Source organism: Kitasatospora sp. NPDC048722, from assembly GCF_040650235.1.
GTDB lineage: Bacteria > Actinomycetota > Actinomycetes > Streptomycetales > Streptomycetaceae > Kitasatospora.
Genome location: NZ_JBEZGX010000040.1, coordinates 1 through 87,570, shown reverse-complemented (window position 1 = coordinate 87,570; position 87,570 = coordinate 1). Strand labels below are relative to the sequence as shown.

Annotated in this window: 73 protein-coding genes, 3 tRNA genes and 4 pseudogenes; 39 read left to right on the top strand and 41 right to left on the bottom strand. The window is 73.0% G+C overall.

Going from position 1 to position 87,570, the window contains the following annotated elements; genetic code table 11:
* Nucleotides 1–160: 160 nt before the first annotated feature.
* Entirely contained in the window at nt 161–562 is a 402-nt protein-coding gene (locus AB0C76_RS27060; RefSeq protein ID WP_359970531.1) for a helix-turn-helix domain-containing protein, read from the bottom strand.
* A gap of 107 nt (nt 563–669) precedes the next feature.
* Here AB0C76_RS27060 and AB0C76_RS27055 point away from each other — a divergent pair, with 107 nt between their 5' ends.
* The 11 genes and pseudogenes from AB0C76_RS27055 to AB0C76_RS27005 all read left to right on the top strand — a co-directional run bounded on the left by AB0C76_RS27055 (nt 670) and on the right by AB0C76_RS27005 (nt 12,229).
* Entirely contained in the window at nt 670–1,305 is a 636-nt protein-coding gene (locus tag AB0C76_RS27055; protein ID WP_359970529.1) for an NAD(P)H-dependent oxidoreductase, read from the top strand.
* Nucleotides 1,306–1,454: 149 nt separating this feature from the next.
* Complete coding sequence (locus AB0C76_RS27050) at nt 1,455–2,384, top strand: MBL fold metallo-hydrolase (RefSeq protein ID WP_359970527.1); 930 nt, start codon at nt 1,455–1,457, stop codon at nt 2,382–2,384.
* Between the two features lie 16 nt (nt 2,385–2,400).
* Nucleotides 2,401–2,964: pseudogene (locus AB0C76_RS27045) on the top strand (molybdenum cofactor guanylyltransferase); the annotation flags it as partial.
* Between the two features lie 193 nt (nt 2,965–3,157).
* A pseudogene (locus AB0C76_RS27040) lies at nt 3,158–3,436 on the top strand (DUF6457 domain-containing protein); the annotation flags it as partial.
* Between the two features lie 50 nt (nt 3,437–3,486).
* Nucleotides 3,487–4,668, top strand: coding sequence for a molybdopterin molybdotransferase MoeA (locus AB0C76_RS27035; protein ID WP_359970541.1), 1,182 nt, complete (start codon nt 3,487–3,489; stop codon nt 4,666–4,668).
* 136 nt (nt 4,669–4,804) lie between these two features.
* Complete coding sequence (locus AB0C76_RS27030; protein WP_359970539.1) at nt 4,805–5,794, top strand: potassium channel family protein; 990 nt, start codon at nt 4,805–4,807, stop codon at nt 5,792–5,794.
* Nucleotides 5,795–6,006: 212 nt separating this feature from the next.
* A complete protein-coding gene (locus AB0C76_RS27025; RefSeq protein WP_359970525.1) occupies nt 6,007–6,984 on the top strand; it encodes an NAD(P)H-quinone oxidoreductase in 978 nt (325 codons plus the stop codon).
* Nucleotides 6,985–7,120: 136 nt separating this feature from the next.
* Nucleotides 7,121–7,810, top strand: a complete 690-nt coding sequence (locus AB0C76_RS27020; protein ID WP_359970523.1) for a hypothetical protein — start codon at nt 7,121–7,123, stop codon at nt 7,808–7,810.
* A gap of 265 nt (nt 7,811–8,075) precedes the next feature.
* Entirely contained in the window at nt 8,076–8,651 is a 576-nt protein-coding gene (locus AB0C76_RS27015) for a bacterial proteasome activator family protein (RefSeq protein ID WP_359970521.1), read from the top strand.
* A gap of 302 nt (nt 8,652–8,953) precedes the next feature.
* Nucleotides 8,954–10,360, top strand: coding sequence for a protein kinase (locus AB0C76_RS27010; RefSeq protein WP_359970519.1), 1,407 nt, complete (start codon nt 8,954–8,956; stop codon nt 10,358–10,360).
* Nucleotides 10,361–10,666: 306 nt separating this feature from the next.
* Nucleotides 10,667–12,229, top strand: coding sequence for a protein kinase (locus AB0C76_RS27005; RefSeq protein WP_359970537.1), 1,563 nt, complete (start codon nt 10,667–10,669; stop codon nt 12,227–12,229).
* Between the two features lie 136 nt (nt 12,230–12,365).
* On the opposite strand, the gene AB0C76_RS27000 is transcribed toward AB0C76_RS27005, so the two are convergent.
* Nucleotides 12,366–13,484 carry a phosphotransferase gene (locus AB0C76_RS27000; RefSeq protein WP_359970517.1) on the bottom strand — a complete coding sequence of 373 codons (1,119 nt, stop codon included), beginning with the start codon at nt 13,482–13,484 and terminating at the stop codon, nt 12,366–12,368.
* Nucleotides 13,485–13,551: 67 nt separating this feature from the next.
* The gene (locus tag AB0C76_RS26995) at nt 13,552–14,211 is read right to left on the bottom strand and encodes a response regulator transcription factor (protein ID WP_359970515.1); all 660 of its coding nucleotides are present in this window, start codon (nt 14,209–14,211) and stop codon (nt 13,552–13,554) included.
* Nucleotides 14,212–14,694: 483 nt separating this feature from the next.
* Between AB0C76_RS26995 and pdhA the strand changes: the two genes are divergently transcribed.
* The 3 genes from pdhA to AB0C76_RS26980 are packed head-to-tail and all read left to right on the top strand — an operon-like array spanning nt 14,695 to nt 18,233.
* On the top strand, nt 14,695–15,789 hold the full coding sequence (gene pdhA / locus AB0C76_RS26990; RefSeq protein WP_359970535.1) for a pyruvate dehydrogenase (acetyl-transferring) E1 component subunit alpha: 1,095 nt from the start codon (nt 14,695–14,697) through the stop codon (nt 15,787–15,789).
* The gene (locus AB0C76_RS26985) at nt 15,786–16,763 is read left to right on the top strand and encodes an alpha-ketoacid dehydrogenase subunit beta (RefSeq protein WP_359970533.1); all 978 of its coding nucleotides are present in this window, start codon (nt 15,786–15,788) and stop codon (nt 16,761–16,763) included. The genes pdhA and AB0C76_RS26985 overlap by 4 nt, the downstream gene beginning before the upstream one ends.
* Nucleotides 16,764–16,778: 15 nt before the next feature.
* Nucleotides 16,779–18,233, top strand: coding sequence for a dihydrolipoamide acetyltransferase family protein (locus AB0C76_RS26980; protein WP_359970513.1), 1,455 nt, complete (start codon nt 16,779–16,781; stop codon nt 18,231–18,233).
* Between the two features lie 80 nt (nt 18,234–18,313).
* Here AB0C76_RS26980 and AB0C76_RS26975 read toward each other — a convergent pair whose 3' ends face one another.
* Nucleotides 18,314–19,267 (bottom strand): LAETG motif-containing sortase-dependent surface protein, encoded by a 954-nt coding sequence (locus tag AB0C76_RS26975; protein WP_359970510.1) that lies wholly within the window; start codon nt 19,265–19,267, stop codon nt 18,314–18,316.
* Nucleotides 19,268–19,477: 210 nt separating this feature from the next.
* Between AB0C76_RS26975 and AB0C76_RS26970 the strand changes: the two genes are divergently transcribed.
* The 3 genes and pseudogenes from AB0C76_RS26970 to AB0C76_RS26960 form a co-directional block, all read left to right on the top strand.
* Nucleotides 19,478–20,704, top strand: coding sequence for a benzoate/H(+) symporter BenE family transporter (locus tag AB0C76_RS26970; RefSeq protein WP_359970507.1), 1,227 nt, complete (start codon nt 19,478–19,480; stop codon nt 20,702–20,704).
* A gap of 206 nt (nt 20,705–20,910) precedes the next feature.
* Nucleotides 20,911–22,089, top strand: a complete 1,179-nt coding sequence (locus tag AB0C76_RS26965) for a M64 family metallopeptidase (protein WP_359970504.1) — start codon at nt 20,911–20,913, stop codon at nt 22,087–22,089.
* A 73-nt stretch (nt 22,090–22,162) separates the two neighbouring features.
* A pseudogene (locus tag AB0C76_RS26960) lies at nt 22,163–23,494 on the top strand (MFS transporter); the annotation flags it as partial.
* Between the two features lie 69 nt (nt 23,495–23,563).
* Here AB0C76_RS26960 and AB0C76_RS26955 read toward each other — a convergent pair.
* Together AB0C76_RS26955 and AB0C76_RS26950 are read right to left on the bottom strand one after the other, a co-directional pair.
* The gene (locus AB0C76_RS26955) at nt 23,564–24,412 is read right to left on the bottom strand and encodes a BRO family protein (protein ID WP_359970501.1); all 849 of its coding nucleotides are present in this window, start codon (nt 24,410–24,412) and stop codon (nt 23,564–23,566) included.
* Between the two features lie 154 nt (nt 24,413–24,566).
* On the bottom strand, nt 24,567–25,388 hold the full coding sequence (locus AB0C76_RS26950; protein WP_359970498.1) for a maleylpyruvate isomerase family mycothiol-dependent enzyme: 822 nt from the start codon (nt 25,386–25,388) through the stop codon (nt 24,567–24,569).
* A gap of 173 nt (nt 25,389–25,561) precedes the next feature.
* Between AB0C76_RS26950 and AB0C76_RS26945 the strand changes: the two genes are divergently transcribed.
* The 3 genes from AB0C76_RS26945 (at nt 25,562) to AB0C76_RS26935 (ending at nt 28,268) form a co-directional block, all read left to right on the top strand.
* A complete protein-coding gene (locus tag AB0C76_RS26945; protein WP_359970495.1) occupies nt 25,562–26,359 on the top strand; it encodes a carbon-nitrogen family hydrolase in 798 nt (265 codons plus the stop codon).
* A gap of 160 nt (nt 26,360–26,519) precedes the next feature.
* On the top strand, nt 26,520–27,503 hold the full coding sequence (locus AB0C76_RS26940; RefSeq protein ID WP_359970492.1) for a GntR family transcriptional regulator: 984 nt from the start codon (nt 26,520–26,522) through the stop codon (nt 27,501–27,503).
* 117 nt (nt 27,504–27,620) lie between these two features.
* A complete protein-coding gene (locus tag AB0C76_RS26935; protein WP_329931327.1) occupies nt 27,621–28,268 on the top strand; it encodes a hypothetical protein in 648 nt (215 codons plus the stop codon).
* Between the two features lie 70 nt (nt 28,269–28,338).
* Here AB0C76_RS26935 and AB0C76_RS26930 read toward each other — a convergent pair whose 3' ends face one another.
* Nucleotides 28,339–29,124, bottom strand: a complete 786-nt coding sequence (locus AB0C76_RS26930) for an SLATT domain-containing protein (RefSeq protein WP_359970489.1) — start codon at nt 29,122–29,124, stop codon at nt 28,339–28,341.
* Between the two features lie 369 nt (nt 29,125–29,493).
* On the opposite strand from AB0C76_RS26930, the gene purD reads away from it, so the two are divergent.
* The 4 genes from purD (at nt 29,494) to AB0C76_RS26910 (ending at nt 35,623) form a co-directional block, all read left to right on the top strand.
* Nucleotides 29,494–30,741, top strand: a complete 1,248-nt coding sequence (gene purD, locus AB0C76_RS26925; RefSeq protein ID WP_359970486.1) for a phosphoribosylamine--glycine ligase — start codon at nt 29,494–29,496, stop codon at nt 30,739–30,741.
* Between the two features lie 544 nt (nt 30,742–31,285).
* Nucleotides 31,286–32,845 carry a hypothetical protein gene (locus tag AB0C76_RS26920; protein WP_359970483.1) on the top strand — a complete coding sequence of 520 codons (1,560 nt, stop codon included), beginning with the start codon at nt 31,286–31,288 and terminating at the stop codon, nt 32,843–32,845.
* A 216-nt stretch (nt 32,846–33,061) separates the two neighbouring features.
* Nucleotides 33,062–34,606 carry a N,N-dimethylformamidase beta subunit family domain-containing protein gene (locus tag AB0C76_RS26915; RefSeq protein ID WP_359970480.1) on the top strand — a complete coding sequence of 515 codons (1,545 nt, stop codon included), beginning with the start codon at nt 33,062–33,064 and terminating at the stop codon, nt 34,604–34,606.
* A 117-nt stretch (nt 34,607–34,723) separates the two neighbouring features.
* Nucleotides 34,724–35,623 (top strand): phosphoribosylaminoimidazolesuccinocarboxamide synthase, encoded by a 900-nt coding sequence (locus AB0C76_RS26910; protein WP_359970477.1) that lies wholly within the window; start codon nt 34,724–34,726, stop codon nt 35,621–35,623.
* 26 nt (nt 35,624–35,649) lie between these two features.
* Here the strand turns inward: AB0C76_RS26910 and AB0C76_RS26905 are convergent, their stop codons facing one another.
* The 7 genes from AB0C76_RS26905 to AB0C76_RS26875 form a co-directional block, all read right to left on the bottom strand.
* The gene (locus AB0C76_RS26905) at nt 35,650–36,270 is read right to left on the bottom strand and encodes a response regulator transcription factor (RefSeq protein ID WP_359970474.1); all 621 of its coding nucleotides are present in this window, start codon (nt 36,268–36,270) and stop codon (nt 35,650–35,652) included.
* Nucleotides 36,271–36,310: 40 nt separating this feature from the next.
* Nucleotides 36,311–37,540 (bottom strand): histidine kinase, encoded by a 1,230-nt coding sequence (locus tag AB0C76_RS26900; RefSeq protein ID WP_359970471.1) that lies wholly within the window; start codon nt 37,538–37,540, stop codon nt 36,311–36,313.
* A gap of 97 nt (nt 37,541–37,637) precedes the next feature.
* A complete protein-coding gene (locus tag AB0C76_RS26895; RefSeq protein WP_359970468.1) occupies nt 37,638–38,480 on the bottom strand; it encodes an ABC transporter permease in 843 nt (280 codons plus the stop codon).
* Nucleotides 38,477–39,502: an ABC transporter ATP-binding protein gene (locus AB0C76_RS26890; RefSeq protein ID WP_359970465.1), complete on the bottom strand. Its 1,026-nt coding sequence runs from the start codon at nt 39,500–39,502 to the stop codon at nt 38,477–38,479. The genes AB0C76_RS26895 and AB0C76_RS26890 overlap by 4 nt, the downstream gene beginning before the upstream one ends.
* Nucleotides 39,503–39,677: 175 nt before the next feature.
* Nucleotides 39,678–39,750, bottom strand: a tRNA-Gly gene (locus AB0C76_RS26885).
* Between the two features lie 39 nt (nt 39,751–39,789).
* Nucleotides 39,790–39,862, bottom strand: a tRNA-Gly gene (locus tag AB0C76_RS26880).
* Nucleotides 39,863–40,015: 153 nt separating this feature from the next.
* Nucleotides 40,016–40,333 (bottom strand): Lsr2 family protein, encoded by a 318-nt coding sequence (locus AB0C76_RS26875; protein WP_030304494.1) that lies wholly within the window; start codon nt 40,331–40,333, stop codon nt 40,016–40,018.
* A gap of 465 nt (nt 40,334–40,798) precedes the next feature.
* On the opposite strand from AB0C76_RS26875, the gene purS reads away from it, so the two are divergent.
* The 4 genes from purS to AB0C76_RS26855 all read left to right on the top strand — a co-directional run bounded on the left by purS (nt 40,799) and on the right by AB0C76_RS26855 (nt 44,859).
* Nucleotides 40,799–41,053, top strand: coding sequence for a phosphoribosylformylglycinamidine synthase subunit PurS (gene purS / locus AB0C76_RS26870; RefSeq protein WP_030278336.1), 255 nt, complete (start codon nt 40,799–40,801; stop codon nt 41,051–41,053).
* Nucleotides 41,050–41,727, top strand: coding sequence for a phosphoribosylformylglycinamidine synthase subunit PurQ (gene purQ, locus AB0C76_RS26865; RefSeq protein WP_359970462.1), 678 nt, complete (start codon nt 41,050–41,052; stop codon nt 41,725–41,727). Before purS ends, purQ begins: the two co-directional genes overlap by 4 nt.
* Nucleotides 41,727–43,982, top strand: a complete 2,256-nt coding sequence (gene purL / locus AB0C76_RS26860; protein ID WP_359970459.1) for a phosphoribosylformylglycinamidine synthase subunit PurL — start codon at nt 41,727–41,729, stop codon at nt 43,980–43,982. Before purQ ends, purL begins: the two co-directional genes overlap by 1 nt.
* A gap of 64 nt (nt 43,983–44,046) precedes the next feature.
* Nucleotides 44,047–44,859, top strand: coding sequence for a sterol carrier family protein (locus tag AB0C76_RS26855; protein WP_359970456.1), 813 nt, complete (start codon nt 44,047–44,049; stop codon nt 44,857–44,859).
* Between the two features lie 12 nt (nt 44,860–44,871).
* On the opposite strand, the gene AB0C76_RS26850 is transcribed toward AB0C76_RS26855, so the two are convergent.
* Together AB0C76_RS26850 and AB0C76_RS26845 are read right to left on the bottom strand one after the other, a co-directional pair.
* A complete protein-coding gene (locus AB0C76_RS26850) occupies nt 44,872–45,144 on the bottom strand; it encodes a hypothetical protein (protein WP_359970453.1) in 273 nt (90 codons plus the stop codon).
* Nucleotides 45,145–45,236: 92 nt separating this feature from the next.
* The gene (locus AB0C76_RS26845) at nt 45,237–46,118 is read right to left on the bottom strand and encodes a DUF3152 domain-containing protein (RefSeq protein ID WP_359970450.1); all 882 of its coding nucleotides are present in this window, start codon (nt 46,116–46,118) and stop codon (nt 45,237–45,239) included.
* A gap of 119 nt (nt 46,119–46,237) precedes the next feature.
* On the opposite strand from AB0C76_RS26845, the gene AB0C76_RS26840 reads away from it, so the two are divergent.
* Nucleotides 46,238–46,657: a DUF3151 domain-containing protein gene (locus tag AB0C76_RS26840; RefSeq protein ID WP_359970447.1), complete on the top strand. Its 420-nt coding sequence runs from the start codon at nt 46,238–46,240 to the stop codon at nt 46,655–46,657.
* A gap of 96 nt (nt 46,658–46,753) precedes the next feature.
* Here the strand turns inward: AB0C76_RS26840 and fbaA are convergent, their stop codons facing one another.
* Complete coding sequence (gene fbaA, locus AB0C76_RS26835) at nt 46,754–47,776, bottom strand: class II fructose-bisphosphate aldolase (RefSeq protein WP_359970444.1); 1,023 nt, start codon at nt 47,774–47,776, stop codon at nt 46,754–46,756.
* 299 nt (nt 47,777–48,075) lie between these two features.
* On the opposite strand from fbaA, the gene AB0C76_RS26830 reads away from it, so the two are divergent.
* Complete coding sequence (locus tag AB0C76_RS26830; protein WP_359970441.1) at nt 48,076–48,792, top strand: VTT domain-containing protein; 717 nt, start codon at nt 48,076–48,078, stop codon at nt 48,790–48,792.
* A 104-nt stretch (nt 48,793–48,896) separates the two neighbouring features.
* Here the strand turns inward: AB0C76_RS26830 and pyrE are convergent, their stop codons facing one another.
* The 8 genes from pyrE to AB0C76_RS26790 all read right to left on the bottom strand — a co-directional run bounded on the left by pyrE (nt 48,897) and on the right by AB0C76_RS26790 (nt 59,226).
* On the bottom strand, nt 48,897–49,433 hold the full coding sequence (gene pyrE / locus AB0C76_RS26825; RefSeq protein WP_359970438.1) for an orotate phosphoribosyltransferase: 537 nt from the start codon (nt 49,431–49,433) through the stop codon (nt 48,897–48,899).
* A gap of 74 nt (nt 49,434–49,507) precedes the next feature.
* Entirely contained in the window at nt 49,508–50,473 is a 966-nt protein-coding gene (locus tag AB0C76_RS26820) for a hypothetical protein (protein ID WP_359970435.1), read from the bottom strand.
* Nucleotides 50,474–50,718: 245 nt separating this feature from the next.
* Complete coding sequence (locus tag AB0C76_RS26815) at nt 50,719–52,353, bottom strand: polyamine aminopropyltransferase (protein ID WP_359970432.1); 1,635 nt, start codon at nt 52,351–52,353, stop codon at nt 50,719–50,721.
* A 139-nt stretch (nt 52,354–52,492) separates the two neighbouring features.
* Nucleotides 52,493–53,023 carry a DUF2617 family protein gene (locus tag AB0C76_RS26810; RefSeq protein WP_359970429.1) on the bottom strand — a complete coding sequence of 177 codons (531 nt, stop codon included), beginning with the start codon at nt 53,021–53,023 and terminating at the stop codon, nt 52,493–52,495.
* 496 nt (nt 53,024–53,519) lie between these two features.
* On the bottom strand, nt 53,520–54,680 hold the full coding sequence (locus AB0C76_RS26805; RefSeq protein WP_359970426.1) for a pyridoxal phosphate-dependent aminotransferase: 1,161 nt from the start codon (nt 54,678–54,680) through the stop codon (nt 53,520–53,522).
* 116 nt (nt 54,681–54,796) lie between these two features.
* Nucleotides 54,797–55,357, bottom strand: coding sequence for a YbjN domain-containing protein (locus AB0C76_RS26800; RefSeq protein ID WP_359970423.1), 561 nt, complete (start codon nt 55,355–55,357; stop codon nt 54,797–54,799).
* 224 nt (nt 55,358–55,581) lie between these two features.
* Complete coding sequence (gene clpB / locus AB0C76_RS26795; RefSeq protein ID WP_359970420.1) at nt 55,582–58,203, bottom strand: ATP-dependent chaperone ClpB; 2,622 nt, start codon at nt 58,201–58,203, stop codon at nt 55,582–55,584.
* Nucleotides 58,204–58,275: 72 nt separating this feature from the next.
* Complete coding sequence (locus AB0C76_RS26790; protein ID WP_359970417.1) at nt 58,276–59,226, bottom strand: LysR family transcriptional regulator; 951 nt, start codon at nt 59,224–59,226, stop codon at nt 58,276–58,278.
* A gap of 70 nt (nt 59,227–59,296) precedes the next feature.
* On the opposite strand from AB0C76_RS26790, the gene AB0C76_RS26785 reads away from it, so the two are divergent.
* The 4 genes from AB0C76_RS26785 to AB0C76_RS26770 all read left to right on the top strand — a co-directional run bounded on the left by AB0C76_RS26785 (nt 59,297) and on the right by AB0C76_RS26770 (nt 64,162).
* Nucleotides 59,297–60,409, top strand: coding sequence for a TDT family transporter (locus tag AB0C76_RS26785; protein ID WP_359970414.1), 1,113 nt, complete (start codon nt 59,297–59,299; stop codon nt 60,407–60,409).
* Between the two features lie 655 nt (nt 60,410–61,064).
* On the top strand, nt 61,065–62,129 hold the full coding sequence (locus AB0C76_RS26780) for a LuxR C-terminal-related transcriptional regulator (protein ID WP_359970411.1): 1,065 nt from the start codon (nt 61,065–61,067) through the stop codon (nt 62,127–62,129).
* Nucleotides 62,130–62,199: 70 nt separating this feature from the next.
* Nucleotides 62,200–63,186 carry a LuxR family transcriptional regulator gene (locus tag AB0C76_RS26775; protein WP_359970408.1) on the top strand — a complete coding sequence of 329 codons (987 nt, stop codon included), beginning with the start codon at nt 62,200–62,202 and terminating at the stop codon, nt 63,184–63,186.
* Nucleotides 63,179–64,162 (top strand): LuxR C-terminal-related transcriptional regulator, encoded by a 984-nt coding sequence (locus AB0C76_RS26770; protein ID WP_359970405.1) that lies wholly within the window; start codon nt 63,179–63,181, stop codon nt 64,160–64,162. The genes AB0C76_RS26775 and AB0C76_RS26770 overlap by 8 nt, the downstream gene beginning before the upstream one ends.
* A gap of 7 nt (nt 64,163–64,169) precedes the next feature.
* Here the strand turns inward: AB0C76_RS26770 and AB0C76_RS26765 are convergent, their stop codons facing one another.
* The 6 genes from AB0C76_RS26765 to dnaK all read right to left on the bottom strand — a co-directional run bounded on the left by AB0C76_RS26765 (nt 64,170) and on the right by dnaK (nt 70,873).
* Complete coding sequence (locus tag AB0C76_RS26765) at nt 64,170–64,796, bottom strand: hypothetical protein (protein WP_359970402.1); 627 nt, start codon at nt 64,794–64,796, stop codon at nt 64,170–64,172.
* A 536-nt stretch (nt 64,797–65,332) separates the two neighbouring features.
* Nucleotides 65,333–66,349, bottom strand: coding sequence for a helix-turn-helix domain-containing protein (locus AB0C76_RS26760; RefSeq protein WP_359970399.1), 1,017 nt, complete (start codon nt 66,347–66,349; stop codon nt 65,333–65,335).
* Nucleotides 66,350–66,560: 211 nt separating this feature from the next.
* Nucleotides 66,561–67,085 (bottom strand): helix-turn-helix domain-containing protein, encoded by a 525-nt coding sequence (locus AB0C76_RS26755; RefSeq protein WP_359970397.1) that lies wholly within the window; start codon nt 67,083–67,085, stop codon nt 66,561–66,563.
* A gap of 7 nt (nt 67,086–67,092) precedes the next feature.
* Nucleotides 67,093–68,238 carry a molecular chaperone DnaJ gene (dnaJ, locus tag AB0C76_RS26750; RefSeq protein ID WP_359970394.1) on the bottom strand — a complete coding sequence of 382 codons (1,146 nt, stop codon included), beginning with the start codon at nt 68,236–68,238 and terminating at the stop codon, nt 67,093–67,095.
* Between the two features lie 167 nt (nt 68,239–68,405).
* Nucleotides 68,406–69,029 carry a nucleotide exchange factor GrpE gene (gene grpE, locus AB0C76_RS26745; protein ID WP_359970391.1) on the bottom strand — a complete coding sequence of 208 codons (624 nt, stop codon included), beginning with the start codon at nt 69,027–69,029 and terminating at the stop codon, nt 68,406–68,408.
* On the bottom strand, nt 69,026–70,873 hold the full coding sequence (gene dnaK, locus AB0C76_RS26740; protein WP_359970388.1) for a molecular chaperone DnaK: 1,848 nt from the start codon (nt 70,871–70,873) through the stop codon (nt 69,026–69,028). The genes grpE and dnaK overlap by 4 nt, the downstream gene beginning before the upstream one ends.
* A gap of 346 nt (nt 70,874–71,219) precedes the next feature.
* On the opposite strand from dnaK, the gene AB0C76_RS26735 reads away from it, so the two are divergent.
* The 4 genes and pseudogenes from AB0C76_RS26735 to AB0C76_RS26720 all read left to right on the top strand — a co-directional run bounded on the left by AB0C76_RS26735 (nt 71,220) and on the right by AB0C76_RS26720 (nt 76,946).
* Nucleotides 71,220–73,442 (top strand): (Fe-S)-binding protein, encoded by a 2,223-nt coding sequence (locus AB0C76_RS26735; RefSeq protein WP_359970385.1) that lies wholly within the window; start codon nt 71,220–71,222, stop codon nt 73,440–73,442.
* A gap of 333 nt (nt 73,443–73,775) precedes the next feature.
* Nucleotides 73,776–74,849 (top strand): annotated as a pseudogene (locus AB0C76_RS26730) (NDP-sugar synthase); the annotation flags it as partial.
* Nucleotides 74,850–75,022: 173 nt separating this feature from the next.
* On the top strand, nt 75,023–75,973 hold the full coding sequence (locus AB0C76_RS26725) for a Yip1 family protein (RefSeq protein ID WP_359970382.1): 951 nt from the start codon (nt 75,023–75,025) through the stop codon (nt 75,971–75,973).
* Nucleotides 75,974–76,055: 82 nt separating this feature from the next.
* The gene (locus AB0C76_RS26720) at nt 76,056–76,946 is read left to right on the top strand and encodes a metal-dependent hydrolase (RefSeq protein WP_359970379.1); all 891 of its coding nucleotides are present in this window, start codon (nt 76,056–76,058) and stop codon (nt 76,944–76,946) included.
* 78 nt (nt 76,947–77,024) lie between these two features.
* On the opposite strand, the gene dcd is transcribed toward AB0C76_RS26720, so the two are convergent.
* Nucleotides 77,025–77,600 carry a dCTP deaminase gene (gene dcd / locus AB0C76_RS26715; protein ID WP_359970376.1) on the bottom strand — a complete coding sequence of 192 codons (576 nt, stop codon included), beginning with the start codon at nt 77,598–77,600 and terminating at the stop codon, nt 77,025–77,027.
* A 72-nt stretch (nt 77,601–77,672) separates the two neighbouring features.
* Nucleotides 77,673–77,909 (bottom strand): hypothetical protein, encoded by a 237-nt coding sequence (locus tag AB0C76_RS26710; protein WP_359970373.1) that lies wholly within the window; start codon nt 77,907–77,909, stop codon nt 77,673–77,675.
* 261 nt (nt 77,910–78,170) lie between these two features.
* On the opposite strand from AB0C76_RS26710, the gene AB0C76_RS26705 reads away from it, so the two are divergent.
* A tRNA-Gly gene (locus AB0C76_RS26705) sits at nt 78,171–78,244 on the top strand.
* Between the two features lie 83 nt (nt 78,245–78,327).
* Here the strand turns inward: AB0C76_RS26705 and AB0C76_RS26700 are convergent.
* The 8 genes from AB0C76_RS26700 to AB0C76_RS26665 form a co-directional block, all read right to left on the bottom strand.
* On the bottom strand, nt 78,328–79,554 hold the full coding sequence (locus AB0C76_RS26700; protein WP_359970370.1) for a putative PEP-binding protein: 1,227 nt from the start codon (nt 79,552–79,554) through the stop codon (nt 78,328–78,330).
* A complete protein-coding gene (locus AB0C76_RS26695) occupies nt 79,555–81,462 on the bottom strand; it encodes an FAD/NAD(P)-binding protein (protein ID WP_359970367.1) in 1,908 nt (635 codons plus the stop codon).
* 128 nt (nt 81,463–81,590) lie between these two features.
* Nucleotides 81,591–82,874, bottom strand: a complete 1,284-nt coding sequence (locus AB0C76_RS26690) for an MFS transporter (RefSeq protein ID WP_359970364.1) — start codon at nt 82,872–82,874, stop codon at nt 81,591–81,593.
* Nucleotides 82,875–82,908: 34 nt separating this feature from the next.
* Nucleotides 82,909–83,958: a polysaccharide deacetylase family protein gene (locus AB0C76_RS26685; RefSeq protein WP_359970361.1), complete on the bottom strand. Its 1,050-nt coding sequence runs from the start codon at nt 83,956–83,958 to the stop codon at nt 82,909–82,911.
* Nucleotides 83,955–85,328, bottom strand: a complete 1,374-nt coding sequence (locus AB0C76_RS26680; protein WP_359970359.1) for a condensation domain-containing protein — start codon at nt 85,326–85,328, stop codon at nt 83,955–83,957. The genes AB0C76_RS26685 and AB0C76_RS26680 overlap by 4 nt, the downstream gene beginning before the upstream one ends.
* Before the next feature lie 104 nt (nt 85,329–85,432).
* Nucleotides 85,433–86,239 carry a hypothetical protein gene (locus tag AB0C76_RS26675; RefSeq protein ID WP_359970357.1) on the bottom strand — a complete coding sequence of 269 codons (807 nt, stop codon included), beginning with the start codon at nt 86,237–86,239 and terminating at the stop codon, nt 85,433–85,435.
* Nucleotides 86,236–86,502 (bottom strand): acyl carrier protein, encoded by a 267-nt coding sequence (locus tag AB0C76_RS26670; RefSeq protein WP_359970354.1) that lies wholly within the window; start codon nt 86,500–86,502, stop codon nt 86,236–86,238. The genes AB0C76_RS26675 and AB0C76_RS26670 overlap by 4 nt, the downstream gene beginning before the upstream one ends.
* Nucleotides 86,499–87,476, bottom strand: coding sequence for a 3-oxoacyl-[acyl-carrier-protein] synthase III C-terminal domain-containing protein (locus AB0C76_RS26665; RefSeq protein ID WP_359970351.1), 978 nt, complete (start codon nt 87,474–87,476; stop codon nt 86,499–86,501). The genes AB0C76_RS26670 and AB0C76_RS26665 overlap by 4 nt, the downstream gene beginning before the upstream one ends.
* Nucleotides 87,477–87,570 lie beyond the last annotated feature (94 nt).

The window sequence follows — 87,570 nt, the reverse complement described above, 5'->3', positions numbered from 1 at the left end:
TCAGCTTCACGGGCCCCTGAGCTGTCCGGTCCTCACGGATCTCGAAGTCCAATGCATCCCCTGAGCTGGGGTGTTGCAACGACTCCTAGAACCCAAGGTGTGAGCGGGCGGGCCCTTCGTCGTGTGCGCGTGCGGGCGGGTGTGCGGGTGGGGGTGACTCTCAGCACCCGCCCTTGAGGGCGCTCTCCGGGAGGTACTGGTCGGCCCAGACGGCCAGTTCGTCGAGCGCGGGCCGCAGGGCCGCGCCCGCGTCGGTGAGGCGGTAGCTCACGCGCAGCGGCGGGCCCGCGTCGACCTCGCGCAGGACCAGGCCGGCCTCGGTCAGCTCGGTGAGGCGGTCGGAGAGCATGCGTTCGCTGATGCCGGGGACGGCGCGGCGCAGTTCGGAGAAGTAGGCGGGGCCGCCGTGGTTGAGCACGCCCACGAGCAGGCCCGTCCAGCGCTTGCCGAGCAGCGTGAACACCCGGGTGAGGGCCGGCTCGACGTTGCAGCAGGTGCGCTGTTCGGCGCACGCGCCGGAAGCGGCCGGTTGGCGGTCGGTCACTACCTCGTGCTCGGACATGGCTCCAGCCTACCTGACCGTTCCCTAGTGACTGCAGAAAAGTAAGCTGCTACGTTAGTTGCAGCTGCGAGGGAAACGGCAGCTACTTATCCGATGGAGGTACCGTCATGCCCACCCTGCTCCACATCGACTCGTCCGCCGTCGCCGACGGCTCCGTCTCCCGCGAGGTCTCGGCGGCGTTCCGGGCCGCCTGGCAGGCCCAGCACCCCGAGGGCACGGTGGTCTACCGCGACCTCGCCGCCGATCCGGTCCCGCACCTCGACGTGCACGGGATCTCGGCGACCTTCGTCCCCGCCGGGGGCCGCACCGCCGAGCAGGACGCCGCGCTCGCCCTGCGCGAGGAGCTGATGACCGAGCTGGAGCAGGCCGACGCGATCGTCATCGGCAGCCCGATGTACAACTTCACGATCCCGTCCACCCTCAAGGCCTGGCTGGACCAGGTCATCCTGATGGGCCGCACCGCCGGCGAGACGCCCTCCGCCAAGGGCACCCCGGTCACCGTGGTCGCCGCCCGCGGCGGCTCCTACGCGCCGGGCGCGCCGCGCGAGCCCTACGAGTTCGTCACCACCTACCTGGAGAAGGTGCTGACCGGGATGCTCGGGCTCGAGGTCGACTTCATCGTCCCCGAGTTCACCCTGGCGCCGAAGGTGCCGGCGATGGCCGACTTCGTCCAGAACGCCGCCGACTCCAGGGCCCGCGCGCTGGAGGACGCCGCCCGCAGGGCCAAGGAGCTCGCTTCCTGAGGCCCGGCCGGTCCGCTGACGTGACCCTCGCCGGAAGGCGCGCCCCCACGGGCGCGCCTTCCGCGTATTCGGGCGCCCGTTCTCCCATGCTGTAGGGCGCAGACCGGTGGGGCGCAGAGAGCCCGACCGCCGACCAGAGGGAGCAACCCGTGACGTCGTCCCCGTCCGAGGAGAGCGCCGACGCGGACCGCGCGGAGACCGGGGAACAGCCCGTCCGGCCCTTGGAGATCGACGTCTTCACCGGCCCCGAGTCGGCCTTCTTCGCCACCTCCACCCTGATCCTCGGCGAGCGGACCGCGATCCTGGTCGACGCCCAGCTCACCCGCAGCGCCGGACGCGAACTCGCCGAGTGGGTGGCCGGCAAGGGGCGCCGCCTGCTCGCCATCGTCGTCACCCACCACCACCCGGACCACTACTTCGGTGCCGAGGAGGTGCTGAGGCTCTTCCCCGAGGCCCAGCTGCTCGCCGCACCGGCGGTCGTCGACGGCATCCACCGCACCGTCGCCGCCAAGGTCGCCCAGTGGAAGCCCGTGTACGGCGACGACATCCCCGACCACCCGCTGATCCCGGCCCCTCTGCTGCCGCAGCCGCTGATGCTCGACCGCCAGGTGATCCCCGTGCTCATGCTCGGGCAGGGCGACTGCGGCGACTCCACCGTCGTCCACGTTCCCAGCATCCGCACCGTTATCGCCGGTGACTTCGTCTACAACGGCACCCACGTGTGGACCGCCGACACCACCCCCGCGCAGCGCGTCACCTGGGGACACAACCTCGGACGGATCGCCGACCTCGACGTCGACCGGGTGATCGCCGGGCACCGGGCGCCCGAGCAGGGAGACGACGCGACCCGGGTGCTCGCCTTCACCGGCGAGTACCTGCAGGACTTCGACCGGCTGCTGGCCGAGCACCCGGACGACGCCGAGGCACTGGTCACGGCGGTGAACGAGCGGTACGGGGAGCTGACGCTGCCGGTCGTCCTGGAGCTGAGCGCGGCGGCGAACGTCGGGCGGGCGGTCGAGGAGACGGCCGAAGAAGCGGAGGAAGGGGCGGCGGACGCGGGGGAGGACGCGGCCGGGTAGGGCGGATACTGGCCGCATGACGCCGTACGACGTGATCGTTCCGGCGGGCGGGGCCGCCCGGCGCCTCGGCGGTGCCGACAAACCCGGGCTGACCGTCGGCGAGACCACCCTGCTCGACCGGGTGCTCGCCGCCTGCACCGGAGCCCGCACCACCGTCGTGGTCGGCCCGGACCGGCCCACCACCCGCACCGGCGTCCGCTGGACCCGCGAGCAGCCGCCCGGCGGCGGGCCGGTCGCCGCCGTCGCGGCCGGGCTCGACCTGGTCGACGCCTCGACGGTGCTGCTGCTCGCCGCCGACCTGCCGTTCCTCGACCGGCGCACGGTCGAGCGGCTCGTCACCGCCCTCGACGACGCGGAGCCCGAGGTCGAGGCGGCCGTCCTGGTGGACGCCGGCGGCCGCGACCAGCCCCTCGCCGCCGCCTACCGCACCGCCGCCCTGCGCCGCGCCCTGACCGCCCTCGGCGACCCGTCCGGCCTCCCGCTGCGCCGTCTCACCGGCGGCCTGGGCCGGCTGCTGGTCGCGGACACGGACAACGTGGCGTACGACTGCGACACGTGGGAGGACCTGGAACGGGCCCGTGAGTGGGACCGGGACGGGAAGTGAGGGGAGGAAGGGGGTGGCGGCGGCCCTCGCAGCGGGTGCTGCGGCGGGACTGCGGCGGGTGCTCACCTGGCGGCGGGCGGGGGCGTGAGGGAAACGACGCGCCCCGCACACCGGGGGAACATCACGGGGAAACCGCCGATCAGGCAGCATGGGGCGCATGGAGCGCACGCTGGATGACTGGATCGCGGAGGTCCGCGCCGAACTGGGGATCGACCTGGACGTCGATGTCCGCGGCCTGCTGGACCTCACCCGGGTGGTCGCGCACGGGGTGGCCAGGCCGGCCGCGCCGCTGACCGCCTTTCTGATCGGGTACGCGGCCGCCCAGCAGGGCGGCGGCCCCGAGGCCGTCGCCGAGGCGGCCCGCCGCACCGCTGTGCTCGCCGAGCGCTGGAGTGCGTCGGACGGGCCGGACGGGCCGACCGGGCCGGACGGGCCGGGCCGGCAGTGACGGCCGTCGAGGAGACCGCCGTGACCGTGCCCCCGGCCGGGCCCGGCACCATGGCCTGGCCACTGGCCCGCGAGACCGCCCGCCGGGCCGGGCTGCGCCCGCTGCCGCCGGTCGTGCTGCCGCTCGCCGCCGCCCTCGGCCACACCCTCGCCGAGCCGCTGGCCGCCCTCACCGACCTGCCCGCCTTCGACACCTCCGCCATGGACGGCTGGGCGGTCGCCGGCCCCGGCCCCTGGCGGGTCGCCGGGCGGCTGCTGGCCGGGCGGGCCGCCGTCGCGCCGCTGGCCGACGGCACCGCCGTCGAGATCGCCACCGGCGCCCAACTGCCGCCCGGTGCCACCGCCGTGCTGCGCCGCGAGCACGGCTCGACGGACGGCGCGCTGCTGCGGGACTGCGGTCCCCGGCCGACGACCACCGGTCAGGACGTCCGTCCGCGCGGCCAGGAGTGCCGCCGGGGCGAGGCATTGCTGCCCGGCGGCACCCCCGTCGACGCGGCGGTGCTCGGCCTCGCCGCCGCCTGTGGCCACGACCGGCTCCAGGTCCGCCGCCGCCCGGTCGTCGAACTCCTGGTCCTCGGTGACGAGTTGGTCGCGTCCGGGGTGCCGGGGCCCGGTCTCGTCCGGGACGCGCTCGGGCCGATGCTGCCGCCGTGGCTGCGGGCGTGCGGTGCCGAGGTGGCCGGGGTCCGGCCCGTCCGGGACGACTTCGGGCTGCTGCGGGACGCGCTCCGGCACTCCACCGCCGACGTCGTCGTCACCACCGGCGGCACCGCGGCCGGCCCGGTCGACTTCCTGCACCGTGCGCTCGACGAGGTCGGCGCCCGGCTGCTGGTCGACGGCGTCGCCGTCCGCCCCGGCCACCCGATGCTGCTCGCCGAACTGCCACCGGGCCGGCTCCCGGGCGAACTCCCCGGCGGGCGCCACCTGGTGGGCCTGCCGGGCAACCCGCTGGCCGCCGTCGCCGGCACCGTCACGCTCGCGCTGCCGCTGCTGCACGCCCGCAGCGGCCGGCCCGCCGGCGGCCCGGCCCCCGCACCCGCCGCCGTCACGCTGGCCGGGCACCCGGCGGACACCCGGCTGCTGCCCGTCCGGCGCACCGCCGACGGCGTCGCCCCGCTCGCCTTCGACGGGCCCGCCATGCTGCGCGGCCTGGCCCGGGCCGAGGCGCTCGCCGTCGTCCCGCCGGGCGGTGCGCGGGCCGGCGACCTCGTCGAGCTGCTGGAGGCTCCGTGAGCGAGCGGTGGGCCCACGTTTCCAGCCGGCGGCCAGGGGGATCCCCACCCGGCCGCCAGGCCGGGGGAGGGGCCGGCGCGTGAGCAAGCTCCTGCGCGGGCCGGCGCCGGGCACCGAACCGTGGGCGGACGCCGGGATCGTGCTGCCGGCCCGGCGCAGCGCGCCCGCCGTCCGGCAGGTCGGTTCGCGGCTGCTGCTCGCCCTCGCCGTCCTGGTCGCCACCACGGTGATCGTCTACCTCGACCGGGACGGCTACAACGACAACGCCGGTGGCGGGCTCGGCTTCCTCGACTCGGCGTACTACGCGACCGTGACGCTCTCCACCACCGGGTACGGCGACATCACGCCGTACAGCTCGGGTGCCCGGCTCACCAACATCCTGGTGATCACCCCGCTGCGCGTGCTGTTCCTGATCATCCTGGTCGGCACCACGCTAGAGGTGCTCACCGAACGCACCCGCCAGCAGTGGCGGTTGAACCGCTGGAGGTCCACCGTGCGCGAGCACACCGTCGTGATCGGGTACGGCACGAAGGGCCGCAGCGCCGTCGACACGCTGCTCGGGCAGGGCGTGAAGAAGGACGAGATCGTCGTCGTCGATCCGCAGCGCAAGGTGATCGAGCACGCCTCCCAGCACGGCCTCGTCGGCGTCGTCGGCGACGCCACCCGCACCGACACCCTGTTGCGCGCGGCGCTCCCGACGGCCGCCCGGATCGTCGTCGCGCCCGAGCGGGACGACACCGCCGTCCTGGTCACGCTGACGGCGCGCCAGCTCAACAAGGCCGCCACCGTGGTCGCGGCCGTCCGCGAGGACGAGAACGCGCCGCTGCTGCGGCAGAGCGGCGCGGACGTCGTCGTCACCAGCTCCAGTTCGGCCGGCCGGCTGCTCGGGCTGTCCATGCTCAGCCCGCACGCCGGGGCGGTCATGGAGGACCTGCTCACCTACGGCAACGGCCTGGACGTCGTCGAGCGGCCGGTCACCCGGGCCGAGGCCGGGCGCAGCCCGCGCGAGTGCGAGGACCTCGTGGTGGCGGTGGTCCGCGGCCGGCGGGTGATCAACTACACCGAGCCGGAGGCCGCCGTGCTCCGGCTCACCGACCGGATGATCGTCATCAAGTCGGCGGGGTGACCAGGGGCCTGTCGTCGAACCCCCGTCTGCCGCGCGACGCTCCCCCAGCCTGACGGCCGGGAGGTGCCTCCACCGCATCGCCTCCCTCCTCCGCCTTGCGGTCACGGACCCCCGACGCCGCGCGGCCCGACCTCCGGGCGGGCGACGGGAGTTCGAAGACAGGACCCAAGCCGTTGCCCCGGGCCGGGAGCGGCGCGCAGTAGGTTCGGGGCATGCATGCGATGACGATTCCCGTACCCGGTGGTCCCGAGGCGCTCGTCTGGGCGGAGGTGCCGGACCCGGTGCCCGGTGACGGCGAGGTGCTGGTCGACGTGATGGCCACCGCCGTCAACCGGGCCGACCTGCTCCAGCGGCAGGGCTTCTACAACCCGCCGCCCGGCTCCCCGGTGTACCCCGGGCTCGAATGCGCCGGGCGGATCGCCGCCCTCGGGCCGGGCGTGTCCGGCTGGGCGGTCGGCGACGAGGTGTGCGCGCTGCTGGCCGGCGGCGGCTACGCGCAGCGCGTCGCGGTGCCGACCGGGCAGCTGCTGCCGCTGCCGAAGGGACTCGGCTTCGAGGAGGCCGCGGCGCTGCCCGAGGTGGCCTGCACGGTGTGGTCCAACGTCTTCCTCACCGCGCACCTGCGGCCCGGCGAGACCGTGCTGGTGCACGGCGGCGCCAGTGGCATCGGGACGATGGCGATCCAGCTGGCCAAGGCCGTCGGCGCCCGGGTGGCGGTCACGGCGGGCAGTGCCGGGAAGCTCGCGCGGTGCGCCGAGCTCGGCGCGGACATCGTGATCGACTACCGGGAGCAGGACTTCGTCGAGGCGCTCCGGGAGGCCACCGACGGGGCCGGGGCGGACGTGATCCTCGACATCATGGGCGCCAAGTACCTGCAGCGGAACGTCGACGCGCTCGCCGTCAACGGGAGGCTGGTGATCATCGGGCTGCAGGGCGGGGTGAAGGCCGAGCTGGACCTCAACACGCTGCTGCGCAAGCGCGGCGCGGTCGTCGCCACCAACCTGCGCGGGCGGCCGCTGGCGGAGAAGGCGGCGATCGTGGCGGCGGTGCGGGAGCACGTGTGGCCGCTGGTCGAGTCTGGCGTGGTCAAGCCGGTGGTCGACCGGGTGCTGCCGCTGACGGAGGCGGGGGCCGCGCACCGGGTGCTGGAGCGGGGGGAGCAGGTGGGCAAGGTCGTGCTGCGGGCCTGAGGCTCGCGGGTGCGGCGGCGGGGGTGCCCGCGTGGCGTCCGAAATGCCCTGATTGCCGGAATGTGTGAGGCTGGTCCGGAGCTGTCCCGCCGCCGACCCCGCCCCGCGCGGTCGGCCGTCGGAAGGACCTCCGACCGTGGCCGCACCAAAGCACGCGCACCTCGGGCCGCTGCCCGCCGCTCCCTCCCGCCGCCCCGCCCGGGCCCGCCGGCTGGCCGCGGCGGCCGTGCTCGGGCTGGTCCTGCCGCTGGCCGCCGCGACGGTGGCCGTCGCCGCCCCCGGCCCGGGGGCGGCGAGCTCGGCGGAGGCCTCGGACCGGGCCGACGGCCCGGACCGGTCGGGCGGGCCGGACGGCTCCGACTGGTCCAGGGGCACCGTCCCGTCCGCCGCGCCGCCGGAGCGTGCGGCCATCCACGCCCGCCCGGACGACTGGGACCCGCGCGCCCACCGCCACCGGCCCGCCGCGCCGGAGCAGGCGCCGGACACCTCGCCGCAGCAGTCGCCGCAACAGTCGCCGGACACCTCGCCGCAACAGTCGCCGGACCAGGCGCCGGCCCAGGCGTCCGAGGGGGCCGTCGAGCAGGCCCCGGACCAGTCCGCCGAACAGGCCCCCGAGACGGGCGACACCGACGCCCCGGACGCCCCGGCCGACGACGCGGCCCCTGACACCGCCACGACGGCCACCACGCAGGCCATCGCCGCCCCCACCGTGATCCCGGCCCGCTGGGGCGACGCCTCCACCCTGCAGCTCCCCCTCGGCGCCGGCCTGAGCCTCATCGGCTGCGGGCTCGGCCTGGTCGGCCTGCGTCTGCGCAGGGGCTGGTAGGCCGCCCGGCGGGAGACGGCCGGTGGGGCGGGGAGGCCCGTGCGCGAGGGGCGCGGATCCGGCGGAGGGGGCCGGTGCGGCGCGCGTGGGTGTGGGGGAGGTTGTGTGCGGGGTTGCGGTGGATCGGGGGTGGTGCGACGGTGCGGCGCGCGAGAACTGAGTATCCGTACGGATTCCCGGGGGCCGGCCTGGGCGTACTGTCGGGACCGGCCGTGCGGGCCGGGGGCTTCCGCCCGACCAACCCCAGTGAGAGAGAATGTTGTTCATGACGAATCCGATGAACGAGAGCTCGTCGCAGGACGGCCAGAAGGTGCTGATCCTCGGACCGGACGGGATGCCGGTGGGCCAGGGGTTCGCGGGCCCGGCGGGGGACGACGAGGGCGAGGGGCCGCGCGAGCTCCCGGTGACCGAGATGGTCGAGCAGCCCGCCAAGGTCATGCGGATCGGCAGCATGATCAAGCAGCTGCTGGAGGAGGTCCGGGCGGCGCCCCTCGACGAGGCCAGCCGGGCGCGGCTGAAGGACATCCACGCGAGCTCCATCAAGGAGCTGGAGCTCGGCCTGGCCCCCGAGCTGGTCGCGGAGCTGGAGCGGCTGTCGTTGCCGTTCACCGAGGACTCCATCCCGACCGAGGCGGAGCTGCGGATCGCGCAGGCCCAGCTGGTCGGCTGGCTGGAGGGGCTGTTCCACGGGATCCAGACCGCGCTGTTCGCTCAGCAGATGGCCGCGCGGGCGCAGCTGGAGCAGATGCGCCGGGCGCTGCCGCCCGGTCTGCACGGCGGCGAGCCGGACGAGGACGAGCCCGGTCAGGGCCGCGGGATCCGCTCCGGCCCGTACCTGTAGGCCCACCCGTGGGCCACGGGCCGCACCCGCGGGCCGCGCCCGCACGGCCGCACCCGCCGGTCGTACCGGGACGGCCCGCCGCCGGGCGGGCTACCGGCGGGTAGCCGCCGGGCCCGGGAGCGAGGACCGGCCCTGGACCGATCACCGTCGGCGAGAGCCGATACCCTGGCCCCCTGTCGCAGGCCGGTGCAGCCGCCGCGGCAGGGGACCGGGCCGGCCGACGGGCCCGGACCGCAGCACGCACGGACGAGACCGAACGTCACGGTCGCGGCGGTGACGCCCGCGCCGAGGGGGAGCAGCAGATGAGCGAGCACGGCAACGCGGCGGTCGAGGGCTACTCCCTGGGCAACGGCCGCTACGTGTTGCAGCGGCTGCTGGGCGAGGGCGGCATGGCCTCCGTGCACCTCGCGTTCGACAGCGTGCTGGGCCGCCAGGTCGCGCTGAAGAGCATGCACAGCGAGCTGGGCCGGGACGACTCGTTCAAGGAGCGGTTCCGCCGCGAGGCGCAGGCGGTGGCCCGCCTGGAGCACCCGAACATCGTCACGGTGTACGACAGCGGTGAGGACGTCGCCCCCGACGGCTCCAGCACGCCGTACATCGTCATGCAGCTGATCGACGGCAAGGGCCTGCGCGAGACGATCAACGAGGCGGTCGCGCAGTACGGCGCGATGCCGACCGAGGAGGCCCTGCGGGTCACCATCGGCGTGCTGAACGCGCTGGAGGCCTCGCACGACATGGGTCTCGTGCACCGCGACATCAAGCCGGGCAACGTCATGTTCGACCGCAAGGGCAACGTCAAGGTCATGGACTTCGGCATCGCCCGGGCGCTGGAGTCCGGCGTCACGTCGATGACCCAGACCGGCATGGTGGTCGGCACCCCGCAGTACCTGTCGCCCGAGCAGGCCCTCGGCAAGCCGGTCGACGCCCGCTCCGACCTGTACTCGGTGGGCGTGATGCTCTTCGAGATGCTCACCGGCCAGCTGGTCTTCGACGGCGACTCGGCGTTCTCGATCGCCTACAAGCACGTGCAGGAGGAGCCGCCGGCGCCGTCCACGATGAACCCGTCGATCCCGCCGGCGGTGGACGCGTTCGTGGCCCAGGCACTGCGCAAGGACCCGGCGCACCGCTTCGCGAGCGCCGAGGCCATGCGGGACGAGGCGGAGCGGCTGATCGCCGAGCTCAAGGGCGGCGGCGGGCACTCGCTGCAGGCGAGCACGCCGCTGGTGATCAACGAGGGCCCGCGCTCGGTGCACGCCGCGCCGCAGAACCCGGCCACCCCGCACCCGCAGTACCTCCAGCAGGGCGGTGCGCCGCAGCAGCCGCAGTACCAGACGCCGCCGCCGGCCTACCAGACCCCGCGTCCGCAGGCGCCGCAGACGCCGCACCCCTTCCCGCAGCAGCAGCCGCAGTACCAGACCCCGCCGCCGGCGTACCAGACGCCGCAGCCGTTCCAGCGGCCCGCGCACACCCCGCCGCCGCAGCCCGTGCCGCCGTACCGGCCGAACCCGGCCCCGGCGGCCGGTGGGGGCGGCTGCTCGACGGCGGCCGTGGTCATCATGATCATCATCGGGGTGCTCGTCCTGGCGGGCATCATCATCGCGATCGTGATCAACAAGGCGAACAACACCCACAAGACCACCTACGGCAGCGCCGCGCCGTCCGCCGTGGTGCTGGTGCTGGACACCCCCGACCGCTCCGGGCCGCGCTGACCGGTAGCGGCCGGATCGGGCGTGCCACGGCGCTCGCCGGAGGCGGTAGCGTTCGGGGATACGAAAGCGACAGGGCACCGCGATCCGAGCGAACGCCCGGGGCGAGGAGCGATGGCACAGACGCAGCATCCGGACGACGACGAGGGCGCCCGGGCGGCCGGCCGGACCGGCGGGGCCCCGCAGCCGAGCGCGCCCGGGAGCGACGCCGCGACCAGCGCGTTCCCGCCGGTGCCGCCCGGCGGCCCGCAGACCCCCGGGCGCGGCACCGCCGCCCCGCTGGGCACGGTCGGTGACGGCCGCTACCGGATGACCCACCGGCTCGGCCGCGGCGGCATGGCCGAGGTGTTCGCCGCCGAGGACATCCGGCTCGGCCGGACCGTCGCGGTCAAGCTGCTGCGCGGCGAGCTCGCCCAGGACGACATCGCCCGGGCGCGGTTCACCCGCGAGGCGCACGCCGTCGCGGCGCTCAACCACCACTCGATCGTCTCGGTCTACGACACGGGCGAGGAGTACTTCGGCGACGAGTCCACCCCGTACATCGTGATGGAGCTGGTCGAGGGCCGGACCGTCCGCGAGCTGCTGGTGGACGAGGCCGCGCCGCCGGTCGACCAGGCGCTGATCATCATCGCCGGGGTGCTGGAGGCGCTCGCCTACAGCCACCGGCACGGCATCGTGCACCGCGACATCAAGCCCGCCAACGTGATCATCACGACCACCGGCGCGGTCAAGGTGATGGACTTCGGCATCGCCCGCGCGCTGACCGGCGGGGCCACCACCATGACCCAGACCGGCATGGTGATGGGCACCCCGCAGTACCTCTCGCCCGAGCAGGCCCTCGGCAAGCCGGTCGACCACCGCTCCGACCTCTACGCGGCGGGCTGCATGCTCTACGAGCTGCTGACGCTGCGCCCGCCGTTCACCGGCGACACCCCGCTCTCGGTGGTCTACCAGCACGTCCAGGACCTGCCGGTGCCGCCGTCGCAGGCCAACAGCCGGGTGCCGGTCGGCCTCGACGGGATCGTGCTGCGCTCGCTCGCGAAGAACCCGGACGACCGCTTCCAGGACGCCGACGAGTTCCGCGCGCACGTCCAGCACGCGCTGCGCGAGATGCACGGCTCGGCCGGGGCCGGCTGGGCCGGCGCCACGGCCGGGCTGCCCGTGGCGGGGCCGGGCGACACCGGCGCCACGCAGGTGATCCGGCCGGACCAGACGGCGGCCACCGCGGCCTTCGGCGCGATCGGCGCGGGCGACGCGACCTCGGTGCTGCCGTACCACGGCGGGCGGCCGCCCGCGGGCCCGCACACCCCGTCCTCGCCCTACCAGGGCCCCGGCGGCCCGTACGACGGTGGCCACGACGACGGGGACGACGACGGGTACGGGCGGCGGCGCGGGCCGTGGGCCTGGGTGGCCGGCATCGCGGCCGTGCTGGTCGCGGCCGGCGTCGGCATCGCGCTCGCGCTCAGCGGCGGGGGCGGTGGTGGCGGTGGCGGCACCGACCTCGGTCCCAGCTCGCCCGCCCCGGCGGTGAGCAGCACCGACGCCACCACGCCGCCCGCGAGCGGCAGCCAGAGCCCGCCGGCCTCCAACACGAACAGCCGGAGGCCTTCGCAGCCGACCGACAGCGGCAACTACGGCGGCGGCAACGGCGGCAACAACATGTCGCCGCAGCCGACGAACAGGCACACGCAGAGCCAGACGCCGACGCCGACCGGGACGCACACCCCGACCGCCTCCTCGTCGGCGTCCAGCACCCCGACGACGGCGCCGTCGACGCCGAGCGGCGGCGGCAGCACGCCGACCGGCAATCCGGTCCCGAGCAAGTCGCAGCCGCCGGTGACGGTACCGGTGTCCCCGCCGGCGACGCCCTGACGGAACAGGTCGGAACGGGTCTCGGTCGGGTGAGTCGCCGCCGATCCGGACCCGGTCCGCAGCCAATGGAAAGGCCCCCGATCACGGCGCCGCCGACGCTCGGCTGATCGGGGGCTGAACCGGCTTCCGGCCGGGGTCAGTTGGCGAAGGCGTCCAGGACCTGTTCGTACTCCTGGCACCACCACGCCAACTGGCCCGCCGAGGCGGGGTAGAGCGGGTCGGCGCGGTGGTCGCCCCGCTGGTAGCGCCACTGCAGCATCCAGAAGTCGTTCAGCCGCTCCCACCAGACCCGGTGGGCGGCGGCGGCCAGGTGTTCGGGGGTGGCGGCGCCGGTGGCCCGGTAGGCCTGCGAGTAGTGCCGGACCCGGACGAGGTCGAGCGTGCCCGTCGTCCGGTCGTTGAAGAGCAGCGTGGCGGCGCGGACGGCCTCCTCGGCGCGCGGCTGCGGGCCGAGCTTGTCCCAGTCCAGGACGGCCACGACGCCGTCCGCCCCGGGCGCGCCGGGGGCGTCGGGCGCCTGCGGGTGGAGCAGGTTCAGGCCGTGGAAGTCGCCGTGGGTCCAGCCGGTGGGCGGGGCGGCCTGCGGGGCGGGGCGGCGGTGGGCGTGGTCGGCGAGCAGTTCCAGCCGTTCGGCGAGCCGCCGTTCGACCAGGGCGTCGAGGTCGTCGTGGGGACGGTGAGCGCGGGCGTGTCCGAGCAGGTCGCGGGCGAGGTCGGCGCTGTCGAGCGGGTCGGCGCTGCGGTAGCCGTCGGGCTGGTCGAGCGGGGCGCAGACGTCGTCGAGCGCGCCGTGCAGGTGGCCGAGCAGCGCGCCGAGCGCGTCGCACTGCGGCAGGGGGAGCTCCGTACCGTGTCGGTGTCGGCCATCGACCCACGGGAACACGGCGAACAGCCGGCCGCCGGAGGAGGCCACCGTCCCGGCGCCGTCCGTGCGGGTCAGCGGGGGTGCGACGGGCAGGCCGAGGGCGTGCAGCGCGGCCATGGCGCGGTGGTGGGCGACGATCTTCGGACGGTTGGCGGTGGCGGCGTCGACGTAGCACTTCAAGAAATGGGGACCGGCCTCGGTCACGACCCGGTAGCCGCGGTTGAGCAGCCCCTCGGCGACCGGTTCGGCGGTCAGTATCCGCCCGATCGGGTAGCGGCACAGGACCTCGGCCAGAGCGGCGCGCGGGACGGGCGGGCTGAGGGTCCCTATCGGCGGGGCGGCGAGGTCGGGGCGGGCCGGGGCGCAGGCAAGGGTCTGGCTGAAAGTCACAGCCAGAGGGTATGGCCCCCTTGCGGGGGCCCTTGACAAGTCGTCAGAACTGTGATTGAGCTCGGGCTCAGTGCTGGTGGTCGGCCTGGTGCCGAGCCACGAAGGCCGCCGCCTGGGTGCGCCGCTCCATGCCCATCTTGGCGAGCAGACTGGAGACGTAGTTCTTCACCGTCTTCTCGGCCAGGTGCAACTCATTGCCGATCTGGCGATTCGTCATCCCCTCGCCGATCAGATCGAGGATCCGGCGCTCCTGCTTGGTGAGCTGGGCGAGCCGTTCGTCCTCCTTCTCGCCGCCGTCGCGCAGCCGGGCGAGCACCCGGCTGGTGGCGACCGGGTCGAGCAGCGACTTGCCGGCCGCGACGTCCCGCACCGCGGTGATCAGGTCGGTGCCGCGGATGGCCTTCAGGACGTAGCCGGAGGCCCCGGCCATGATCGAGTCGAACAGCGCCTCGTCGTCCGAGAAGGAGGTCAGCATCAGGCACTTCAGCTCGGGCAGCCGCGAACGGACCTCCCGGCATACCTCGACCCCGTTGCCGTCCGGCAGCCGCACGTCGAGCACGGCCACGTCCGGGTGGACGGCGGGGATCCGGGTGATCGCCTCGGCGGCGGTGCCCGCCTCCCCGACCACCTCGATGTCGTCCTCGACCGAGAGCAGGTCGTGCACGCCCCGCCGGACCACCTCGTGGTCGTCGAGCAGGAAAACTCTGATTTGTCCGTTATCACTCACACCCAAAACCTCCCATATCACCCTACAAGCGGCCTCTCGCACGTACTGCCCCAGGGGCGTGTTCCGGCCAGACCGGTCCGAAACCGATACCGAGAACCCCCTTACGTACGGGCCGTCGCCCGGATAACGTGCGCTGGTGTCCTGAAGGCGCCCGAATTGAGAGCTGCGTCACGCGGTCCGTCATCCCACCCAATCGACGGCGAGCCGAGCGCGGCACCCTCTGGGTTGTAGGCCCTGAACAAGTAGGACGTCCTAGCGCAGGCGCGCCAAGGGCGGACGCTGGGTAACGTTCTCGTGAGGGACGCCGTCGGAACAGGATCACCACCTGCCCCGCAACAGGTGCGCATACCCACGCGCCCCGCGAGGCGGTGACCGGACCGGTCACCGGCGACCCCGGGCGGCCGGACAGACCGAGGAGTGAACGTGACCGTCAAAAGCACGGCGAGGGCCCGCAAGAAGGCGGCCCCCTCCGTCCCTGACACCCTGCGCGCCACGGGTACGGACGCCCAGCCGGAGCTCATCCAACTGCTCACGCCGGAAGGCGAGCGGGTCGAGCACCCGGACTACCCGCTCACCACCACTCCGGAGGAGCTGCGCGCCCTCTACCGCGACCTGGTGCTGGTGCGCCGGTTCGACGGCGAGGCCACCGCGCTCCAGCGCCAGGGCGAGCTGGGCCTGTGGGCCTCGCTGCTCGGCCAGGAGGCCGCCCAGGTCGGCTCCGGTCGCGCCATGCGCACCGGCGACTACGCCTTCCCCACCTACCGCGAGCACGGCGTGGCCTGGTGCCGCGACGTCGACCCGCTGAACCTGCTCGGCATGTTCCGCGGCGTGAACCACGGCGGCTGGGACCCGAACGAGAAGAACTTCCACCTGTACACCATCGTGATCGGCGCGCAGACCCTGCACGCGACCGGCTACGCGATGGGCATCACCAAGGACGGCGCGGACGACGCGGTCATCGCGTACTTCGGCGACGGCGCCTCCAGCCAGGGCGACGTCAACGAGGCCTTCACCTTCGCCTCGGTCTACAACGCCCCCGTGGTGTTCTTCTGCCAGAACAACCAGTGGGCGATCTCCGAGCCCACCACCACCCAGACCAAGATCCCGCTGTACCGCCGCGCCTCCGGCTTCGGCTTCCCGGGCGTCCGGGTCGACGGCAACGACGTGCTGGCCTGCCTGGCCGTGACCCGCTGGGCGCTCGACCACGCCCGCAGCGGCAACGGCCCGGTGCTGATCGAGGCGTTCACCTACCGGATGGGCGCCCACACCACCTCCGACGACCCCACCCGCTACCGGCTCGCCGAGGAGACCGAGGCCTGGAAGGCCAAGGACCCGATCCTGCGGCTGCGGACCCTCCTGGAGAAGGAGGGCCTCGCGGACGAGGAGTTCTTCGCCGCGATCGACGCCGAGAGCGAGCAGCTGGGGCTTCGGGTGCGCGAGGGCGTGCGCAGCATGCCGGACCCGGACCCGACGCTGATCTTCGACCACGTGTACAGCGAGCCGCACGGGCTGGTCGATGAGGAACGGGCCGAGTACGTCCAGTACGCGGCCTCCTTCGAGGCGGGGGAGAACCTCTGATGGCCGGTCAGCTCAGCATCGCCAAGGCGCTCAACAGCGCCCTGCGCAAGTCGCTGGAGGACGACCCGAAGACCCTCCTGATGGGCGAGGACATCGGCAAGCTCGGCGGCGTCTTCCGGATCACCGACGGTCTGCAGAAGGACTTCGGCGAGGGCCGGGTCATCGACAGCCCGCTCGCCGAGTCGGGCATCGTCGGCACCGCGATCGGCCTCGCGCTGCGCGGCTACCGCCCGGTCGTGGAGATCCAGTTCGACGGCTTCGTCTACCCGGCCTTCGACCAGATCGTCTCCCAGCTGGCCAAGATGCACGCCCGCGCGCTCGGGCACGTCAAGATGCCGGTCACCATCCGGATCCCCTACGCGGGTGGCATCGGCGCGGTCGAGCACCACAGCGAGTCGCACGAGGCGTACTTCGCGCACACCGCCGGCCTGCGCGTGGTCACCCCGTCCAGCGCGCACGACGCGCACTGGATGCTGCGGCAGGCCATCGCCTCCGACGACCCGGTGATCTTCCTGGAGCCCAAGCGCCGCTACTGGGACAAGGGCGAGGTCGGCGACGCCGCCGACCTGGGCCTGTACGACGCCCGGATCGTCCGGTCCGGCACCGACGCGACGCTGATCGCGTACGGCCCGATGGTCAAGGTCTGCCTGGAGGCCGCCGCGGCCGCCGAGGAGGACGGCCGCCGCCTGGAGGTCGTCGACGTGCGCTCGCTCTCCCCGGTGGACTTCGCCACCCTGGAGGAGTCGGTCAAGCGCACCGGCCGGGCCGTCGTGGTGCACGAGGCGCCGGTGTTCATGGGCATGGGCGCCGAGCTGGCCGCCCGCCTCACCGAGCGGTGCTTCTACCACCTGGAGGCGCCGGTCCTGCGGGTCGGCGGCTACTACGCGCCGTACCCGCCGTCCCGGGTCGAGGAGGCATTCCTGCCCGACCTGGACCGCGTGCTCGACGCCGTCGACCGCGCGCTCGCGTTCTGATACCGGGGAGCGAAGATGACCACCGAAGTTCGCTCGCTCCGCGAGTTCAAGATGCCCGATGTGGGCGAGGGCCTCACCGAGGCCGAGATCCTCAGCTGGTACGTCAAGCCGGGTGACACGGTGACGGACGGCCAGGTCGTGTGCGAGGTGGAGACCGCCAAGGCCGCGGTGGAGCTGCCGATCCCGTTCAACGGGGTCGTCGAGCAGCTCTTCTTCCCCGAGGGCGCGACGGTCGACGTCGGCACCGTGATCATCTCGGTCGCGGTCGCCGGGGAGGGCGGGGCCCCGGCTCCGGCCGCCCCCGCCGCGCAGGCCGCTCCCGCCGCTCCGGCGGCCGAGGTGCCCGCCGCGCCGGCCGAGCCCGAGCGGCGCGAGGTGCTGGTCGGCTACGGTCCGCGGACCGGTACCGCCCAGCGCCGGGCCCGTCGGACCACCACGACCACGGTCGTGGCCGCACCGGCCGCCCCCGCGGCGCCGGTCGCCCCGGCTCCGGCCGTGGCCCCGGCCGTGGCTCCCGTCGTGGCCGAACAGCCCGCCGGCGACCGGCCGTTGGCCAAGCCGCCGGTGCGCAAGCTGGCCAAGGACCTCGGCATCGACCTGCGCGCGGTCACCCCGACCGGCCGGGACGGCGTCGTCACCCGCGAGGACGTGCACGCGCACGCGTCGGCGCTGGCCGCCGCGGCCTCGGCTCCGGCCGCGGTCGCCGTCGCCGAGCCCGTCGCGGCCGAGCCGGTCGAGGCTCCGGCCGTCGTTTCCCGGTCCGCCGCGGGCGACGTCCGGGTGCCGATCAAGGGCGTCCGCAAGGCCACCGCGCAGGCCATGGTGGCCTCGGCGTTCACCGCGCCGCACGTCACCGAGTTCGTCCAGGTCGACGTGACCCGCACGATGAAGTTCGTCCGTCGCCTCAAGGAGAGCGGCGAGCTGGGCCGGGACGTCCGGGTCAGCCCCCTGCTGATCGTCGCCAAGGCGCTGCTCACCGCGATCAAGCGGCACCCCGAGATCAACGCGCAGTGGGACGAGGCGGCGCAGGAGATCGTCATCAAGGGCCAGGTGAACCTCGGCATCGCCGCGGCCACCCCGCGCGGACTGATCGTGCCCAACATCAAGGACGCCGGCGCCAAGACCCTGTCCGGGCTGGCCACTTCGCTCGGCGAGCTGGTCGATACCGCCCGCCAGGGCAAGACCTCGCCGGCCGACATGCAGGGCGGCACGGTCACCATCACCAACGTCGGCGTCTTCGGCGTCGACACCGGCACCCCGATCCTCAACCGGGGTGAGGCCGCGATCCTCGCCTTCGGCGCGGTCCGGGAGCTGCCGTGGGTGCACAAGGGCAAGGTGGTCCCGCGCCAGGTGACCACGCTGGCCCTCTCCTTCGACCACCGCCTGGTGGACGGGGAACTGGGTTCCAGGGTGCTGGCCGACGTGGCCGCCCTCCTGGAGCAGCCGAAGCGCCTGATCACCTGGGGCTGACCGGCCGGTAGGACCACAGAAGGGGCCTTCCTCCACACCGCCGTGTGGGGGAAGGCCCCTTCGTCGTGTCGGTCCGTCGGTCACCGCTGGGTGCGGAGGCGGCGGACGGCGATCAGGACGCCGGCGCCGAGTGCGAGGAGGGCGGCGGCGGAGCCGGCGAGGAAGCCGTTGGCGGAGGAGGAGCCGGTGTGCGCGAGCTCGGTGGCGCCGTCCGGGGCGGTGGTGGCCGGGGCGGTGGTCGGCGCCGCGACGGGGGACTTGGGCGCCTCGGCGGCGGGCGCGGCCGGAGCGGCCGGGGCGGCGGCCTTGGTCTCGTCGGCGGCGGGCTTGGCCGGCTTGGCCGGCTTGGCGGTCTTGGCGGGCGCGGGCTTGGCGCTCTGGGTCGGCTTCGCGGCTGCGGGGCCGCTGTCCTGGGCGTGGGCCAGCTTGACGGGCTTGAGGTCCGTCCCGCCCGCGAGCTTGTTGCCGGCACGGTTCGCCGAGGTCAGCAGGTCGATCTCGGCCACGTTCCCGGAAACGCTCGGCGACAGCGAGAACCGGAACTTGAACGTCGCCGACTGGCCGTTGTCGAGCCGTGCGCGCTGGGTCTCGGCGGCCTCGACCTCGCGGTAGCAGTTCGGGATCAGCCGGAGGTCCTTCCAGGTGCCGGTGTAGTCCAGGAACTGCATCCGGACGTCCCTGACGGCGACCTCGTCGCCCGACCCAGGGGTGTAGACGGTGAGGAAGGGCTCCATGCCGTGGGCGTCCACGCCCGTCCGGTTGGTGACCTTGAGAGTGACCTCGTTCCAGCTGCCGTCCGCGACCGCCGAGGACGGGGTCGCGACGAAGGCGGCGTCCGGGCTGGCGTCGGCCGTGCCGGGAGCGACCTGGTGGGGACCGGTGATGCGGTCGTCGCCGCAGGCCCAGGCGGTGTCGGTGGCGAGTGCCTGGATGCCGCCGGCGAGGACGACGGTGGTGGCCAGGGCGGCGATGCGGCGGCGGGTGGAGAGCGAGCGGGTGTTCTTCGCAAAACGGGTGATAACGGACGTGCGCATGACGTGACTCCCCAGGGTCATGGGTCTGACGGTGTGGTGGGTGAAGACGACCGGCTCCGCTCCTCCTGAGCGGAAGCGCCCCCCGGCTCTGCCGGTCTCGCTCTCCGTGCCTTCATCCGTATAGACGCGCATCCCCGCCGGTGGTTGCAGGTGAGTTCAGAAGTTTTTTTTCGGAGGCCTTCCGGAGCCGTGTTTCGGGATACTGCCGGAATGACGGATGAGCTGACAGTCCGTCCGGGGACGGTGCCGGGCGCGGACGGGGAACGGCGGTCGCTGCGGCGGGACGCGTCGGGGACGGCGTTGCTGGCGGGGCTGGTGTGCATCGCGGTGTCGTTCTCGGGGCCGCTGGTGGTGGTCCTCGCGGCGGCCTCGGCGGGGCGGCTGGACGCGGCGCACACGGCGTCCTGGATCTGGGCGGTGGGCGTCGGCAGCGGGGTGAGCGGGTTCCTGCTGAGCTGGTGGACCCGGACGCCGGTGATCACGGCCTGGTCGACGCCGGGGGCGGCGCTGCTGGTGACGAGCCTCGGGGCGTACCCGTACCGGGAGGCGGTCGGGGCGTACGTCGTGTGTGCGGTCGTGGTGACGCTCTTCGGGGTGTCGGGCTGGTTCGGGCGGCTGATCGCGGCGGTGCCGGTGGGGATCGTCAACGCGATGCTCGCGGGCATCCTGTTCTCGTTCGGCGCCGGGATCTTCGGGGCGGTGCACGGCGCACCCGTGCTGGTGGTGGGGAGCTTCGCGGCGTTCCTGCTGGCCAAGCGGTTCGCGCCGCGCTACGCCGTGCCGGTGGCGCTGCTGGTGGGCGGGGTGCTGGGGGCGGTCACGGTCGGCCTGCCGCTGCGGGTGGGGTCGGGCGGGCCGACCGTGCCGGTGCTGACGGTGCCGGCGTTCTCCTGGTCGGCCGTGGTGGGGCTGGCGCTGCCGCTCACGATCGTCGTCCTGGCCTCGCAGAACGCGCCGGGCCTCGGGGTGATGCGGGCCTTCGGGTACCGGGCGGACGACCGGCTGCTGATCGGGTCGACCGGCGCGATGTCGCTGCTGATGGCACCGTTCGGCTCGCCCGGGGTCAACCTCGCGGCGATCACGGCGGCGATCTGCTCGGGTCCGGAGGCCCACCCGGACCCGCGGCGGCGCTACGTCGCGGGGATGTCCTCGGGAGCGCTGTACGTGGTGGTGGGGAGCTTCGGCGGGGTGCTGGTGAGCCTGTTCACCGGGCTGCCGAAGGAGTTGATAGCGGTGGTCGCCGGGGTCGCGCTGCTGGCGTCGCTGCAGGGCAGCCTGGCGGCGGCGGTCGCGGAGGAGCGGGGGCGGGACGCGGCGGTGGTGACGTTCCTGGCGAGCGCGTCGGGGATGAGCCTGTTCGGGATCGGCTCGGCGTTCTGGGGGCTGCTGTTCGGGCTGGGGACGCACCTGGTGCTCGGCCTGGCGCGGAAGCCTTGACGAGATTCATTGGTATGACTGGTCCGATGTGGATCGTTCGGCCAGGTCGGTGACATTTTCGTCCGCCGGTGGGGGCGACACGCCGGGTCGGGTACGTCTCCGCTCCACCACCCGGGCGACACCGGGTGACCGGAGCCCGAGGACGCACCCGTATGCCGCCTGGCAACCCTGGCCGTCTCGTTCGGAGTCTGGCCGCGCTCGTGTTGGTGTCCACCGCCGTACTCCCGGCCGCCCTGGAACTGGTCGGCCCCTCGCCGTTCGGCGTGATCGGGGCGGGCGCGCCCGTCGACCGGGCGGTGCCGCCGCACACGGCGCAGCGCGCCGACCTGCGCGGCGCCGCGCCCGCCCCGACCGTCGACATACGCCGCACCGGTGACCCGGCCAACCGGATCACCCTGGTGCTGCTCGGCGACGGCTACACGGCGGCCGAGCAGGACCTCTTCCAGCAGCAGGCGGACCGGGCCTGGCACTCGCTGATGGACATCGAGCCGTTCCGCAGCTACCAGGCGTTCTTCAACATACGGCGGGTCGAGGTGGTCTCGCCGGTCTCCGGGATAGCGGAGACGGAGAGCCGCGGCCGCAACCCCTCGACCCCGCTCGGCATGCACTTCTGGTGCGAGGGCACCGCCCGGCTGCTCTGCGCGGACGAGGTGGCCACCGCCCGGCTGGCGGGGGACAGTGCCGGGCCGCAGTACCTGATAGCGCTGGCCAACTCGACCGAGTACGGCGGCGCCGGGGGCACCGGGGTGACCACCCTGGCGGGCGGCAGCCCGGACGCGGGGCGGATCATCCAGCACGAGATCGGCCACACCGTGGGGGACCTCGGGGACGAGTACGACTCCGCTCCGGACGACGCCGACTACCCGAACCTCTCCACCCTCAACGCCGACGACATGCGCAAGAAGCAGACCAAGTGGTGGCGCTGGCTGGGCGCCGAGTCCCCGGACGGCGCCGGGACGGTGGGGGCGTACCGCGGCGCCAACGGCCTCTACCGGCCGACGCAGGACTCGGTGATGCGCACCCTGGGGAACGCCTACAACCTGCCGTCGCGCGAGGCGATCATCGAGGAGCTGTACCGCCGGGTCCGCCCGACCGACCCCCCGGTGCCGCCGCCCGGCGAGGTCGCCGGCCGTCCGCAGCTGGACGCCCGGCCGCTGCCGCTGTCCGGGCCGCGCCAGCTGCGGGTGGACTGGACGGTGGACGGCGTCCCGGCGGATCCGCAGACGGTGAACGGCGGGCGGCTGGACACGGCGCAGCTGAACATCCCGGCCGGCCGCGCCGCCACCGTGACGGCGACCGTCCGGGACACCACGGACTGGGTGCGGGACGAGGGCTTCCGGGACAAGTACATGACCCGCTCGGTGTCCTGGACGGTCACCGGCTGAGCGCAGGTCCCGGGGAGATCGGCCGTACCCCACTCTGGGCGTCCAATCATGGGATGACTACCCTGGACGCACTATGACCGTGGAGCCAGACCGTTCAGTCCGTCCCCTGTCCGCCCCCGCTCCCCGTTCCTCCGTCGAGTCCCCGGCCTCCGCCGAGTCCCCGGCCTCCGTCGCGTCCCCGCCCGGCGGGCGCGCCGCGTGGCTGGCGTGGTCCGTCGGCGTCAGCGTCTACGTCCTCGCGGTGATCCACCGCACCAGCCTCGGCGTGGCCGGGCTGGACGCCGCCGAGCGCTTCGGGATCGGCGCCTCGGCGCTCTCCACCTTCTCGATCCTCCAGGTGCTGGTCTACGCGGCCATGCAGGTACCCGTCGGGCTGCTGGTGGACCGGTTCGGGCCGCGGCGGGTGCTGCTGCTCGGCGTCCTGCTGCTGAGCACCGGGCAGCTGGCCTTCGCGTTCAGCTCCTCGTTCGCCCCCGCGCTGGCCTCCCGCGCGGTGCTGGGCTGCGGGGACGCGATGACCTTCATCAGCGTGCTGCGGATCGCCGCGCGCTGGTTCCCGGCGGCGAAGAACCCGTTCGTCGCGCAGCTGACCGGCCTCGTCGGAATGGGCGGCAACCTGGTCACGACGGTGGTGCTCGCGCAGGTGCTGCACAGCGAGGGCTGGACGCCGACCTTCGCGGCGATCGCACTGCTGGGCGTGGCGGTGTTCTCGCTGGTCGCGCTCTTCCTGAAGGACGCGCCCGCCATGGTCGAGCCGGTGGAGCAGCACCGGCCGCGGACCGACATCAGGCAGCAGGTCCGGGCCTGCTGGCGGGAGCCGGGCACCCGGCTCGGGCTCTGGGTGCACTTCACGACGCAGTTCCCGGGCAATGCCTTCGGCCTGCTGTGGGGCCTGCCCTACCTGGTCGAGGCACAGGGCATGACCCGCGCCGAGGCCGGCGGGCTGCTGACCCTGCTGGTGCTCTCCAACATGACCTGCGGCTTCGTGTTCGGCCGGGTGCTGTCCTTCTCGCCGCGCGCCCGGATGCCGATCGTGTTCTCGGTGATCGGTGCCACCGCGCTGGGCTGGGCGCTGGTGCTGGCCTGGCCCGGCGGGCACCCGCCGGTGTGGCTGCTCGTCGGGATCATCCTGGTGATGGGCAGCAACGGCCCGGCCTCGCTGGTCGGCCTCGACTACGCCCGCGCCCGCAACCCGGTGGAGCGGCTCGGGACGGCCTCCGGCATCGTCAACATGGGCGGCTTCATCGGCACGATGATCACCCTGTTCGGCATCGGCGTCCTGCTCGACGCCCTGGCCCCGGCCGGCGCGGAGACGTACTCGGCGGACGCCTTCCGGTGGGCGTTCTGCTGGCAGTACGTGCCGCTGGCGGTGGGGACCCTGATGATCGTGCGGCTGCGGCGGAAGGTCATCGCGTAGGGTTTCCGACCTGCGGATACGAGGGAGACCCCTGGTCGGAACAAGGGTCTCCCGCTGTCACAGCCCGAGTCCCCGCAGGACCTGGACGACCTCCGGCGGACGCCCGACGAGTTGGACCTGGTCGATCACGCAGAGCAGGGCGCCGGCTGGTGGCATGACGGGCGCTTGAGGTGAAGGCGCCGTCGGTTCCGGCGGGCGTTCGGTTGTTCCACGCCGCAGGCGGACCAGGTCCACGAGCTTCAGCTTCGGGCAGCCCGGGAGCACCCGGCTGCCCCGGATCCCGACCCGCTCCACGGACGGGCAGGCGTAGTACGCGCCGAAGGGCGGCCCGCTGTCCTCCTCCCGCGTCGGCACGTGGAAGACCATCTCCCCGTGCCGGCAGTGCACCGTCCCGTCCGAGTGGACGGTCACCCCCGGCCAGTCCTCATGGCCGAGCTCGGCGACGATCTGCACCTGCTGGCCGATCGCCTCGGTGAGGGTCTGCGCCATCCGCCGCTGCTGGGTGGGGATGTCGGTGTCCCCGCGGCGGATGGAGGGGAGGAGGTCGCCGGTGACCCAATCCCTGAATGGCTTGGACGACTTCTTGTTGGACCTCATCAGCAGGGAGTAGAGGCCCGCCTCGCTCACCACGCGCAGGAAAGGATTCGCGTGGCTATACAGTTTCTGACCTGCGGAAACGTCGTAACTGTAAGTTTTAGTGATAGTTACCGCTCGCATGTCGACGGTGCGGTGCTGGTGGGAATCCAGCGCCCTGACGGCCTGGGCCGGATTGCGTCGGTCCAGGACCCGGCACACGTCTGTCGCGACGAACCACGGCTCACCGTCGATCATCACCACCCTGATCGGCTGGCCCGTGACCGGGAAGCTCGACCGGACCAGCACCATCTCCGTCTGTTCGTCGTCCATCGGGACGCCCTCCTTCTTCCGAGTGATGGCAGAGCTGCTCGGAACAACGAGGTCGAACGAGTGGGGTGCTGGCCCCGGATTGACGCACGGATGCACGAGGCGTACCGCCCCGGCGCACGGTTGTGCGTGTACGCCGGGTGGTGCGCCTGGTCTTTCAGATGGTGACCGAGAACGTGGCCAGCACCCGCTCGGCCAGCTCCTTGTCACCCTCGACGCCCACCGGGCCGGGGCGGCCGCGGCCGCAGGCGAGGCGGACGTAGGTCTCCCAGTCCATGGTCAGCTGGACGTCGGGGGCCAGGCTGACCGACTCGTCCACGGTGCCGCGGCCGGCCGCGTCGACCCGCACGGTGCGCAGGAACTCGACCGGGCCGGTGACGTCCAGCACGAGGGTCGTCCCGGCCGGGGCGCCCGCGTTGTGGGCGACGGCCTTGGGCAGCTTCTCCAGCAGGACGTCCCGGGCGACCAGGGCGGCCGGGGAGGCCAGGTTGCCGGGCGCGGCCAGGGCTCGCCGCAGGTCCTGCTCGTGCACCCAGACGTCGAAGGCCCGCAGGCGCAGCAGCTCGTGGTACGGCACGTCCTGGGCGAACGGGCCGGCCGGCCAGCGCACCGGCTCCTCGGGCGTCTGCCGGGCGTTGCGCAGGGCACGCGAGCGGCGGATGATCGTGTACTCCAGCTCGCTGGTCATCTCCAGCGCGGTGTGGCAGCGGCGCTTGTCCACCGGCAGCTCGACGTAGCGGGCGAACTCGCTGGTGACGTGGCGCAGGTCGCGCGGCAGCGCGTGGATCGGGCGGGGGTCGCCGAGCAGTTCGGACTCGACGGCGATGATGTGCGAGACGACGTCCCGCACGGACCAGCCGGGGCACTCGGTGGCGCGGTTCCAGGCACCCTCCGGCAGGGGGGTCACCAGTTCGGATATGGACTCGATGCTCTGCGTCCACGCCTCGGTGTACGCCTGCACGGTCTGGTTGTCCGTCACGGGAATCTCCGGCCCTCCGTCAGCTGCCTTGCCGCGCGCACCCTGCCCGGCCGGCCGGCCGGGTTGGTCCGGCCTCCGGGCGCACACGCTAACCGCACGTTACGCTGCCGGGTGACAGCCGGGCAGCGCTTTCGGGTGACGATCGTAGGACTCTTGCCGTGGACGGTGGTACTGTGCGCGCTTCATTGATCCAACTCGCGGTCTCCGACGCCGAGCCGCCGGCCGAGCGACGGGCCAGGGCGGCCTCCCTGGTACGGGCCCAGCACGGCTGTGACCTGGTGGTCCTGCCCGAACTGTGGCCGCTCGGGGGCTTCGCCTACGACCTCTGGTCGGAGGGCGCGGAGACGCTCGACGGGCCCACCTCGGACGCCATGGCGGCGGCCGCCCGGGCCGCCGGGGTCTGGCTGCACGCCGGTTCGATCGTCGAACGCGACCCGGACGGGCCGATCTACAACACCTCGCTGCTGTTCGCCCCCGACGGCGAGCTCGTGCACACCTACCGCAAGATCCACCGCTTCGGCTTCGACAGCGGCGAGGCGGTGGTGATGGGCGCCGGGCAGGAGATCGTCACGGCCGCGACCGACTTCGGCACGCTCGGCCTGGCCACCTGCTACGACCTGCGCTTCCCCGAGCTGTTCCGGGCCCTGCTCGACGCGGGCGCGCAGCTGCTGGTCGTCCCGGCGGCGTGGCCGGAGCGCCGGCGCGAGCACTGGACGCTGCTGGCCCGGGCGCGCGCGGTGGAGGAGCAGGCGTACGTCCTCGCCTGCAACACCGCCGGGACGCACGGCGGGGTCGAGCAGGCCGGGCACAGCATCGTGGTGGACCCGTGGGGCCGGGTGCTGGCCGAGGCCGGGGCGGGGGAGCAGGTACTGACCGTCGAGTTCGACCCGGCCGAGGTGGCCAAGGCACGGGCGGAGTTCCCGGTGCTGCGCGACCGCCTGCTGGGGATCCCGGCGCCGGTCCAGCGCTGACGCCGGAAGGGACGGAACGGGCGGGATCCGGCCGTTCCCGGGGTTGGTTTGTACCTGCTCCGGACGGGTTTGAGAAGATGAGCACTCGTCGTGTTCCCAGCCGTTCTTCGGCCGGTCCGCCGAGGGGCGGCCGGTCGGCCCGCCCGAGGAGGTCGCGCGCATGGCCGGCAACGGCGCAGGCGACACCCGTCCCGTCATCCGTCGCAACAGCCTCCGCGAGCAGATCGCGGGCGCGCTGCGCGAGGAGATGATGGCCGGCCGCCTCGAGGCGGGCCGCAACTTCACCGTCAAGGAGATCGCCGAGCTGTACGGCGTCTCCGCGACCCCGGCCCGCGAGGCGCTGGTCGACCTCGGCGCCCAGGGCCTGCTGCGGGCCGAGCACCACCGCGGGTTCACCGTGCCCGAGCTGGGCTGGGACGACTTCGTGGAGATCTTCGAGTCCCGGGTGCTGCTCGCCGACAGCTACTACCGCCAGTACCGCTCCCGCCGCGCCCTGCCCGACCTCACCCGGCTGCCCTCGCTGCGCCGCCGGGCCGACGCGGCCGTGCGGGCGGCCAGGGCCGGGAACCTGGACGTCATGGTGGGCTGCGACCGCCGGTTCTGGCAGGAGGTCGCAGGGCTGCTCGGCAACCGCCGGATCGGCGCCTACCTGGACTGGCTGCGCGTGCAGTCCTGGATGTTCGCGGCGTCCTACCTGCGGGAGCTGTCCGCGCTGGGCGGGGTGTGCTGGGACCGCCACGTCGACCTGGTGAACGCGATCGAGGCCCAGGACCTCGCCGGGGCGCACCGGATCATCTGCGAGTACAACCTGTTCACCGTCCGGCTGCTGGCCGAGCTGGCCGGACAGCCGCTGGAGTCGGTGGCCGTGCTGGGTCTGCTCACCGAGTCCGTGGACGAGGAGCCCGCCCCGGCCCCCGGGCCCGCTGGGCCGCCGCCCGAGGAGCCGGGCCCCGCGGTGCCGGGGCCGGGACGCCCGCGGCGCGGCGAGGACATCGGCCGCGAGCTGGGCCGGGAGCTCGGCCTGGGGCTCGGCCTGGTCCCGCAGCCGCGCTCGATCCCGCACGGCCGGTTCGGCCGGCGGCTGCCCGAGCCCCCCGAGCACCCGCAGGGACGGCCCGATCCGCATCGCGCGCCGGGCCGGTAGGGTGGGCGGTCGTCGTACCGGACGCCCCCGTCAGGATCCGTTCCGGTGCGGACACCGCCGCCCGCAGTCGTCCCCGTCCGCGCGGACGACTCCCCGCCCGGAGAGGAAGAGCCGGCCATGGCCTGCGACCTCTGGCTCGTCCCGCTCGTGGACGTGCTGAGCCACAGCCCCGACAACCCCTTCCGGGACGACCTCGCGCTGTACAACGCCGTGCTGACCTCGCGAGGGCTGCCCGAGGTGCCGGTCTACCAGTACGTCCCGGGGATCAGCGGGGCGGTCGAGCCGATAGCCGCCTTCGACTACGACTCCCTGCACTTCCTGCGCCGCGCCTACCTGTTGGGCCTCACCGGCCTCGACATCACGCCGGTCGACTCGCTCGGGGGCGACTACGAGCAGCTCCTGGAGATGTTCGAGAACAGCGCCGAACAGTCCCACCTGGTCTGGCACTTCGACCACGCGGGCGCGTACGTGCCGATCGAGTTCGCGGTGCCGCTGGTGGACGACGCGCTGCTCGCGGTCGGTGGCCCGCTCGGCTCCAGCCACGGGCTGCTGCGCGAACTCCAGGCCGTGGCGCCGGCCCTGGGCCTCGACCCGTACAACCCGCCGGCCCCGACCAAGCCGCTCGGGCCGACCGGCCTGGAGCAGCCGTTCGGGCCGCCGCTGGACGACCTGCACCCCTTCGCCCGCGAGCGGCACGCGTGGGCGGGCCTGTACGCGGCGGCGACCCGGAGCGTCTCCCAGGGCTCGATGATCGTCTTCGCCTGAGCCGGGCGGCCGCCGTCGGTCCTCCGCCCCCGCGCGGCCCGCCCGGGGCCGCCCCCGCACACCACCCCGCCTACCGCAGCGGGCCCTCCGGCGGCCGCTGGCGCGGCATGGTGGGCCGGGTGCCCGGCGGGGGCAGCACCCGCACCTGGGCGCCCACGCCGGTCTCGGTGCGCCCGCCCCACGTCCCGGGGGCCTGGGTGGGCAGCTGCGTCATCGACGCGCGGAACTCCAGCATCCACTCCGAGGTCTCGGTGCGGACCATGTCCGACACGTCCTCGCAGAACCGGCGCAGCACGCCCAGGCAGCGCTCGGCGGCCTCGCCCGCGGTGCCCTCGGTCGGGCCGAGCACCTCCCGCACGCACTCCGACGCCCAGTCGAACTGGAAGGCCTCCAAGCGGCGTTGCAGCGCCTGCGCGGTGCTCACGTCCCGCATCCAGCCGGAGGTGAGGCCGAACGCCCGGTCGGTGCCGTGGCAGGCCGCCGCGAGGGCCAGGCCGACGTAGCCCCAGCTGGTGCCGTGCGCGACGGTGCCGGTCAGGTCCACCAGCGGGGCGGACACCCCGCCGATCGCGAAGCCGACCGTGCCGAACCGCAGCAGGCGGGCCAAGCGGCGCTTCCAGACCCGGTCCCTGCGGTACCACTCGATCGCCTCGACCGCCCGTTCCTCGGACCAGCGGTAGAGCTCCTCCAGCCGCTCGGCCGGCTCACCCCAGTCCCCGAGCGGGAACTGGCGGGCACTCAGATCGGTCCGGCGGCGGGTGGACGCCCGGCGGGCGACCGCCGCGACGGGCTGGTCCTCCTCGCCGATCTCCTTGCCCCAGGCACTCTCCTCGGGCTGCATATCCGGCTGGCTCACCTGTGGGGCTCCCTGTGGCGGGGCGGGCGGCTTGGTCTGGCGACGCGTCCGGCTGACGGATCGTCTGCCAGAGGTTGTCCAACAGCACTTCTTACCGCCAAATGGCTGACCGCGGGGCGCTTCCCCCTTGATCGTTATCGGATTCGGCCACCGGAACACGAGGTCGGAGGGATGCGGGGGTCGGCGAGATTTCACCCGTCCGAGCGAGGCCCCGGTGACCCGCCGTCCTGACCCGGCCACCCGTCGACGACCGACGGGGCCACGACTTGGAGGATCCTCCGACATCGGAAGCGTACGGAGCTCTCCGCTTGGAGGTTCCGACGGGACCGGAGAGCGGCCGGAACAGGCCACCGACTACCCTTGCCAACCGTGAAGGTCCTCGTCATCGGCGGCGGCGCCCGCGAACACGCCCTGTGCCGCTCTCTGTCCCAAGATCCCGCCGTCACCGAGCTGCACTGCGCCCCGGGTAACGCCGGCATCGCGCAGGTGGCGACGGTCCACCCGGTCGACCAGCTGGACGGCGCCCAGGTCGCCGACCTGGCCGGGCGGCTCGGTGCCGACCTCGTCGTCGTCGGCCCGGAGGCCCCGCTGGTCGCGGGCGTCGCCGACGCCGTGCGCGCGGCCGGGATCCCCGTCTTCGGCCCGTCCGGCGCGGCCGCCCAGCTGGAGGGCTCGAAGGCCTTCGCCAAGGACGTGATGGCCGGCGCCGGCGTCCCGACCGCCCGCTCCTACGTGTGCACCACCGCCGAGGAGGCCGCCGAGGCCCTCGACGCGTTCGGCGCGCCGTACGTCGTCAAGGACGACGGCCTGGCGGCGGGCAAGGGCGTCGTCGTCACCTCGGACCGCGCGGCCGCGCTGGCCCACGCCGCCGCCTGCGAGCGCGTGGTCATCGAGGAGTACCTGGACGGCCCCGAGGTCTCGCTGTTCGCGATCACCGACGGCACCACCGTCCTCCCGTTGCAGCCCGCCCAGGACTTCAAGCGCGCGCTGGACGGCGACGAGGGCCCCAACACCGGCGGCATGGGCGCCTACTCGCCGCTGCCGTGGGCGCCCGACGGGCTGGTCCAGGAGGTCCTGGACACCGTCCTGCAGCCGACCGTGGACGAGCTGCGCCGCCGCGGCACCGAGTTCTCCGGCCTGCTCTACGCCGGCCTCGCGCTCACCTCGCGCGGCACCCGGGTGATCGAGTTCAACGCCCGCTTCGGCGACCCGGAGACCCAGGTCGTGCTGGCCCGGCTGCGCACCCCGCTGGCCGGCGTCCTGCTGGCCTCCGCCACCGGCACGCTCGACCAGCTGGAGCCGCTGCGCTGGAGCGAGGACGCGGCCGTGACCGTCGTCGTCGCCTCCGAGGGCTACCCGGCCGCGCCGCGCACCGGCGACCCGATCGAGGGCCTCGCCGAGGCCGAGGCGGACGGCACCGCGTTCGTCCTGCACGCCGGCACCGTGGCGGACGGGGAGGGCCGGGTGCTGAGCGCCGGCGGCCGGGTCCTGTCCGTCACCGCGACCGGCGCCGACCTCGCCGAGGCGCGCGGCCGGGCGTACGCCGCCGTCGACCGCATCTCGCTCAAGGGCGGCCAGCACCGCACCGACATCGCGCTCAAGGCGGCCACCGCCTAGCCGTCCGGGCCGTCCGCACCCCGCAGGGCGCCGCGTCGTGGGAAACACCCCCATGGACGCAGCGCCCTGCGGCGTTCCCGGGCGGGGGCGGCCGTGGTGGCGGCGCACCGTTCGGCGGCCGGATTCCAGCCCATCGAGTGACAGCACCCGCATCCGGCTGACGTAACCGGCCGCCCGGCCTTATGGTGCGCTGGATCGCACCGCGCCGTGGCCGCGCGCTGGGGTCGCCGCCGGGTAGCGGCGGTCCCGCGGGGGGATGCTGGACGGCGTCCGGCCGGGCGGTCGCCCGGGTGCTTCGCACCGGACCGGTCGCGGGGCGTCCGGTACGCCGTCCGGATATTCGGACGGCGTCACCGGGACGAGTGGAAACCGGGGCGTTCCGGAACACCCACGCGGACCGGGGCGTCGAACATGGCAGAAGCGCCACACAGCATGCACTACCGGGATCGGACACCACCGCTTCCCGGTCGGAACTGATCGTTTCGAGTCGGCTCAGGGGCCCGTCAGCGGGCGCCCGAGGGCTCCGAAGGGGGTGCCGCACCGTATGGCCGCTGCCGACACCGCGCGCGCACACGCCCAGGCGGTCCTGCGGATCCGCGGGCTCGCCCTGGCCACCGCCGCCGTGCCCGCCGCCGTCGCGGTGGTCCTGCTGGCCGGCCGGTTCACCGGCCGCATCGGGGCGCCCGGCGCCTCCGACGCGGCCGGCTGGGACGCCGCCCGCTGGGCGGTCGGCGCGGTCGCCGTGCTCGCCCTCCTGGTGGCCGGCCTGGCGGCCCGCGCCTACCGCCGGGCCGTTCCGCCGCGCACCCCGGCCGTGCCGCTGGAGCGCGCGCAGGCGCCCGAGCTGTACCGGCTGATCGCCGAACTCGCCGACCGGCTGGACGTCCCCGCGCCCTCCGCCATCGCGCTCACCCCGGACTGCGACAGCTGGCTGGAGGACGTCCCGCCCGCGCGCCCGCACCGCCCCCGGTCCGAGCCGCCCGCGCCCGTCCTGGTGATCGGCTCGCCGTTCCTGTGGTGGATGCGGGCCGACGAACTGCGCGCCCTGCTCGCGCCCGTGGTGGCCGGCACCGCCGCCTCCGCGGACCCGGACATCGCCGCCGCCCGCCGCTTCCTGCGCAGCCTCGACGCCAGCCTGGACACCGGCCCGTCCCCGGCCGGGCTCGGCGGCGCCGTGCTGGCCGGCCCGCCCCGGGCGCCGCGCCGCGGCCCGGCCCTGCTGACCGACCGGATCACCCGCCGCCTCCTCGGCGCCTGCCGCGGCCACGCGGCCGAGCTGGAGCGGTCCGTCGCGAGCTGGGCCTCCGAGCAGGCCAGGACGGTCGACTACGGCCTGCGGATCGCCGCCCAGGAGCAGGTCGGCCTCGCCTACGCCGGCTGGGACCGCCTGCTCACCCGGGTCGCGCTGCCCGCCTGGCGGCTCGGCCGCCACCCGGCCCACCTCAACGCCGGCGTGGTCGCCGCCCTCACCGAGCTGTCCCGGCGCGACCGGCTGGCCGACGGCTACGGCACCCGGCTCGGCGACCGCCCCGCCTGCGACCTGCTGGAGGAGCCCGGCACGGTCGACCGGGCGGTCTCCCGGCTCGCCGCCGAGCTGTTCTTCGGCCACCCGGCCGCCGGCGCCTGGCACGAGCTGGAGTGGGCCGGCTACCCGGCCGACGTCGTCGACGCCGGCTGGCGGGCCCGCGCCGCCGCCCTGCAGAGCGCCCTGGACCGCCTCGCGCCCCAGGCCCGCCCCGGCGCCCCGACGCTCACCCGGCTGCTGGTCCGCCTCGCCGAGGGCGACGGCGAACAGCTGGCCGCCGCCCTCGCCGCCGAGCTGGCCCGCACCACCTCACCGGCCCCGCTGCTCGAACCCGTCCGCAGCGGCCGCGACCTGCTGGTCGACCACGTCACCGCGATGGTCTGCTGCGCCGCCGTCGACACCGCGGGCGCCACCCCCGGCCTGGACTGGCTGGACGGCCCCGTCCTGCTGATCCGCGGCGTCCGCCGCACCGACCTCGCCGCCCCCGTCGCCCAGGCCGTCGAACAGGGCCAGGACGGCCCCCTGCGCGCCTGGCTCGACGCCGCCGACGTCCGCCTGGAGAAGCCCGTCCGCCTCTGATCGACAACGGCGCTCGACCGCCGCCCACGCGCCCCCGGCGGGGTCCGCGGGCGGCCGTCCGCGCAGGCCGGAGGGCTCGCCGCGGACGGGCCCGAGATTGCCGCCACCAATTGCGACCGCGGGGTGACGCTGCGCCAGCACTGTGTGGTGTATTAGACCGCACGCACATCCGGGGGGCACGTGCCAGCCGGAGGGGAGTGCACCTGGGAGGGGCGCGTGGGTACCGAACTCAACCGCCGCTGGGAGTCCGGAACGCTTGCCTACAGCGCCTCGGACCCCTTCGGCCAAGGCCCGCTGCCCTGGCTGCGAAGCCCGGACGAGTACCTGGCCGACGCCGAGGGCACCGTGCCCTGGTACGTGTCCGTGGACGCCCCCGGCCAGCGCCCGCTGGCCGCCGGTGCCCGGCCCCGGCCGCCGGTCGGCACCCCGCGCAGCGCCGACGACGTCGTCCAGCAGATCAAGGGCTTCGCCTCGGCCGGGGTGGTCCGTCCCGGCGGCTCGGTGGACTTCAGGGTCACCGTCAACCCGCCGCGCGAGTTCACCGTGGACGTCTACCGGATCGGCCACTACGGCGGTGACGGGGCGCACCACATGACGTCCAGTCCGCTCATCGCCGGCCTCGCCCAGCCCGCCCCGCTGGTGGTCGGCCGGACGGTGTCCTGCCACCACTGGTGGCACTCCTGGCGGCTGCAGATCCCCGCCCACTGGCGGCCCGGCGCGTACGTCGCCGTGCTGACCACCGCGGACATGCTGCACCGCAGCCACATCCCGTTCACCGTACGGGACTTCGAGGACCGGGCGCACGCCGCCGAACTGCTCCTGGTGCTCCCCGACGTGACCTGGCAGGCCTACAACCTGTTCCCCGAGGACGGCCGCAGCGGTGCGAGCCTCTACCACGCGTGGGACGGCCGGGGCGGGCTGGTCGGCGAGTCGGAGGCGGCCGTCACCGTCTCCTTCGACCGCCCGCACGCCACCGCCGGGCTGCCGCTGCACGTCGGCCACGCCTACGACTTCATCCGCTGGGCCGAGCGCTACGGCTACGACCTCGCCTACGCGACCGCCACCGACCTGCACGCCGGCCTGGTCGATCCGGCCCGGCACCGGGCGCTGGTCTTCCCCGGCCACGACGAGTACTGGTCCGAGCCGATGCGCCGCGCCGCCGAGCGGGCCCGCGACGGCGGAACCTCGCTGGTCTTCCTGTCCGCCAACACCATGTACTGGCGGGTCGAGCTGACCGCCGCGGCCTCCGGCGAGCCGAACCGGCTGCTCAACTGCCGCAAGCGCCAGAAGGTCCGGCCGGGCAGCGCGGCGGCCGGGGCGCCGGGCGCCGCGAGCGCCCTGTGGCGGGACGCCGGCGAACCCGAGCAGCACCTGCTCGGGGTGCAGTACTCGGGCCGGGTCGCCGCGCCCGTCCCGCTGATCGCCCGGCACACCGCGCACTGGCTGTGGGACGGCACGGGACTCCAGGAGGGCGACGAGCTGCCCGGCCTGGTGGCCGGCGAGGCCGACCGCTACTACCCGAAGGTGGCGCTGCCCGAGCACACCGAGCGCGTCCTGCTGGCCCACTCCCCGTACCGGGACCTCGCCGGTCGCACCCGCTACCAGGAGACCTCGCTCTACCGCGCGCCCAGCGGCGCGTACGTCTTCGCGGCCGGCACCTTCGCCTGGTCGCCCGCGCTGGGCCGCCCCGGCCTCACCGACGAGCGCATCCAGCGCGCCACCGCCAATCTGCTCGACCGGCTCTGCAAGAACGGGCCCTGAGCCCGTCGGCGCAAGGCCCGGAAGGCCGCCGGGAGCGTTCGTGAAAGACTGCGGGGGCAGTGACCTCCCCTTTCGCGGTGCCCCAGGCCCGTGAACGACCCCTGAGGACTGAACACCTTGAGCGGATTTGTCACCAAGCCCGAGCCGGTCCAGGTACCCGGCCTGGTCCACCTGCACACCGGCAAGGTGCGCGACCTCTACCGCACCGAGTCGGGCGAGCTGGTCATGGTGGCCAGTGACCGGATGTCGGCCCACGACTGGGTGCTGCCGAACGAGATCCCCGACAAGGGCCGCGTCCTCACCCAGCTCTCGCTGTGGTGGTTCGAGCGGATCGCCGACATCGTGCCCAACCACGTGATCTCCACCGAGGTCCCGGCCGGCGCGCCCGCGGACTGGAAGGGCCGCACGCTGATCTGCAAGAGCCTGGACATGATCCCGGTCGAGGCGGTCGCCCGCGGCTACCTGGCCGGCTCCGGCCTGAGCGAGTACGAGGAGAGCCGCACGGTCTGCGGCATCGCGCTGCCCGAGGGCCTGGTCAACAGCTCCGAGCTGCCCGCCCCGATCTACACCCCGGCGCTCAAGGCCGAGGTCGGCGAGCACGACGAGAACGTCCCCTACGAGGAGACCGCCCGCCGGATCGGCGCCGAGCTGGCCAACCAGGTGCGCCGCACCACCCTCGACGTCTACGCCCGCGCCCGGGACATCGCCCGCGACCGCGGCATCATCCTGGCCGACACCAAGTTCGAGTTCGGCCTGCTGGACGGCGAGCTGGTGATCGGCGACGAGGTGCTCACCCCGGACTCCTCCCGCTACTGGCCGGCCGACGACTACGAGCCCGGTCGCTCGCAGGCGTCCTTCGACAAGCAGCTCATCCGCGACTGGCTGGTCTCCCCGGCCTCCGGCTGGGACCGCTACAGCGAGGAGCCGCCGCCGGCGCTGCCGGCCGAGGTGGTCGAGCGGACCCGGGCCAAGTACGTCGAGGTGTACGAGCGCCTGACCGGCACCGGCTGGGTCTGAGCCGCGACCGCCCGCGGGTACGGCCGTCAGATCCAGCCGTGCTCGCGGGCGATCCGCACCGCCGCGTGCCGGTTCTCCGCGCCCAGCTTGGTGGCCGCCGAGGAGAGGTAGTTGCGGACGGTGCCCTGGGACAGCGCCGCCCGCGCGGCGATCTCGGCGATCGGGGTGCCGTCCGCGGCCAGCTCCAGGACGTCGGTCTCGCGCGGCGTCAGCGGCGTCTCGCCGGCGCTGATCGCGTCCGCGGCGAGCTCCGGGTCGACGTACCGGCCGCCGGCCCGGACGGTCCGGATGATCCCCGCGAGGTCGGCCGCCGACACGGTCTTCGGCAGGAAGCCGCGCACCCCGACCTCCAGTGCCCGCTTCAGGTAGCCGGGCCGGCCGTGGCCGGTGACGATCATGCAGCGGCAGTCCGGCAGCAGTCGGCGCAGCTCGGTGGCGACCTCGATGCCGTCCCGGCCGGGCATCTGCAGGTCCAGCACCGCGATGTCGGGCCGGTGCGCCTGGGCCATCGCGAGCGCCTCCGGGCCCGAGCCGGCCTGGGCGACGACCTCGATGTCGTCCTCCAGCGAGAGCAGCGCGGCCAGCGCGCCCCGGATCAGGTGCTCGTCGTCGGCGAGCAGGACGCGGACGGGCGGGGTCTCGGTCATCGGTGGGCCTCCTCGGCGCCGGCGGACAGGGTGACGTCGGTCAGATCGGTACGGCCGCGAGCATCCGGAACGTACCCGGCGCGGCCGTCGGGACGGTCAGTTCGCCGTCGTGGGCGGCCAGCCGCTCGCGGAGCCCGCGCAGTCCGGTGCCGCCGCCCTGGGAGGGCAACGGGACCTCCGGCACGCCGTCGTTCTCCAGCTCCAGCACCGCCCGGCCGTCCTCCCGGTGCAGGCGGATCAGGCAGTGGGCGGCCTCGCTGTGCCGCAGCACGTTGGTGGTGGCCTCGCGGATCACCCAGCCGAGCACCGACTGCACCGGGGGCGGGAGCTGGTCCGCGTCCTTGCCGAGGTCGATCTCGCAGGCGACGTCGGCGGAGCGCAGCACCGCCCGGGCGCCGATCGCCTCGGCGTGCAGGTCGGCGGTGCGGTAGCCGCGGATGACGTCGCGGACCTCGCGCTGCGAGTCCTGGGCGATCCGCTGGACCTCGGCCATCTGATCGGCGGCCTCCGCGCGCCCCCGGCGGGCGAGTTGGACGGCGAGCTCGCTCTTGAGCGCGATCGTGGTGAGGTTGCGGCCCATGACGTCGTGCAGGTCGCGGGAGAAGCGCAGCCGCTCCTCGGCGACGGCGAGCCGGGACTGTGCCTCGCGGGCGGCGTCCAGTTCCCAGACGATCGCGGTCACCCAGGCGAAGCTGCGGCAGCTGCCGATCAGGAGGGACAGGCCGATCGCCGCCCCGACCAGCAGCCCGATCGTGATGCCCGGGTCGAACCGGGCCAGCACCATCGCGGGAGCGATCAGCAGGATCTGGCCGAGTCCGGTGAGGAAGGCCCTGGGCAGCGAGAGGGCGACGGACGTCGGGCCGATCGCCGCGCCCATCAGGGCGGTGGCGACGACCGCCGTGAACGGCGGTGCGTGGGGGTTCATCGGCCCGCCGGTGGACGGGCCGAGCAGCAGGACGGTCCAGGACCCGACCACCGTCAGGGCGGCGTTGACGGCCAGCCAGCGCCGGTACTCGCTCGGCCGCTTCAGGTAGTGGTCGAGCGCGGTGCGGTACGCGCGGAGCGTGACCAGCGTGGAGGCGAGCGAGACGACCAGGGCGACCTGGACGGCGGTGCCGTAGTGCGGGAGGTTCCCGGGGGAGGCGCTGACCAGGAGGTTGATCGGCAGCATCATCCACGCCATCAGGTACAGCGACCAGCGGAAGTACAGCTCGGCGCGCTGCGGCTTGCCGTAGCCCTTCCAGCGCCGGATCGGCCCCCTGACCTGCATCGACTCGCTCCCCGTCCCGTCACGTCGGTGTCGCTGCCTTCATATCAGAGGGATGGAGGGGGCCGGGTCCTCGGTTGCGGTGCCGTCCGCCGGGACGTCAGCGGCGGGACTCCCAGCGGAAGTACCGGACCGCGCCCCAGGCCGCCAGGCCCAGCCACACGGCGCCCGTGACGAGGTGCGGCACGGCGGTGGACCAGGTGCCGCCGAAGCCGGTCGCGGCGGCCGAGCCGTCGGTTCCGGTCCAGCCGATCCGGACCAGCTGGAAGCCCGGGGTGGTGGGCAGCAGCCGGCAGAAGTCCGCGACCCGGTCGGGCATGACCTCCAGCGGGATGAACAGTCCGGAGCCGAACTGCGAGAGCAGCACCAGCGGGAGGGTGGTGATGCCGGCGGTCTCGACGGTCTTGGTGAAGGCGCTGGTGAGCGCGGCCGTCGCCATCATCGTGCCGATGCTCAGGAGCAGCCCGGCGGCCAGCAGCAGCGGGTTCACCGGGGCGCCGAGGTGCAGGAAGGCGGCGCCGCCGCCCGCGACGACCGCGCTCATCAGCAGCGCGAGGCTCACCGAGGGCACAGCCGTCCCGGCCAGGATCTCCAGGTCCCGGGCCTCGCCGGTCCGCAGCCGCTTGAGCACCAGCTCGTTGCGGCGGCCGACGTACGCGGCGGTCAGGTTGTAGTAGACGACGAAGGCCAGGATGCCGCCGATGGTGCCGATGATCAGCAGCGAGTCGACGTCCAGGCCGGGGTGGTCCGAGGCCTGCTGCTTCAGCATGCTGCGGCGGCCGGCGATCATCAGCACCGGCAGCAGCAGGGCGGTGAACAGGGCCGAGCGGTTGCGCAGCAGCAGGGTGGCCTCGGAGCGGCCGAGGGAGGCCAGGCGGCGCAGGGCGGTGCCCCGCGGGCCGGTGGTGGTGCCGGTGGCGCTGGTGGGGGCGGCGGTGGTCATCGGGCGGATCCGATCAGGCGGCGGGAGGAGCGGGACGGACGGGAGGTGCGGCCGGCGGGCGCTGGCGGCTGCGGCTCGTCCTGGTGGGCGGCCTCGGAGGCGATCGCGAGGAAGGCCTCCTCCAGGGAGGCGCTGCGGGCGTCCAGGGCGCCGAGTGCGAGGTCGTGGTGGTGGGCCCAGCCGAGCAGCTCGTGGAGGTCCCGCTGGAGGGCGGAGGTCTGCACGGTGACCTTGCGGCCGTCGACGGCGACCTCGGCCCCGGCCAGCGGCGGCAGCGAGGCCCCGGCGAACCCGGGCAGTTCGAAGGTGATCCGGGAGGGCCGTCCGGCGATCACCTCGGCCACGGTGCCGGTGGTGACGACCCGGCCGCCGTGCATGATCGCCAGCCGGTCGGCCAGTTCCTCGGCCTCCTCCAGGTAGTGCGTGGTGAGCAGCACGGTGGTGCCCTGGGCGCGCAGCTCGCGCACCAGCCGCCAGACGGCGGCGCGGGCCTCCGGGTCCAGGCCGGTGCTGGGCTCGTCCAGGAAGAGCACCTCGGGGCGCCCGAGCAGGGCCATCGCGAGGTCGAGCCTGCGGCGCTCCCCGCCGGACAGCTGCTTGACCCGCACGTCGCGCCGGTGGCCGAGGCCGACCAGCTCCAGCGCCTCCTCCACCGGGCGGGCGCCGCTGGTCAGGCCGGACCACGTGCGGCCGGTCTCGGCGACGGTGAGCTCGCCGGGGAAGCCGCCCTCCTGGAGCATGATGCCGATCCGCGGGCGGAGCGCGGCGCGCTCCCGGTACGGATCGTGGCCGAGCACCCGGACGGTGCCGCCGCTGGGCGCGGCCAGGCCCTCGACGAGCTCCATGGTGGAGGTCTTGCCGGCCCCGTTGGTGCCGAGCAGGGCGTAGAGCTCGCCGCGGCCGACGGTCAGGTCGACGCCGCGGACGGCGTGGTAGCCGGTGGTGCCGGAGCCGTAGTGGCGCTGGAGGTCGGTGACCTCGATCACGGGGCCGGAGGAGCCGGCGGGCTGGCGGGTTTCCATGGCTCCAGCCTTCCGCCGCCCGGTCCGCGCGGTCAGTGCGCGCCGTCATCGGAAGGGGGTGCGGATCCACGGGTCGGCGATGACAAATGTCATCGGTCGCCGCTGCGTCCACAGGTGCGGGGAACGCACGGGGAAATGCCGAAGGGCCCCTCGGTCGAGGGGCCCTTCGTTTCGGAGCGGACGACGAGATTCGAACTCGCGACCCTCACCTTGGCAAGGTGATGCTCTACCAACTGAGCCACGTCCGCAGGTCAAACTATTGAGTTGTGCTGTGCTCGCGCACTGCGAGCGGACGACGAGATTCGAACTCGCGACCCTCACCTTGGCAAGGTGATGCTCTACCAACTGAGCCACGTCCGCACGGTGCCTGGTGGGGCACCGGCCGCCTCTTCGGATCTCTCCGTTGCGGCGACGAGGAATACTCTACAGCATCGTTCGGGGTGGTCGCCCCACCCTTTCGGCGGGCAGGGCGACCGCGGGACCGCCGGCTCGGGCCGGACGTCCCCGCCGGGGTCAGTTCGCCTCGGCGAACGCCTCGTACACGTGCTTGGGGATGCGCCCGCGGGCCGGCAGCTCCATTCCGCGCGACTGGGCCCAGGCGCGGACCGCGGCCGGGTCGGGGGTCAGCGCGGTGCGGCGGAAGGACTTCCCGGTGCGGCTCTGCCGCCGTCCTGCCGCGACGAACGGCGCGAGGGCCTCCCGCAGCTTTTCCGCGTTGTCCACGGACAGGTCGATCTCGTACGACTTCCCGTCGACGCCGAAGTGGACGGTTTCCGCGGCGGCGCCGCCGTCCAGGTCGTCGGAGAGCGTGACAACTACACGCTGTGCCATGGGTGTCAATCCTCTCGGGCAATTCGGCCGTCGGCGCGCGGGGTGCGCCCCGGGGCCTGATGTGCACCACTCGCGCAAGCGCATACGGGCAGGCCTGGTGGCCCGCCGGATACGCAGCACTTGCCGCGACAGGTGGCCCTATTCTGCACCCGAAGCTGGTCGAAATCGAAGAGTCTGGCATTCTTTTCCGGATATTCACGTCTCTTCGTGGGACTTGCGGATACCGGAGCGCGGGACGGGAGGTTCTGTCCCGGAGTGCCGTATTCGGGTGTTCTTCGGGGGTTCTCCGCCGGGGCGGCCAATCCGCCGAAATCGGCTGCGGGGGTGGGGGTCGGCGCCGCCGGATCCCTTGCGGCGTAAGGGTCTCGGGTCTACGCGCGTCGCCCTCCCCGGCCAGCAATCCCGCCCGAAACCACCGGTAGTCTGGAGTTCCCCCGCCTCACGAAGACACCACCGGGAGTGCCAGTGGCACGCGTCGTAGTCGACGTCATGCTCAAGCCGGAGATCCTCGACCCCCAGGGACAGGCGGTGCAGCGCGCACTGCCCCGTCTCGGATTCACCGGGATCGCCGACGTCCGCCAGGGCAAGCGTTTCGAGCTGGAGCTGGAGGGTCCGGTCGACGACGCCGCACTCGCCCGTATCCGCGAAGCCGCCGAGACCTTTCTCGCCAACACCGTGATCGAGGACTTCACCGTCCGGGTCGAGGAGGCGGCGAAGTGACCACCCGCGTAGGCGTCGTCACTTTCCCCGGTTCCCTCGACGACCGCGACGCGCAGCGCGCGGTCCGGCTGGCCGGCGCCGAGCCGGTCTCCCTCTGGCACCGTGACGAGGATCTCCACCAGGTCGACGCCGTCGTCCTGCCGGGCGGTTTCAGTTACGGCGACTATCTGCGCTGCGGGGCGATCTCCCGCTTCTCGCCGGTCATGACCACCATCATCGAGCAGGCGAAGCTCGGAATGCCGGTCCTCGGTATCTGCAACGGCTTCCAGGTGCTGTGCGAATCGCACCTGCTGCCGGGCGCGCTCACCCGCAACGACTCGCTGCACTTCGCCTGCCGCGACCAGAAGCTGCGGATCGAGAACGCCGGCACCGCGTGGACCCGGGATTACTCGGCGGGCCAGGAAATCGTGGTTCCGCTGAAGAACGGCGAGGGCCGGTTCGTCGCCGACGCGCACGTCCTGGACGAGCTGGAGGCCGAGGGCCGGGTGGTCGCCCGGTACCTCGACGTCAACCCGAACGGTTCGTACCGCGACATCGCCGGCATCACCAACGCCGCCGGCAATGTCGTCGGCCTGATGCCGCACCCGGAGCACGCCGTGGAGCCGCTCACCGGTCCGACCACCGAGGGCCTGGGCTTCTTCACTTCCGTCCTGAAGCAGCTGGTGAACGCCTGATGAGTCTCGACACCGTCAAGAACGCCGAGCAGACCCCGGACGCGGCCCAGCCGTGGGCCGAACTCGGCCTCAAGGAGGACGAGTACGCGCGGATCCGGGAGATTCTCGGCCGCCGCCCGACCGGGGCGGAACTCGCGATGTACTCGGTCATGTGGTCGGAGCACTGTTCGTACAAGAGCAGCAAGGTCCACCTGAAGCAGTTCGGCGAGAAGAAGCCCGATTCCGACGCCATGCTCGTCGGCATCGGCGAGAACGCCGGTGTGGTGGACGTCGGCCAGGGCTACGCGGTGACCTTCAAGGTCGAGTCGCACAACCACCCGTCGTACATCGAGCCCTACCAGGGCGCGGCCACCGGCATCGGCGGCATCGTGCGCGACATCCTCGCGATGGGCGCCCGCCCGGTCGCCGTCATGGACCCGCTGCGGTTCGGCGCGGCCGACCACCCGGACACCCGGCGCGTGCTGCCCGGGATCGTCGCGGGCATCGGCGGCTACGGCAACTGCCTGGGCCTGCCGAACATCGGCGGCGAGGTCGTCTTCGACTCCTGCTACCAGGGCAACCCGCTGGTCAACGCGCTGTGCGTGGGCGTCATGAAGCACGAGGACATCCACCTCGCGCAGGCCTCCGGCGCCGGCAACAAGGTCATCCTGTACGGCGCCCGCACCGGTGGCGACGGCATCGGCGGCGTCTCGGTGCTGGCCTCCGAGACCTTCGACGACACCAAGCCGGCCAAGCGCCCGGCCGTCCAGGTCGGCGACCCGTTCCAGGAGAAGCTCCTCATCGAGTGCACCCTGGAGATCTTCCGCGAGAAGCTCGTCAAGGGCATCCAGGACCTCGGCGGCGCCGGTCTGTCCTGCGCCACCAGCGAGCTGGCCTCGGCCGGCTCCGGCGGCATGCGGATCGACCTCGACACCGTGCACCTGCGCGACAACACGCTCTCGCCGGAGGAGATCCTCATGAGCGAGTCGCAGGAGCGCATGTGCGCGATCGTCGAGCCGGACAAGGTCGCCCGCTTCCTGGAGATCTGCGAGAAGTGGGACGTCATCGCCAACGTCATCGGTGAGGTGACCGACGGCGAGCGCCTGGAGATCTTCTGGCACGGCGAGCTCGTCGTCGACGTGCCGCCGCGCACCGTCGCCCACGAGGGCCCGACCTACCAGCGCCCGTACGCCCGCCCGAGCTGGCAGGACGCGCTGCAGGCCGACGCCCCCACCGGCGAGCGGCTGGCCCGCCCGACCACCGGCGAGGGCCTCAAGGCCGACCTGCTGAAGGTCGCCGGTCACCCGAACCAGGCCTCCAAGTCCTGGATCACCGACCAGTACGACCGGTACGTGCTCGGCAACACCGTGCTCTCGCACGGCGAGGACTCGGGCATGATCCGGATCGACGACGAGACCAACCTCGGCGTCTCGGTCGCCACCGACGGCAACGGCCGCTACGCCAAGCTGGACCCGTACACCGGCGCCCAGCTGGCCCTCGCCGAGGCCTACCGCAACGTCGCGGCCGGCGGCGCCAAGCCGCTCGCCGTCTCCGACTGCCTCAACTTCGGCTCCCCCGAGGACCCGGACGTCATGTGGCAGTTCGCCGAGGCCACCCGTGGCCTGGCCGACGCCTGCCTGGTCCTCGGCACCCCGGTCACCGGGGGCAACGTCTCGCTGTACAACCAGACCGGCGAGGTCGCCATCCACCCGACCCCCGTGGTCGCGGTGCTCGGCGTCATCGACGACGTGACCCGTCGCACCCCGGTCGCCTTCGCCGAGGAGGGGCAGCTGCTCTACCTGCTCGGCGACACGGCGGACGAGCTCGGCGGCTCGGCCTGGTCCCAGGTCGTCCACGACCACCTCGGCGGCCTGCCACCCAAGGTCGACCTGGAGCGCGAGCGGCTGCTCGGCGACATCCTGATCGCCGCCTCGCGCGACGGCATGATCGACGCGGCGCACGACCTCTCCGACGGCGGCCTCGGCCAGGCGCTCGTGGAGAGCTGCCTCAAGGGCGGCCACGGCGCGCGGATCATCGTGCCCGAGGGCACGGACCCGTTCGTGTTCCTGTTCTCCGAGTCGGCCGGCCGCGCCGTCGTGGCGGTGCCGCGCAGCGAGGAGCTCCGGTTCAACGACATGTGCACCGCCCGGGGCCTGCCGGCCACCCGGATCGGTGTCGTGGACGGCGACAGCATCGACGTCCAGGGGCAGTTCAGCGTCACGCTGGCCGAGCTGAAGGACGCCCACACCGGCGTCATCGAGGCCCTGCTCGCCTGACAACGGTCTTCGAGGGGCGGACGGTTCGACTGAACCGTCCGCCCCTCGGCGTATGTTGGGCCCCATGCCTCCCAAGTCCCGCACGTACCAGCCGCAGAAGGTCCGCGCCGCGCTGGCCGCCCAGACCGGAGCGCTGCGCGCCGCCGTGCGCGGCCTCACCGCGGAGCAGCTGGACCTGCCGACCAGGCTGGGGGAGTGGACCGTCCGGGAGCTGCTCGCGCACCTCGCCGTCCAGCTCGACTTCGTCCCCGCGCACCTGGACGATCCGCTCCAGGGTCGCCCGCCGCTGGACCTGACGGGCTGGGTGGCGGCGGTCGGCACGGTCGCGCCGCTGCTGGACGAGCAGGCCAGGGAGCGCGCCGCGGCGGACTTCACCGGGGCCCCGGCCGCGGTGGCGGAGGCCTTCGGGCGGGCCGCCGACGCGCTGACCGGACTGCTGGAGCGGCCCGAAGCGGCCGACCCGGCACGGCGGTTCGAGATCCGGCTCGGTTCGATGACGCTCGCCGACATGCTGGTCACCCGGCTCGTGGAGACGGTCGTGCACGCCGATGACCTGGCCGACGCCCTCGGCCCCGACGCCTTCCCGCACGACCGTCAGGCCGTCGCCGCCGTCACCCGGCTGCTCGCCGACGCCCTCGCCGCCCGGGCCCCCGGCGGCGCGGTCGAGCTGCGGATCCCACCGTACGCCGTCGTGCAGGCCGTCGAGGGCCCCCGGCACACCCGCGGCACCCCGCCCAACGTGGTCGAGACCGACCCGCTGACCTGGATCCGGCTCGCCACCGGCCGCACCGCCTGGGCCGCGGCGGTGGACGCCGCCGCGGTCTCGGCCTCGGGCGAACGCAGCGACCTGAGCGCGTACCTGCCGGTCCTCGGCTGATCCGGCGCCGCCCTAGCGCAGTTCCTCCGCCAGGGCCTCCGCAGCCTTGCGGAGGCCCTCACCGGTGTACGTCCGGTCCGGGGTGTCGCCCGCGGAGTCCTCGGACAGCATGAGGACGATGTCACCCTCGCCCTTCGGAGCCAGCCGGGCGAGGGCGGCCGTGTCCGCACCCGGAACGAGCACGGTCCGTCCGGGGCCCGGCTGGTGGTCGGCCAGCTGCCGGAGCCGGCTGACGGAGGCGCGCGCCTGGCGCTGGACCCGCGGCAGCAGGAGGTTGACGGCCACTCCGGTCTTCGGGACGCAGGGTAGGGCGCGCTCGTGCCGTCGCGCGCCTGCTCCGTCCCGATCCTGTTCCGGTGCACGGGCTTTCGCGCCCGTTACGGCACCGAGGGTCCGCTCAGGTACGTCCCGTCCGCCGAGTACGGCCAGGCGTTGGGGGTGCAGCCCTTGAGGCCGTAGATCTGCTGCATCATCGCGGGCGCCGGCTTGCCGGGGCCCGGGCAGGTCTCGTGGCCGTGACCGATCCGGTGGCCGACCTCGTGGTTGACGATCAGCGCCCGGTACTCGTCCAGCGGGCCGTCGAACTGGGGTGAACCGGTGTTCCAGCGCTTGGCGTTGACGATCACCTGGCTGCCGACGTCGCAGTTCACCTCGCCGTGGGTGTCCAGGCCCGCGGCGCCGCAGAGCCGGTCCACGGTGGCGGGCGAGGCGATCTTCACGGTGAAGTCGTACGGCCCGCTCGCGACCAGCTGGAAGCCGTCCTTGCGGTTGCTGGTCCAGCCGCGCTTGTCGCCGAGGATGCCGTGGATCTGGGTGGCGGCGGCGGTCGGGTCGATCCCGATGCCGTCCTCGACCTCGACCCGGTAGCGCCGGATGTTGCCCTTGCCGACCGGCTGAGCGGTGGCGGGGGCGACCGTGAACGTCCCGGCCCCCTTGGCGGGGCCCGGGTCGGACGCGGTGGTGGTGGGAGTCGGCGTGGGTGTCGGAGTGCTGGTCGGCGTCGGCGTCGGCGTCGGGGTGGCCGTCGGAGTCGGAGCGGGGGCCCTCAGCTCGGCCGCCGGCACGACCCGCGCCTGCGTCGTCGGGCCCGTCACGGGCGCGGCGGAGTGGCGGCTCATCAGCACGACGACCGCCGTGGACAGGACGGCCACCGAGGCGACGAGCGCGATGAGGACCGCGGGGCCTATGCGGCGGCGCGGTGGGCGGCGTCTGCGGCCGGAGCGGGCACTCCTGCGCGAGGCGGTTCGAGCTGCGGGCACGCTCGACACCCTGACATGGAGAACGGGTGAATGTCCACATACCCGGTATGCAGCTTTCCGCCCGGTTCGATCACCCGACGGCGGTTGACCCCTGCGGCTCGGATGGCAGACTGCACTTCATGGCGATTCACCGGAATCTTCTCGACGGCCCCGAACCGACCCTCCTCCCCGAGGACGAGCAGCCCTACCGCATGCTCGCGGAGGAGTCGGCCTCGCCGACCCAGGTCGCGGCCGAGTTCCCGACGTTCTGCCTGGCCTGGGCCATGCTCGCCGACGACGCGTTCGCGGCCGGCCGCTACGTCGAGTCGTACGCCTACGCCCGCACCGGCTACCACCGCGGCCTGGACGCGCTGCGCCGCAACGGCTGGAAGGGCCACGGGCCGGTGCCGTGGGAGCACCGCGGCAACCGCGGCTTCCTGCGCTGCCTGGCGGCGCTGGCCCGCGCGGCCGGCGCGATCAAGGAGACGGAGGAGGAGGCCCGCTGCTGGCAGTTCCTGAAGGACAGCAGCGAAGAGGCGTACGAGGCGCTCAAGCAGTAGCAGGCCCGTCCCGTGTGAGTGCGTGAGTGTCCGAGCGCGTGAGTGCCCCCGGTGGACGGACCACCGGGGGCACCGACGTTCACGCCGCTACCGGGCTCACTTCAGGCGGTTGCCCGCCGAGCGCAGCTGCTGCGCGGCCTCGACCACGCGGGAGGCCATGCCGGCCTCGGCCAGCTTGCCCCAGGTGCGCGGGTCGTAGGTGTTCTTCTTGCCGACCTCGCCGTCGACCTTCAGCACGCCGTCGTAGTTCTGGAACATGTGCGCCGCGACGGGGCGGGTGAAGGCGTACTGGGTGTCGGTGTCGAGGTTCATCTTCACGACGCCGTTCTCCAGCGCGGTGGCGATCTCCTCGGCGGAGGAGCCCGAGCCGCCGTGGAAGACGAAGTCGAACGGGTCGGTCTTGCCGTACTGCTTGCCGATCGCGTCCTGCAGCTCGCGCAGCAGCTCCGGCTTCAGCACGACGTTGCCCGGCTTGTACACGCCGTGCACGTTGCCGAAGGAGGCGGCCAGCAGGTAGCGGCCCTTCTCGCCCAGGCCCAGGGCCTCGGCGGTGCGCACGGCGTCGTTGACGGTGGTGTACAGCTCGTCGTTGATCTCGTGGGTGACGCCGTCCTCCTCGCCGCCGGTCGGGGTGATCTCGACCTCAAGGATGATCTTGGCGGCGGCGGCCTGGGCCAGCAGCTCCTGGGCGATCTCCAGGTTGTCGGCCAGGGTCTCGGCCGAGCCGTCCCACATGTGCGACTGGAACAGCGGGTTCAGGCCCTTGGCGACGCGCTCGGCGGAGACCGCCAGCAGCGGACGGACGTAGCCGTCGAGCTTGTCCTTCGGGCAGTGGTCGGTGTGCAGCGCGACGGTGATGTCGTACTTGGCGGCCACGATGTGGGCGAACTCGGCCAGCGCGACGGCGCCGGTCACCATGTCCTTGTTGTGCTGGCCGCCCAGGAACTCCGCGCCACCGGTCGAGATCTGGATGATGCCGTCGCTCTCGGCCTCGGCGAAACCGCGCAGCGCGGCGTGCAGGGTCTGCGACGACGTGACGTTGATGGCCGGGTAGGCGAACTTGCCCGCCTTGGCCCGGTCCAGCATCTCGTTGTAGACCTCGGGAGTTGCGATGGGCATGCGATCCGCTCCTGTCGGGTTGCGGCGTACGGACGGTGCTGTCCGACGCTGGGTACGCCTTCGTGACGACTCCGGGGTACCGGCCGCTGACGCGCGGCTCTGCGGGTCCGGCACACCGGTACCAAGGTTCGGGGCGACCACCGCGGCAGACAACGAGGGTGTTTTGCGACCGCGGACCGGACGCCTGTGTCATCTTCCCAGACTCGTGCTCGCAGGTCAGCAGGAGCCCGCCAGTCGGAACGGTGCCCGGGGGGCGCACGCGGAGGCCGCCGTCAAGGTACGACCGCTATCCTGCGCCCGTGGACTACAACCAGCTGGCCGTCAACCTGCTCGACGCCAAACAACTGATCTCGTCCCTCGGCGCCATCGGGCTTCTCGCGATCATCTTCGCGGAGACCGGCCTGCTGGTCGGGTTCTTCTTCCCGGGCGACTCGCTGCTGATCATCGCCGGCGTGGCCGCCTCGAACGCCGCTTCGTCGGTGCTCGGCGACGGCGCCAAGCTGCCGATCGCGCTCCTGCTGACCGGAGCCCCGATCGCGGCGATCGCGGGCGCCCAGCTCGGGCACCTGATCGGGGCGAAGGTCGGGCCCAGGATGTTCGACAAGCCCGAGTCGAAGATCTTCCGCCGCGAGTACGTGATGAAGGCGGAGGAGTACTTCACCAAGTTCGGACCCGGCAAGGCCGTCGTGCTGGCGCGCTTCATGCCGATCGTCCGCACCTTCCTCAACCCGGTCGCGGGCACCCTGGAGATGCCCGCCCGGACGTTCTTCCTGTGGAACGTCGTCGGCGGCGTGCTCTGGACCGAGTCCATGCTGCTGATCGGCTACTTCTTCGGTGACGCGCTCGCCCCGGTGATCGACAAGTACCTGATCCCGGCGGTCCTGCTGATCGTCCTGCTCTCGATCTCGCCGATCCTCGTCGAGGTCCTGCGGGAGCGCAGGAAGAAGAAGGCCGGCGGCGTCGAGGCCGTCGGCGACACCGTGCAGAGCGGTGGCGGGCGCCACCGGCGCGGCTGAGCGCACACCGGCGGGACGCCGGAGGGGCCCGGTCCCCGTTCCACGTGGAACACGTGGGACGGGGACCGGGCCCCTCTGACGTTCTCGGGGTCCTGCCGGGCGGATTACAGGCCCAGGTCGGCCGCGGTGTAGGCGGTCACGTACGGCAGGCCCTGCGCCTCGACGGCGGCGGCGCCACCGCGCTCGACGATCACCGCGACGCCGACCACCTCGGCGCCCGCCTCGCGCAGCGCCTCGACGGCGGTCAGCACCGAGCCGCCGGTGGTGGAGGTGTCCTCGACCGCCAGGACGCGGCGGCCCTTCACGTCCGGGCCCTCGATCCGGCGCTGCAGGCCGTGCGCCTTGCCCGCCTTGCGGACCACGAAGGCGTCCAGCGTCCGGCCGCGCGCGGCGGCGGCGTGCAGCATCGAGGCGGCGACCGGGTCGGCGCCCAGGGTCAGCCCGCCGACGGCGTCGTAGTCCAGGTGGGAGGTCGCGTCCAGCATCACCCGGCCGACCAGCGGGGCGGCCTCGCCGTCCAGCGTGATCCGGCGGAGGTCGACGTAGTAGTCGGCCTCCTTGCCGGAGGAAAGGGTGACCTTGCCGTGCACGACGGCCTTGTCCTTGATCTGTGCCAGCAGGGCGTCGCGGTCGTTGCTCATGAGCGTTCAGTCTAGGGCCCGACCCGCGGCGCCCGCCCGCCGGGCAGCAGCGAGCCGGCCCGCGGCCCGAGGTCCTACCTGCGGCGCAGCGCCCGCACCAGCACCACGGCGCCGCCCAGCAGGGCCACCCCGCCGCCGATCACCCACGGCACCGCGCTGCGGCCGCCCGGGCCGGGCACGACGATCCCGCCGGCGTCGCCGCCCCAGCGGGACGCCGCGCGGGCGCGGGCGCTGCGGGCCGGCAGGGCGGGGGCGTAGCGCCCGCGCGGCGGGGCGTGGTCGACCTCCTCGGCGGAGCGGCCGACGATGCTGCGGCGTACCGGGCCGGTCAGCACCGGCTCCTCCTCGTAGTCGAACGGCACCTCGGCGGGCAGCTCCTCGGCCACCGCGTCCTCGTGCTCGTCGGCGCCGCCGGTGGGGAGGCCGAAGCGCTCGGCGTCGGCGTCGGAGAAGGCGATCAGGTCGGAGAGGTCGTCGTCGAGGTCGTCGCCGGGGTGGTCCTGGTGCTCCTCGATGAACAGGACGCTTCCCTCGTCCTGCGCCCCGGGCCCGGCCCCGGTGTCACTCCCGGCCTCGGTCTCGTCGTCCGGTGCCTCGTCCGGGGAGACGAGAGCCGCGGCGAACCGGTCCAGCAGGCGGCGGCCGGTGGCGGCGAGGGTCTCGTCGTCGCACTCGGCGATGCGGCCGGTGGCGCTCAGGTCGCCGGTGAAGCGGACCACGGCGGTGCCCTCCTCGGCCCCGGCCGCGACGCTCACCCGGACGGTGGCCGTCGCCTCGCCGCTGCCGCGCGCCTCCTGGCCCTCGGCGAGCACGGTCAGCACGCCCTCCCGGCCCTCGATCAGCGACAGCACGCCCTTGTACGTGATGGTGGAGCCACCGATCCGCACCCGCAGCCGACCCGCGATCTCCTCGGCCGGCCCGCCGCCGACGGCCGTCGGCTCGGTGCTCAGCCCCGGGACACTCCGGGCCAGCACGGCCGGATCCTGCAGCGCCTGCCGCACCAGCTCGGCAGCCATCGGGACGACAACCTCATGCTCCATGCCACGGAGCCTACCGACCCAACCGCACCCGGTCCCTACCTACCGCCCACCCGTTTCCCCCACCCCGGCCGAACACCCCCTGGGGAGCACGGCACCCCCACCCGCACCCGCGCGCCATTCGGCCGTACGCGGTCCGGTTCGTCCGCCTTGGCACCGTGATCCAGCCGCACTCCCGTAGGGGGGAACAGCCTGTACAGGAAGTCGACCCCGCCGCTTCTCCGGGTGGCGGCCGCCCTCCGTCGCGGTCAGCGGGGGCCCAGCAGGCTGAGGGCGGCCGGGGGGTGGGTGGGGCGTAGGGCGGTGAGCTGGGTGGCCGAGGTGTGCAGGGCGGCGGTGGTGAGGGCGCGTGGGGGTGGGGCGTCGGGGGCGAGGGCGAGTGGCGGTTCGGCTTCGGAGGCGAGCAGGAAGTCCTGGGTGCCCTCCGCCGCTCCGGCCCGGCAGCTCGCCGTGGCGCTGCCCCGGACGGCGTACGGGACGGTGCGCAGGCCGGCCGCCCGGAGCCCGGACTCGGTCTGCCAGAGCCCGTGCCCCTCGGCGCCGGCCCGGACGGCGATGCGGCCGCCGGGGGCGAGCAGCCGGGTGGCGAGGCCGTAGAACTCCTGGGAGTGGAACTTGACCGGCCCGCCGTCGTCGGGGGCCGGCAGGTCGGCGACGACGACGTCGTACGGGTGGTCGTCGGGGGAGTGCCGCAGCCATTCCAGGGGGTCGGCGGTGGTGGTGCGGACGCGTGGGTCGTCGAGGGCGTGCCCGGCCAGGGCGGCGAGGCCCGGGTCGGTGCGGGCGAGTGCGGCGAGGGTGGCATCGGGCTCGACGACCTGCACCGTGCGGACCCCCCCGTGCCGGAGGACCTCCCGCAGGGCGAGCCCGTCGCCGCCGCCGAGGAGCAGCACGCGGGCGTCCGGTCCGGCGGCCATGGCGGGGTGGACGAGGGCCTCGTTGCCGCGGTACTCGTCGGGCCCGCAGACGGCGAGCCGGCCGTCGAGGTAGAGCCGGAGGGGGCCTTCGGCGGGTCCGGTGAGGACGATCTCCTGCTGGCGGCTGTGCGTGGCGTAGCGGACCCCGGGGCCGTAGAGGGCGTGCCGGGCGGCGTCCTCGATGGCGTCGGAGCCGGCGGCGGCGCCGGCGAGGAGGGCGAGGACGAGACCGCCGACGGCCCAGAGCAGCAGTCGTATCCGGGGGGCCGGTTCCTCCCGGAACAGCCACAGCACGACGGCGGCCCCGGAGACGGCGTTGACCGCGCCGGTGACGAGGGCACCGGTGCCCGGACCGAGGCCGGGCAGGATGAGGAACGGGAAGGCGAGCCCGCCGATGAGCGCGCCCACGTAGTCGGCGGCGAAGAGGTCGGCCGCGGCCCGGCCGGCGTCCTCGCGGCGGATCCGCTGGATGAGGGTCATCAGGAGCGGGATCTCGGCGCCGATGAGGACGCCGATCAGGCAGGTGAGGCCGACCGTGGCGGCCTGGTAGCGGCCGATCCAGGCCCAGCAGGAGTAGAGGGCGAGGACGGAGAGACCGCCGGTGAGGGCGAGGGCGCACTCGACGAGGGCGAAGGCGGTGGCGGGGCGGCGGGTGAGGCGCTTGGCGAGCAGCGAGCCGAGGCCCATCGCGAAGACCATGACGGAGAGCACGACGGAGGTCTGGGTGACGGTGTCGCCGAGCAGGTAGTCACCGAGCGCGACGAGTTCGAGTTCGTAGACGAGTCCGCAGGCCGCGCAGACGAACGCGGCCAGCAGGACGGTGAGGCGGGCCAGCCGGGGGCGGGAGCGCAGCCGGGACCGGCGGCGGGCGGGCAGCGGGGTGAGGTTCCGCCCGGGCCGGGGTGGGCTGTCGTCGTCGAGGTCGACGCCCGGGTGCGTGGGCGGACCGGCTGGCTGATTGATCACGAACAAACGCTAGGGGACGGGCGGGACGGATAGCTGCACCCATCCGACGGACAGTGCGGGACGCCCGGTTGACGAATCGTTCCTGCGTGCGATTCAAGGATTGTGGCGGGTTCGTCGCCGCCCACCGGGCCGGTGTGGTTCACGGCTGCGCGAGCACGAGCGAGGAGCGGGTGCAGACCAGCTGCCCCTCCTGCGGATAGGCGTGCCAGGTGCGCCAGAGCAGCCGGTCCGCGCCGCCCTGGGTGACCAGTGCGGTGAAGGCGCTCGGGTCGCCGGGGAAGATCCCGGCCAGGCCGCGGGGGTGGCCCTCGACGAGGGCGAGGAGCTCCTGGGCGCGGGCCGCGAAGTCGTGCGGCGGGAGCACCTCGATCCGGGCGGCGAACTCGTACTCCCAGCCGCCCACCTGTTTGGCCACCCGGGCGGGCAGCGGGGTGCGGCGGCCGGGCAGGCAGGCGACCGTCTCCAGGCACTCGCCCGGGCCGGCCGCGATGACCACCTGGTGGGAGGCGCCGAGCAGCCGCAACTGGAGGGTGCCGGTCGTGCCGGCGCGGCCGTTGCCGTCGAGTCTCAGGTCGCGGACCGCGAGAGCGGGCAGCGGGTCGCCGCCCAGGCACCACGCCAGGTCACCGGCGCGGGTGTCCGTGTAGGAGGTCTGCAGTGTGGTGAGCATGCTCGGCTCCGCGTTTCAGCTCCGTGCGCGCCCGCCGAAGCAGCAGCGACTAGGCCTAGGCGATGGCGAGGCTGTTCGTGGCTGTGCGGCGCTGGGCGCGGCCGACCGTGGAAGGAAGGATTCCGGCTGGAGATTCAGCAGCAGAGAAGCATGAATACGCCGGGTCCGTCGGTGATTTACCCAACTTTGTCAAGCATTCACCGTTTCGAGCACACCTGCTTCCCGGCCCCGATCGACCCGGTGTGCGAGTCTGAACAGCGTGCGCCCCAAGCTCCGGGTTGTGCGCCGTGCGCGCGGGTTGTGCGCGGTTCGCGCGCCCGAATGCGCCGCCGCCCGCCGAGTGGTGGACCCGGCGGGCGGCGGCGTGTGCCCGGGAGGCGGGGACGATTGCCCCTCGGGCATCAAACGGCATCAACGAGGCTTATATGGAAGGCAAGTTGACGAATCATCAGCCCTGCCTCCTGCCTCCTGCCTCCTGCCTCCCGTCGACGGGAGGTCAGAGCCGCTGGAGCCGCGCGACGGCCTCGGTGAGCACGTCGTCCCGCTTGCAGAAGGTGAAGCGGACCAGGCTGCGGCCGGCGTCCGTGTTGTCGTAGAACACGGCGTTGGGGATCGCGACGACGCCGCAGCGCTCGGGAAGGGTCCGGCAGAACTCGATGCCGTCCTTCTCGCCGAGCGGCGTGATGTCGGTGGTGATGAAGTACGTGCCTTCGGGGCTGAAGACGCGGAAACCGGCCGCCGAGAGCCCTTCGGCGAGCAGGTCGCGCTTGCGCGAGAGGTTGGCCCGGAAGGTGTCGAAGTACTCGTCGGGCAGGCCGAGCGCCTCGGCGACGGCGTACTGGAAGGGGCCCGCGCTGACGTAGGTCAGGTACTGCTTGGCGGTGCGGACGGCGGAGACGAGGGCCGGGGACGCCGTGACCCAGCCGACCTTCCAGCCGGTGAAGGAGAAGGTCTTGCCGGCCGAGGAGATGCTGACGGTGCGCTCGCGCATGCCGGGCAGGGCGGCGATGGGGTGGTGGGTGGCACCGAAGACGAGGTGCTCGTAGACCTCGTCGGTGATCACCAGGAGGTCGTGATCGACGGCGAGGGCGGCGATCGTCGCGAGCTCGTCGGCGGTGAGGACGGTGCCGGTGGGGTTGTGCGGGGTGTTGAGGAGCAGGAGGCGGGTGCGCGGGGTGATCAGGGCGCGCAGTTCGTCCGGATCGGGGCGGAACGAGGGAGCCCGGAGCGTGAGCGGCACGCGCGTGGCGCCGGCCATGGCGATGCAGGCGGCGTACGAGTCGTAGAACGGCTCGAACGCGATCACCTCGTCGCCCGGCTCCAGCAGCGCGAGCAGGGAGGCGGCGATGGCCTCGGTGGCGCCGGCGGTGACGAGCACCTCGGAGTCCGGGTCGTACGCGAGGCCGTAGAAGCGCTGCTGGTGCTCGGCGATCGCGGCCCGCAGCTCCGGGATGCCGGGGCCGGGCGGGTACTGGTTGCCCTTGCCGGTCAGCACGGCGTCCGCGGCGGCCCGGGCGATCTCGCGGGGCCCGTCGGTGTCCGGGAACCCCTGCCCGAGGTTGATCGAACCGGTGGCGGTGGCCAGGGCGGACATCTCGGCGAAGATCGTCGTCCCCATGCCCGCCAGCCTGCGGTTCAGCAGCGGCCTCGTACCCATCACGGTTCCTCCCACGTCGTCGTCGGCCCCATCCTGGGGCAGCCGGCGGCCCGGGACAAGGAAGGCCCACCACCGGTGGTGCGGTGGCGGGCCGTCCTGGTGCGAAGGGGAGGGGATCAGGCCTCGTCGGTGCCCTCGGGAGCCTCGCCCTGGCCCTCTTCGCCCTCGATCTCGTTCTGCAGGCCGAGGCGCTCGACGATCCACTGCTCGAAGCCGACCGAGGCCTGGGTCCAGTTGGCGGTGGTGGTGACGAAGTAGTCCAGGTTGACGCCGGTGCCGACGATCATCTGGGCCTCGCCGATCAGGCGGACCACGCCGTCCTCGTGGGTGTGGGTGTAGACCTTGGGCCAGAGGGTCTCGCGGTTCCACTCGTCGATCAGGTCGAGGATCTCGCCCTTCTTCTCCAGCGGGTACGCGCGGTCGTAGAACGCGCGCACCGCGAAGAGCTCCTTCTGCTCGCCGCGGAACATGTAGTAGACGCGGAAGCCCTCCCAGGGGGCGGTGAGGTCGCCCTCCTCGTCCACGACGTGCTTGAGCTGCATCTGGTCCAGCAGCTGGGTGACCAGGGCCTGGTCCGGGACGACGATCGGCGGCGGGCCGGCCGGTCGCCCCTGGCCGCCGGGCTGCCCGCCCTGGGGGACGCCGAACGACGGGATGGACGACGGGTCGATGCTCATGGGGTCCTCTTCCTCGGTGCACGTGGTGGCCGGCAAGAGAGGCCGCCCTTTCCACCTTCCATCCTGCCTCATCCGGGGCGCGCCTCACAGGGGTACCCGGCCGTCCGTCGATCTTCGTACCGGGTGGTGTTCCGGGCCCCGAGCTCGGCGTTCCCCGACGTGCGCACGGGCCGCCGCCCCCGGGGGAGCGGCGGCCCGTGCGGCGGTCCGGGCGGAGCCGCCGACTACTTCTCCAGCGGTCCGCGAGCGCGGACGGTGAGCCGGTCGTGGGCCTCGTCGCGCTCGACGAGGACGGTGTCGCCGTCGTGCACCTGGCCGGAGAGGATCGCCCGCGCCAGCTGGTCGCCGATCGCGGACTGCACCAGCCGGCGCAGCGGGCGGGCGCCGTACGCCGGGTCGTACCCGGTGAGGGCCAGCCAGTCGCGCGCGGCGGCGGACACCTCCAGGGTGAGCCGCCGCTCGCGCAGCCGCTCGCCGAGGCGGGCCACCTGGAGGTCGACGATCCGGCTGAGCTCGGTGGTGCCCAGCGGCTCGAAGACCACGATGTCGTCCAGCCGGTTGAGGAACTCCGGCTTGAACGCGGCCCGGACCGAGTCCAGCACCAGTTGCTTCTTGCGGTCCTCCGGGGTGGTCGGGTCCACGAGGAACTGCGAGCCCAGGTTGGAGGTGAGGATCAGGATCGCGTTGCGGAAGTCCACCGTGCGGCCCTGGCCGTCGGTGAGCCGGCCGTCGTCCAGCACCTGGAGCAGGACGTCGAAGACCTCGGGGTGGGCCTTCTCCACCTCGTCCAGCAGCACGACGCTGTACGGGCGGCGGCGGACCGCCTCGGTGAGCTGGCCGCCCTCCTCGTAGCCGACGTACCCGGGCGGGGCGCCGACCAGGCGGGAGACGGAGTGCTTCTCGCCGTACTCGCTCATGTCGATGCGGACCATCGCCCGCTCGTCGTCGAAGAGGAAGTCGGCCAGGGCCTTGGCGAGTTCGGTCTTGCCGACGCCGGTGGGGCCGAGGAACAGGAAGGAGCCGGTCGGGCGGTCCGGGTCGGCGATGCCGGAGCGGGTGCGGCGCACCGCGTCCGACACGGCCTGCACGGCCTCCGCCTGGCCGATCAGGCGCTTGCCCAACTCCTCCTCCATGCGCAGGAGTTTGGCGCTCTCGCCCTCCAGCAGGCGGCCGGCCGGGATGCCCGTCCAGGAGGCGACGACGTCGGCCACGTCGTCCGGGCCGACCTCCTCCTTGACCATCGAGGTGGAGGCACCGCCGGTCTCCCCGTCCGCGGTCGCGGCGCGCTCCTGGGCGTCGGTGAGCTCCTTCTCGGCGGCCGGGATCTCGGCGTACATCAGCTTCGAGGCGCGCTCGAAGTCCCCGTCGCGCTGCGCCCGTTCGAGCGCGCCCTGCAGGTCGTCCAGGCGCTCCTTGAGCTCGCCGACCCGGTTGAGGCTCTTCTTCTCCTGCTCCCAGCGCGCCGTCAGCACGCTCAACTGCTCGTTCCGGTCGGCGAGATCGCGGCGCAGCCGGGCGAGGCGGTCGACCGAGGCCGGGTCCGACTCCTTCTCCAGTGCGAGCTCCTCCATGCGCAACCGGTCCACGGAGCGCTGGAGTTCGTCGATCTCGACGGGGGAGGAGTCGATCTCCATCCGCAGCCGCGAGGCCGCCTCGTCGACCAGGTCGATGGCCTTGTCGGGCAGGAAGCGGGAGGTGATGTAGCGGTTGGACAGGGTGGCCGCGGCGACCAGGGCGGCGTCGGCGATCTGCACCTTGTGGTGCGCCTCGTACCGGCCCTTGAGGCCGCGCAGGATGGCGATCGAGTCCTCCACGCTGGGCTCGCCGACCAGCACCTGCTGGAAGCGGCGCTCCAGTGCCGGGTCCTTCTCGATCCGCTCGCGGTACTCGTCCAGCGTGGTGGCGCCGACCATCCGCAGCTCGCCGCGGGCCAGCATCGGCTTGAGCATGTTGCCGGCGTCCATCGCGGAGTCGCCGCCGGCGCCCGCGCCGACCATGGTGTGCAGCTCGTCGATGAAGGTGACGACCTGGCCGTCGCTCTGCTTGATGTCGTTGAGGACGGCCTTGAGCCGCTCCTCGAACTCGCCGCGGTACTTGGCGCCCGCGACCATCGCGCTGAGGTCCAGCGCGACCAGCCGCTTTCCGCGCAGCGACTCCGGCACGTCGCCGGCGACGATGCGCTGGGCCAGGCCCTCGACCACGGCCGTCTTGCCGACGCCGGGCTCGCCGATCAGCACCGGGTTGTTCTTGGTGCGGCGGGAGAGCACCTGGACGACCCGGCGGATCTCCTGGTCGCGGCCGATCACCGGGTCGAGCTTGCCGTCCCGGGCGGCCTGGGTGAGGTCGGTGCCGTACTTCTCCAGCGCCTTGTAGGTGCCCTCCGGGTCCGGCGAGGTGACCCGGCCGCTGCCGCGCACGTCCTTGAACGCGGCCAGCAGCGCCTTGGGCGTACCGCCCTGGCGCACCAGCAGCTCGGCGACCGGCCCGCCCTCGGCGGCCAGACCGACCATCAGGTGCTCGGTGGAGACGTACTGGTCGTCGAGGTCGTCGGCGCGCTTGCCGGCCTCGGTGAGCACCGCGATGGTGTCCCGGGCGAGCTGCGGTGCGGCGACCGTCGAGCCGCTCGCGCTGGGGAGGGCGGCGAGCTGGCGGCGGGCCTCGGCGTCGACCCGCGCGACGTCGGCGCCGACCGCCTCCAGCAGCGGCCTGGCGATGCCCTCGGGCTGCTCCAGCAGGGCGATCAGGATGTGCACCGGCTTGACGTCCGGGTTCCCGACCGCACCGGCCTGCCGGATCGCGGCGGACAGGGCGTCCTGCGTCTTGGTGGTGAACTTGCTGGCGTCCACTGCTGGGGGGTCCTCCCTCGTCGTCCTTCACTGCTGCCATCAACAGCATGCACTAAGTTGAGTCTATTCCGCTCAGGTTTGGATTTCTTTCACGGCCCGGGGAGCGGACGGGCGCTCGGGGCCCTGTCTGGTCAGCACCAGCAGCTCCCGGGCCGGCCCGCCCGGCCGCTGCCCGGCCGGCCACACCGCGCGCAGCGGGCGCCGCAGGTCGAGCCCCGCCGCCAGCGGCACCTCGACCAGCCGCCGGGTCGCCAGTTCCTCGGTCACCACCAGCTCGCTCAGGCAGACCGGCCCCGCGCCGGTCATCGCCGCCGCCTTCAGCGCCGTCGACGAGGCCAGCTCCAGCCGCGGCCGCGCCGCGCCCCCGTACGGCGCCAGCGCCGCCTCCAGCACCTCCCGGGTGCCCGACCCCGGCTCGCGCAGCACCAGGGGCGTCCCGGCCAGCTCGGGGCCGGTCAGCGGTGCCCGGCGGCGCGACCACGGGTGGCCGGGCGCCACCACGACCACCAGCCGGTCCGCGGCCACCACGGCGCCGTCCAGCCCCGGCAGGGTGGACGGGCCCTCGACGAAACCGAGGTCCGCCTCGCCGGCCAGCACCCGCCCGGCGACCTCCGCCGAGTTCGCCGTCCGCAGCGTCACGGCGGTGCCCGGACTGACCTCGGCGAGCGCCAGCAGCCAGCCCGGCATCAGGTACTCGGCGACGGTCAGGCTGGCGACCACCGTCAGCTTGGCGTCCCGCCGTCCGCGCAGCGCGTCGATCCCGGCGTCCAGGGCCTGCGCCGCCTCCACCACGTGCCGGGCCCACTCGACCACCAGCCGGCCCGCCTCGGTCGGCCGGCTGCCCCGGGGGGAGCGCTCCAGCAGCGGGACGCCGACCTGCCGCTCCATGCCCTTGATCCGGGCACTCGCGGTCGGCTGGCTGACGCCCAGCTCGGCCGCCGCCCGGCCGACGCTGCCCAGCCGGGCCACCGCGAGCAGCAGCTCCAGGGCGCCGAGTTCGGGGACGTGCGGAGAGAGGGCCATAGGTTCAGGCTATGTCGTCATAGAGCGGCGGGCGCTACCGGCCACGGCCCCGCGGAGGGACGGTGGTCCCATGTCCACCTTGGCCGATGTCCGCCCGCTCACCCGTCCCTCCGTCGCCCGCCCCCGGTTCGACCTCGCGCAGCTCGGCCCCAACTGGTACGCCGCCGTCATGGGCACCGCGATCCTCGGCAACGGCGCGGCCGTCCTGCCGGTCCGACCGCCCGGGCTGGTCGCCTTCGGCGAGGTGATGTGGGCGCTCGGTCTGGCCGCCCTGCTGGTGCTCGGCGGCGCGCGGCTGGTGCACCTCACCAGGCACCGGGAGGCCGCCCGTACCCAGCTGCTGGACAACCCGGCCACCGCCGTCTTCTACGGCTGCCCGCCGATGGCCCTGCTGGCGGTCGGCCTCGGCACGCTGCTGCTGGGCTCGAAGGTGATCGGCACCGGGCCCGCCGTGGCGACCGACGCCGTGCTGTGGACCGCCGGCACCGTCTACGCGCTCGCCGTCGCCGGTGGCATCCCCTACCTGATGCTCACCCGGCACCGGCTCTCCGCCCTGGAGGCCAACCCGACCTGGCTGCTGCCCGTCGTCGCCCCGCTGGTCGCCGCGGCCACCGGCCCCGCGCTCGTCCCGCACCTGCCGTCCGGCTTCCCGCAGCAGGCCATGCTGTACGGCTGCTGGGCGCTGTTCGGCATCGGACTGCTGGCCACCCTGGTGCTGCTGCCGGTGGTGTTCACCGGGCTCTTCCACAGCAAGGTGCCGACCCTCGCGCTCACCCCCGCGCTGTTCCTGGTGCTCGGGCCGCTCGGCCAGTCCGTCACCGCAGTCCACCAGCTCGCCGACGCCGCCCGCCCGGTGCTCCCCGCGCTGGCGCCCGCCATGGCGGCCCTCGCCGAGCTGTACGGCGTGGCCGTGATCGGCGTCGCGATGCTCTGGCTGGCCGTCGCGCTCACCGCCAACCTGCGCGCCCGGCGGGCCGGCATGCCGTTCGCGATGACCTGGTGGGCGTTCACCTTCCCCGTCGGCACCTGCGTCACCGGCGTCTCGGCGCTCGCCCGCCACACCGGGTTCGGCGGGTTCACCGGGCTGGCGGTCGGGCTGTACGCGCTGCTGGCCCTCGCCTGGGCCGCCGCCGCGAGCGGCACGGTGGCCGGGCTGGCCCGCGGGCGACTGCTGACGCGCTGAGCGACTGCCGTCCCGGAGAGGGACGAGCGGTGCCCCGGCCTCCGGAACCGGAAGCCGGGGCACCGCTCGCTTGCTGCGGGGACCGCCCAGGTGCAGGAACGCGCACCCCGCGCCTGACCGTCCACCGCCGACCAGGCCGGTCCGGGGCTTGCGTCGGGCACCCGACTGGCCTTGGCGTTCACCGGAATCCGGCCCACCGGTCAGCCGGCCGGGAACCGGCCCGCCGTGCAGATAGCTGCAATTGCGAGAACCTGCACTCGGGTGACACTTGTCCGCCGGGCGTCACGCTGTGATGGTGGAGTCACGCCAGGTCGTCCGGGCAACCGCGGCCCGATGGTGGCGACTTGCTCTTCAAAAGTGGATGCGGGACATCGTGTTCCCGCACAACGGGGGGAAGAGCGCCGGCCGGGACGCCATGTGTGGTGATGGCCCCCGGAACCGGAGCCGGCGAGGCGTTGCTGCTCCGCCTCGCCGGAAGCGCCTTGGCATGGCGTGGCAAGGCGGCCTCTGGGCGTCCGGTGTGCGACGGCACCCGGGCCCAGGGGTCCGCCCGCCGCCCGGTACCGTGACCGCCGGGCCCTCGCGGCCGGAGACGACGGGGACGCGGGACACGGGGGCGGGCACATCCGAAGGCGTCCGGCAGGGAGAGTTCGACGTGACGGCGGAACCGGCGGTCGCACCGGACCACGGCCAGTACGCGGGTGGCTTCACCGGCGGCGAGGGCTTTGCGGGCACCGGGGGCCCCGGGAGCGCCGGAGGCCTCACCGGAGCGGGCGAGCCCGACGACGCGGCCCGCCAGCTCTACCTCTCGATCCTCGCCGAAGGCGGCCGGATCCCGTTCACCGGTGTCCACGAGAGCGACCACGCCGCCCTCCAACAGCTCGTCGACATCGGCCTGCTGATGCCCAACGCGATGGACGCCTGCTACACCGCCGTCAGCCCGCGCTCCGTCACCGACCGCCTCGGCGCCGAACTGCGCAGCGAGGCCACCCGGCTGCTGGTCCGCGCCGAGAACCTGCCCGGCGCCCTCGACGGCCTCACCCGCGCCTACGACGCGATGCCCCGCCGGCCCGGCCGGGCCGGCGGCGCCGTCTACGTCGAGGGCCACGTCCACATCCGCCAGCGGATCTCCCAGCTCGTCTCCGACTGCCGCGCCGAGGTCCTCACCGCCCAGCCGGGCCACCGGCCCGCCGACACGCTCCAGGTCGCCCGGCTCCAGGACGTCCAGCTCCTGCAGCGCGGCTGCTCGCTGCGCACCATCTACCAGCCGGTCGCGTTCGCCGACCAGTCCGCCCTCGCCTACGCCGACGAGGTGACCCGGCACGGCTCGCTCATCCGCGTCCTCGACGAGCCCTTCCAGCGGCTCATCGTCTTCGACCGCACCGTCGCCGTGATCTCCGCCAGCGAGGACAACAGCACCGCCGCCTTCATCACCGACCCCGCCGCCATCACCTTCCTGGTGGGCGCGTTCGAACGCGACTGGGCCCGCGCCGACACCACCGAGGCCGCCGCCGCCCTCGGCCACGGCCCTGCCCGCAGCACCCCCGACCGGGTCGGCCGCCTGCTCGCCCGCGGCCTCACCCAGCGCGCCGTCGCCACCCGCCTCGGCCTCAGCGAACGCACCGTCGCCGCCCACATCTCCCGCCTGCGCGACCGCTACGGCGCCCAGACCCTCTTCCAGCTCGGCTGGCTGATGCGAGGCTCCCGCGATGACCGATGAGCGAGCGACGGGGGTACCCCCGGCCGGAGGCCGGGGGAGAGCTCACCTTCCCAAGGACACGCACGGGCGAGTGCCCCCGCCGAGCGGTGGGGGCACCTCCCCGCGGCCAGGGCCGGGGGAGAGGTGGGCGGATGAGCCGACCGCCGCCGAGCGGGCCCTCTACCTCACCGCGGTCCGCCGCGGCGGACACCTGCGCCCCGACGACCTCGCCCCCGCGGACCGCCCCACCCTCGCCGTACTCGTCGCCCGCGGTCTGCTCGCCCCGACGGCCACCGGCTACACGGCCGTCGACCCGCGCTCCGTCGGCGACCGGCTCGGCGCCGAACTGCGCACCCGTGCCGCCCGGTTGCTCGTCCACGCCGAGAGGCTCCCGGCCGCCCTCGCCCCGCTCTCCCACGCCTACGACGCCGCACCCCGGGCGGCCTGCCGCACGGGCGAGGCCGCTTACGTCGAGGGCAAGGACGCCATCCGCCTCCGGCTCTCCCGGGTCCTGTCCGAGTGCGGCGAGGAAGTGCTCACGGCTCAGCCCGGCACGCGGCAACCGGTCACCCTCGAACTCGCGCTCCACCAGGACGTCGCGCTGGCGACCAGTGGTCGCCGGATCCGGACGCTCTACCAGCCCGTCGCCCGCCGGCAGCCCCACGTGATCGCCTACGCGAAGGAGGTGACCCGGCACGGCTCGCTGGTCCGCGTCCTGAACGAGCCGTTCCAGCGGATGCTCGTCGTCGACCGGCGGACCGCCGTCCTCTTCGTCCACCCCGGCCACGACGTCGCCGCCTTCCTCACCGAGCCCGCCGCCGTCGCGGCCCTGGTCGCCGTGTTCGAACGCGACTGGGCCAGGGCCGACGTCACCGACTGGTCGAGCGCCACCCCCGGCCGCACCGCCGACCGGGTCACCGCGCTGCTGAGCGAGGGCCTCACCCAGCGCGCCGTCGCCACCCGCCTCGGCCTCAGCGAACGCACCGTCGCGGGCCACCTCGCCCGCCTGCGCGACCGCTACGGCGCCCGGACCCTCTTCCAACTCGGCTGGCAGCTGAAGGGCGACGCCGATGGGTGACCTGACGCTGTCCGAAGCCCTCCCGGACGAGTCCGCCCGCGCGCTCTACCGCGCGATCCTGCGGGAGGGCGGACGGGTCCGGGCGGCCGAGGTGGGCCTGGGCGACCTTCCGACGATGGAACGGTTGGTGGAGCTCGGCCTGGTCATGTTCCAGGACCTCGACGTCTCGTACATCGCGGTCGACCCGCGCTCGGCCGTCGACCGGATCGGCACCGAGATCCGGCTGGCGAGTGCTCGTCTGCTGGCGGAGGCCGAGCAGGTCCCCGATCTGCTCGGCGACCTGACGCGGGCCTACGATGCTTCGCCGCACCGGGTGACCCGTGCGGCCGGTGTCCGGTACGTGACGGGCATGGAGCAGATTCGGCAGGAGATCGAGCAGGTGGCGCGGGAGTACCCGAAGGAGTCGCTGACGGCGATTCCGGGCGGGGCCCGTCCGGCCGCGGCCCTGCCCGGGGCGCTCGCGCAGACGCGGGACTACATCGAGCGCGGAGGCGTGAAGCGGGTCATCTACGACCCCGCCGCCCGCCTGGACGGGCCGACGGTGGGGTTCGCCGCCGAGGCCGCGCGGCTCGGCTGCCCCATCCGGGTACTGGCCGCGCCGTTCACCCGGCTGATGCTCTTCGACCGGACGGTCGCGGTCATTCCTGCCGCCGGGGACAACACCAGCGCGGCCTTCGTCGAGGACCCGGCCACCGTGGCCTTCCTGGTCGAGGTGTTCGAGCAGCAATGGCAGCAGGCCGAGGGTGTGAACTGGGCCGCGCTGGCGGCCGGTTCCAGCGACTCGACGGTCCACGAGCAGGTGGGGCGACTGCTGGCGCAGGGGCTCACGCAGCGGGCGATCGCGAGCCGCATGGGGCTGAGCGAGCGGACCGTGGCCGGTCACATCGCCCGGCTGCGTGAGCTGTACGACGCGGAGACGCTGTTCCAGCTGGGCTGGCAGATGCGGGGATCCCGGACGGGGGAGTCCGGTGGATGACCGCGGGTCAGCCGGTGGCGGCGCCCGACGGCCAGTAGCCGGCCCGGCCGGCCACGGGGGGCTGCTGACGGGGGACGTTGAACTGCTCGCCGGGGGCGGTCCAGAAGCCCTCGCGCAGCGACAGCGCCATGCCGGCCCAGTCGAGCGCCGTCTCCACGGTGTGGTTGAGCGCCTCCTGCGACCAGGTGTCGTCGAAGACCAGCGGCAGGACGGGGGCGACCTGCTCGATGGTGGCGATCAGCGGGTTGTGCGTGATGGCCTCGTCGACGAGCAGGACGATCGGCTTGCGCAGCGCGGAGGCCCAGCCCAGCTCCAGGCTCACCCCGGCCGACAGCGGGGCGCCGACGTAGGCGAACACCAGGTCCGCCGACTGCAGCGCCCGGAAGTCCGACGGAACCCGCGGCTCCGGCGCCCGCCCGGCGACGGTCCAGGCGTCGCTGTGGTGCGCGCTGTACACGGCTGCACCGCTGCGGAGGAGCGTGGTGCGCAGCGTCGTCAGCCGCGTCCGGCTGGCGAGCGTCACCACACTGTCGGCCGGCCCGGTCAGCCGCATCAGCGGCGCGGCCAGGAACACTCGTGCACGCCGACCCTCGGGGGCCTGGCTGTCGTGGTGACGCAGGTAGGGCTCGGTCATGTCGACTCCGGGGGAAGGCCGACCGGGGGAATGAACGTCGGCGAAGGGGTTTGGATGTTGAGTGACGGTGCTCGAGCTGTCGAAACTCGTTTGAAGCCCGTGAACGATTGAACGTACATGGGCAAGCCTGGTGGACTTGCAAGGGTTATTGAGAGCGAACTGATCGTCCATCGGCCGGTGCGGTGGAGTCCAGGTTTGAGAGGTGTCATCTGGATGCCTGGCAGAGAGATGACATGGGCCAGGACCTTGCGGCAACATGTGTGCAGTCGTTTCATTGCCACCTATTTGTGCGATCGCAGGCTTGAAGGAAGGGGCGGGCTTATGTCTCGCATGCACCGGTACGTCCGAAAGGTCGCACTCCCTCTCGTTGTCGGGCTGGTTGCGCTGATCGCTGTAGTTGCCGGGGCGGTCGAGAGCGGGTACGCCGAGCAGGAACATGCGAGCGCCACGTCGAGCGTCGTCGCGTCCGACACGCACTGGACCTGAGCCGGGCGGTCGGGCGCCCCGCGCTCTTCCGCTCCCCGGAACCGTACTGATTACGAATCTGCTACCTGAGGCTGATCGTCGGGGCCTTGAGCGGCCCGTCCCAGGACGTAGCCCAACTGAAAGAGCGACTCGACGTTGTACTCCTCGCGCATTTCGGCGAGATGGCGGGCCAGCGTTCGTTCGCTGATGCCGAGTCGCCGGGCGATGACGCGGTGGTTGGTGCCGGCCAGCAGAAGTTCGATGATGGTGTGCCGGAGCCGGGAAACGACCTGCTGCGGCACGCTCGTTGCCCCGTCGAACTCGAGGGCCCGGCTCCAGTTGCGTTCGAATACCTCTTCCACCAGGTATTCGATCACCGATTGGTCGTGGATGAATGCGGCCATGCCCATGTCGTCGGCCGCCACCGGGATGACGGCGAGTCGGCGATCGATGATGATCAGCCTGGTGTAGGGCTCGTCGAGCGTCCTGTACTGCCACCCGGCAGCGGACAGCGTTGCCACGTAATCGCGCGTCGGTTGGTGGTAGCGGGTGCTGGCGTGGTAGATCGTTCGCATGCTCGCGCCCATTTTGAGGCGGGCGAAGTCGTAGTCCAGGCCGGAGGCCAGGACTTTGGGAGGGCGTGGCCCACCAGGCTGCATGGCGAGGGCTTCCTCCGGTCCGTCTGCCTGCGCCTGGAGGATCCGCTGGTTTATCAGCGCCTTTCCCCGGACGTATTCAATTGGTCCGCCCTGTTGACCGCGTGAATGAAAGGCCTCGGCGAGGTCTCCGAGATCGGCCGGGAGTGCGACCGCCCGCGCAAGCAAATCGAGTGCTTGCCGCTGCCAGGCGAGACTCATACTGCTGGAAAGCTGTGCGGCATCCACCGCAGCATAGACGCCTGGCTCATCCATATCCGGAACCAGGAGGCCGAGCGCAACCAGCTCGTCGAAAGCCGATGCTTCCTGCGGATCGTCAACTCTCCGGGTAGTCTTGCCATTTCCCTCGACGGTGGCAAGGTACAGGGCTCGGGCGTTCGCGGACAGCGCGCGCGGCCTGGCTGGCATTCCCGCCTGCTCCCGCCCGTTCATTCTCGCCTCCTTGTCGTAGGCCGGACAAAATCGCCAGAGGAACACGACTGTGCTCAGCGACCGATCCTAAGGCTCAACCGGATGCCCCATAGGAGCTTCGCAGGTGCCCGAACACGGCAGCGTTCTTGAGCTTGCACTCTCTCACCACACGCAAGCCGCCGGCACCCCCCGAACAGGAGGGAACCGGCGGCCGGGCTGGTGTTCAGCCAAGTCAGCGCTTCGGGCGCCAGACGACCAGGGCGCTCGACTGGGGGGTCGGGGGCTGGTAGGGGACGAGGTCGCGGCGGTAGGAGGCGTGGACGGCGGCTTCGCGCTGCTGGAGGGCGGCGGCGGCGCTCTCCAGGGAGTCGGCGAGTTCGGCGATGCGCGACTGGAGGGCGGTGACCTGGTTCTCCAGCTCGATGATCCGCTTGATGCCGGCCAGGTTGATGCCCTCGTCCTGCGAGAGCCGCTGGACCTCGCGCAGTTGCTGGATGTCGCGGGCGGAGTAGCGGCGGCCGCGGCCGGCGGTGCGGTCGGGGCTGACCAGGCCGAGGCGGTCGTACTGGCGCAGGGTCTGCGGGTGCAGGCCGGAGAGTTCGGCGGCCACCGAGATCACGTACACCGGGGTGTCCTCGGTGAGCACGTACGGGGGCGGGGCCGCCGCGCGCCGGGTGCGGCGGCCGTCGCCGGGCAGGCCTTCGCCGAGGCCCGGGCCGATCGGACCGTCGGGGGTCATCGGGGTCATCGGGGACATCTGGTCGTCACGCTCCCTTCGCCGCCCGGAACAGGGCGGCTCGCGGGTCGTCGGAGGCGGTGGCCTCGCGGTACTGCTCCAGGGCGGACAGCGCGTCGCCGGTGACGTGCTGCGGCACCACGACCTCGACGGTGACGAGGAGGTCGCCGCGGGTGCCGTCCTTGCGGGTGGCGCCCTTGCCGCGGGCCCGCATGGTGAGGCCGTTGGCGCTGCCGGGGGGCAGCTTGAGCTTCACGGAGGGGCCGCCGAGCGTGGGCACCTCGATGGTGCCGCCGAGCGCCGCCTCGGGGAAGGTGACCGGGACGGTCACGGTGAGGTTGTCGCCCTTGCGGCCGAAGACGGGGTGGGCGTCGACGTGCACGGTGACGTAGAGGTCACCGGGCTGGCCGCCGCGTTCGCCCTGGGCGCCCTTGCCCTTGAGCCGGATGCGCTGGGCGTCCTGGACGCCGGCCGGGATGCGGACCTGCATGGTGCGGGCGGAGCTGGCCCGGCCGCTGCCGTGGCAGTCGGTGCAGGGGTCGTCGACGATCATGCCGCGGCCCTTGCAGTCCTTGCAGGGCTCGGAGAGCGCGAACGCGCCCTGGCCCCGGCTGACGGTGCCGGCGCCGACGCAGGTCGGACAGACCCGCGGGGTGGTGCCGGACTTGGCGCCGGTGCCGTTGCAGACACGGCAGGGGGCCTGGCTGGTCATCCGCAGCGGGACGGTCGCGCCGTCGACGGCCTCCTCGAAGGAGAGGGTGACCTCGGTCTCGACGTCGGCGCCGCGCCGGGGCTGGGCCTGGCGGCCGCCACGGTTGAAGAGGCCGCCGAAGACGTCGCCGATGCCGCCGCTGCCGCCCTGGGTGCCGCTGAAGAGGTCGCCGAAGTCGAAGCTGTAGTTGCCGGTGCCGGGCCCGCCGGCGCGGAAGCCGCCGTTGGCGAAGAGGCTGCGGGCCTCGTCGTACTCCTTGCGGCGCTTCTCGTCGGACAGGACGTCGTACGCCTCGGAGATGTCCTTGAAGCGCTCCTCGGCCTTGGCGTCGCCCTTGTTGGCGTCCGGGTGGAACTCGCGCGCCAGCTTCCGGTAGGTCTTCTTGATCTCGGTGGCAGTGGCGTCCTTGGGCACGCCGAGGACCTTGTAATAGTCCTTCTCGACAAAGTCCTTGCCACTCATGGCTTGCGCCACCTCCCGATGTCCATCGTCACTGCGTTGTCAACAGCCCGGCCGCGTGGGCCTGTTGCCGACAGTGCGCTGCGGAGCCGATCGCCGTACTGACCGGCGTACGACTCCGCAGCGCACTGGTTCGTCCACTGGGACGGGCGTGCGCCCGTCACAGGTCGTCAGCTGTCCTTGCCACCGTCGGCCTTGTCCGACTTCTCGGACTTGGCGGCGTCGGTGTCCGGCCCGGCCGTGGTCTGGGTGCCCGGCTGGGGCTCCGCGACCGCGACCATCGCCGGGCGGATGATCCGCTCGCCGATCCGGTAGCCGGGCTGGAGGATCTGCACGCAGGTGTCCTCGGTGACGTCCGAGGAGTAGCTGTGCATCAGCGCCTCGTGCATGGTCGGGTCGAAGGGCTCGCCCTCCTTGCCGAACTGCTGGAGGCCCAGCTTGGCGACGACCGTCTCCAGCGAGTCGGCGACGGACTTGAAGCCGCCGGTGACCTCGCCGTGCTCGCGGGCGCGGCCGATGTCGTCCAGGACCGGGATCAGGGACTCCAGGATGTTGGAGACCGCGATCTCGCGGACGGTGAGCCGGTCGCGCTCGACTCGCTTGCGGTAGTTCTGGTACTCGGCCTGGAGGCGCTGGAGGTCCGCGGTGCGCTCGGTGGCCTCGCGCTTGGCGGCGGCCAGCTCGGCCGACGCGTCGCCGGAGCCGCCCGCGGCGGCCTCTTCGGCGGCCTTGATCACGGCCTCTTCGGCGGCGGAGTCGTCGCCGGGCTTGCCGCCCTGCGGCTTGTCCGTCATGCCGCACCGCCCTTGGGCTTGTCGTGCTTCTCGTCGTCCACGATCTCGGCGTCGACGACGTCGTCGTCCTTGCCGTGGGCGGCGGAGTCGCCGGCGGCCGCACCGGCGGCGTCGGCGTTGGCGTAGAGGGCCTGGCCGAGCTTCTGCGCGGTGGTGGAGACCTTCTCCGAGGCCTCGCGGATCTTCGCGATGTCCTCGCCCTTCAGGGCCTCCTTGAGCTCGCCGACGGCGGTCTCGACCTCGGTCTTGACGTCGGCCGGGAGCTTGTCGGTGTTGTCCGCGATGAACTTCTCGGTCGAGTAGACGAGCTGCTCGGCGGAGTTGCGGGTCTCGACGGCCTCGCGGCGCTTGTGGTCGTCCTCGGCGTACTGCTCGGCCTCGCGGCGCATGCGGTCGACCTCGTCCTTCGGCAGCGAGGAGCCGCCGGTGACGGTCATCTTCTGCTCCTTGCCGGTGCCGAGGTCCTTCGCGCCGACGTGCATGATGCCGTTGGCGTCGATGTCGAAGGTGACCTCGATCTGGGGCAGGCCGCGCGGCGCCGGCGGCAGGCCGGTCAGCTCGAACATGCCGAGCTTCTTGTTGTACGCCGCGATCTCGCGCTCGCCCTGGTAGACCTGGATCTGCACGGACGGCTGGTTGTCCTCGGCCGTGGTGAAGATCTCCGAGCGCTTGGTCGGGATCGTGGTGTTGCGCTCGATCAGCTTGGTCATGATGCCGCCCTTGGTCTCGATGCCGAGGGACAGCGGGGTGACGTCGAGCAGCAGGACGTCCTTGACCTCGCCCTTGAGGACACCGGCCTGGAGCGAGGCGCCGATGGCGACGACCTCGTCCGGGTTGACGCCCTTGTTGGCGTCCTTGCCGCCGGTCAGCTCCTTGACGAGCTCGGCGACGGCCGGCATGCGGGTCGAGCCGCCGACGAGGACGACGTGGTCGATCTCGGCGAGCGAGATGCCGGCGTCCTTGATGACGTTGTTGAACGGGACCTTGCAGCGCTCCAGCAGGTCGGCGGTCAGCTGCTGGAACTGGGCGCGGGTGAGCTTCTCGTCCAGGTGCAGCGGGCCCTCGGCGGAGGCCGTGATGTAGGGCAGGTTGATCGAGGTCTCGGAGGACGAGGACAGCTCGATCTTGGCCTTCTCGGCGGCCTCGCGCAGACGCTGCAGGGCCATCTTGTCCTTGGACAGGTCGACGCCGTGGCCGGACTGGAAGACCTTGACCAGGTGGTCGACGACGCGCTGGTCCCAGTCGTCGCCGCCGAGGTGGTTGTCACCGTTGGTGGCCTTCACCTCGACGACCCCGTCGCCGATCTCCAGCAGGGAGACGTCGAAGGTGCCGCCGCCGAGGTCGAAGACCAGGATGGTCTGGTCGTCCTTGTCCAGGCCGTAGGCCAGGGCGGCCGCGGTCGGCTCGTTGACGATGCGCAGGACGTTGAGGCCCGCGATCTCACCGGCCTCCTTGGTGGCCTGGCGCTCGGAGTCGTTGAAGTAGGCCGGGACGGTGATGACCGCGTCGGTGACGGTCTCGCCCAGGTAGGCCTCCGCGTCCCGCTTCAGCTTCTGCAGGATGAAGGCGCTGATCTGCTGGGGGTTGAAGTCCTTGCCGTCCAGGTTGATCTTCCACCCGGTGCCCATGTGGCGCTTGACCGAGCGGATGGTGCGGTCGACGTTGGTGACCGCCTGGCGCTTGGCCACCTCGCCGACCAGGACCTCGCCGTTCTTCGCGAAAGCGACGACGGACGGCGTGGTCCGCGCGCCCTCGGCGTTCGTGATGACGGTGGGCTCGCCACCCTCCAGAACGCTGACGACCGAGTTCGTCGTACCGAGGTCGATGCCGACCGCGCGTGCCATCGTAGATACCTCCACGGAAGAGTTGAGCTTTACGGGCTCAAGGATGCATGACCCGCCGGACGGCGTCAACAGCTATGAGTCCGGCGCGCTCAACTTTGCTGAGGCGGTTCCTCCCGGACGGTGGCGGCGGCGCCGCCCGCGCCCCCGGTCGGAGTGACGGTCGTCCCGGCCGAGGTGGCGGGAGTGGAGTTACGTGACTGCCGCCATACCTTGAGAACCTTCTGGAGAACTGTTAACGAGCGGTAATGTCCGGGCCGTCGGCCCGGCAAGTTACCGACGAGTACACTCCCCTGGTAAAGACGTAGAACCCGGACTGCTCAACCGCAAGCCGCAGGAGACGGAGCCGATGCAGCTAGCAGCGATCGTCATCTCGCTGGTCACGTTCGTGATCGGCACCGCGCTCGCCCTTCGTGCGGCGTGGCACATCTTCAAGGTGGTGCTGACCGGCGCGCCGGACACCACCCGTTTCGGCAAGCCCGCCCGGCGCGTGAGGACCGTCGCGGTCGAGTTCATCGGCCACACCAGGATGAACCGCTGGGGGATCGTCGGCATCGCGCACTGGTTCGTCGCGGTCGGCTTCTTCAGCCTGGTCCTGACCATCGTCAACGCCATGGGTCAGCTCTTCGACGCCGAGTTCGAGCTGCCGGTCATCGGGCACTGGATGATCTGGCAGCTCTTCGTCGAGCTCGTCGGCACCCTCACCACCCTGGGCATCCTGACCCTGATGGTGATCCGGCTGATGAGCCTGCCGTCGCGCTCCGGCCGCAAGTCCCGCTTCGCCGGCTCGATCGCCTGGCAGGCCTTCTACGTCGAGTACACGATCCTCGGCATCGGCCTGTGCATCCTGATGCTGCGCGCCCTGGAGGGCGCCCTCAACGGCGTCGACTCGTACGGCCCGGCGCACCTCGTCTCGTACCCGATCACCTCCGCGCTGAGCGGCCTGTCGCACGGCACGCTGGAGAACCTGATCTGGCTGTTCGCGACGCTGAAGATCTGCATCTCCTTCGCCTGGGCGATCACCATCGGCCTCAACCCCTCGATGGGCGTGGCCTGGCACCGCTTCCTGGGCTTCTTCAACATCTACTTCAAGCGCGAGGAGGACGGCGGCACCGCGCTCGGCGCCCTCCGTCCGATGACCTCCGGCGGTCAGCCGATCGACTTCGAGGACCCGGCCGAGGACGCCGTCTTCGGCGTCTCCCAGGTCGAGCACTTCTCCTGGAAGGGCATCCTCGACTTCTCCACCTGCACCGAGTGCGGCCGCTGCCAGTCGCAGTGCCCGGCCTGGAACACGGGCAAGCCGCTGTCGCCGAAGCTGCTCATCATGAGCCTGCGCGAGCACGCCTACGGCAAGGCCCCGTACCTGCTCGCCGGTGGCGGCAAGGACATGGAGGGCACCGAGAAGGCGACCGCCGAGCAGCTCAAGGACGTCCCGGCGGGCGCCCTCGCCGAGGCCGAGCGCCCGCTGATCGGCACCGCCGAGGAGAACGGCGTCATCGACCCGGACGTCCTGTGGTCCTGCACCACCTGCGGCGCCTGCGTCGAGCAGTGCCCGGTGGACATCGAGCACATCGACCACATCGTCGACATGCGCCGCTACCAGGTGATGATCGAGTCCTCGTTCCCGACCGAGGCCGGGACGATGCTCAAGAACCTGGAGAACAAGGGCAACCCGTGGGGCATGGCCACCAAGGCCCGCCTCGACTGGGTCAAGGAGCTCAAGAAGGAGACCGGCATCGAGGTGCCGGTGATCGGCGAGGACATCGACCCCGCCGAGGTCGAGTACCTCTACTGGGTCGGCTGCGCCGGCGCCCTGGAGGACCGCGCCAAGAAGACCACCAAGGCCTTCGCCGAGCTGCTGCACACCGCGGGCGTGAAGTTCGCGATCCTCGGCAAGGAGGAGTCCTGCACCGGTGACTCCGCCCGACGCCTGGGCAACGAGTTCCTCTTCCAGATGCTCGGCGCGCAGAACGTGGAGACGCTGAACGCGGCCCTGGAGGACGCCCCGGTCAAGCGGATCGTCGCCACCTGCCCGCACTGCTTCAACACCATCGCCAACGAGTACCCGCAGCTGGGCGGCCACTTCGAGGTCATCCACCACACCCAGCTGCTGCAGCACCTGATCGACGAGGGCAAGCTCGTCCCGGTCAACCCGGTCGAGGGCCTGATCACCTACCACGACCCCTGCTACCTGGGCCGTCACAACAAGGTCTACAGCCCGCCGCGCGAGATCATGGACAAGGTCCCGGGCCTGCGCCAGCAGGAGATGCACCGGCACAAGGAGCGCGGCTTCTGCTGCGGCGCCGGCGGTGCGCGCATGTGGATGGAGGAGCGCATCGGCAAGCGGATCAACACCGAGCGCGTGGACGAGGCGCTGTCGCTCAACCCGGACATCGTCTCCACCGCCTGCCCGTTCTGCCTGGTGATGCTCTCCGACTCGGTCAACGGCAAGAAGAACGAGGGCGCGGCCAAGGAGCACCTGAAGGTGGTCGACGTGGCCCAGTTGCTGCTCGACTCGGTCAAGGCGACCCCGCCGACCGACGCCGAGGAGCCCGCGACGGTGGACGCGTAGCGGCCCCTGTTCGACAGTTCTGCTACAACTGCCCGGCCCGGCGGTCGCCGCGAGAGCGGTCCGCCGGGCCGGGCTTTTGGGGCCTCGGCGGCGCTGTCCCGGAAGCCCCGGTGGCGGGCGAGTGATCCCAATCGCACAGCCGCCGGACGGGCATTCGGTTGGAAGGAAATACAGTAGGCCAGACCGGCCCGCGGGCCGGTCGACCCGTTCCGGGCACCCGGACCACGGCCGGACCACGGCCGGACGGCCGGTGGACGGACGGGGTCATACGAACGAAAGAGGTGCGGCCCGCCGGGCCGGGCCGCAGAGACCACAAGGGGAACAGCGCAGACCATGACCGAGGCGATCATGCTGGTCGGTGGTAAGGGCACGCGACTGCGTCCGCTGACCACCCACACCCCCAAGCCCATGCTGCCGGTGGCGGGCGTCCCCTTCATCGCGCACCAGCTGGCCCGCGCCGCCGCAGCCGGAGTCACCCGCGTGGTGCTCGCCACCTCCTACCTGGCCGAGGTCTTCGAGGACCACTTCCAGGACGGCACCCCGTACGGCATCGAGCTGGTCTACCTGACCGAGCGCGAGCCGCTCGGCACCGGCGGCGCCATCCGCAACGCCGCCTCCGGGCTCACCTGCGGCCCGGACGAGCCGGTCCTCGTCTTCAACGGCGACATCCTGTCCGGCGTCGACATCGCCGCCCTGCGCGACGGCCACGTGGCCGCCGGGGCCGACGTCACCCTGCACCTCACCCGGGTGGAGGACCCGCGCGCCTTCGGCCTCGTGCCGACCGACGCGGACGGGCGGGTGCTGGAGTTCCTGGAGAAGCCGGAGACGCCCGAGCAGATCGTCACCGACCAGATCAACGCCGGCTGCTACGTCTTCACCCGGTCCGTCATCGACCGCATCCCGGCCGGCCGGGAGGTGTCCGTCGAGCGCGAGACCTTCCCCGAGCTGCTCGCCACCGGCGCGCTGCTGCGCGGCGTCGTCGACACCTCGTACTGGCTGGACCTCGGCACCCCGGGCGCGTTCGTCCGCGGCTCGGCCGACCTGGTCCTCGGCAAGGTCGACTCCCCGGCCGTCCCCGGTCCGACCGGCGACGCCCTGCTCCTGCCCGGCGCGACCGTCCACCCGGGCGCGGTGCTCAGCGGTGGCACCGTCGTCTCCGAGGGCGCGGTGGTCGAGGCCGGCGCGATCGTCGAGGGCAGCGTCGTCCTGCCCGGCGCCGTCATCGGCCCGGACACCCTGGTCAAGGACTCCATCGTGGGCGCCTTCGCGACCGTCGGGGACCGCTCGGCCCTGGACGGCGCGGTGATCGGCGACGGCGCGATCGTCGAGTCCGACAACGAGCTGCCGAACGGCATCCGGATCGCCTGCGGCACGCTGCTGCCGGTCGGCGCCGTCCGCACCTCGGCCGGCCCGGGCGGCTGCCCGGCCGGTGCCTCCGCCGCGGCGGCCGTCCACGGGCCGACCGTCACCGCGCAGCGCTGACGCCCGCTTCCGGCCCCGTTCGTCTCAGGCTCGCTGCAAACCGGCCCCGGCTCCGTCCGGGACGTACGCGGACTGGGCCGGACGGGTACCTTCGGAACGTGGCTGGTAATCGATACGACAGCGGTCAGGGTGCCGACCCCCACGGCGGGTGGTCGGCCCCTCCGCCGCCGGCGGGGGCGCCCGGGGGGCACGGGCAGACGGACGGGCCGGAGTACTTCACGGCCCCGCACCGGGGGGTCGCTCCGCACGACCCGTACGCCGCCGACCGGCCCGGGAACACCCGGGCCTTCCCGACCGGCGGTGACCCGTACACGGGGCAGCCCCCGTACCAGGACTACCCGACGCAGGGGTACCAGGGGCAGGGCCGGCAGGCTCCCGGCTACTACGACCAGGGGTACGGCGAGCAGGGGTACGGATACCCCCAGGGGGAGGCGCAGCCGCCGTACGGCCAGGACAACGTCGCCGTCTACCGGGCGGGCGGCCAGTCCTCGCCGCACGTCTCCGGGCCGCGCCCGCACTGGCGCGAGCTGCTGCTCGGCATCGTCCGTGCCCCGGCCGCGACCTTCGACCGCACCCGCGACCACCAGGTCTGGCTGCCCGCCCTCACCGTCTCGCTCATCTACGGCGCGCTCGCGGTGCTCGGCATCGGCCTGACGCACAACGACATCGTCAACTCGACCTTCGGCGTCGCGCTGACCGGCATGGCCGCCGCCGCACTCGGCTTCACGGTCACCGGCGCGGTCTTCGGCGCGGTCACCTACGCGCTGGCCCGCCAGCTCGGCGGGGACGGCCCGTGGAAGTCGACGGTCGGCCTGGCCGCGCTGATCGGCTGGCTGACCGACGTGCCCCGGCTGCTGCTGGCCCTGGTGCTGCCCTCCGGCAGCGCGGTCGTGCAGGTCGTCGGCTGGGCCACCTGGGCGTTCTGCGCGTTCCTGCTGACCACGATGGTCCGCCGGGTGCACGACCTGCCCTGGGGCAAGGCGGCGGGCGCCGCGGCCGTCCAGCTGCTCGCGCTGCTGGTGCTGATCAAGCTGCCGACCCTGGGCTGACCGGAGGACGGCAGAATGGTGGACGGGTCCCGCGAACCGGGGCCCGTCCCTCGTTGGCCGCGACCACCCACCGGAGCCAGGCATGACCCTCCCCACCACCCACGTCAGCTTCCCGGCCGGGGCGGTGACCGGCGAGTCCCCGGTGCTCGCGGTGCACCCGCTCGGCGACGGCCGGTACGCCGTCGTCACCGCGGCGACCCCGTTCCACCCGCTCGACCACACCTGGCCCGACCAGCCCGCCGACCTCGGCACGCTCACCGTGGACGGCGCCGAGCTGGCCGTCGTCGACTGCCTGACCGGCGCGGTCGGCCCCGACGGCGGCGCGCCGCTGGTCGGCGCCGACATCCCGGTGCGGCGCGGCGACGAGGAGTGGTCCTGGCTCGTCCTGCACGTCGTCGCCGCCGACCCGGGCGACGTCGTCGGCCGCACGGCCGTGCTCGCCGTCGACGCCGAGCGCCGCGCCGCCCTCAGCGCCTCGCACAGCGGCTGCCACCTGCTCGCCCTCGCTCTCAACGCCGCGCTCGCCCCGCGCTGGCGCAAGGACCCGGGCCGCGCCGACGCCCTCGGCCACCCGGACTTCGACAGCCTCGCGATGGCCACCTCGGTGATGGACACCGAGGCCAGCACGGACACCTACCGGCTCGGCAAGTCGCTCAAGAAGAAGGGCTTCACGGCCGACGCCACCGACGAGTTCCCCGCCCTCGCCGACGCCCTGCCCGCCGTCACCGAGGCCGTCAACGCGCAGCTGGCCGCCTGGGTCGCCGCCGACGCCGCCGTCCGCATCGAGGTGCCGGGACCCGAGCTCACCGCCCGCCGCCAGTGGCACTGCGAGCTGCCCGAGGGCGGCGCGCAGATCTTCTGCGGCGGCACCCACCTGCACCACCTCGGCGAGCTGGCCGAGCTCCGCACCGAGCTGCGGCTCTCCGAGGACGGCACCGAGCTCGTCGCCGTCACCCGCCCGAAGCGGGCCTGAGAACCGGGTGCGACAACGCCACGGGCGGCCACCCTCGTGCCGAGGGTGGCCGCCCGCCGTGCGTGCACTCCGTCCGGGTCAGACCCGGGTGCGGTGGAAGTTCATGAAGGAGCGCGACGGCGTCGGGCCGCGCTGGCCCTGGTAGCGCGAGCCGTAGCGCTCCGAACCGTAGGGGTGCTCCGACGGCGAGGAGAGCCGGAACAGGCAGAGCTGCCCGATCTTCATGCCCGGGTACAGCTTGATCGGCAGCGTCGCGACGTTGGACAGCTCCAGCGTGACGTGGCCGCTGAAGCCGGGGTCGATGAAGCCGGCCGTGGAGTGCGTCAGCAGGCCCAGGCGGCCGAGGCTCGACTTGCCCTCCAGCCGGGAGGCGACGTCCTCGGGCAGGGTGATGACCTCGTACGTGGAGGCCAGCACGAACTCGCCGGGGTGCAGGATGAACGCCTCGTCGCCCTCGGGCTCGACCAGCCGGGTGAGGTCCGGCTGCTCCTCGGAGGGGTCGATGTGCGGGTACTTGTGGTTCTCGAACACGCGGAAGAAGCGGTCGAGGCGCACGTCGATACTGGAGGGCTGGATCATCGTCGGGTCGAACGGGTCGATGACGACCCGGCCCAGATCGATTTCGGTCCGGATGTCCTTGTCAGAGAGCAGCACGCTTCGAGGTTACGTGCACGACGGGGCCCCGGACGAATCCGCCCGGGGCCCCTTCCGTCCTCGCGCCGGCCGTCAGGCCAGGAACTCCGCGGCCTCCAGCCGCATCGCCCGGGCCAGTTGCGGAGCGGACAGCTCCCGTACGTCGGCCAACACCGAACTCCTCAGCCGTCCGCACTGCGGACAGCGGATCAGCCGGCCGGGCCCCAGCCGGCCGGGTCCGAGGTTCTGCATCGGGAACGTGGTGGTGCTGAACAGGTGCCCCTCGGCACAACGAACGACGGTGCGCTGCTCCATCGATCCCCTTCCCATCCCTAACCCAGTACTCACCCGTACTCGTCGCGCCCCGGGGACCGGGCCCCGGGACAGCGTCACATTAGGGGATGTTCCGGACATTCCACACCATGGCTCGCCGCCCCGACCGCACCCGCCGGAGCACTCTCACGCGGCCCAAACAGTACGCCTCCCACGCCCGCCCCACCCCGCTCCGCCACGTCCTCCGGCCACCCGTGCAAGCAGCGTCACGCATGGGGTACAGTGAAGGCGATCGAGCGGTCACTGACGGCTCGTCAGGCGGGCGTAGTTTAATGGTAGAACATGAGCTTCCCAAGCTTAGAGCGCGAGTTCGATTCTCGTCGCCCGCTCCAGTGGTAAAGCCGCAGGTCACAGGCCTGCGGCTTTGTTGTTGTCCGGACCGGTCCGCGTCGGCCGCCCCGCCTTGTCCGCCCGGTCAGGGGTGCGGCTGGAGGAGCACCTGCTGGAGTTCGGCGGTGCACATCATGTAGCCGTCCGGGGTCGGCAGGCGTTCCAGGTAGTGGGTGAGGTCCGCACCCAGCGAGAACACCCTCACCGGGGTGTCCGCTGCGCGCGCGGACTCCACGACCCTCCGGACTCCGTCCATGACGGCCGGGTGCCGGGTCTGGTAGGAGTCGGCCACCAGGTGGTTGGTCCGGTCCGCGGCGAGGTAGAACTGCACGAGGTCCTTCGTGCCGACGAACAGCTCGCTGGCGCCCGCGGCGCAGAGCGCCCGGGTGGCGTGCACCGCCGCGGGCGTTTCGATGAACGCGGACACGGGCACCTCGACCGGTAGCTCAAGATGGGTCCTGAGCTGGGCGAACTCCTTCGCATCGTTGAGGAACGGAACCGAGAGGTGCACGCGGCGCGCATCGTCACCGAGCCGCTCGCGCAGGGACCCGAGAGCGGCGTGCAGCGCGTCCCGGTAGGCGGTCGAACCCAGCAGCCAGCGTGCGCCGTGCAGGCCCAGCTCGGGGTTCGGTTCGACCGCGACCGGGGCCAGCTCGGTGACGCCGGCGGCGTGGTCGGAGCGGAGGTCGAGAAGCCTCAGGACCAGCCGCTGGTCGGGCAGGAGCGACTCGACGAAGGTGCACAGCCGGTCCGCGACGGCCCGCCCGTAGGCCGCGATGTCGGCAGGGCCGCCGTGGAGGGAGTCGAGCGGACGCAGGCCCGCCGCCAGGCAGAGGAACTCCTCCCGGATGAAGAAGGATTCGACCCGCTTCGCGTTCGGCCCGCACGCGTTGATCGTCTGGATGTCCTGCAGGTCCGCGATGACCGCACATGCCGAGCCGAGGTCGTCCAGCGAGGAACTCCCCGCCTCCGAGCCCGGGGCCCCGGCAGTACTCGGGTCGGACCCGATGACGATGGTCTGGCTCTCCAGGTGCAGTGTCACTTCCCCGACCAGGTCCGCGAGGTCCGCCTGGTCGACGCGGAGCACGGGTATGCCCCTGCCGCGGCAGAGGGACTGCATGTGGCCGGTCAGTCCGCCCGAACTGCAGACGACCGCCCGCGCCGCCACGATCGCTTCGTATATTCCCGCTTCGAGGGAAGGGGCGACGAGGATGGATCCGTCGAGCGGACTTCTCGTGCGGTTACAGGTACCCCGTAACACGCTCTGTGTGCCACCGGTCAATAGGAATCCTTGAATCCGTCGCCCGTTCAACTAGTCCTCCAGATCCTCGGTGCCCGTTATTCCCAGTCGTCGACGCAGCTGCCGCGGCGTCACGGTGACGTCGGTGAGCCGTTGAACGGCCGTCCGGTTGACGACCGCTCCCATCAGGCGGTCATGCCGGGAGGCAGCCGTCGGGAGGGGCGGAAGTCCTCCCAGGGACCGGATACAGGCGTCCAGCCGGGAACCGAGCACTTCCCGCTCGCTCCGAGTGCGCGTGGCCAACCTCCGTACCTCCAGGGCTACAGCCTCCTCGAATCCGACCAGGGCCGCTTCCTCCGTATTGCTGACGTGGCCGCGGTATTGAGCCATGTCCTGAACCAAGCCGTCTTCGTGCAGTTCCAGTTCCAGTTCCAGTCGCTCGATCACTCGCGCGGCGACCGCGATCGACTGGTTCTTGATGGCGGCGAGATTGAAGGCGAACGCACCGGTCCGGCCGTGCCGCACGATCTCGTCGCCCTCTCTCGGCACGCCGACCGCGGAGATCGGGCCGGCCGGCTCCCCGCCGGGGCTCAGCAGCACCCCGTGTTCGTCGACTTCCAAGCCGCGCCCGGTGCGCTCATGAGGTACCGCGATCCCCCTCCGGAGGAGGTTCCTCCAGAGCTGCTGGCCGACCCTGCTGTAGTCCGACTCCCTGCCGAAGTTGGACACCACCAGGTCGGCCTCGATGGCGTGTCGCTCCTCCGGGGCCACGACCGAGACGACCAGCCGCCCCGACGCCGTGGGCGTGATCGCCTCCACCTTGCCGACGACCAGCTTCGCCGACCCGTCCGCAGGGTGTATCGCCCGCTCGATGACCGCCATGGTGTACTCCACCGCGCCGACCCGGAGCGCCGCCATCGAGGTGCCGAACTCGTCCAGCAGACTGCGCAGTTCGGCGGAGGGGATCCGTTCGATGGCCTCGGGAAGATGCGGCTCCCACGCCTTGGCCACCCGCTCCGAAACCACCATCGGGTCGACTTCGGGATGGTCCCGGAGGACCGTCGAGCGCGCCGCCTCCCACTCGGACCGAACCCTGGCGAGGAACTCCTCACGGTTCCGGTACGGCTCCAGCAGCGTTTTCGGGCAGGGCAGTCGTACCACTTCGTGCTCGTGACCGCCCGGGTAGGTCCGGAACATCGTCCCGGTCCTGGAGATCAGATGGATCCTCCCGGTGTGGCCCCGGCGCAGCAGGAGGCCCGCCGAGTCGTACGCGCTCAGCACGGATCCGACGATCGCGACGGTCGCCTCGGGCGGGAGCGTTTCGAGCTTCCGGACGCCGGCCGCGGAGTACGGGTTCCTCACGAAGGACGGGTGTTCTCGTACGTCGGCGGCGAAGGGTGGATCCCTGAGTTCGAGGCCGGTCGCGAGGACGACGTGTTCGGCGAACAGCGCGGTCGGTTCCGGGGCCGGCCCGGACTCCTCTCTTTCCGCAAAGAATTGACGTACCGTCACCTGGACTCCTGCGGGGCGTACGTCCATGTCGAGCGCCTCGCCGTCCGCTTCGACGAGCACGACGCCGGGACAGGCCTCCCGCCTGGCCTCGGCGAGCCGGTCGATCAGGTAGTCCTGGAAGATCCGTCGGGGCGCCGGGCCCTGCTCGACGAACTCGAACTCGTCCCAGGGCGTCGGCCAGTCCCGGCGGTCGGCTTCGCGGTTGGCCCAGCGGACGAAGTCGAGGACGTTCTCCCGGAACACCGACATCCGGCCCGCCTGGATGTTGAACACGTGGTCCCAGGGGTTGCCGTCCCGGTGGTAGGCGACGCCGGCGGACCGGTAGTCGGAACGCCGTTCGAGCAGGACGATCTCCAGTGGCCTGCGTGCGAAGCGGAGCAGTCGGATCGCCGTGGCGGTGCCGGCCAGGCCCGCCCCGACTATGAGCACTCGTGGACACGTGCCTGTTCGGCTCCGGGGCTGATTCATGAGCCCAGGATGGACCGGCGACAGCTCGCCCGCCGGGCTTTTGGCGTAACGGTCCCCGGCGCACGCTCGACGGCGAAGTCCCAGGTCGGCGACCTGGGACTTCGCCGTCGTGAGGGTTTGCGGCGGGGTCAGGCGGGGGTGGGGACTCGGCGCAGGCTGCGGATGGGACGGGTGAGGAGGAGGGCGGCGGCGGTGCCGAGGGCCACCACGACGCCGACCTGGAGGACCCGGTCGGTGCCGAACGCTCCGACGGCGGGGCCGGCGAGGGCGCTGCCGATGGGGTACATGCCGACGGAGCCGGCGACCTCGTAGGCGTGGACGCGGTTGAGGACCTCGCCGGGGACCTGGGTCTGGACGCTGGTGGCCCACATGACGCCCCACACGCCGATGCCGACGCCGACCGCGAACTGGGCGGCGGCGAGCAGCCAGACGGGCCAGTCCAGGACGATGCCGAGCGGGTAGAGCGGGTAGGCGAGCATCGCCACCGCACCGGCGGCCAGGGGGCGTTCGGGCTTGTAGCGGATCGCGAGCAGGCCGCCGGCCACGGTGCCCGCGCCGAGGGCGCAGTTGATCAGGCCGAAGGCGGTGGCGCCGTGCTCGGGGACGATGACGCCGGCGGCGACCGACAGCTGCGGGCCCCAGGAGAGCACCGCGAAGACCATCCAGATGACGATGACGCCCCACAGCCAGCTGCGGGAGCGGAACTCCCGCCAGCCGACGGCCAGGTTGTGCCACAGGCTCTCGCCGGCGGGCGGGGCGGGCACCACGCCGAGGCGCAGGGTGAGCAGACAGACCGCGCTGGTCCCGTAGGCGAGGGCGGAGATCACCATCACCCAGCCGGTGGCGCCGAGGCCGACCATGGCGCCGGCCAGGGCCGGGCCGCCGAGGCCGGTGAGGGCCTCGGAGGTGCGCAGGACGCCGTTGGCGCCCTGGACGTCGCGGGAGACGAGGGGGACGGTCGAGGAGGCGCCGGGCTGGAACATCGCGTTGGCGGTGCCGGCCACGACGAGCAGCGTGTACAGCTGCCAGAGGTGGTCGATGCCGTGGATGAACAGGAAGGCGAGCAGCACGTGGGCGACGAGGTTCGTCAGGTCGGCGGCGATCATCATGCGGCGGGCGGTGAAGCGGTCGGCGAGGACGCCGCCGAAGAGCACCAGGCCGGCGAACGGGCCCACCAGGAAGGCCATCGAGTAGCCGGCGGCGTTCAGGCCGTAGCCGCCGCTGAGCAGACCGGCCGACACCGCGACCGGCAGCATCGCCCAGCTGAGCAGGCCCGCGCTGCGGGCGGTGAAGTAGTACCGGAAGTTGCGGGACCAGATCGCCGGTTCGGTGTTCGCCGGCGCCTCGGCGGGCCGGTCCTCCACCCGCGCGGACGCGGCCGCGGGGGCGTGCTCGGTCAAGCGTTCTTCCATGACTGTTCAGTCCTCCGCTGGTGGATCGTGGTGTTCAGGTTCGGGTGACGGGCGGCGGGTCGAGCTCTCCGACGGTGACCGGTTCCAGGCCGCGGTCGAGCAGGCCCTCGACGACCGACGGGAGGGCCTGGACGGTCTGGCCGCGGTCGCCGGCGCCCTCGTGCATCAGCACCACCGATCCGGGGCCGGCGGACTCCAGGACGGTCGCCGCGATCCGCTCCGGCCCCGGCCGCGTCCAGTCGCGCGAGTCCACGTCGAACATGGTCAGCGTGGCCGGGTGGCCCTCCAGGGCGGACGGCACCTCGGGGCTCAGCGCGCCGTAGGGCGGGCGGAACCGGGTCGGGGCCGTACCGGTCACCCGGGCCACCGCCTCCGCCGTGCGGTCGAGCTGCTCACGCAGTTGATTTACCGTCAGATCGGCCAGGAAGGGGTGGGACCAGGAATGGTTGCCGACCTCGTGGCCGGCCGCGGCGATCCGGCGGACCTCGTCGGGCAGTGCCACGGCGTGGTGGCCGACGCAGAAGAACGTCGCCCGCACCCCGTAGCGGTCCAGGATCTCCAGCACCCGACGGGTGTGCACCGGGTCGGGACCGTCGTCGAAGGTGAGCGCGACCCGCGGGACGTCCCGGCGGCCGTGCTCGAACCAGCGGCCGGCGGCCACCAGGGCGGCCCGGGTGGGCTCGCTGCGCCGCACGACCTCGTGGTACTCCTCGGCGCGGCCGGTCAGGCTGCCGCCCTCGGCGGTCACCCGCGCCAGCGTGCCGGGGGCGCTCCTGGCCTGCTCCGCCAGGCGGGCGGCCGGGACCGAGCCGAATCGCGGCCGGGGCGGGAGCACCCAGGGGTCGGCGCGGTACACCTCCAGGCCGGCGGCCGTCATCGGGCCGTCGAGCAGGCCGTTGGTGCTGTCGAGCACCACCGCCACCCGTTCGCCGTCCGCGCTCAGATCCCGTATCAGGGAGATGAGTCCGGTGACGTCCGCAGCGCCCCAGCGGCTCGGTCCGGCAGCCCTGCGCCCGGCGCCGTCGACGACCTCGACCTCGTAGCCCGCGCCGGTCCAGGCGATCCCCGCGTAGCGCGCGCTCATTCCTCCCCCAGAGCGAGCGCCTCGGTGACGATCAACTGCTCGACGCCTCGCAGGAACTGCTCCATCCCGGCGCGGCTGAGCACCGCCGGGTCTGCCGTCATGGCGAGGTCCAGGGCACCCTGGGCGGTCAGCACGTCCACCGCCATCGAGACGTTCACCCGGGCCGGGAAGTCCGTCGGCCAGCTCAGCTCGGTGCGGTCGGCCAGCTCGCCCAGCGCGTCCTGCGGCCGCTCGACGGTGTCGAACGGTCCGCTGCCCGGGTCCCGGGTGTCGTTCCACCAGTACGAGTGGTCGGCCGCCTCCCCCCGTTCGACCAGCCGTGCCACGTCCCGCTCCAGCGCCCACTTGTCGTACGCGGCGTGCCGGAACGCGCTGAACGAGACGGACCGTGTCCGCCGCACGGCGTCCACGAAGTCCCGGCCCGCGTCCGGGAGCCGGAACAGCGCCTCCTGCGCCACCGTGCTGACCGCCGCGGTGGCGGCCGGCTGGAAGCGGTTGCCCACGACCACCTGGAAGAGCACGTCGTCGCTGCCGGACATCCGGGCCAGCTGGTGCGAGGCCGCGCCCAGCAGCACCGCGGCGTCGCTCACCTCCAGGTGCTCGGCCACCCGCTCGACGGCGACGGCCAGCGCGGGCGAGCGCAGCAGTGCGTTGGGGAACAGCCGGTCCGGATCGGCGGCGAGCTCCGGCGCGGCGGGCTCCCGGAAGATCCGCCGGGGGCCGGCGGCCAGCTGCTCGCACCAGTAGCGGCGGGCGGCCTCGTCCCGGCGGCGCCCGAGCGGTGAGGCCTGGACCGCCGCGGCGTCCAGCGGCTGGAGGGCGGGGCGGGACCGGCGCAGCGACTCGGCCGACGCGCCCGCCTCGATCGACCGGAGGTCGCGCAGCAGGCGGACGAGGCCCCAGTAGTCCATGCCGGCGTGCGACCCGGCCAGGACCAGCCGGTGGACCAGCCCCTCGCACTCCACGAGGCCGACCCTCAGCGGCCATTCCCGGGTGTGGTCGAAGGGGCGCCCGGCCAGTTCCCTGAGCAGCGCGGCACCGGCCTCCGGCGCCTCGGCCGCGGCGCACCGCCGGACTTCGACGGGGAGCTCGCCGCTGCCGTCCACGACCTGCTCCAGCCCGTCCTCCCCGGCGGGCAACAGCCTGGTGTGCAGGCTGTCGTGGAGGTGGAGCAGCTCCGTCAGGTGCGCGAGGACGCGGGCGGCGGGGCGGGGCGGGGTGACGGGGAGCTCGGTGGGCAGGTTGTACCGGGGCGCGTCGTCGCCCAGCCGGGTGACGACGCCCCAGATCGCCCGTTGCCCCCAGGTGGCCGGGCCCGTCCCGGTTCGTGCGGAGTCCAGCCTGATGGTCTGCTCGTTGACCGTGGTCATCGTGTTCCAACCGTCCCTTCGGTTGCCTCGTCCGTTGTCTGTCGGAGCCCGGCCGGACGCGGGGAGCGCTCGGCGCGGGCCCGGGCGGGTGCGCGGGGACCGGGTCACTCCTCGCCGTCGGCGAACACGGCCAGGTGGGTGCGTCCGGTGCGGGGGTCGGTGTCGCAGAGGACGACGCGGCGGTGGGTGCGGTGCCAGTCCTGCCAGTGGTGGGCGAGTTCGAGCCAGAGGCTGGTGCAGTAGCTGCCGGGCGCGGTGCGGTGGACGGCGGGGTGGTCGGGGATGTCGTCGGTGACGTCGGGGCCGAGGACGAGGAGGGTGCCGTCCGCGCCCGGGCCGTCGAGTCGGGCGGTCAGGGCTCGGCCGGCGTGGTCGGTGCAGTGGGCGCCGACGAATCGCGGGCCGGGGCCGGCGTCCGCGCGCAGGACCAGGAGCGCGGCGGAGTCGGTGAGCGGGGCCACGGGGTGGGCGGTGGGCAGGGTGGTCTGTTCGAGGACGGCGATGGCGACCTCGGTGGCCTGGCCGGCCTTCTGGTAGGCGGCGGCGATGCGCAGGGCCGTGAAGGGGGCGGCGAGGCCCTGTTCGGTGAGGGCGAAGTTGGTGGCCCGGCCGCCGAGTCGGGCGGTGAGGTAGGGGGCGGTGGCGGTGAAGGGGGCGAGGTCGGGCAGGGCGTGGGTGACGATCGCCAGGTCGGGCCGGGCGGCCGCGACGGTCCGGTCGGTGAGGAGGAGGTCGACGAGGTCGCGGTGGTGGAGGTGGGCGCCGCCGCGGTAGAGGTCCTGGTCGGGTTTCTGCCCGAAGGGGGCGAGGAGGTCGGTGAAGTAGGCGAGCAGGGCGGGGTCGTCCTCGCCCGGGCCGGGGCCGGCCGGCGCGCGTACGGCGGTGGCTGCGCGCAGGGCGAGCGCGGTCATGAGGTCCCCTCTTCCCGCCGCAGCGCGGCCTCGACGTAGTCGGCGAACGAGCGCATGGTGCGCAGGTGGTCGATGTCGAGGTCGTCCGGGTCCACCGCGATCCCGGTGGCCTCCTCGACGGTCATCAGCAGCCCGAGGACGGACGAGGAGTCGAGCCGCAGGTCGTCGAAGAGCGCGGTGTCCTCGGTCAGCCCGGTGATCGGTCGCTCCAGGACCTCGCTCAGCGCCTTCTCGATGGTGATCAGCACGTCCTGACGGTTCACCGGCTGCCTCCCGGGGTGCGGTGGGTGATGACCATGGCGCCGAAGGTGGCGCCGAGGCCGACGGAGACCAGGAGGTAGTGCGCGCCGTCGGTGAGCCGGCCGGTGTCGCGCAGGGTGGTGTAGTTGAGGAAGACGTCGGCGGCGAAGGTGTGGCTGTAGACGGGGACGTTGTCGAGGAAGACCTTGTCCTGGTCGATGCCGAGTTCCTTGACGGTCTGGCGCCAGGCGAGCTTGTTGACGTTGTGGGGGATGACGAGGTCGACGTCCTCGAACGTCAACCCGGCTTCCTCCAGGGCCTGGTGGATGACCTCGGCGATCCTGGCGGCGTACTGCTCGCCGTACTCGGTGCTCTGCTCGGGGGTGAGCTCCAGCCAGCGGGCGTACTCGCCGAGGGTGCGGGTGGTGAAGGAGCGGACGATGTCGCCCTCGCCGTCCAGGGTGAGCAGGCAGGAGGCCGCGGCGTCCGCCATGATCGCCGTGTTGGGGACCAGTTGCACGATGGGGGAGTAGGCCTGTTCGCCGGTGACCATGAGGGCGTGGGCGCCTTCGCGGCCTTCGGCGCGCAGGAGGTTGCCGAGGATCTCGATCGCGCCGAGGCTGCTGACGCAGGCCTGGTGGCTGAGTCCGAAGGCCTCGGCGCCGGTGAGTCCGAGGTCGTCGCGGACGACCTGGGCCATGTCGGTGTCGGCCGGGGCGACGGCCTGGGTGACGTGGGCGTAGGCGAGGTACTCGACGTGTCCGTCGTCGGGCAGGGCGGCCAGCGCCGCGCGCGCCGCCGGCCGCAACAGGTCCAGCAGCGGCAGCTGCGGGTCGTACCGCAGCCGGTCCAGACCGTAGAACTTGCGGAACACCCCCAGATCGCCACGGCGCAGACCGAGGTGCTCCCCGAGCTCCTCGATCCGCACGCTGCGCTCGGGCGCGTACGACTCGATCCGTTCCAGCGTGATCCGGCGCTCCGCCGGCCGCTCGCTCATCACGAGGCGGCGATCTCGGCGCGGATGAGCCAGAGCCGGTTGGCGCCGCGGCGGTTGCGCGGTTGGACGTCGTAGGGCCAGCGGCCCTCGCCGG

Excerpts from the sequence above, each read along its gene's own strand:
- AB0C76_RS27060 (WP_359970531.1), bottom strand. The coding sequence starts at position 562 with ATGTCCGAGCACGAGGTAGTGACCGACCGCCAACCGGCCGCTTCCGGC.
- AB0C76_RS27055 (WP_359970529.1), top strand. The coding sequence starts at position 670 with ATGCCCACCCTGCTCCACATCGACTCGTCCGCCGTCGCCGACGGCTCC.
- AB0C76_RS27035 (WP_359970541.1), top strand. The coding sequence starts at position 3,487 with ATGGCCTGGCCACTGGCCCGCGAGACCGCCCGCCGGGCCGGGCTGCGC.
- AB0C76_RS27025 (WP_359970525.1), top strand. The coding sequence starts at position 6,007 with ATGCATGCGATGACGATTCCCGTACCCGGTGGTCCCGAGGCGCTCGTC.
- AB0C76_RS27015 (WP_359970521.1), top strand. The coding sequence starts at position 8,076 with ATGACGAATCCGATGAACGAGAGCTCGTCGCAGGACGGCCAGAAGGTG.
- AB0C76_RS27010 (WP_359970519.1), top strand. The coding sequence starts at position 8,954 with ATGAGCGAGCACGGCAACGCGGCGGTCGAGGGCTACTCCCTGGGCAAC.
- AB0C76_RS27005 (WP_359970537.1), top strand. The coding sequence starts at position 10,667 with ATGACCCACCGGCTCGGCCGCGGCGGCATGGCCGAGGTGTTCGCCGCC.
- AB0C76_RS26980 (WP_359970513.1), top strand. The coding sequence starts at position 16,779 with ATGACCACCGAAGTTCGCTCGCTCCGCGAGTTCAAGATGCCCGATGTG.
- AB0C76_RS26975 (WP_359970510.1), bottom strand. The coding sequence starts at position 19,267 with ATGCGCACGTCCGTTATCACCCGTTTTGCGAAGAACACCCGCTCGCTC.
- AB0C76_RS26970 (WP_359970507.1), top strand. The coding sequence starts at position 19,478 with ATGACGGATGAGCTGACAGTCCGTCCGGGGACGGTGCCGGGCGCGGAC.
- AB0C76_RS26955 (WP_359970501.1), bottom strand. The coding sequence starts at position 24,412 with ATGGACGACGAACAGACGGAGATGGTGCTGGTCCGGTCGAGCTTCCCG.
- AB0C76_RS26940 (WP_359970492.1), top strand. The coding sequence starts at position 26,520 with ATGGCCGGCAACGGCGCAGGCGACACCCGTCCCGTCATCCGTCGCAAC.
- AB0C76_RS26935 (WP_329931327.1), top strand. The coding sequence starts at position 27,621 with ATGGCCTGCGACCTCTGGCTCGTCCCGCTCGTGGACGTGCTGAGCCAC.
- AB0C76_RS26920 (WP_359970483.1), top strand. The coding sequence starts at position 31,286 with ATGGCCGCTGCCGACACCGCGCGCGCACACGCCCAGGCGGTCCTGCGG.
- AB0C76_RS26905 (WP_359970474.1), bottom strand. The coding sequence starts at position 36,270 with ATGACCGAGACCCCGCCCGTCCGCGTCCTGCTCGCCGACGACGAGCAC.
- AB0C76_RS26900 (WP_359970471.1), bottom strand. The coding sequence starts at position 37,540 with ATGCAGGTCAGGGGGCCGATCCGGCGCTGGAAGGGCTACGGCAAGCCG.
- AB0C76_RS26895 (WP_359970468.1), bottom strand. The coding sequence starts at position 38,480 with ATGACCACCGCCGCCCCCACCAGCGCCACCGGCACCACCACCGGCCCG.
- AB0C76_RS26890 (WP_359970465.1), bottom strand. The coding sequence starts at position 39,502 with ATGGAAACCCGCCAGCCCGCCGGCTCCTCCGGCCCCGTGATCGAGGTC.
- AB0C76_RS26875 (WP_030304494.1), bottom strand. The coding sequence starts at position 40,333 with ATGGCACAGCGTGTAGTTGTCACGCTCTCCGACGACCTGGACGGCGGC.
- purL (WP_359970459.1), top strand. The coding sequence starts at position 41,727 with ATGAGTCTCGACACCGTCAAGAACGCCGAGCAGACCCCGGACGCGGCC.
- AB0C76_RS26855 (WP_359970456.1), top strand. The coding sequence starts at position 44,047 with ATGCCTCCCAAGTCCCGCACGTACCAGCCGCAGAAGGTCCGCGCCGCG.
- AB0C76_RS26840 (WP_359970447.1), top strand. The coding sequence starts at position 46,238 with ATGGCGATTCACCGGAATCTTCTCGACGGCCCCGAACCGACCCTCCTC.
- fbaA (WP_359970444.1), bottom strand. The coding sequence starts at position 47,776 with ATGCCCATCGCAACTCCCGAGGTCTACAACGAGATGCTGGACCGGGCC.
- pyrE (WP_359970438.1), bottom strand. The coding sequence starts at position 49,433 with ATGAGCAACGACCGCGACGCCCTGCTGGCACAGATCAAGGACAAGGCC.
- AB0C76_RS26820 (WP_359970435.1), bottom strand. The coding sequence starts at position 50,473 with ATGGAGCATGAGGTTGTCGTCCCGATGGCTGCCGAGCTGGTGCGGCAG.
- AB0C76_RS26810 (WP_359970429.1), bottom strand. The coding sequence starts at position 53,023 with ATGCTCACCACACTGCAGACCTCCTACACGGACACCCGCGCCGGTGAC.
- AB0C76_RS26805 (WP_359970426.1), bottom strand. The coding sequence starts at position 54,680 with ATGGGTACGAGGCCGCTGCTGAACCGCAGGCTGGCGGGCATGGGGACG.
- AB0C76_RS26800 (WP_359970423.1), bottom strand. The coding sequence starts at position 55,357 with ATGAGCATCGACCCGTCGTCCATCCCGTCGTTCGGCGTCCCCCAGGGC.
- AB0C76_RS26790 (WP_359970417.1), bottom strand. The coding sequence starts at position 59,226 with ATGGCCCTCTCTCCGCACGTCCCCGAACTCGGCGCCCTGGAGCTGCTG.
- AB0C76_RS26785 (WP_359970414.1), top strand. The coding sequence starts at position 59,297 with ATGTCCACCTTGGCCGATGTCCGCCCGCTCACCCGTCCCTCCGTCGCC.
- AB0C76_RS26770 (WP_359970405.1), top strand. The coding sequence starts at position 63,179 with ATGGGTGACCTGACGCTGTCCGAAGCCCTCCCGGACGAGTCCGCCCGC.
- AB0C76_RS26765 (WP_359970402.1), bottom strand. The coding sequence starts at position 64,796 with ATGACCGAGCCCTACCTGCGTCACCACGACAGCCAGGCCCCCGAGGGT.
- AB0C76_RS26760 (WP_359970399.1), bottom strand. The coding sequence starts at position 66,349 with ATGAACGGGCGGGAGCAGGCGGGAATGCCAGCCAGGCCGCGCGCGCTG.
- AB0C76_RS26755 (WP_359970397.1), bottom strand. The coding sequence starts at position 67,085 with ATGTCCCCGATGACCCCGATGACCCCCGACGGTCCGATCGGCCCGGGC.
- dnaJ (WP_359970394.1), bottom strand. The coding sequence starts at position 68,238 with ATGAGTGGCAAGGACTTTGTCGAGAAGGACTATTACAAGGTCCTCGGC.
- grpE (WP_359970391.1), bottom strand. The coding sequence starts at position 69,029 with ATGACGGACAAGCCGCAGGGCGGCAAGCCCGGCGACGACTCCGCCGCC.
- dnaK (WP_359970388.1), bottom strand. The coding sequence starts at position 70,873 with ATGGCACGCGCGGTCGGCATCGACCTCGGTACGACGAACTCGGTCGTC.
- AB0C76_RS26735 (WP_359970385.1), top strand. The coding sequence starts at position 71,220 with ATGCAGCTAGCAGCGATCGTCATCTCGCTGGTCACGTTCGTGATCGGC.
- AB0C76_RS26720 (WP_359970379.1), top strand. The coding sequence starts at position 76,056 with ATGACCCTCCCCACCACCCACGTCAGCTTCCCGGCCGGGGCGGTGACC.
- AB0C76_RS26710 (WP_359970373.1), bottom strand. The coding sequence starts at position 77,909 with ATGGGAAGGGGATCGATGGAGCAGCGCACCGTCGTTCGTTGTGCCGAG.
- AB0C76_RS26695 (WP_359970367.1), bottom strand. The coding sequence starts at position 81,462 with ATGAATCAGCCCCGGAGCCGAACAGGCACGTGTCCACGAGTGCTCATA.
- AB0C76_RS26690 (WP_359970364.1), bottom strand. The coding sequence starts at position 82,874 with ATGGAAGAACGCTTGACCGAGCACGCCCCCGCGGCCGCGTCCGCGCGG.
- AB0C76_RS26685 (WP_359970361.1), bottom strand. The coding sequence starts at position 83,958 with ATGAGCGCGCGCTACGCGGGGATCGCCTGGACCGGCGCGGGCTACGAG.
- AB0C76_RS26680 (WP_359970359.1), bottom strand. The coding sequence starts at position 85,328 with ATGACCACGGTCAACGAGCAGACCATCAGGCTGGACTCCGCACGAACC.
- AB0C76_RS26675 (WP_359970357.1), bottom strand. The coding sequence starts at position 86,239 with ATGACCGCGCTCGCCCTGCGCGCAGCCACCGCCGTACGCGCGCCGGCC.
- AB0C76_RS26665 (WP_359970351.1), bottom strand. The coding sequence starts at position 87,476 with ATGAGCGAGCGGCCGGCGGAGCGCCGGATCACGCTGGAACGGATCGAG.